Raw genomic sequence first — 81,304 nt, forward strand, 5'->3', positions numbered from 1 at the left:
GACGTCGCCAGGGCATCCGGGGTCTCGACGATGACCGTCTACCGGCACTTCCCGACCAAGGAAGACCTGGTGCTCTACGACCAGTACGACCCCCTCATCGCGGCCCGGGTCGCAGCCCGGCCGGCCGACGAGCCCGTGGTGCGCCGGATCGGGCGGACCCTGGTCGAAACCACCAGGACCCTGATCGAAACGAGCCGCACCGCCGCCAGACCTGCCGACGACGCGCAGGGGGCGCGCTCGTCGCCCGAGGAGGACCTGCTGCTCGCCCGAGTGCGGTTGATGATCGACACGCCGGCCCTGCGCGCCCGCCACCTGGACAGTCAGTTCGCCACCCAGAAGGCCATCGTCGACGCCCTGCTCGGCGACGCGCCGGACCCCGAATCGGAGTTCCGCACCTGGGTTGCGGCCAGCACCTGCCTGGCCGCGATGCTCGTCGCCGTGATGCGCTGGGCCCAGGAGGACGGGCGCCCGGACCTGCCCGGCCTGATCGCCGCCGCTCTCGGCGCCGCCTTCGACGACGACTTCGACTGACCATCCGCGCGGAGGCCACCACACCCCGTAACCCGCTGCTCAAGATTTCCAGCGCTGGGCGGGCAGCGGGTTGAGCCATGCCTGGACGCCGCGGACCGCGAGCCCGCGGCCGCCGGTGCATACCCGGCGATCCGCTGTTCGAGCACGTCCCCGCTGTCATCCGTATCGTGATCGAGGCGCCTGGCCACGTGCGCCAGCGAACCTTCGCCTGGTTGATGGCCTCCAGGCGCGGCATGTCGGCGCCCGCCCGGTCGGCCCTGTCGTATGCGCCTGGCTGAAGGGCAAGAAGATCAATTAGCGGGCTCTGGGTCTCGTCGTCAACGCTGTGGGACTCCACGTACCTGTCGGCCGCGGTCGACCGGCTACGCGCCCAAGGCGTCCCGGTCAAGGATGAGGACGCCGCCTGGCTGCCCCCGCTCGGCCATGCCCACCTCAACGTCCTGGGCCGCTACTGCATCTCTTCCTCCGCGCCGGCCGATCATCGCCCACATCAGGCCTGTTCCCTCCGCCCTCCCTTGCACCACCCCAGCCAGATGATCGACATGACCTCCCGGATCCACCGCCGAAGGACCGTCACAGGACTGATCAACGAGTACCACAGAGCAGCCTGATCACCCGGAAAACGCCCAGCCCAGCAGCAGTATCCGCGTTCTGGCACCGCACAAAGTACCGGTGCTGCGGTGACGGCGAGCGCGGAATCACATGACGCTGTCATAAAGGGCCACCGTCAGTGTCCCGGGGCGTTGCAGGTATTCGGGCATGGGCGCCACTAGCCGGACCGTGATCGTCAGCGTTTCTTCGCTGAGGGGCCGCCGGGCCATGGCCATTGACCCTACCTCGGGCCCGGTTGGCGGGGCCGCGCAGGAACTGATGCCCTTGACCAAGTGCCCGTTCACCCTCACCTGCAGGGGGAGCCGCCCGGCGAGGCCGTCTCCGCAATAGGCGAGGACGGCCAGGGTGCGGCCTCTGTTCGGCACGGTGAGCGTCACCTCGCGGCTGCCGGGCCAGATGGCGCTGCCCTTGGTGACCAGGCTCAGATCCTTCCCGATCTTCGCGCGCGGCTCGGCCGCTGACGAAGCGGCCTTCATCGTGGCTGGCGGCGTCCATTCGTACACGCCGAACCGCCACTTTCCCGCTGGAGCGTTGGGAATCGCTGTGATGGTGAACGTGGCTCGCCGCGTCCCGGCCTGGAATGGCGCCATGTCGGCCGCGGCGCCCTGAGCGCACGAGTTCGGGAAAGGCGTCAGCGACAGTGTGTACGTCTTGGCTGCCCCCGGCACCCGTGCGGTGATCAGGGGCTGCGGCCCTGCCTTATCAGACGGGCAGTCGGGCAGCACGGCCACCGGCTTCCCACTCACTTCCACCGGGAAAGTCTTCGATTTCTCCTTCGACGGGTCAAACGTGGCTATGGCGAGCCTGCGGTAGGTGGTGCCGTCAGGCTCCTGGTACTGGATCGGGAGCTTCTCGGTCACCTGCGCGCTGGTCAGCTGATCGACTTCCTGCAGCCCGCGCAGGCCCACGATGGTTCCCGCGGTGACAGCCGTCACAGCGACCATGACGGCTGACAACTGGCGCCATCGGGCGCCGCGCGTCCTGGCCCGCAATGAGTGCCACGGGATCGGGCGATCGAGTGCGGGGCGGCTGCGCTCGTCCAGCAGGTGGCGCAATTCTCTCTGGTCGATGGGCATGGTGCTACCTCCTCCTCTCGTAGACGAATGACTCGTCCACCCGCAGCTTGGCCAGCGCCCTGCTCGCCTGGCTTTTGACCGTCCCGACCCTGCAACCGAGCATCGATGCGGTCTGGGCCTCGGTCAGGTCCTCGAAGAACCGCAGCACGATGACAGCCCGCTGGCGGGCGGGCAGGCGCCCGAGTGCCTGCCAAACCAGCTCGCGCTCGTCGGCCTGCCCCATGGGATCGGCCGCCTGTGTCTGATCGGGCGGCGACTCGCTGGTCAGCTCAGCCCATCTCCGGCGCCGCCGCCACCAGGAGACGTGGACGTTCACAATGATCGTGCGGACGTACGCCTCGCGTTCGCCGCCCAGGCGCGGCCAGGCCTGCCACGCTTTCAGCAGCGCCGTCTGCACCAAGTCCTCGGCCGCTCCCCAATCGCGGGTGAGCAGGTAGGCGGTGCGGAGCAGCCGGTGCCACGACGCCTCGACGAACGCGTCGTACTCCGATCGATCCGCCATGAACGGTCCTTCCTCAGGTGACAGTCACCCGTCCTTACGCCGCCCAGGGTGCGGAAGGTTGCACCGTAGGACGAATACTCCAGAATCAGCTCGACGCGCTCGCCGGGTTGGTCTCCTGCAGCTGGCGGCGCAGCTGGGCGATCGCCTTCGAGGTGTGCTCGGGATCGGCCAGGCGGAGCGCGTCGGCCGGGGTGGTGCGGATGAAGGCGTCCGGCGGCGCGTTCGGGGTGACCGCGGCGGTGACGGCGCGCAGGCAGAGCTGCGGCAACGTCAGCTTCATGCGGAGCTCGGCGAAGCGCATGCGCAAGGGTTACGGGCTCGGCACGGGCGGGGCAGGATCCTGGACGACTCGCAGACGCCCCAGTCACGGTGCCACGTTCAGTCGGCCACCCATCGGCCCTCCAGGCGGAGATGACCTCCACATGCCGCAATCCGCCCGACTCTGCAGTGTGACGAAACCACGTCGCGCACTTCTGGCACCGAGTTGACCTCCCGTGCGGCGTGCTGGGCCTCGGCTCGGCTGCGCCACAGCACCACGTCCAGCCACTCGCCGTCGTCGCCCTTGGTCAGATACGCGGCCAGACACCCTGGGAACTGTCGCCGCAACGCCGCTACCATCTCTGGTCGTTCAGTTACCAACCTGTCCTGGGTCCCCTGGCGCACCCGGAAGCGAGCCAACTCGATCGTCATTGTGGGCGAAACTGTGGCCCATCCGCTGTCATCGACTCAAGGCTTCTTTCCACGCTCGGCTGGACATCAGGTGCGCTGCAGGGAGGACAGGCCCCACAGTTCTGCGATGCGCCCGTCGTGCACCCTGAAGATTTCCAGCATGGTCGGTGACTGCTGGCCGGAAATGCCGTGCACGCTGGTGCGGACAGCGGCGGTGTCGCCTTCGACGACCATGTCCTCGACGACAACCTGGGCTTCGGGGAACGCCTCATGAAGCCGTTGCCATGCCAGGGTGACGCTCTCCGGTCCAATTGAACCGCTCCGACTTTCTTGGAGACCCTGAAGCCAGCATGATCGTGCTGGCGGAAGGGAGAAACACACACGATGCCAGCCCCGCGGGAAGTACTGGCGCAGTAGGCCGTTCGTGTTCTCGTTCGTGGCGCGCTGCCAAGGGCTGTGAGGATCGGCGAAGAAGACCGGGACGCCCGTCTCGATCGTGAACTGAGCGTGTGCTGACAGCTCCTTGCCTCGGTCCCAGGTCAATGACCGGCGCAAGTGCTCGGGCAGGGCACCGATGGTGGCGGCGAGGGCGTTCTTCATCGTCTCGGCGCCATACCCGGCCAGCGGCGGCCCGTTCTTGGTCCGTGGGATGATGCCGTATCCCTCTTGGCGAGGTAGGTGGACCAGCATCGTGAAGCGGGTCGTGCGCTCAACCAGCGTGCCGATCGCCGACCGCTCCAACCCGATGACCAGGTCACCCTCCCAATGTCCTGGCACAGCGCGGTCATCAACCTCGGCCGGCCGCTCGCTGATCATCACCTCGGGTGTGACGTGCGCCCACGCCTTGCGCTTGGAGCGGGCTCGGGGAGCCCGCAGCGCACGGCCTGTGCGCAGGCAGGCGACAAGCTCGCGCTTGAGCGCGCCCCGGGACTCGACGTAGAGGGCCTGGTAGATCGCCTCGTGGCTGATCCTCATGGACTCATCATCAGGGAAATCGGCCTTCAGCCGGTTGGCTATCTGTTCCGGGCTCCAGGCGGTCACCCATCGGCGATCTCCTCGGTGCGGCTTGTTCCGCCCTTTCCACGGCCCAGCCTCCGGCCCGAGTACCGTCCCGTCTGGCCCGTGGATCTGACCGGATAGCCGTTCCTGCACGTAGTGGCGCAGCCGGTCGTTGGTGGCCAGCTTCGCCACTTTTGGACGCTGGGCCACCAGGTCGGCCTTCCACTGCGCGACAGACGCGCGGTAGTCCAGCCGGCCGCCGCGGGTCGCGGCGTTGCGCCGTAGCTCCCGGGAGATCGTCGACGGGTGGCGGCCGAGCCGCCGGGCTATCTCCCGAACCCCGACATCCTGCGCCTTCCAGATCGCGATCTCCTCCCGCTCCTGGAAGCACAGGTAGCGGCCGGAGAGCGGGGCAAGATCCATCGGTGGCATGCCACCACCATGCCGGAACCACCGACCACCCACAGCCTGCGACACCCCGACCGCAGCAGCCGCCTCCTCAGCAAGAAGCCCTTTCGCGATCTCTCGCCAGAACGCCCGCTCGATCTCCCGCCGATGCGCTGGAGCGCCCGGCGACTTCATCGGTGACCGTCCCGTCAACGCCTGCATCCATCCAGCTGGCCGACCCATGAACGCCTCCCAAATCGAGGTGTTGCGACGACCGGTTGAATCCGCCCAATATCTGTCGATCCGCTACACCGACCGACTCGCCGACGCCGGCGCAGTCAGCTCGGTCGGCTCGCGCGGGGACAGCTACGATAACGCGCTGGCCGAGAGCACCATCGGGCTGTACAAGACCGAACTGATCCACCGCCGCGGCCCCTGGAAGGGCCTGGACGACGTCGAACTCGCCACCATGGAATGGGTCGACTGGTACAACAACCGCCGCCTTCACAGCGCCTGCCAAGACCTTCCACCCGCCGAATACGAAACCCTCTACCGCACAAAGATCAACTCGGCTACTCTCACCCCAGCCACGTAACCCGGTCTCCAACAAACCCGGCACGGTTCACATCACCGACGCCGTCCTGAACGGCCTGCCGCCTCACATCGCCCAAGTCATCGCAGGTCATCGCGATATCAACGTCACCATGGGATACAAGGCCGTCTACCCCGACGAGGCCATCCAGGCGCACCTGGCCTTCCTGGCCCGGCGCCGGTCTCTGCGCCCGAGCGAGGAATACCGCGTTCCCACCGACGAGGAATGGACCGAGTTCCTCGGCCACTTCGAACGCCGCAAGGTCTCCACCGGCACCTGTGGTCGTGCCTTCGGCACACCCTGCATCCACGAACACGCCTGCATCCGCTGCCCGATGCTCTGGCCCGATCCCGCACAACGCGACCGCTTGGCCGAGATCCGCGACAACCTCCTGGCGCGGATCGCCGAAGCTGAACGGGAAGGGTGGCTCGGCGAGGTCGAAGGACTCCACGTCAGCCTCGCTGGTGTCGAAGACAAGCTTGCCCAAGTTGATCGACGCTCCCACGCGACTACCGTCGATCTTGGCCTTCCCGGAATCGGTAACGTCGCCGGCAGCGGGCTCCGCTAAGGGTGACGGCGCGTCATAAACGGCGCGGCTACACCGGTCACAACTTCACGTTGACACCCTCCACAAAGGAAAAGTGCTATGAGTCTTGATCGCGCTGGCAGGTCGCCGCTGCACTACGCGGCGGCGTCCAACGACGTCAGTGCAGCCGAGGCGCTCTTGGACGCCGGAGCAGATCCGAGTGCGTCAGATCAAAAGGGACTGACGCCATTGCACTTCGCAGCCCAGGAAGGCTCGGTCGCGGTCGCCCAGCTGCTCCTGCAACGGCACGCGTCGGTTGACCAGGCTGACCACTACGGCAATACACCGCTGAATACTGCAGTGTTCAATTCACGGGGAGATGGTCGGCTGATCGAATTGCTGCGCCGGTGGGGAGCCGACCCGCTCAAGGCGAACAATAGCGGTCAGACCCCGCTCGGCCTCGCCCGATTGATCGCCAACTACGACGTCGCACGTTTCTTCGCCGACCTACCGTGACATCGGCCGCGTTGTCGTCGGCAGAAGCCTGATTCTCAGTGATCTTGAAGTTCAGAGAATATGCCTTCCGCCCGGACTGGTGTGAGGCCGCCGATCCGGAGTCGAAGGGCATCGTGGAGAACCTGGTCGGCTATGCCAAGCGAGACCTCATCGTGCCGCAGGCTCCCTTCGATGATCTGACTGTGGCCAACGTCGCGGCCCGCCAGTGGTGCGCCGAGGTCAACACGGTCGTGCACTCGGAAATCTGCGCGGTCCCGGCCGAGCGGCTGGCCGCCGAACGCGACCTGCTCAGCGCGCTGCCGTCGCTGCGCCCGGCGATCGGCAAGCCGCCGATCACGCGCAAGGTCGACAAGCTGTCGTGCGTGCGCTTCGGTTCGGCGCGCTACTCGGTGCCGACCCGCCTGATCGGCGCACGCGTTGCCGTGGTCGAGGCCGCAGGGCGGCTGCTGATCTGCGATCTGGCCACCGGCGAGGTCGTCGCCGACCACGCTCCCGTCCCGCCCGGCGAGGCGTCGGTGGCCGATGAGCATTACGGCGGCCCCAGGCCCGCACCACGCCGCGCCGCCCGGCCCAGGACCGAGACAGAGAAGACGTTCCTGGCGCTCGGCCCGGTCGCCGAGACGTTCCTGACCGGCTCGGCCGCCTCAGGCAACACCCGGCTGGCGGCCGATCTGGTCGAGTTGGCCGCCATGCACGCGGCCCATGGCGAGCAGGCGCTGCTGGCGGCGTTGGAACGGGCGGTCGCCTTCCGCCGCTGGCGGGCCGAGGACGTCCGCTCCATCCTGGCCGCCGGAGCCGGAACGGCGCAGGTCCGCCCGCCCGGCGACGCACTGGTGCTAGAGCTGCCGCAGGTGCCAATTCGACCGCTGTCGGACTACACCCTCGACAAGCTGGACACGTTCGGCCGGATCGGGGACGCCTCATGACCGCGCCGGCCGTTCCCGCTCTGGCCGCCGACCTCGATGGCGGGCTACGCCGCCTGAAACTGTCGACGATCCGCCGGCTCGCACCGGAGCTGCTGGTCACCGCCCGCACCCAGCGATGGAACCCCGAGGAGTTCCTGCGCACCCTCATCGACGCGGAGTTGGCCGCTCGTGATGCCTCCAACGCCCGCGCCCGGATGAAGGCCGCCGCGTTCCCGGTCATCAAGACCATCGAGGAGTTCGACGTCACAACCTCTTCGATCCCGCGCGCGACGTTCGACTACCTGGCCTCGCTGGAGTGGATTCGCGCGACGGAGAATTACTGCGCGGTCGGCCCGGCTGGCACCGGCAAGAGCCACAGCCTCATCGCGCTCGGCGTTGCCGCCGTCCAGGCCGGTCACAAGGTCCACTACTTCACCGCCGCCGAACTGGTCGAGACGCTCTATCGAGGTCTGGCCGACAACTCCGTCGGCCGCGTGATCGAGAACCTGCTGCGCGCTGACCTGGTCATCATCGACGAAGTCGGCTTCGCCCCGCTGGATGACACCGGCGCTCAGCTGCTGTTCCGCTTCGTCGCCGCCGCCTACGAACGCCGCGCGCTCGGCATCGGCTCCCATTGGCCCTTCGACCAATGGGGACGATTCCTGCCCGAGCACACCACCGCCGTCAGCCTGCTCGACCGGCTCCTGCATCACAGCATCGTCGTGGTCACCGAAGGAGAGTCCTTCCGCATGCGACAAGCCCGCACTCGAAGCAGCGGACGCCTCACCAAGAAGTAGTCAACTACGAAGACCTGGGGACTTTTACCTGGCCACCCGCGGCGACACGCACTTGGCCGTTGACACGAGTATCGAGCGACTGCAACATTTCTTGGATCTGCATCTGAACCATCATGCCCCCGGTTCCAGCGGGGCCATACCGGTCTGAACATGATGCCTCTGAGCAAGCCGGGCACGGGGATACGCTGGTTTCGCTGACCGTGTGCGTCCTGCCGTTCGCGCTGGAGGCCCGTCATGAGTTATCCCACCGCCCCTGATCCCCGCGTGTGGGAAACTACTCGGGCATCAACCCCGCCTGATGGCGCTCTTCGAGCCGACCCTTGGCCGTACCGGGTCTGCGATCGAAAGCAGCGAGCCACAGATCCGGCGCACCTTGCAACAGTTCGACCTGGACACCTCGCACCTGACCGCGGTCAGGGAAGCAGCCAATTGGATCCATGCCAAGCGTCCGGAGCTACGGCGCCCCAAGGAAACCATCGCCGCCGAGAATGGCGGAACGGGGCGCACCTGACCAGGCAGCGAATGGGATGGTCGGCTTCGACGGGAATTTTCATAGCAATGCCTCAAACCCCGACCTCTACGCCGCCGTCAGCGACCTATCCAACCACCCGGGCGACCCCCAGATCCCAGACTCCGCCCTGCCGCCTTGGAACAGCGTGCGCTGGACCCGAAGTTCGCCACCAAACTCATGTATGCCGTGGCCACGGAGACCTTCCTCAGACATCATGAACAGGGCGATCCACCAGGAAGGCAAGAAGGCGCTTAACCGCTCCTCCAGCGATTCTGACGCCTACGCCGCAGTCAGGTACCTGTTCACCCATCCCTGCGGCAGCCATATCAGTTGAGTCCGTCCTCGTCACCTTCGGAAACTTGGCCCGTAGACGCTGCTCATCCTTTAGGACGGCCGATAGCCGCACTGAGCGCGCCCGCGGCATACTTTCGAAGTGCACCTGCCCTCAATTGAATATCAGCGAATCATGATAGGGGGCACGTTTATCGTACTTTGCAGCTCATGCCCAGGCTGCGATCAGAGGCTGCGCCCGTCATCGACCAGTATCAGGCTCCCGGTTATCACCGGTGGCACCCTCTCGATGCAGCCAAGTCGCACCATGCCAGCTGCGCAGGTCGGGCCGCTGACCTGAGTTTCTTCTGCCCATGTCCGGCTCATCTCGAATAACCCAGCTGAGATCCCACATCGCTCGTGGAATCTCGTGATTTACGTTTGTCCCCCAATTGCGTAAGCCAGTTCTCCACATACTAATCCATCCTCGTCGATAATGACACAGAGCCCAGACAAGGTACCTAAGCCTAGCCAGATTATCGAACTCTCTATACAAGTCACACCCACAATAAGTAAGACCATCTTTTGGCACGAGCGACCAGATTTTGTCCATAATGGCTGAGTTAAGCTGCAGAAAGCGGTCCACCCATTCCCAGCCAATCTCTGCCGACGCATTGCGGTTACGCGCCATTTCGACCAGTTCGGCTGGACATCCGGCCAGGCTGCCGCCCGAGCTCAGAAGTTTGTTGATAATGCTTATTAAATCGGAGGCCATAAGATCCGGGTCTCGATGAATCTCGCAATCAATGTATTCCATTATGTCGACCTGCATGGCACGTGACGGGCTGCGATCATCGAGCACAAAATGGTTATTAGCAAAGGTGAAAACCGAACTGAGCTTGACGTCCATGTCGAGCCACGGCGGTGCGAGAGTTGTCAAGTCGGCTAATGCCGACAGTGGTCGGTAGACTACGCGACTCCATGCGTGAGCACCACTTGGCCCCAATGCTCTAAGCAGCGCATCCATTGCAACTTCTTCACGGTCAAGTGGGTGCGGATGAGTCTGCGGACGAACCATATATATAGCATCATCAATCAAGCGAAGGGTGAGGAAGAAATGTCGTACCGCTATCGCCGTTACGCCTGGTTCAACTCCTCGGAAGATAGGTGATGTCGATAGCGTGGCCAACATCGTAGACGCGAGGGCGTCGCAGATCAATTCCTCATCATTATGGGGGCTTGGGAACAATGAATCGTCTGCTCGCAGCAGCTCATGCGAAAGCTCGTGAAGAAGGATAAATGTGGCACTTAGCTTTATTGCAACATTCGTCAGCTCGCATCGAGGCTCAAGCACATGATTGCTATAGGAAAAATATCCATTATATCGAAGGTCGCGAAAATAGACCCTAAATATCCTCTCCATGACGTCAGATGGAATAAGTCTTTCACGACTGTAGACCCTGCCTGGCAGTAGTCGGCTCCATTTCCAATAGAACCCCAAATAGCGCCCAACGCGAGATAGGGCACCCATCAAGCCATAGTCCATTGAAATTACGACAGTATCGTCAACTGCAGTTCGAAGCGTTGACCATCGATCTGCTCTGGATATAGCCAGGTAGCAGCGATCAAGGACGGCCAGCAGGTCCGGCCGGTTATGCTCTATCAGAAAAACTGATGCTATGGATAAGGCTAAGCTCCATGCTCCATCCGTCGATGCATCACTCGAGGAGTGCGTGCCCGATGTCTGCCTCTCAATATCTTCGTCCGTAAGCTGCTCGGCTTCGGATACCAGCCTATTTCGGGCTCTCAATGTTTCACGGGCGGAATTCGGATTCCACGCGTAACGCGCCTCAGGATGCCGAGGCAGGGATTCGATCTCGGCGGAGATAAGAAAACGAAAATCATCAGTCATGACTTCAGAGTCTCTCTACACAAGGCGTCTATACCATACTTGACCATTAGCACGGAAATAGTTGCCAGTGGTGCCTGCATGGAAGATATCGCCAGAATAGCATCCATTATGAGGGCTGCATCCCGTACCATATCCTCAGTCCGAGTACTGTTCGATAGATTTAAGTCGCCATTGCATAGTTTGCTGCGGAACTTCGCGAACCAGCCTTGAAGCAAGGCGCGCCCTATAGCCCGCTTGCGATCTCTATCAATAGGGAGCCCTCCGACTGTTGATTCCTCTGCCAAAATTACCAGTAGATCGTCCGTAGATAGTGAGATCAAGTGCAGAAGATCTTCATCGGGCATTTCGTGCTCCCCGGATCGTTGCAGCCTTTAGCTGACCGCAGCCGCATTGGCCCCGCGTTTGTCCTAGCCCATCATCAGGCCATCTCCCTGGGAAGTAAAGGCACGACTACAGTGGGTTGCGTGATCACAGATGGTAGAGCTGGTGCCAGGTATGTGGATACCACCTTGCGACGTAGGGTTCTCCCTGCGGACATGGCTGTAGGGCTCCGGCGAGCCAAGACGCCCTGAGAGCGGCAACGGAGAGTCGTTCCATACGTTTTCATGGGCTTGAGGAGCGGATCCCCGGAGAGGCCGCCCCAGGCTTGATTGTGGACCAGTTGTGGACCGGTGTGCCTATCCAATCGGCACAGCATCGACAAAGGCGCTGGTCACAGCCCTTGAACCCTAGAAAGGGACAACCCTCTCCGGAGCCGGGAGCACCGGGGGGTCGGTTGGTCTGCTTCTGTGATTCGGGCTTCTTGCCGGGCCGTGCTGACATATCCGGACGCATAGGCGCAGACGCTCGATTCCCCGTCAGACCCATCCCCTGGTCATCACCGCGCTCGTGCCTGTCCCGGCTGGGTAGAGGGGGCACAGACCCGGCGGTAGGGCAGCTCGGGGACGAAGCGGTGCCACTCTCCCGGCGACAGCTCATGTCCCGCGAGCGCGCACACCGCCGTCGCCGTCAGTGCCGGATCCATTTTCTCCGCCCGCACCTCACCCCGCACCCCGACCGTGTACAGCAGCCCGTCCGAGGGCGCGAACGACAGGTCCACCGCCTCCTCTCCAGCGGCGAACGCCCCCATGGAACGTCCCGTCGCCACATCCCACAGGCGGACGCCGGCCGGTGTGGAGGCCGCCAGCGTGCGGCCGTCGTGGGAGAAGGCGGGCGCCGACGCGGACTTCGCCGCCAGCCGCACCCCCGACGGCTGCCACGTGCGGGTGTCCCACACGGTGATTCCCGCCGGGCCCGCCATCGCCAGTGATCTGCCGCCGGGGCCGAAGACCGGGACGCCCGCGTCGAGCCGCCGTACCACGCGCCCGGACGGGATCTCCATCACCGCTCCGGTCCCGGTGACCAAGGTCCGGCCGTCCGGGCCGAACGCCACCGGCTGGTTCGCGTGCGCCTCCCGCAGCAGCGTCACCTTCTTCGTACGCCATTGCCACAGCTCCATCGGCGCCTCGCTGCCCTCGTCCAGATCGCCCACCTGGGTGGGAGAGACGGCCAGCGAGGAGCCGTCCGGGCCGAACTCCAGCGTCGACACTCCCTCCATCTGCTGCTTGATCGCGAACACCGCCTTGACCGTGAGATCGGTCGCGTCCAGCACCGCCACCGACGCTTTCTTCGGGTCTGCCCCCGCCACGCTCAGGAATCCGCCCACCGCGATCAGCGAGCCGTCAGGGCTGACCGCCACCTCGCAACAGGGGGGATCGTCCGCGCCTTCCCCTTCGGCGGCGACCCGCAACGATCGCGGCGACCCGCCGGTTTCCGCGTTCCGCACCTCCAACCGGGTCCCTATGACCGCCGCCGCCGTGGTCCCGCCCAGCGCCCCGCTCACCGGTTCGGCGGCCCGCGCACCGCCCGGCTCGGCCGTCCGCAACGTCAGCACCGTCCCGTTCTGGCCCAGCAGCCGTAGCGTCCTGCCGTCGGCGCCGAACGCCGAGGGCGCCTCCACCCCCGACGTCGCGAACGGCACCCGCGACAGCTCGCTGCCGTCCGCGGTCCGGTACACCGCGATCTCGTCGTCGTCATCGGTCACCAGCAGCGCCCCGTCCGGCGACAGCGCCACATGGCGCGTGCCCGCACCGTCGGCGAACGTCCAGTCCAGCGCGCTGCCCGTGGCGAGATCCCAGAAGCTCACCGCGCCGTCGCGCACCGTGGCGAAGACCTTGCCATCCGCGCTGAACACCGTATCCGTGGCGTCCCTCCTGTCCTCCAGGAACTCCAGCGTGCGCCCCTTGCCCGACACCAGATCCCACACCCGAACCCGCGAGGTTTCAACGGAGTTCAGGCCCGTCACCGCGTATCTACCGTCCGGGCCGAGCTCGTCCACCAGGGCGCCCCCCGGCGCGCGGAGTGCCCGGCGGGTGCGCACATCCACCCACACCGTGTCCGGCACCTCCAGCCCCGAGGGCAGCCGGAGGAACCTGCCGTCGGAGCTGAACCGCATGGACTCCTGCACCAGGAACGTGTACCCGCCGCCGAACCCGGTGCCCACCGGGCGCCCCGACCGTACGTCCCACAGCCGTACCGACCGTTCGTCTCGCACCGCCAGCAGCGAACCGTCGTGGTTCAGGGCCGCCTGCCGTACACCCGCGCCCACGCCCGTCACCCGACCGGCCCGCTTGTGCCCGGCCACGTCCCACACCGTCGCCACGCCCTCGCGCACCCCGACCAGCATCGTGCCCGTGGTGTTCAGCGCGTACACCGTTCCGGGGGCCGCGTCCGGAGGGGAGAACACGTCCCGGGCCGGATGCGTCAGCGCCTCGCGCAATCCCGCCCGCGTCTCCGGTTCCTGTGGGCCGATCCGCCACGCCGCCACGTTCAGCAGCATCGCCGTGCGCGGATCGGCCAGCCGCATCCCCTGCGCGCGGATCACCAGCGACCGGGCCACCGCCCGTTCCAGGTGCGCCGCCACCGCCGCCCTCTCGGTCACCGCCTCCCGCCGCCGCGCCTCGGCGTACACGCCCGCGCCCGACGCGACCAGTGTCAGCGCCGCCAGCGCGGCCGTCACCTGGCGGCGCCGCCGTGACCGGCGCGCCGCCGCCGTCAGCCCCTCGGTCAAAAACCGGTCCTCGAGCGGGCTCAGGGTCAGATAGCGCCGCCCGCCGGTCGCCCACGTACGCGCGACCTCCAAGGCGCTGCCCTGGTACAGGTCGCTCGGACGGCGTTCGTGGAGGTCCCACAATCGCGCCGCCTCGCTCAGCCGCCGGTGGATCGCCAGCCCCGGCCGCTCAGCCTCCAGCCACTCTCGTAATCGCGGCCATGCCCGGGGCAGCGCCGCGTTCGCCAGCCGCACTCCGGCGTCCTGCCTGATGACCAGGCCGGCATCCAGCAAGGCCGTAAGGACCGTCTCGTGGCCGGGCCGGCCCCCGCACACCTCCGCCGGATCGGCGGTCCGCAGCACGTCCTCGCCGCCGTCGCCCGTCTGGATCAACCGCAGCAACACGTCCGGCACCGCCGCCCGCTCGGCAGAGGGCAGGGCGTCGTACATCCTCTCCGCCACGGCCCCCAACGGCGGCGAGGCCACCATCACCGCCGGCCGCGCCCGCGCCGCGGCGCTGAACCCGCGATCCAGCAGCGCTCCGCCGGGCCCGCGCCCGCCCCGGCCGCTCAGCAGATCCAGCAGCAGATCCCGAGCCGGAGGGCGGTCCCGCGCCGGTTTGGCCAGGGCGCGACTCACCGCGGAGCGCAGCACCGGTGGCAGCATCTCGCAGTCCGGCTCCAGCGTCAGCACCCGATGCATGATCGCGCCCATCGTCGTCGCCTCGAACGGGCTGCGTCCTGTGGCCGCGAACAGCACCACCGCCGCCCACGCGAACACATCCGAGGCGGGCCCCGCCCGTTCGCCGCTCAGCACCTCCGGGGACATGTACGGCGGAGTGCCTCGCACCTGGTTGGACGCCGAATGCGACATCTCCTGGGTACGGGCGATCCCGAAATCGATCACCCGCGGGCCCTCGGGGCTCAGCAGCACGTTGTCCGGCTTCAGATCCCGGTGCACCACGCCCGCCTCGTGGATCGCCACCAGCGCGGTCATGATGCCGATCGCCAAGGCGTGCAGCCGGTCGCCGGAGAACACCCCGCCGTCCTCCACCGCCCGGCGCAGGCTCGGTCCCTCGACGTACTCGCTCACCAGGTACGGCTGGTCGCCCGAGCCGTCCGCCGCGATCAGCCGCGCGGTGCAGAACGAGGCCACCCGCTGCGCCGCAGCCACCTCCCGGGCGAAATCCCTGCCTCGGGATCCGCGCCGGAGCACCTTGACCGCTACTCGGCCTCCCGCGTCGTCGTAGGCCTCGTACACGACGCCCTGGCCGCCCTCGCCCAGCCGCCGCGCCACCCAGTATCCACCCAGCCGATCAGGATCACCCGCCGCCATCGCACTCTCCACCCCGTCGAGGGGGCGCGTGATTGCCGCGCCTTCAGGAGGGTTCGACGCCATTTGCACTCCTTTGGTTCGGGACGGCTCCGAGGCGTGAGGAGAGCGCCGGTTACCCAGGATGAAAGGACTCAGTGGGGCGACTGGGTGGATCGTCATCGACGTGGACGCCCCGCTGATCACCGACCACTCCGATGAGCAGGGCGCTTCGGCCACCTTCATCCCGCACTGACGATTTCGGCACTGGACAGCGCCTCCCAGATCGGATCGTTTGCAGCCATGAATGCCTCGTTGTCCGTATTTGCTCAGCCGGAAAAGACGCCAATGTGACGCCGCTCACACTCTGATCACACGCATGAACCAATCCTCCGGCAACTTAGTCAAACGCCCAAAGAAGTTTTTCATCACCTGAACACCGCGTACATGAAGGAGAAACCGCAGGAGAGGCAGACCACCTTACCGAGCCTTCCGCACGCGGGAACCAACCCTTGCCATGGCTGATTCTCACCTGAGCGAAAGGTGACCCTTATTGGAATCGACATCTTCACCCGCGTTGCTCTGTTTCTTCGGGTTGGCATACCTGGCGTACGGCATCTGGCTGCTGATCAGCGCACGACGGCTCCGTGCCCGGGGGGTTCGGGTATCCGGCGTAATCACTGCTCTGGTGCAGAGTCGTGACCCTGATAGCCCTACCCGCAAGCCGATCTTCCGTTTCACGACCCTCGAAGGCCACGAGGTCGAGGTCACCTCGAAGTTCGGTGAGGCCAACCCTCCTCGACCAGGAGATCGCGTCACAATCCTCTACGACCCGCAGAAGCTGCGACATGCCCGCATCGACACCGGCGGCCAGCGCGGTTCGACCATGGGGTGGCTCGTGACGGGCTCCGGCCTGCTTTTCGTGATCCTCAGCGTGCTCATCACGCTCAATATCGTCTAACTCCGATGGGGCCGCGCTCCGAACTCCTGCGAGCGCTGGTTTCTCCATCCAGAACCATCAGAGCGTCCGCGGTACCGAGTTGATATCGCAAAGGAGCCAGATGTCCGCAGTAGAACTGCAACACGACCGCAGGCCCGACCCCGATGATGGCCGCCCGGCCAGGCGCGTCATCGCCACCGTGCTCTTTCCATGGATGACCGCCAAGTTCCTGTTCAAACCCCGGGTCGGCCCATTGCGCAAAGACCGGATGCTGGACCGGCTCGCGTTCTGGCGATCGGCGGTCGGCCTCGGCGTGATCCTGATAGCGACCTCCCGCTATCAGGACGTTTGGGCCAACATCATCCGAAAGGCGATGGAGACCGGGCGGCTTGCCGTGATTCTGCTGCCGCTACCGATCCTCGTGATATTCATCGTGACCCGCGCCGGCCACCGCATCCAACTCCTGCCCGGCGTGCTGCGTATGATGGGACGCGCGGTTCTCGCACTGGCCTTCTTCTACCTGCCGATCGTGTTGGTCCTCGCCGCAGCCGGTGAGCTCAACATCGGCTCCCTCGCCAACGGTGACGTCGAATTTCAGCATGACATCGACCTCAACGCCTCGGGGTCGGCAGCACTCTGGCTGCTCGCCGCGATAGGCTTGGTGATTGTCCTCATTCCCTGGTTCTTGTGCTTCTGGTATTGCACGATCTACTGGGCGGCGCGCACCGGATTCTGGATGGGCGATGTCCATCCGCTGCTCGCACCGATCGGCACAACGAGTCTCATGCTGCTGATCAGCGGCCAGGAGATCATCGCCCGCGACACCAATGGCGTGCCCGACTGGCTGTGGCTCATGCTGAACCTCTGCGGCGCGGCCACGGCGCTGGTGCTGGCTGTATTCGAATACCGGCACCTCCGGTCGACCGGTTACCGGTTCCGCAACGGACCGGAACCTGCGGCCACGGATCCGGACAGCCGGACGGCCGACGTGGAGGTGGCGATCGGGGCCGCAGGACCGGAGACGGGTAGGCGCAATGCCTGCTGACGGGCTCGGTGGTCCGCCACCCGTCTTCGTGCAGATACGCCCATCGCTGTCGCGAAACCGGGCCCGTGATCTCGCGCCATGTCCGGCCTTGACACCCGCCATCACAACCGGGGAGCCGCGCGTGCCCGGCTCGGACCGGTCATCGGCGCACGCGACAGCGCAGGTGGAGCACCCGCTTGCCCTGGATCACCACATCGGGATCTTCCAGCAGGTGCTGCGCGTCGACCGAGCCGAAGTAGCGCTTGCCGGACCCGAACACCACGGGCACGACGTCCATGGCCACCTCATCCACGAGCCCCGCGGCCAGCATCTGGCCGCCGACGTCGCCGGCGGCGACCTCGACCATGCGGTCGCCCGCGAGCTCCTGTGCCTTGGCATGGCGGTCTCGACGCCGTCGGCGAAGTGGAACGGCGCCTCGGGGTCCCAGCCTTCGGGCATCGGCCGGTGCGTCACGACGACCACGTGGGCGATCTCACCCGGCGGCTTGCCGCCCCAGCCGTTCGTCATGTCGAAGACGTGGCGACCGACGATCGTCACGCCGATCTCGTCCCAGTACGACCGGGTGTAGTCGTAGGACGCCTGCGACACCTTGATCTGCCCGCTCTCGTCCAGCGGGACGTCACCGTTGGACAACCACTCGAACAGCGGGCTGACCTGGTCGTTCCGGTCCGCGATGAAGCCGTCGACCGACACCGAGCTGTACATGACCACCTTGCCCATGGCTCTCTCCTGTTCATCGGGAAGTGCCCATACTGGCGTGCCGAGGGATGCCGGCTCTTGTAAGAAATCAACCGGCAGGCAGTGGCCCGACGTCGAGCGCGTGGCCGGGATGCTCGCGCAGGAACCGCCGCCTGGCGTCGACGTACCGGGTGGGGGTGAGGCCCGTGAACGTCCGGAACTCGTGCCCGAAGTGGGCCTGGTCGAAGTAGCCCGCGCGCCCGGCGAGCTCGGCCCAGTCGACCGGCCCGGTGGGGTCGATCGCGAGCACGATGCCGGCGAAACGGTAGGTGCGCGCCAGCCGCTTCGGTGTGACGCCGATGAGGGCCTTGAACCGTTGTGCCAGATAGGTGGTGCTGACACCGGCGGCCACGCTCAGACCACCGATCGTCACCGTGCCCCCGGCCGCGGCGATGACGCCGCTCGTGTGCCGGACCAGCCCAAGGCCGGTGGTCTCGGTGAGCCGCCGCAGCAGCTCGTCCTCGAGCAGCGCCAGCATCTCGTGCGGCCCGGGCGCCAGGGCCAGCCGCTCGCGCAGCCCGGCGACGGCGCGGCGGCCCCAGACCTGCTCCACCGTCACCGGCAGATCGCGCAGCTCGGCCGCGGGCATCCCCAGGAACGGCGCTAGCCCCCATGGCTTGAAGTGCACGCCCACCGACCTGGTACCCGGCGGGTAGCCGAACTCGAAGGCGCGGGTGGGGGTGGTGATCACGCACCCGTCGGCGTATCCGGCCGTCTCGACGCCGGTGGCGGCGCGGATGCGGAACGGCGGCCCGAGGTTGAGGACGAGCAACGCCGACGGCATCGGCGGCAACATCAGCCGGGAGTACGGCGGGGTGCCCTCCAGGTAGTAGAGGTCGTCGATCAGCTCGTTCAGCGGCGGTCGCGGCACCAGGGACACGTACTGCACACGTCACAGCATCGCCGACGCACGGATGGGCCGCCAGGTCGTGGCTGCCCGCACTGCCTGCCGCCGGCAAGCTCCCATCGGCCAGGTGCTCGCTGCCTCTTATGCTCGGAGCCTCAGGATCGGTGAGAACGCCTGTGGCGACCCCTATCACGGTTCTCCGCGACACCGTCTTCCTGGTCACCGTCGCGGCAACAGCTCATGCAGCCAGTTGGATGATCATGCGCCGATGAACGCGAAGGCATGGTTCCTGCTCGTGATCCATTTGCTGAAGTTACATGCTGGGCTGATCGCGCTGCCGTTCGTGCTGGTGTGCCCGTGATGGACGTAGTGCGTGTTCGGGAAACGCGTACAGGTGGCCGGGCCGCGAACCGCATAAGCGGCTGGAAACGTCCCGTGTTCTGGGCCGCCCGGCTCATGCCAGGGGCATGGGACCGACGGTCACCCCGAGGTGAATGCGCTCCGGCCACGCCGAATCGAAGCGCACCAAGGTGATCTTCTCGGCCAGCGTCAGGGTTGCCGCAAACCAGTCCTGAGCCCAGGCGTCGAGGCCCACACCGTGCTCGACGACCCAGCCCACCTCTGCCTCATCGGGGTTCACGGTGTCGAGGACCATCGGGTCAAAGGAATAAAGGACATGGCCGTGCTCGGCCCACTTGACGTAGGCATCCCCGTTTACGGTCCAGTAGACGCTCAAGGCGGCTCCGTCCGAGGAGAGCCACCGCAACAACGCGGACGTAATGCCGCGATGGCTCGTCGGCTCCACCACCACGACCCAGTCGCCCTGCTGATCGAGCAGGATGGCGCCGTCGCGCGGGTCGTCGGGATCGAGGTCGTACCCTTCCTCGTATATGTCCTCGAAATCGGCCTCACGTGTCCGGAGCGGATCTCCGCCGAAACGGCGGACGCATTCTGGTAAGGGCAGGCCACGGACCCACGTGATGCGGGTTGGTTCTTCGAAGAGCAGGGGTGCCGTCGCCTTATAGACATCGAATATGTCGCTCATCATGACTCCACAAGGAGAGCGCGGCACGCTCGTCCATACGCGATCGGGCTGCGCCCGGATCCGAAGCAGCCAGATGATCCTAAGCGTCCACGGTACAGCCGTCCAGGCGGAAGAGCTCCTCCGGAGTCGGGCTGGTCCCCCCGGTTGTACCAGTGACCTACAAATATTTGTCGCCAATGGCAATCCGTCTGGCTCGCCTCTGCAAGGGTCAATGCGAATGGATATTCATCGCAGCCGTCTGGGCCCAGTATTGATTTCTTCCGGTTTTGTCGGGAATAGAGCCCTTGACTTTCGCACTGGCCCTGGTCACCTTTAGGCGGCCATCGTCGGTACACCCCGGCGCCCACCACTGAACGCACCGGGTATCTTCTTCGGCGCCCCGTTTCCGGCCTTGGGGATGGTGGTCTCCGGCTTGTAGAGTGCCGCCGCTACGTAGGTGCGAGACCGTCTTGGAGACGAGCGGGACATTCTCGTCAAGGATGAAGACCTCAAGGCCGCCATGGTCGAAGCCGCCTGGGGCGTCTCCCGCACCCGATCCGGAATCGGATTCCGGCTGCGCCACCTGGTACACCGGCGCGAAGACGGCGGCGACTTCTACGACCGGCGCGATGCGAGTGCCCGGCGCGCGGGTCGGCAGCCTGGCGACGTGTCGCACGGGCTGGGCGTGAGCCGTCAGGAGGTGGGCCGGATGCAGGAGTGCTGCGCCTCGAACCAGTCGGTGGCGATGTCGGTTCCCGTGAAGCGTCCGATCAGGGTCAAGGCCGAGCTTACGCTCTCCTCTCGGTCGACGCGATCGTCGAAGACGTCGTCCGCGCTGATCTGGAAGCGCAGCCCGTCCATCAGGTGATCGAGCGCGTGCGGGTCCTCGCCGAAACGTGACTCCGGCCAGGTGGGACTGAAGGAGGTCACCAGACGCCCTCCGCGGGCATAGTGGAAATAGGTTCTGTTGCTGATGTCCATGCTGAGGCCGAATGCCTCGCGGCCGCCCGCGGTGATGGACAGCAGGCGCTCGCGGTCGGCGGATGCGGGCACGATGCCGATCCAGTCCCCGACTTCGGCGACCAAGCGGGATCCATCGTCGATGTTCCGGTCGAGGATGTCACTCAAATGGCACGGGGTGCGGGTGGAGAGGTCCAGTTGGTAGATCGGGGCGAGGGTGTCGAGGTCCGCGCCCTTGATCCAGACGGCGCTGAATCCCAGTGCCCACAGGTCCATGTCGCCGTCGAGCCCCTCCGTGAAGAGGGTCGAGGCCAGAAGGTCGTGCAGGTAGGTCGGTGACTGCATGGCCGCCTCTCGAGCAGGAGGGGGTTACGGGTACCTCGGCTGGTTGTCACGAAGAAGGCGTTGGCGGTGCGCCGTCTCTTATTCTCACGAAGAAGGCGTTACCGGGCCGGTTCTGCAGGCCCCCTTCGAGGGTTGCGTTGGGAAGGACACGATAGCGGGCGTAGAAAGCGCCCAAGTCGCGGCCTGCGGCCTGGTTGTGGTCCGAGCTGACCATGCGGAGCGAGGCGTTGAGAGAAGGAACCCAGGCGTTGTTCTGCATCTTGCCGTCGACGCCGATCGCCTGCCAGGTGGACGCGAACGGGTATTCGTCGCATTGTTTGTTCGGATCGTCACGTCCGGGAAGTTGTCTAGATTGTTGGAGTTCTTCGAGTTGTACAGCGCTCCGTCCGGAGCCGGGACCCGGTCTCTGTTGCCCCGCTTGGTCAAGGGAACCTTCCGGCAATGAGCCGGGTCGGGCGAGTTCAGGCAACCGTCGTAGTTGCCGGGGAAGTTCTTGGTTATGGGCGCTCCCTCCTTGGTCCCCTTTGGATCCGTGTTCCGCGGATTCTGGAAGGCCAATCGGATGTGCTGGGCCACCTCTCCTCGGTGAGGGTCTCCGGTGTACATGGTGTAGACCCGATCAACGCCGAGGAAGCGGCACCCTCCGGTGTTCCCTCTCCACGTGGTTCTGTCGTTCACGCGGACGCGGTAGCTGATGCGCTCGCTGTCGCACCGCGCGACGAAAGGCAGGTCGCCCTTGATGGTCGGGACCACCAACCAGACGGACGCTGACCACGAGTACCAAGGCGACGCCCGCGAGAGACATCAGGCACGCCCAATCAGGCATGATCCGTGCCACGCAGATCACCAGAGGGGATCGTCCAAAACGACGGCTGGTCTCGGCGCGTGTGGCCAGTTGAGGTCCATGCGCACGCCGCTGCTCAGTTCGACGACGGCCATTAGCGCGGTGAGGCCGAACGGGAGGCCCATGTCCTCGCATGCCTTCTCGACGAACACAACATTCTCATCCACGTTCGGCCGTTCGCCGCGCGGGAACTCGCGCCAGGTCCAGCGTATTTCACCGTCGGTGGCATACGTGTATTTGTGCTTGTGAAGTATGGAGGCGATGCTCCATACCGGTCCATCTCTCTCGCTCAGTTCGCACAGGACGGCAGGATCATCAATACCGCCGTCCTGAGACTGGAAGAGAAAATACCCTCCCCCTTGCCTGTCCACCGACACCACGGTGTGCGGAAGGTAAAGGTCGGCACCCGACGCGACGTCGACCTCTTCCTCGACACCGGCCTCGGCGGAACTCGACAGTCTCTCGCCGATTTCCTCGATGGACGGAGGAACAGCCGAGGTCCGAACCACAGTCCAGTGGAAACCGTCCCGCATCCATGGGTGCTCGTTCAAAAGCCGCTCATAATGGCTGATCGCCTGAAGGGGCATGGTTATGGCCCATCTGCTTCGTCCGAAGGGAAAGGGAGGCCGCCCGGGAGGGGGTCGCCGGCGATCCAGCGTATACCAGCCCGGGCGGCTTTCGGGGGCTACTAACTAGTTGGCGACTGATGGAGTCCCGCAAAGCTGCGCCCGCGCGGGAACCGGGTCGCCGGACGGCGGAGAGGCGAACCTGTTACGGAACTTATCGCTGTACAGCACTCTGTCGGCATGGTAATAGCGCTTGAGATACAGGCCGGCCTTCTCGTTGTCGTTGGCCCGGATCGGGCAGAAGGACCATTTGCCATAGAAGTGTGAAGTCCCGTCGGGGGCGAGGGTGCGCTGGCGAGTCGATGCGAATGGATACTCGTCGCACTGCTTCGGATAGTCGCCTGACGACGGGTACCCGGGCCACATCCTGCTGCACTTCACATACGTGGCGTCCTGGTTCGAGCCTGCCTGCTTCTCCTTCTCCCTGTGCAGATAACCGGTATCACGAGAGGGCGGGATGTCACAACCAGCGATGTCCTTCGCGGGGTTGTCCGGCCAGGTCTGCGCGTCGGGGTCCAGGCAGGCGTTCCAGTAGTGCTGGTACGCCTGGGTAATGTCCCACGTCTTGGTGCCGGCCTTGTTCGTGACCAGCGGCTCCCAGTGGACGGCGGACTTGGTCTTGTAGAAGACACAGCCGCCGGCCTTGTAGTCGGACTCCACTGCGCTGTCGCAGCGAATGATGTTGCCCACGAGCCACTTGTCGGTGCCGGTGACGTACTTGGTGTAGCGCGAGATGCCAAGGGCCTTGACGGGCCAGTCCGGGAAGTTGGCGTACGGCTTGATGCTGGTGAAACTCACCAGCTCGTCATTTGCCACGTATTCCTTGACGCCGTTGGCTCCGTCCAGCCATTCGGTGACGCGCTTCGTGGACGCCTTACCATGCGGACACCTGAAGCGGAAGGTCGCCCGGCCATCGGCGATCCAGCTGCTGATGAGCGCCGTTCGGTGATTCAGCACCGTCTGGCCGCCCCGGGAAGTGACGTGCTCGCATCTGGTCTTGTTACCGATGTCCATGCCCAGGGTCAGCTTCTTGCCGGGTGGCATGGTCCCGTACGTGCTGTGGTTATAGACGAAGGCTTCGACCACGATATCGCGAGCCGTGTCACCCTTGGGCTGATCACGGCCTTCGACACCGTTGAACGTGTATCCGATGAGCATGACATCGGCCTTGTAGTATTCCGCCGGCTCCGGGATGCAGGGAGTCGTGTTCCCCAGACATTTCCCGGACGAATAGTAAGCATCGAGTTTGCCCATCTGGCACCAGCTGAAGCGGTTCATCACCCAGCCTTGGGGTCGCCCGGCCAGATTGGCCCTCTCCGCGCACTTCGCCGGCGTCATGCGGTCGAACATTCCGGAAGCCTTCGGGGGGACGTTCGGCATGTCCGGCAGTGCCGCCGACCTCGTCTGCCCCCGCTTGGCGCTCAACGGAGGTTCGCCGCTACAGGCCCCTAGATCCTCCCACGCGGCATGGACCCCGGGTTCCTGCCCACGGGTGGTGTCCTGCGTGGCCTCCCACATGTGGCCGTCCCATGTGACCTGTTCGCCGACGTAGTAAGGAGCGAACATGCTCCACCCGTAGGCGGTGCACGGAGGATCAGTGGGCGGCTGCCCGGAGCACGCGCCGAGGTCTTCCCAGAGCTCGCCCGCCGTCGGCTCGACGCCCTCGTCGACCCAGTCGGCGATCACCCGCCAGGTGTGGCCGAGATAGGTGACCTCGTCACCGTACAAGTACCACAGAGCGGGGTTCCAGGCTTCAGCGGTGCACGCGGGCACCGGGTCCGGATCGGGCTCGCCACCGCAGGGGCCGAGATCCAGCCAGAAGCCCAGCTCGCTCCCCGGCTCGCCGAGCCAGCCGGAGGCCTGAGCCTCCCAGGTGTGTCCTTCGTAGGTCACCCTGTCACCGTAGTCGTACAACGTATCCTCGTACGGAGGCGCCGTGCAGGCAGGTACGTCCGCCGCGGTGGTGAACGTCCATGAATAAGGGGCCGTCATCACGTTACCCGCGGCATCTTTGGCGCCGCTGACCTCGGCCGTGTAGGACTCCTGAGGGTCCAGCGGCTGGCCAGGCGTGAAAGCCCAGCCCGCGGGCGTGTGACCATCCGACACCGTCCCAGGCACCGGAGTTCCCGCCGCGTCCTTCACGGTGAGCTGGACGTCGGTCACTCCCTCGTTGAAGAGCACGGACACGGCAGAGGAGGAGCCGTCGGTGGCGTCCTTCTCCGGATCGGTTCTGACGACCGCCGGAGGCGTGGTGTCCGGAGACGGATTGTCCACGACGGGGTCACCTTCGATGGCTCCCTCCATCGTGATGTCATGGACATCCGAAGAGGCATCCTTCTCCTCGACAGCCTGCTCGTCGGACACGTCCTCCGCTACCGGCTGAGTTTCGCTGGCCCGGCCCAGGTCCGGATCGGCCACTATCGCCTCGGCGGCAGCCCGGTCCGTGATTCCCGGCTCGTCCGGCGTGAACCAGCCCACGGCGCCGACCTCCGGGTCGGGTGCATCGTATTCGACGAACAGCACCGGCCCCCGGCCGTCGATCCCGGCCCATTCACTGCTCAGGTACTCACGGAAGTTCGAAGGGCCGCTGCTGTCGCCGTACGCGGCGATCTGCAGACCGTAGTTGGGGGCGCCGCCGGCCCATTCGCGCACGATGTCCTCGATGCTGTAGTACAGCTCCTGGGACAGGTTCGGGCAGTACACGTAGGTGCCGCCTGCTTTCCGGATGCGGCCGACTCCGCCACCTTTAACGGCCTGGCCGTCGGTGGTGACGGAAGGCTGCTGGTCCCAGCGCAGATTGACGGAACTCGTGGAGCTCAGCGTCCAGTTGCTGGTGACCCGCCGAACCGCCATCTGCGGCGTTTCTGGCCCGCCGCAGTGCGTGGTGATGTAGTTCCATGGCCGTACGTCGGCATTGATGATGGGCCTGCCGTACCACGGCGCGTTACTGAGGTCGTACTTCAAGTAGGAGCGGTAGATGTAGTACGCGCTCTCCCCGTCGAAATTGTTACGGCCGGCCAGGAAAGCGTCCATGTACTGCTGGGCGCTGCCGGTCTTGAAACGCGGGTCGTTGCTGACGAAGGTGTCCGTCGGGAATCCCGCGCCGTACCAAGGGGTAGGATTGGCCAGCAATGTCACCGGATAGGTGGTCCCTGGATCAGCCAGAAACTTGCCGTCGGGCCGATAGACGAGGTCGGCGCCCTCCAGCTTGGTTTCCACGCTGCTGATGTTGCCGCTCGTGACCGAGGTCGTCGCTGTCGCGTCCAGCAGCAGAGCCGGTGTGATGTCGGCGACCTTTTCGCCGTCGAGCAGCACCTCGGCGGTGTTATTCGACTTGGCGTGGTATTTAAGCCCCGCATTACCATCGATGGAAAGCCGGAGGACGAGCTCCGAGGACGGTCGCTGCTTGATGACTATCTTCTGCCGAATGCCGGTACTCGTCACCTCCATCACGAGGTCGATGCCTTCACCGTAGGCGTTGGCGTAGGTCGCCTTGTTGCCGGATAGGGCCGGTGCGGGCAGTTCGGCGTCGACCGCGACCTGCGCTTGGCCCTTCGCCGTTCTGACCCGCAACAGGCCGGACTCACCGCCGCCGGCCAGTCGCACCTCGTCCTTGAGAGCCCTCGGTTTGATGACGTTTCCGTGCCGGACCAAAGTCGTGTCGATCGCCTGCCAGTTCCCATTGGCTCCCTTGAAGCGGATGGGGGCTGGATGGACATACGTGCCAACCGTCTTTCCGTCTGGATTGGCGACGGTGGTCATGTTCTCGGTGTGCATGCTCGGGATCTCGACCTGCTTTGCCTGTTTCCTCGCCTGCGTTTTGGCGGCGTCAAGGTAACCGGGGGGTGGAGCGGCAGGACCGGATGGCGGCGAATTCGGGGCCAGTGTCGGGGTGGTGGCAGAAGCGACGCCGGGTAACGCGACCAAAAGTGAGGCTGTCAGGCTGAGTCCCGCGGCGAGCGCAGCACGGCGACGCCCTCGGCGAAGCTTTTTTGCCGGAGGTAAAGGTGTGTTCACGTGGCCCATTCCGGTAGCGGGCGGACGAAACACAACGATCATCACATAAGAAGATAAAGCAAGATCGATTATGTAACGGGAAGGATGTGCTCCGTAATGGCGAGAAGGCGCTGAAGCGTGACGTATGGCGGGGCCCCGCGAGTTTCGCCGGTAGTGGCGCTGTGGCCGACGCGTCAGGATTTCATCGGTTGGGATGCGGTCAGGATCTCTGGCCGGCCGACATGGTCCTGATCGACCCGGCGCGGCCGGCCCGGTTCGCCAGCATCGAAAGCGCCCACGTGACCATGCTGGTGCCCCGGCGGGAGTTGCGGCTGCGACCCCGCGACGCCGTCCGCCTGACTGGCAGCAGGTCTGTGCCCGATCAAGGCCGACGAGCACCCGGCGTGGGACCCTTTCATGTACTGCCTGGACCTGCTAATACCGCTGATCAGCCTGGGCCACGACACAACCTGGGACCCTGCCGGCTGGTCCAAGACCGTCGCCTTGGTGCTGATCGTGGCCGGCCTGGGTGCTGGTAACCACCGTGGCAGTCGCGGCTGCCCGGGCTCTGACCCGGCCCTTTCCCGGAAGGCGCTGCCAGGCAGGTGCCGGGGCCGCTCCGGCCGGGCACGCTTGAATGGTGCGGTTATGGTGCGCTCGCCGGTCGGCGGGCCGGACTCGGAGAATCCTGCTGGTGGTCGCAGTGGGCCTGCTGGGGCTGGGGTTGCCGCGTTTCTCGCCGATGTGTTGGGGCTGCCCCATGATGTGCTGGCGTTGCTGGATCAGCGTGCCAGCGTGATCAGCATGGTCGTCGGGCTGATCGGCCTGATCGTGCAGGTTCGCCCGCCCGGCCGCGTCCCGGAGCCACCCCTGCGGATGGTGAAATTGCCCGGCCGGCCCGTCGGCATTTCGTCGGCCGCGACCACGCCCTGCGACAGGTCACGGCTGCCATGCGAGGCGAGGCGGGGAGTGATCAGTCTAGCAATCTGCGGCCTGGGCGGCAGCGGCAAGAGCGAGCTCGCACTGCAGTACGTTCACACGCACCGTGACGACTACGAGCTGATCTGGTGGATCGCTGCGGAGAACGCCGGCAACGTCAGGAGCGGTCTGGCCGAGCTGGGGCGGGCCTTGGCCGCAGCCGTGACCTCCCGCGGCCAAGACAGGCCGACTTCGATGGCACCGTTGGCGGAGCAGGACGCGCTCGCGTACGCGTTGGCCTGGCTGGCCGGGCACCGAAGGTGGTTGCTGATATTCGACAACGTCGAGGACCCGCACGAACTGGACCCCCATCTGGGGCGACTGGAACGGGGGCATGTGTTGATCACCTCCCGGCGAGCGACCGGCTGGGACGCGATCAGCGGCTAGATTCAGCTGCACGAACTGTCCCCGCAGGAGGCGGTGGCGCTACTCGCCGACCTGATCGGCTCCCCGGTCTCAGAGACGGCACACCTGGAGAGCCTGGCCGACGAGCTGGGTTTCCCGCCGTTGGCCCTGGTGCAGGCCGGCGGCTACATCGCCGAGACTCCCGGCATGACGCTGGCCGCCTACCGGCGTCTGCTGGCCGCGGCGCCCGGCCGGATGCACGCCGCCTCGCCGCCCGGGCAGAGAGAGGCCGATCGACAGGTGATCGCCCGCGTGTGGCAGGTCACGCGGCACAACCTGGCCGCCCGCAACCCGCTCACCGTCGAACTACTGCGCCTGCTGGCCTGCTACGCCCCCGCCGACCTGCCCATGAACGCACTCGGCACCTCGGTGGACGTGGCCGAGTCCGTCATCGGCCAAGGTCACCCAGTTGCTCGGCCTCACCCCGGCCGACGCCCGGATGGAGCAGGTCACCGTGGGCTCGGGTCTGGTGGAGCAGAATCCGGTTCACATGAGCACCTCGTACGCGCCGATCAGCGCCAGGCTGGGCCAGCCGGCGATCACCCGTGCGATGACCGTCGGCTCCGCGACCGCCACATTCGCTCCGATGCTCGCCAGACTGGCGATCAACAGCACCCACGGCAGTACGCCACCTCGAGTGCCTTGTCGGCTGGCGCTCAGCAACACCGTCGGGGCCGCCACGATCGTGCCGTCCACCGCCAACGGGATAACAGTAGCCGCCGGCTCATCCTCACCATGCGCAATAGCCGGCTCACGAGATCGATCCCTCGAGTCCTGCTTCCTCCTCCACAGCCGGTGACACGCCAGCGCCACCCTGCTGTGCTTGTGCCTCGGTCCCGTCAGATTCTTCGACCGAAGCATCGATCAGGGTCATCGTCCGCCCGCCGACGATGCCGACTTCGCCTGGTGCCGTGGGAGTGGCCTCACAGCCTCGATCTTCGCCTGTCTGCTCCGGTCTCACCGGCCGCGCGGCGGGGCGTCCGGCGGCCTGGAGCATCGAACCGGCGGGTTAGGCACCATGCGCTTGACGTGCGGCCTGCGCGGTGACGCGCTCAATGGCCTGGACGGCGACATCGGGCTGGTCGAGGTAGATGTAGTGGCCGCTGTTCGTGGCCGTGCTCAGCTTGCTGCCGCTGGACAGCGCGAGCCACTTGCGCTGGCCTGCGGTCCACGCCTTCTCCAGGCGCTGCCCGTAGTCGGGGACGGCCGCGAGGTACGGCTTGCCGTGCTGGATCACCTCCACCGGGATGTTCCCGGCGGAACGGACCTTCCCGTCGGTGATGACGAGCTTCTCCGGGTTCTCACCCTTGAATATCGCGAGGTTCTGCGTGCGCACGTCGGCCGCCGGCCCCTTGGCGGACTCGGGGATCGACTTCGAGATGTCGGCCAGCATCGTGGGCGGGGTGGCGTCCATCAGGACCAGCCCCTTGACCCTGTCCTGGTGGTCGGGGGCGTACCTGGCGGCGATCAGCCCGCCCAGCGAGTGCCCGGCCAGGACGACCGGACCGTCTGCGGCGATCCGATCGAGCACGCCGGTCAGAACCTTCCCGGTGCTGGAGAAGTTCTGCGGGCCGTCCGGCTGGTCGCTGGCGCCCGCCCCGAGCCGGTCGTAGGAGCACACCCGGTTCTGCTTGCTCAGCCTCTGCTGGAGGGCGGCCAGCTTGTCCAGCCCATCGCCTCCCCCGTGCATCAGGATGACGACCGGCCTGCCTTTCTCCGGGTCGCCCGAACAGGACACGTTCACCGACCGGCCCGCGACGGCGATCTTCGTGGTTCCGGAGATCGGGGCGGCATCGGCTGTCCGCGTGGCGGGGGCGAGGGGGTCCCAGTTCTCCATCGCGTCGCCATCGCAGCCGGCGACTCCTGCGCCGAGCACGGTGCAGCACAGCGCGGCCACGATGGACGTCTTGATCTTGCGGGGCATGAGGTCCTCCAATGAGGGGTCGACGCAGGGGTGAGGCGCACGGCGGTGTTGCGGGAAACGCAGACGGAGTGCCGTGGCTGGGCCGTAACGCTACGGATCGGGGCGGTCCGAGATCATCCCCGCACGGTGGACATTCGCCGGTAGCTCGTGCGGGGGACAAGTGTGGTCTGCGGGAAGGACCGCGAAGGGCGGCGGCCACCGCGCTCTGACGTCCGGCCAACGTCCGGGGCGGGCGCCGCGGCGGCGTCGTACGACGAGTCGCATGCGCGCCTGTCCCCCGTGCGAGCTACTCGCGAATGTCCACCGTGCGGGGACGATTCCCGACCGTCGAATCTCTAACGTCTCCCTGCGTACGGCGGCGCTTCGCCGCGGAGTCCCCACGTAAGAGAGTCGTCATGCGGTTGTTGAAACAGCTCGTCCCCGTCGCGGTGGTCGCCTTCGCCGGCGGCACGATCGTGGGCGCGGTGCAGGGCAGCCCGTTCCTCACCCTGCTCCTGGGCGTCGCGACGGCCGTGCTGGCCGTACTCGTGTACGCCCGGACGGTGCGCTGGTCCGAGCGCCGCGCGCCGGTCGAGGTGGCCGCGAAGGGCGCCGTCGCCGCCACCGTCCGCGGGATGCTGATCGGTGTCGGGATGTTCGCGGCCGTCATCGTGAACATCGCCTTCCTCGGCGGCTACCGGATCGACGGCATGGGCTCGGTGCCGGGCGCCGTGGCGCTGGTCGGGTTCATGGCCGCCGCCGCGGTGACGGAGGAGTTGTTGTTTCGCGGCATCCTGTTCAGGATCGTCGAGGAGCGCACCGGCACCTGGATGGCGCTGGTGCTGACGGGGGTGTTGTTCGGCCTGGCGCACCTGTTCAACGCGCATGCCAGCCTGTGGGGCTCGATCGCCATCGCGATCGAGGCGGGCGGCATGCTCGCCGCCGCCTACGCCGCCACCCGCACCCTGTGGGTGCCGATCGGCCTGCACTTCGGCTGGAACTTCGCAGCGGCCGGCATCTTCGGCACCGAGGTCTCGGGCAACGGCGCGACGCAGGGACTGCTGAACGGTGTGACGTCGGGCCCGGCCCTGCTCACGGGCGGCGACTTCGGGCCGGAGGCGAGCCCGTACGCGGTGGTGTTCGGCCTGCTGCTGACGGTCGTGTTCATGTGGCTGGCCCGCCGGCGCGGCAACGTGGTCCCGCTGCGGCACCGCGCGACCGCTACCCTCGCCCAATGATCGATTTACGGCGGGTCACGGAGCTGTGGCGGCGGTGCGACGTCGTGGTCCGCGATTTGCCGTTCGGGCTGCTGCTGGCCGTCATATCGCTCCTGCCGGCGCTCTACGGCAAGGGGACGCAGGTCGGCGACCTGCCGGCCCGCCCCTTCGACGCGGCGGCGTTCGTGGTGATCGCCCTGGAGTGCCTTCCGCTCGCCGTGCGCCGGCGGTGGCCGGCCGTGTGCCTCGTCCTGGTGTCGCTCGGTTTCGTCCTCGACCAGCTGCGCGCCTACCACGTGTTCGCGAGCAACGCGATGCCCATCGCGCTGATCAGCGCGGGCGCCCACCTGGAGCGCCACCGGCGCGTCACCGTGATCGCCCTCTCCGCGGCGTACGTGCCGCTCGCGTTCGCGCTCGGCCGGCTCGGCGCGACCGAGCGGGTGGAGGGCTACGTGGTCTTCTACCTGGCCCTGGCCCTCGCATGGGGCATCGGCGCCTGGCTGCGCTCCACCCGCGCCGCCGAGGCCGAACGCCGCCGCCACGTCGCCGAGGCCACCCGCGCCGCCGAACGCACCCGCATCGCCCGCGAACTCCACGACGTCGTCACCCACCACGTGACGGCCATGGTCGTGCAGGCCGAGGCGGCACGCTACCTGACCGCCGCCCCCGATCGCCTCGACGCGACGCTGAGCGCCGTCACCGACACCGGCCGGAGGGCCATCACCGACCTGCGGCACATGCTCGACCTGCTCAAAGCCGATCACGACACCGACGTCAGCGTGCCCTCCGCCGGCGAGCTCCACACGCTCGTGGAGCAGACCCGCCGGGCCGGGCAGCCGGTGGAGTTCACCGAAGAGGGCCGCCCGGCGGAATCGGCGGGCAGCGCCGAGTTCGTGACCTACCGGGTCGTCCAGGAGGCCCTGACGAACGCCCTCAAACACGCCCATGGCGGCCCCACCGCGGTCCACGTGCGTTACGGCGAGAAGGAGATCGGCGTGGAGGTCAGCACCGACGGCTCCGGCTCCCGGGCCGCCGCCAATCCCGGCGGGAGCGGACGGGGCCTGGCCGGGCTCCGCGAGCGCGTCGAAGCCCTCGGCGGCGAGTTCAGCGCCGACCGGCAAGCGGGCGGCGGCTTCGTCGTACGGGCCCGCATCCCCGCCGGGAGCCCGTAGTGGCCGGACTGTGATCATCGGCCCGTCCGACTGGAACCAGCCGGACGGGTAGACACGAGACTTTCTCCCAGCCAGTCCGGTCGAGGCTTCCGCACCACCGCGGGCAGGCGTGTATCCGCCTTTTCCCTTGCCGCATACTCCGGCACACCGCACCGGAAGCGATCCATCACGACCCTGGACCGCTGCGAATTCATTCTCGGGAAATGTCCGGTTGTTGTCCGGCTGCTGCCCTGGTTGCCGCAGGAGCGAAAGTGTTACCTTTCTCGCAATAGCTGTTCTTCAGCACAGTAAAGAACCGCGATGCGCACGGCCGGGCTGTGGATCAGAAGAACCGGAATTTCCCTGGGCGCGAATCTGGACGTCAGCACACATCACCGGTCCCCCAGCTTGCCGGGCCATGTGGTCACCGCAAAGATCCAGCCGGAAATCACAAGTCACGAAAGAGGGAAAATGAAGAAAATGGCATGGGTTGCCGCGACTGCCCTGACGGCCGGCCTTCTGGCCAGTGCGGCACCCTCCGCAGCGACGGCCTCGCCGACGGACAACGGGGTTCACAATACGAGCACGATCGCCGTCGGCGCCGTCCAGGCCTGGAGGACGAACTCCTGTGTTTACCGGCAGGGTTGTTACGATGCCCTGATTCCAGCCGGGCAATATTCGGGCTGGCGGTACACGGCTGCCGTCTACTTCGGAGACAACTATTGCCTGAGAGTCCGCGCCTGGCTACCGGGAGGTGGACTGGGGCCCGTAGAGATCACCCGTGAGGGGCCCGCGTGGTTCGTGTTCAACAGTGTTCATCCTGGTTTCGACGTGCGGGCAAGGCCGATCAGCGATGCCGGCTGCCAGCGCGCGGCAGAGACCTCCAGAGATACAGGGGAGTTCGTTCAGGCCGCGCAGTGACGCTGAGGGCTGAAGGCACTTGTCATGTCGGACGGCGCCTCTCCGCCGGCTGGAATCCGCTTATTCCTCGACCGCCTTCGGGGAATAAGCGGCACCTCCACAAGGCACGGCTGTTGCAAAGGCGATCCCGGCTGGCGGGGTCGCCGTCAACAGGTTGAAGGTCGGGCTCTTCTGGCGGAGCCGGGCCGGTTATCAGAGCGGTGTGAGTGGCGAACGCGTCCAGGACGGCGGGGCGGCACCACATCCGACGAAGGCGCCGTGCCCGCGCAGGCTCGGCCCGGCAGGCCAGGGGCTCGATCCGCCACAAAGTGCCTGATCACGCAGGTGGTGCGGATGTTATCGTCCATCGCATGACCGAACTGATCGCCCCCACCGAACAGCTGCATTCCTCGTGGCTCACAGCACGTGACGAGTGGCCGCCCGGTGCTCACCAGGACGGGGCCGGCTTGCGTCTGGTTGATGACGAAGACCTCACCAGTCCGGAAGCGTTCGCCTCATGGGTCGAGCAACTGCGCCAGCAGTCAGACCGGTCACTTCCTGTCGAGGAAGGACACGTCCACGCCAGCCACTGGTGGATCGTCGACGGCCAGACTTACCTCGGCGCCATCGATCTTCGACACTATCTGAACGCCGTTCTGCTGGAAGTCGGCGGGCACATCGGCTACAGCATCCGGCCTTCTGCCAGAAGGCAAGGACTGGCCACGTGGGCGCTGGGAGAGGTTCTGCTCAGGGCGCCGGCGCTCGGGCTGGACCGGGTCCTTCTCACCTGCGACGAGGGCAACGTCGGTTCGGCGCGCACCATCGAGAGCAACGGCGGGGTCCTGGAGGATGTGCGCAGCACCGGAATCGGGGTCAAGCGCCGCTACTGGATTGCTCTCGATGGCGCTGGTCACAGCCGTTCACCGATGGCGGCGACGAGGACGGACGCCTCGTAGCGTTCGGAGGCAAGCCGGTGGGTCGTCCGCGGGCCGAGCCGGGCCCGCGGCGGTGGGCGCGTTGGCCGCGGCGTTCGGGCGGGCCGGCGGATGCACGTTCTTCGAAGCGCTCATCGCCGACGACCTCGGCTCGGCCTGCCCGCACGCCAAAGTGCGGGTGTGGCAGAGCGCGTGCGGGCGGTCTCGGGTCTGCCACCGCGGAGGGCCAGTATCCGTCGTAGCGGTGCCGGTCGCTGGAGAGCAGGGGCGCCGACGAGCGAGAGGCTCGGATCACGTCGCGGCGTAGCCGGCGAGTGAGGGCTCCAGCAGGCCGAAGGCGCTGTCCGCCTCCGCGGTGACGGTGGCGGAGATCCGGGCGTTGTCCTGGCCGGCGAGGGTGAGCTCCTGGATGCGCTGGAACAGGGTGCGGTGCACAGCGCCGAGCAGGGCGGCGGCGGCGCGGGGGGTGATGTCGTCGCGGGCCGCGCCGGTGGCCTCGGTCAGGGCGTCGGCCAGGGCCGCCTCGCGCAGGTCGTGCAGGTCGCGCAGGCGGGCGGAGAGGGTGGGGCTGTCGGCGATCATGCGCGCGAAGTCGGGGCCGGAGAACCCGGCGACCGGTTGGGCAGCCGTGGCCGCGTCGAAGAAGGCGCGGCGCAGTGCCGCCAGGGCCGACTCACCGGCTTGGCGATCGGCCACGGTGCGGGCGAGGGAGGCGATGAAGGCGTCCTGGTGGTCGAGGGCCAGGTCCTCCTTGCGCGGGAAGTAGTTCGTCACCGTCTTCTTGGCGACCCGTGCGGCGGCGGCGATCTCGGCGATGGTGGTCTGCTCGAAGCCCTGGGCGATGAACAGGCGGGTGGCGTGGTCGGAGATGAGCTGCCGGGTCTCCTGCTTCTTCGATTCCCGCAGGCCGGCAGGGGGTGCGGACGAGGTGGCGCCAGTAGTCATGGAGCAATCTTATACCCGTACTATTTTTATGTTGACACCTCAGGCAGCCCCGGGCTAAGTTTACGTCCGTCGCAAGTTTTGCACGGATCGAAGAACGGAAGTGCCCATGCCCGAACCCCGCCTCACCTCCCTCCGCGTCCCGGCCGTCAACATGGGCCCGGCCCTGGCCGAGCGGGACCGTCGCGACCCGCGCCCGCCCGTCCAGGCGTTCACCACCCACCTGGGCTACACCGAACAGGCCGCCGCCGACGGCTTCGCCTCCCTGAGCCGCCACGACGCCGCGGTCGACATCGTCCTGCTCGCCCGCGGCAACCAGGTCCTGCCGGCCGACCAGCGCGACCAGCACGCCTCCGGCCTGATCCTCGCCTTCACCACCACCGGCATCGAGGACGAGGAGAAGCGCCTGCGGGCCGCGGGCGTGGACATCACCATGCCGCTGCGCGAGGAGCCCTGGGGTGAGCGCCTCTTCCAGATCACCGACCCCAACGGCGTGATCGTCCAGTTCGTCGAGTGGGCCGCACCGGCCGGCACGAATGACGGGGTCGGCACTGGTGAGCTCGCCCATTGAACTGTCGCGAGTCGTCGCAGCCCGACGGTGACCGGACGTGCTCTCTCAGCCTGCGTGAAGGATCCGGAAGCGATCGGGTTCCGCCGGATCTCGATCAACGACTTGGATCGGCGGCCAAGCCCATTGCCAGACGCTGATGCCCGGCATGCGGGAGAACCGGATCTGCCCGCGGGTGCCTTCGACCGCGACGCGCGGCCAGGATTCGGCGATGCGCGCCCGGTCCGCGCCGTACGACCGCAGCACATCGGCGAGAACGACGACCGTGTCGTAGCCCTCGAAGGCGACGAAGGAGGGCGCTTCGACCAGCCGCTCGCGCAGGGCCGTCTCGACTCGTACGCCGAGTGGGCTGAGGCGCTCGGGCAGGTAGCGCAAGAACGGGATCGCGGTGCTGTCGTCGCCCAGCGACGTCACCCATTCGGCGGACTCCGGCTGCCCGGCCGGAGCACCGATCATGATCTCGGCAAGGCGCCGGTCGTGCCGGACGCACTTGACGATCGACACTGCCGGCTCCGGGTGGCCGACCAGGAGAAGGAGGGCCGTCGCGCGATTGTCGACGAGTTCGTCGCACACGGCCGTGGGGGCGAGCGCGCGCATGTCGAGTTCGATGACGGTGCCGCCGCGTGGAGCGAGGTGGTCCCGCAGAACGCGGGCCCCGGACGCCCAGTAGACACTCGGCTCGGCCGCTACGGCGATTCGGCTGTGACCCGCCCTGAGGAGGAAGTCCGCGTAGATCCGCCAGCCGTGGGACTGCGCCGGGGCGAGGCGCGCGACCCATTCCGTCGGCTCTTCCGTGAGCGCGTCGAGAACCGCCGACGAGCACAGGAACGGCAGTCCGAGGGCGTCGGCCCGGGCCGCGGCGGCGCGGGCGACGACGCTGTGATACTCCCCCGCCAAGGCGGCCACGCCCAGGCGAGCCAGTTCGTCGACGGCCGCCGCGGCCTTCTGGGGATCGGCCGCGGTGTCTCGGACCACCAGATCGAGTGGCCTTCCGACGATCCCGCCGGCGTCATTGACCTCGCGAACGGCCAGCTCGAGTCCCGCGAGCAAGTGTCGGCCCACCTCGACCCAGCCAGGCCGAGTCAGCGGAACGAGGGCGCCGATCCGGACGGATGATCCATCCGTCCGCTCCGCTCCAGACGACGATGGAGGCAATGGGGGGGTATTCATGCGCTGGCGTCTCCTGTGTGTGATTCGTAGCAGTATGCCCGGATCACAGAATGGCGACGGCCCTGGTGAGACCTCCTGGCACGGACCGGCTTGATGACGGCGTCGCCAGATCGACCAGTGCGAATGCGGCTCATCCCTTGAGAAGCACATACTGCGTATGCATACTTAGTATTCATGTCGGTCAGACACGGGCTGCTCGCCCTGCTCAGCAGGGGGCCCCGGCACGGCTACCAGCTGCGGGTCGAGTTCGAGGCGTCGACCGGGGCGACCTGGCCGCTCAACATCGGCCAGGTCTACACGACGCTGTCCCGCTTGGAGCGCGACGGCCTGGTCAGGCCGGGTGAGTCGGACGAGCAGGGCCGGGTCGTCTACACGGTCACCGCGGCCGGGCTGGAGGAGCTGGGGCGATGGTTCGGCACCCCGGTCGTCCAGTCCGACCGGCCGCGGGACGAGCTGGTCATCAAGCTGGCCATGGCCGTCGCGGCCAAGCAGGTGGACGTCGCCGAGGTCATCCGCATGCAGCGTACGGCGACCATGACCGCCCTCCAGCAGCTGACCAGGGCCAAGCGAGCCGCCACGGAAGGCACGGCCCAGCGACTCGTGCTCGATTCCATGATCTTCCGGACCGAGGCCGAGCAACGGTGGCTGGACCACTGCGAAGCCGTTCTCAAGGAGGAAAGATGACGGTCGTACGGCTGGCTGAGGTGGCCAGGGTGCATGGCAAGGGCGCGACGGCCGTACACGCTCTGAAGGGTGTGAGCCTCGAGGTCGGCTCGGGAGAGCTGGTCGCGGTCATGGGCCCGTCCGGGTCCGGCAAGTCGACCCTGCTCAACCTCGCGGGTGGGCTCGACCGGCCCACCTCGGGGACCGTGCACATCGACGGGCAGGACCTGGCCGCCGTACGCGATCTGGCGGCGTTGCGGCGCCGCAGCGCCGGCTACGTCTTCCAGGACCTCAACCTGATCACGTCGCTGACGGCGGTGGAGAATGTGATGCTGCCGCGCGAGCTCGACGGTGTGCGGTCACGCCTGGCCCGGGAGGAGGCCATGGCCGTGCTGGCCGAGATCGACGCGGAAGACCTGGCCGATCGCTTCCCCGAGGAGTTGTCCGGTGGCCAGCGGCAGCGGGTCGCGATCGCCCGCGCCCTGGTCGGTGAGCGGCGGCTGTTGCTGGCCGACGAACCGACCGGTGCGCTCGACACGCGGACCGGCGACGAGATCCTGCAGACATTACGGGCTCGCTGTGACGCGGGTGCGGCGGTCCTGCTGGTCACCCACGAGCCGCGCTACGCCGCCTGGGCCGATCGTGTGGTGTTCCTCCTCGATGGGATGATCACGGATTCGGCGAACGGATCGCTGGTGAGCGCGCGATGAGCACCGTTGTCGCCGCGCTGCGCCTCGCCCGGCGGAACGCCTGGCGTTCCCGCGGACGTAGCGCGCTCATCATGGTGATGATCGGCCTGCCCGTCCTGGTGATCACGGCGATGCTCACCTACTTCGCGACCATGACCGTCTCTCCGCGGGAGGGGCTGGTGGCCGAGCTCGGTGCGGCCGACGCCCGCCTCCAGCAGGCACCCGCCGGTACGGTGCTCCACCAGGAGCCCGGTGGGGGCAACTGGAGCACGAACGGCGACGGGGCGCCCGGGCCACGACGCAGTGCCGCCGAGGTGGCGGCACTGCTCGGACCGGGCACCCGGGTGATCCCCTTCAACTCCGGCCGGCTCCAGCTCGGCACCGAGCGGGTCGACGCGCTGGAGACCGACCTGCGCGATCCCCTCACCAAGGGAATGCTGGCGCTGCGTGAAGGCAGGTTCCCGGCGGCCGGCGAGGTCGCGGTGACACCCGCGTTCGGCCTGGGGCCGGGCGATCTCCTGCGGCCCTCCGGCGGGGCGCCGCTGACGGTGGTGGGCGTGGTCGAGCACCCGCACCGGCCGACGCTCCGGCAGGTCGCGGGCCCGGATCTCCCGCTGACGCCGCCGGCTGAGTTCTGGTCACCGTTCGACGAGGGCAGCGGCTGGCTCGCCGACACCGCGAAACCCGTGTCCTGGACCGAGGTGCCCGCACTGACCAGGGCCGGCCTGTACGTCACCTCCCCAGGCACGATCGCGGACACGGAGCTCGCCCTGGCCCGTTCCTCCTCCATGGACGTCCAGCACACCGTCGGGCTCGGCGCCATGGTGATCATGCTGGTGCTGGAGACCGTGCTGCTGGCCGGGCCTGCCTTCGCGGTGGGGCTCCGCAGACGGCGCCGGGAACTGGCCGAGATCGCGGCGCAGGGCGGCTCGGCCGGGCACCTTCGGACGATCGTGCTGGCCGACGGCCTGGTCCTCGGCGGCGCGGCCACCTTCATGGCGACGGTCCTGGGCGTCGGAGCCGGAGCGCTGGGCGCCCCGCTCGTGGCGCAGCTGGGTGGACAGGCCGGCCCGCCGGAAGTGCCGTGGCCGCCGGTTCTGGGCATCGCGGCCCTGGGTCTGCTCACCGGGATCGTGGCGGCGCTCGTGCCTGCCGTGCAAGCCGCTCGGCAGGACACCGTGACCGTGCTGGCCGGTCGCGCGCCCACGATGGCCGACCGGCCGGGATGGCCCCTGGCAGGGGCCGTACTGGTGCTGGCCGGGCTGGGGGCGACCGCGGTCGCGCGGCGCCAGCCGGGCACGGTCTGGGTGTGGTCCTCCGCGCTGCTGATCATGATCGGGCTGGTGGTGCTGACGCCGTGGCTGGTCCGCTTCACGGGACGGGTGGCCACGCGGTTGCGGCTCCCCCTGCGGGTCTCCGTCCGCGACGCGGTCCGCCACCGATCCCGTACGGCCAGCGCGGTGGCGGCCGTCATGGCGGTCACGGCCACGGTCGTGGCGATGGGCATCGGCACCTACAGCGAATTCATGGACCGGCGCAACGCCTACACCTCAGCGCGCCCGGCCGGCATGCTGGCGATCTGGGGCGGCCCCATGAGCGATGCGACCTGGAACCGGCTCCGCGCCGAAGCGGTCCGCCGCCTGCCGGGCGTGCCGTTGGCCGCCGGCTATCACGCCAAGGACGCCCAGGGCCGCCGCTACGCCTTGCGGTACACGGTGCGATGGAACGGGACACGGACGCGCCGCACGGCCGCCATCGGCGACCAGGCCCTGCTCACGCTCCTGCAAGGACGCCACGACCCGCAGGCCGCCGCGGCGCTGGCCGGCGGCAAGGCGGTGGTGTTCGACGCGACCGCGGTGCGGAACGGCAGGCTTGCCCTGCGGGCGGGCTCCACGTCCGGCCCCCCGCGCAAGCTCGAAGTGCCGGCGGTGGTGGCCACACCCGCCGACGAGCACCAGGGCGGCGCCCTGCTGCCGCGCTCCCTGATCGAGCAGGCCGGCTTCTCGGCGGCCGAGCGCCAGCTCTACGCCATGCACCGGCTGCCGGCCGGCTCGACGCTGGAGAGCGATCTGGGCAAGGTGACCTCCCGCGTGACGGTCGCCTCTGAGGAGGGCTACCGCCACCTGCCGGACCACGGCCTGTGGGGCTGGCTCGTGGGCGCTCTCGTCCTCGTCGTCGGCGGCACGCTGGCCGCCACTCGCCTGGCGGCCGCCGACATGCGGCCCGAGCGGGCGACGATGCTGGCCATCGGCGCACCGTCAGGGACGCTGCGGATGGTCGTGGCCGGTCAGGCCCTCTACATCTCCGGGCTCGGTGCGCTGGTGGGGCTGGTCGCGGGAACGGTGACGGGCGTGGCGCTGAGCCGGCCGATGACGACGCACGGCGCCGGGGACCCCGCCACGATCGCCGTACCCTGGCCGTTCCTGATCGCCGTGGTGGTGGGGCTGCCCGTGCTGGCGACCCTGGCGGCGCTGATCACCCGGACCGGACTGCCCCTCGCCCGCCGGCTCCCGTGACACGGAGCCTGGACGGGCAGACCGGCTCGACGGGCAGACCGGCTCGACGGGCAGACCGGCTCGACGGGCAGACCGGCTCGCCCGGGCGGCCGGTGCGTTCCCCTCACCAGGTGATCGGGAGTTCGTGTACTCCGTAGATGACGGCGTCGGTCTTGAACGGCAGGTCCTCGGCCGGTGTGACGAGCCGCAGGGTGGGGATGCGGCGGAACAGCGTGTCGAAGACGATCTGCAGCTCCAGCCGGGCCAGGTGCTGGCCGAGGCACTGGTGCGGGCCGAAGCCAAAGGCGAGGTGGTGGCGGGCCCCGCGTTCGAGGTCCAGGTCGGCCGGGTCCTTGAAGACCGCCGGGTCCCAGTCGGCCGACAGGCCGGAGACGATGACGCCCTCGCCGGCCCTGATGTCCGCCCCGCCGATCCGTACGTCCTGGGTGGCCACCCGGGAGGTGACCCCGTCGGCGATGGTGAAGTAGCGCAGCAGCTCCTCCACGGCCATGGGCGTCCTCCCCGGGTCGGCCGTGATCGAGGCCAGCTGCTCCGGATGGGTGAGCAGCCCGATCACGCCGAGCGAGATCATGTTCGCCGTGGTCTCGTGCCCGGCGGTCAGCAGCAGGAAGGCCAGGCTCACCAGGCCCGCATGGTCGACAGCGCCCTCGCGGCGTTGCCGCGCGATCTGCCGGCCGAACAGGTCGTCGCCGGGTTCGGACTCCTTGCGGGTGACCAGGTCGTCGATGTAGGTGCGCAGTTCGCCGAAGGCGCGCCCGCGCTCCTCCGCCGAGGAGGTCCGGCGCACCAGCACGGTGGTGCGGCTCTGGAAGAAGTCGTGGTCGGTGTAGGGGACACCGAGCAGTTCGCAGATCACCAGGGACGGCACCGGCAGGGACAGCGCCTGCACCAGGTCGACCGGTCGCCGGTCGGTGCCGAGCAGGCCGTCGATGCAGTGGTCGACGATGCCCTGGATGCGCGGGCGCAGCGCGGCCAGCCGCTTGACGGTGAACTCGCCGATCACCGGGCGGCGGGCCGCGGCGTGTTCGGCGCCGTCCATGCCGATCATCAGTTGTGGCTGGCCGCGCAGCTGCCGCAGGGTCGCCGCATCGAGGTTGAAGAGCGGGAAGCCGTCCTTGCGCCGGTCGGAGGAGAAGCGGGGGTCGGCGAGGACCGCCCGGGCCTCCTCGTACCCGGACACCCACCACGCCTCGGTGCCGCTGGTCAGCCGGACCCTGTTGATCGGGGCCCGCTCGCGCAGCCGTGCGTAGGCGGCGGGCGGAGCGAACGGGCAGCCCCGCTCGACCGGCAGTTCCAGGCCGGTGAGCTCGCCGGCGACGTTTTCCGTCATGAATGACCTCCCAGTGGTAGATCTGGCTGAGTTCGTGCTGCGGGTCGCTCTGGATCGGCTCGTCACCATGTCGATCGCGGTGTCGATCGCGGTGTCGATCGCGATGCCGGGCGGCGGCTGAGGGGGGTCACCTCAGCGTGAGTGGGGTCTCGGATTCAACGCGGGTCAGCTTCTGGGGGTTGCGGACGTAGTAGAGACCGGTGATGCGGGCGTGCTCGACACGGACCGCTATGACGCCGTCGATCGCGCCGTCCACGCGAAGGACGAGTGCCGGGTTGCCGTTGACCACCGTGTGGTCAGTGGTGAGCGTGACCTGGGCCTTGCCGAGGCCGCCGACGATGAAGCGGCCCACCTTGCCCGCGCCGGTGATCGGCCGCGGTGCGGCCCGCTTGACGCCGCCGCCGTCGCTGATCAGGACGACCTGCGGGGCGAGCACGTCGAGCAGGCCTTGCAGGTCCCTGGTTTCCAGCGCGGCCTGGAACGACGCCAGCACCGCCCGGGCCTGGTGCGGAGCGACCTCCCCGCGCGGGCGGCGGGCATCGACGTGCTGCCGGGCGCGGTGCGCGATCTGGCGCACGGCCGCGGGGCTCTTGCCGACGGCGGCCGCGATCTCGTCGTGACTGATCCCGAACGCCTCGCGCAGCACGAATACGGCACGCTCGGTCGGCGACAGCGTCTCGAGGACGATCATGAGCGCCATCGACACGCTCTCGGCGAGCTCCACGTCCTCGGCCACGTCCGGCGCGGTGAGCAGCGGCTCGGGCAGCCAGGAGCCGACGTAGTCCTCCCTGCGGCGGCTCATGGTGCGCAGCCGGTCGAGCGAGCGCCGGGTCGTGATCCTGACCAGGTAGGCCCGGTGGTCACGCACCTGCCCCAGGTCGGCCTTCATCCATCGCAGCCAGGTCTCCTGCAGGACGTCCTCGGCGTCGGCCGCCGAGCCGAGCATCTCGTAGGCGACGGTGAACAGCAGGTTGCGGTGGGCGACGAACACCTCGGTGGCGGAGTCCGTCCCGCCGCCGGCGAGCGGTTCCGCGGAGCTCGTCGTCGGTTCGCTGCCCTCGTTCATAGCCGGCTCCCGCCTGTCGCTCTCGACTGTCCTCTATGCACGAGACTCCGGCCGGCGCCGATGTGTGACACCCGTGATCGGTGGCGCACGCCACATGACCGGGCTGTCACAGAATCCGGGCGGCCGGCGCCTCATGGTCATCAGGACGCGGCGCGCACCATTCGCACGCCGCGTGACCGCCACCGCAGAAAGAACGGACGCACATATGAGCAAGGTCTGGTACGTCACCGGCTCCTCCCGCGGCCTCGGCCGCAGCTTCGTCGAGGCCGCCCTGTCCCGCGGCGACAAGGTGGCCGCCACCGCCCGGGACACCGCAAGCCTCGACGACCTGGTCGCCACGTACGGCGAGGCGGTGCTCCCGCTCGCGCTGGACGTGACCGACAAGGCCGCCGTCCTCGAGAGCGTGGGACGGGCCAGGGAGCACTTCGGCCGGCTCGACGTCATCGTGAACAACGCCGGCTACGCCCAGATCGGCGCGATCGAGGAACTGACCGAACAGCACCTGCGCGACCAGCTGGAGACCAACCTGTTCGGCGCGGTGTGGGTGATCCAGGCCGCGCTGCCCTACCTGCGCGAGCAGGGCGCCGGGCACATCATCCAGCTGTCCTCGGCCGCCGGGCTCATCGCCATGCCGCTCGGCGGCGCCTACCAAGCCTCGAAGTGGGCCCTGGAAGCCCTGAACGAAACCCTCGCCCAGGAGGTCGCCGACTTCGGCATCAAGGTGACCGTGGTCGAGCCCGGCGGATTCGCCACCAGGTCCGGCAAGAACCCCGATCCCCTCGACAACGGCCACCTGGCCGAGCCCAGCCCGGTCTACGACGGGCTCCGCCGGCGTCTGGCGGGGTTCACGGGCAAGCAGCCCGCCGGCGACCCGGCCGCCGCGGCCCAGGCCCTCCTCAAGATCGTCGACTCCGCCGAGCCACCCCTGCGGGTGCTCTTCGGCCAGGGCTTCTACCCGATGCTCCAGCAGGTCTACGCCGACCGGCTCAAGACCTGGGCCGACTGGCAGGACCTTTCCGCGGAGGCTCACGGCCACCTCGATCAGGCGACCGCAGGCCCCCGGTCCGAGCCTGCCGAGAGCTGAGCCGCGTCGTTCTGCCCCGCTCGACGCGCACCAACGGTCGGCGCCGGCCGTACCCTTCCGGGACACCGGTCGGTGCAGCATGATCAGTGGTTCGAGGGAAGATCGACCACTCCGAGCACGGACAGCAACGCCAGGACCCCCAGTCCGGCCAGGACGGGCCAGGCGACCGGGTTGCCGAGGTTGAGGGTCCAGCGGCCGCCCACGCGCTGGTGAACGAGGATCGCTGGATCCATCCGGTTGGCGTAGAGCATCCCGGCGAGGTGCCAGTATCGGTCGTCGTCGCGCTGGACGAACCCGGAGTCCGGCTCCTCTCCCGGCTCCGGTGGCAGCCGGTGGCCGGCCTCGCCGACCCGAACCCCGAAGACCACGCAAGCGGCCGCCGCCGCGGCGAGGGGCAGCCAGGCGACGGCGGTCACGATCGCGGTGGGCGTCACGATCTCCCACAGTTGCACGGCGAGCAGGAGCAGGGTCAGGTTGGCGCAGGCCACCCCCGCAAGGAGGAGCTTCGCCAGGCCGCGCAGGTAGACGCGGTAGCGGCGGGCCGAGCCGAGCGGGCGCGCGGCGTCCAGTTCGGGTCTGGCGCGCAGCAGCGCGGCGACCAGGAGCGGTGTGAGCAGGGTGAGGGCGGCCTGGGAAAGCACGGGCGCGAAGGCGGCGGCGGGGGTGGTGGCCACCCTGACCGCAGGGTCCACGCCCACCCCGCGCAGCGTGGGCAGGGTTCCCGGCAGCGCATCGAACCGCCACAACCCGGTGGCCGCGGTGAGGAACAGCAGCAGGGCGGCCGGGACCAGCACCGGCCACGGTACGCGTACCGGATCGGTGCGCAGCGTCGTGTCGGCGGTGGTCGCCTGCCGGGTCCCGGCGTACCAGTTCCCGCGTCGTTTGGCGGCTGACACGGCACGGTGGGCAGCGTAGAAGAGCGCCACCTGGGCCGCACCCAGGGCTACGGTGCCGACCTGCAGCACATGGGGCGTGCCGAGCAGGACCGCCGCGGAAGGGGAGAGCACGGCGGCGAGCGCGCCGAGGATCAGGACTGCCCGGGTGTAGCGGCGGCGCTGAGCGCTGACGGCGGGGTCGGACACGCGGTCGCCGGGCACCCGCACGCCGAACGGCAGTGTCGGACGCCCCAGCGCCGGGACCGCCCACGCCGCGGCCGTGAGCAGCGCGACCAGGGACAGACAGGCCAGGGCAATCATGATCATGCCGGCGTTCCCTTCTTGGTTCCGAACGAGCCCAGCACCTCACCGCACCGCTGCAACGCCTCGTCCGCGCCGAGGCCGTGCACCGCGGCCTCGGCGAGCAACGTACGAAGCCGCACCTGCCACTCGTCGGCGAAGCCGGCCTCCGCGGGCCCGGAGCCGGCGTCGCGGCGCACCACCGCTCCGCTCTTGCGGTTGATCCGGATGACTCCCTGCTGGCGCAGCAGGTCGTAGGCCTTGTTCACGGTGTGGAAGTTGATCGCCAGGTCGGCGGCCAGCTGCCGGGTGGAGGGCAGCGCCGACCCCTCCACCAGCTCGCCATCGGCGATGGCCTCTACCACCCGATCGCGGATCTGCTGGTAGATCGGCACCTCGCTGTCGAGGTCAATCGTCAGAAGCACACGGAGATTCTATCTGATATAGATGAACTATAACAGATAGATAAGACGCACTCCCGATGGCGGGCCCCGATCCCGCCGGTGCGCCCCCTGCGTGCGAAAAGGAAGGCAGCAATGGCCTCCGTGACCATCCACCGCGAAACCCAGATCGTCCGGTTCGCCCTCTGGGAGCGCCCGTTCGCCCGGCGCGCCTGCCGGCGGGCGCGACAGGTTCCGGCATTCCTCTCCGGAAGGGACTTCCGCCGTGCGCTCGATCTCTGACCCTCAACTCGTCAGCACGCGAGACGGCCTCAGCGGCATCCGCCGGCGTGAGCTGGCGGTCTTCCTGCTCCTGGCCTTCGCGATCCCGTGGCTGCTCTGGCTGCTGCGGACGCGCACCGGCATCGACGTGATCGCGGCGGGCGGGATGCTCGCGGCCGGCCTGGCCACGTTCGTGGCCGTTCGCTGGGTCAGCCGGCCGGGCGACATCCCCCGCGACACCGCCCTGGCTCCGCTGCGCCCGGTACGCCGGCTCGTCCGCTACTGCGTGATCGCACTCGTGGCCCCGCTCACCTTGGCCCTCCTCGCTGTCGCGATCGGCGCCGCGGCCCAGGTGTACCCACTCGACCTCGAGAACTTCTCCGGGCTGCGCAGCGCGTACGCGCCGGGCACGGTCGGCGAGCCCGGCCTGCCCGCCGGCCTGATCCTGTCCGCTCTCGCGGCCAACCTCGGGCTGTTCGTGGTGCTGCTGCCACTGGCGTTCTGCGAGGAGTGGGCCTGGCGCGGCTTCCTGCTCCCCCGGCTCCGCCCGCTCGGCCTGTGGCCCGCGCTCCTGTCCAGCGGCCTGATCTGGGGGCTGTGGCACCTGCCGGGATACATCGGTACGAGCGCGATGCCCGGACTGATCCCCTTCCTGGTGACCACGATGTTCTTCGGCGTGCTGCTCGGCTGGCTGCGCCTGGCCTCCGGGCTGATCTGGCCGGGCGTGATCGCCCACGCCGCCAACAACACGTTGATCATCGGCTTCGTGAACGTGGTCTTCGCCGCCGACGACCCCCGGGCGTCGAGCAACCCCTGGACCGTCGGCCTCAGCGGGTGGCCCGGCTGGCTGATCATGCTCGCCACCGTGGCCTGCCTCGCGGCGACGGGCGCGATCCGGCGCGCCGCCGGCCGCGACGCGGCCCACGGCAATCTCCACGTCGCCGGCGCGAACGACAGCTCGCCTGGTCCGGGGCGGAGACGGCAGCCGCGTCGCACACGGCGGATCCTCACCGCATTCCTCGCGCTCGTTCTCGTGGCCACGCTGTCCGGGGCGTCGGTCGAGCACTCCCTCGCACCGACGGATACGCGGCGCTTCCCCGCGCCCGGCCGCCTCGTCGACGTCGGCACGCACCAGTTGCACCTGCGCTGCCTGGGCAGCGGGCAGCCGACAGTCGTCTTCGAATCGGGATGGGGCGACTCCTCCACGACGTGGGACGGCCTCCAGCGGCAACTGGCCGCCTCGGGCCGGCGCTCCTGCGCCTACGACCGCGCGGGCTACGCCTGGAGCCGGCCCGGCCCCGGCGTCCGGGACGCCTCCGCCGAGGCCGCGGACCTCGCGGCGCTGCTGCGGAACGCAGGCGAGCGCGGGCCGTACGTGTTCGTGGGGCATTCATGGGGAGGGCACGTCCTGCGATTGCTCCACGCCGCCCGGCCCCAGCACGTCGCCGGGCTGGTGCTGCTCGACATCGTGGACGAGCAGAGCACCACGAATCCCGCAGCCCTCGCCACCGCCCAGGCCAACGTGTGGTCCTTCGCCGCCGGGGTCGGGCTTCTGCGCACGGGAGCCTGGATGGTCGACCCCCGCGAACCGCGCCTCACCCGGGACAACGTTCCCGTCGTCTTCGGCGCGGCCACCTGGGCCGCCGCCGCTGCCGAGATGCGCTGGTTCGACGCCGGCACCCGTGCCGTCCGGGGACTTCCACGCGTACCGGGATCCTGGGGCCCCCTTCCCACGACGGTCATCAGCGCCGGCGGCAACCAGGAGACCATCGAGCACCACTCCCGGATCGCGAACCTCTCAACGCGAGGACGGCACATCGTCGCACCCACAACAGATCACTACCTGCACCTCGCGGATCCGGCGCTCGTCCTGCGGGAGATCCGCCAGGTCCTGAAGACGGTGACGCGACGTTGACCGCGGACTGACCGCCGGACGCCGGTCCAAGACTCCCATCGAAGCGCCGAAGCCGGAGAACCGCACCGGCAGCCCGGCCGGTGGCGCCGACGGACGCGCCCGCGGCGCCGGGTGCGTCCAGGTCGATCGCGTACATCGCGCGCTTGAGAACAGTGGTCAGTCGGCACCTCCCGCTCGACGCGTCCAGGTGCCTCGCGACCTGGCCAGTACCCGTCGGCCATGCCCTTCCGCGGCCGCGGCGGAATGGCCCTTTTGTCCTGGTGGTGCGCCGCATTGCGCTACGGTGTGGCTCGGAGTGCCGGGAAGTCTGGTCGGCGACGTCTACAGCCGTGCGACTTGACGGGGGCTCCGCGATGGGCAATGACGGTTGCAGTTCGTCCGACGGTGGTCCGTATTGCGGGGAAGGCCGATGATGCGGCGTTATCCGGCCGTGCCGGGCCGTGGCCGGCATCCGGCCGTGGTGATCTCGGCCGGGTTCGGCTCCGCCGTACTGATCGGGACGCTGCTGCTCGGCACCCCGCTGGCCACCACCGAAAGCGACAGCTCCCACTGGCTCACCGCGCTGTTCACCGCCACCTCCGCCGTCTGCGTGACCGGCCTGGTCGTGGTCGACACCGAGACGCACTGGTCGGTGTTCGGCGAGGTGGTGATCGTCCTGCTCATCAAGGCGGGCGGGCTGGGCATCATGACGCTCGCCACACTGATCATGATCATCGTCTCGGGCCGGATCGGCCTGCGGGCCAGGTTGTCCGCCCAGTTGGAGACCAAGTCGGTCATCGCCGCCGATCTGCGGCACGTGCTGCGCAAGGTGGTGATCTTCAGCCTGATCTGCGAGGCGGCCGTCGCCACAATCCTCACCGTACGGTTCGTCACCGGCTACGGTGAGCCGCTGGGCAGGGCCGTCTACCTCGGCGTCTTCCACGGGGTGTCGGCGTTCAACAACGCCGGCTTCGCCCTGTGGCCGGACAACCTGATGCGCTTCGTCACCGACCCGTGGATCTGCCTCACCATCGCCCTGGCCGTCATCGTCGGCGGTCTCGGTTACCCCGTCGTCTTCGAACTGCTGCGTACCTGGCGGCACCCGCGCCGGTGGTCCGTGCTGACCCGCGTCACCGTCGGCCTGAGCGTCTTGCTCCTCGGCGGCGGCACGCTCGCGTTCCTGATGACCGAGTGGCAGAACCCGGCCACGATGGGACCGCTCGACGACTCCGGCAAGCTGCTGTCCGCCTTCTTCGCCGCGGTCATGCCACGCTCCGGCGGCTTCAACACCCTCGACGTGGGACAGATGTACCCGTCCTCCTGGCTGGTCACCGACGTGCTGATGTTCATCGGCGGCGGCAGCGCCGGGACCGCGGGCGGCATCAAGGTCACCACCTTCGGCTTCCTGCTGTTCATGATCTGGTCCGAACTGCGCGGCGAGCACCAGGTCAACATCGGCCATCGACGGCTGCCCGCGGCCACCCAGCGTCAGGCGCTGTCCATCAGCCTGCTCGGCGTCATCCTGGTCGCCGTCTCCACGTGGCTGCTGCTCATCATCACCTCACACGACCTCGACCGGGTGCTGTTCGAGGTGATCTCGGCCTTCGCCACCAACGGCCTGTCCACCGGCATCACCGCCGACACCTCGCTGGCCGGACATGCGCTGCTGAGCCTGCTGATGTTCATCGGCCGCATCGGGCCCCTCACGCTCGGCTCGGCGCTCGCCCTGAAGCAGCGCACCCGCCGCTACGAACTGCCGGAGGAAAGGGTGATCATCGGCTGACCGGCCGATCACGCGCACTTCCCGGTGTGGAGTGAACGCAGCTCAGGTCCCCGGTCACGCCGGCCGAGCCGTCTTGCAGGCAGAGATCCGTTATGTGGCTATTTATGCGTTCTGATACGTTCTTGAGGGGTGTGCCGGGAAGTCTGGTCGGCGGTGACCGACCCGACCCCTGTGACGAGCGGAGTTCCATGCCCAGCCCCACCCTCCGAAATACCTCACGCCTGCTCGACCGGAACACGTGGCCAGAGGCCCGCCGCATCGCCGACATCCTGCGCAAGGAGACCATCGGCGGGGCATTGCTGCTCGCCGCCACGCTGGCCGCGCTGATCTGGGCCAACTCGCCATGGGCGCAGACGTATCAGGAGCTGCGCGCGATCGAGGTCGGGCCCGCCGCGCTGCATCTGAACCTCGGCCTTGCCACCTGGGCCGCGGACGGGCTCCTGGCGATCTTCTTCTTCGTGGCAGGGCTGGAGCTCAAGCGGGAGTTCGTCGCCGGAGACCTGCGCGACGTGCGGCGAGCGGTGGTGCCCGTGGCGGCGGCGGTCGGCGGGGTCGTGGTGCCGGCCCTGGTGTACCTGGCGGTCACCGGCGGGGCCGGCGCCCAGGGATGGGCGATTCCCACCGCCACCGATATCGCCTTCGCGCTGGCGGTGCTCGCGGTGATCGGCCGGTTCCTGCCCGACGCGCTGCGTACCTTTCTGCTGACCCTGGCGGTGGTGGACGACCTGATCGCCATCGTCATCATCGCCGTCTTCTACACCTCCCAGCTGGCGGTGCTCCCGCTGGTGAGCGCCTTGGTGCCGCTCGCGGTCTTCGCCGTGCTGGTCCAGCGGGGGGTGCGGGCGTGGTGGGCGTTGCTGCCGTTGGCGTTCGCCACCTGGGCGCTGGTGCACGCCTCGGGTGTGCACGCCACCGTGGCCGGGGTGCTGCTGGCCCTGGCCGTGCCCGTCCTCACCAGGACGCGTGCCGAGGGAGCGGGACTGGCTGAGCATTTCGAGCACCGGTTCCGGCCGATCTCCGCAGGCGTGGCCGTGCCCGTCTTCGCCTTCTTCTCCGCCGGGGTCGCCCTCGGCGGGCTGGGCGGCCTGTTCGACACGCTCGGCGAGCCGGTCGCGCTGGGCATCGTGGCCGGGCTGCTGGTCGGCAAGCCGCTCGGCATCCTGGCCGCGACCTGGCTGGTGTCCCGCTTCACCCGCGCCACCTTGGACGAGGGGCTGGCCTGGATCGACATGGTGGGGCTGGCGATCCTGAGCGGCATCGGGTTCACCGTGTCGCTGCTGATCGGGGAGCTGGCGTTCGGCGCGGCCGGTGGCGAGCAGGTCAAGGTCGCCGTCCTTGCCGGCTCGCTGGCCGCGGCACTCCTGGCCACGGTGATCCTGCGGCTGCGCGCCCGCGTCTACCGGCGTATCCACGAGGTCGAGACCGCCGACGCCGATCACGACGGCATCCCCGACCTCTACCGGAGTGCCTAGCGTCTCAGGAGTCGTGGCCGGAGACGGCAGGCGGGGCGGTTGCCAGCGCCAGGTGGCGTTGCCGCCGGCGATCGATCCTGCTCGCGGCCACCGCGGCGGGACTCGTCCTGGCCGGGCTCAGCGCCGCCGCGTTCGTCCTGGCCGGGCTCAGCGCCGCCGCGTTCGTCCTGGCCCGACGCCTTTGTGAGACGAGCCGCGCGTGGAGTCGCTACTCCCGGCTGTCCGGCATCCTCGCCTTCGCCGCCGGTATCGCCTACCGCCTGGACACGCTGGGTCTCTGGCGGCCGGCGCCCGCGGGGCTCCTCGAAGATCTCTCCCTGCTGGCCGGATTCTGCTGGCTGGTCGCGGTGGGCGGACCGGCCGGCGATGAGGTGGGGCGCGGCGCGGGGACAGCCGGGCCGGCACTCCGGCGGCGTCCACCTTCAAGCGTCTTGGCCATACCGGTTCCGTGTTCCCCGAGCCCCGCGGAACGGGTAAGGTCGCCACAGGTGAGCCGGGAAGTCTGGTCGGCATGATCCGATCCTGTCGTCAAGCCGAGAGTTCACCCGTATGCCCGGCTCCCAGCCCGCCGACCCGGCTGCTGATGACTTCTCCATCAGAATCCGCACCCGTGGCGACATCCTGCTGATCCAGTTGACAGGCCCCCTTGCCGGCGCATCCGTCGACATCGTCCGGATGTACGTCATCAGCACACTGGCCACGCACCTCCCACCGAAGGTCGTCACGGACATCGACGGGGTGAGCCGGATAGACGAGGCCGGGCTCGACATCCTGCGCTCCGCCACCTCCCAGGCCCGCGACGCAGGCGGACGCATGGTCATCACGGGCGGCCACCGCCTGCTCGACACCACCGGCAACGGCCTGGACCTGGCATCGACGATCAGAGACGCCTTCCACGACCTGAACGGGTTCGGCGAGCCTCCGAGCAGCTGACCGCCGTGCCGAGGGAGGGCTCGGGTCTCTCAGCCGGACGTCGCCCGCAACCCCGCCACGGCCACCTCGAGAACCCGCTCCCGCTGCTCCTCGTCGACGTACTCGACCGTGCTGATGCCCGAGATCATCCGCAGCACGTCGTCGATCGAGATCTCCTGGCGGGCGGCGCCGGCCCGCTGCGCTCGTTCGAGCAAGGGCCCGCCGGCCGCGTGCATCGCCCTGCGTCGGGTCTGGAAGCCGTCGGTGCTGCGGTTGAGCGCGTCGGCGAAGGCCTGCTTGGTGCCGATGTACTCGACGAACCGGTGCAGCCACGCGACCAGCGCCTCCCACGGCTCCAGCTCGACGACGTCGCCGGCCGCCCGGCACAGCGCCTCGACCTCCTCCCGGTGGACCTCCTCGACCAGATCCTCCCGGGTGGGGAAATTGCGGTACAGCGTGGCGATGCTCACTCCGGCGCGGCGTGCGACGTCCTCGAGGGAGGTCTGCGTGCCCCTCTCGGCGAACGTGTCGCGGGCCGCCGCGATCAGGGCGTCGAAGTTGCGGCGCGCGTCCGCGCGCTTCGGCCGCCGCGAGACCAGCTCAGGCTCCATGCCACCGTCCACCTTCTCGTTTTGACAACCGTAGGACCCCTACGGTTAAAGTGTAGGGGTACTTTCAGTTTATCCGAGGAGTGAAAGATGGTGCCGTCCACCCCGATCATCGCCCTGGTCACGGGCGCCAACAAGGGACTGGGCCTGGCCACGGCCCGGCAGCTCGCCGACCGCGGCTGCACCGTGCTGCTCGGCAGCCGCGACGCCGAGCGCGGCGCCAAGGCGGCCGGAGAGCTCGCCGAGGCCGGGCTCGCGGTGCGCCCCGTGCGGATCGACATCACGGACGACGCCTCCGTGGCCGAGGCCGCCGCGTTCGTCGACCGCGAGTACGGCCGCCTCGACGTGCTGGTGAACAACGCCGGCGTGCTCGTACGCAGGCCCCCGGCCGAGGTGTCGGCCGACGACCTGCGCCCGGAGTTCGAGACCAACGTCTTCGGCATGGTGCGGGTCGTGCACGAGATGCTGCCGCTGCTGCGCCGCTCCCGGTCGCCGCGCATCGTCAATGTCTCCAGCGACTCCGCCACCTTCGCCAACGCCACCGAGCAGGGCTCCATGTTCGCCCGCTCGCACGAGTCGTTCGCGTACTCGGCGACGAAGACCGCGGTCAACATGCTGACGGTCAAGTACGCCAACGCCTTCCTCGACGACCCGGAGCTGGCCCACGTGAAGATCAACGCCGTGACACCCGGGTACCTCGCGACCGATCTGAACGGCTTCCAGGGCGTGCGCAGCCCCGACCAGGGCGCCCGCGCCGTGGTGCACTGGGCCATGGTCGGCGACGACGGCGAGACGGGCGGCTTCTTCGACGAGAACGGCCGCGTCCCCTGGTGACGCCCCCGACAGCCCAGGGGGAAGCGGGCCGGCTAGGCCGCCCGGCTCAGGTTCTCGCCGAAGAACCCGGCGATCCTCTCGACGGCGAGATCCACGTACTGCTTCGGCTGGTCGGCGACCTCACCCTCGAATGCGACACGTGGAGCAGCCCCGACGGCTCGGGGCAGCGCCTCATGGTCCTCACCGCCGAGCCCGGTTCCCCGTCGCACGACGCGCTGCGCATCCTCACCTCGTGGGCGCCCGGGCAACCGAGCGGGAGCCTCTCCTCCGCGCCCCGCTGACGGCTCCGGGGGCACGTCGATCCGGCCGTCCATGACGGTGACGCGTGAAGGGTCACGGCAGGCGGATGTGGCGACCCTGCCAGCGGGAGCGCAGCCACCGGTCGTGGCTGGCGACCACGATCCCGCCGGGCCCATCGGTGCCCAGGGCCTCTTCCAGCTCGTCGGAGAGGCCCGGTGAGAGGTGGTTGGTGGGTTCGTCGAGCAGGAGCACCTCGGGTGGGTCAGCCACCAGCAGCGCCAGAGCGAGCCGGCGGCGCTGGCCGACCGACAGCTCCCCCACTCGCAGGTCCACGTCACGGGGGCCGATCAGGCCGAGCGAGAGCAGCGGCACGGACTCGGCCCGCTCCGGACCGAGCGCCCGCTCGTACGTCTCCCGCACCGTGCGGTCCGGCCGCTCGAACACGGTGTCCTGGGCCAGCAGCCCGACGGTCAGCCCGCCCCGTCGCCGCACCTCTCCCTCCGCGTCCAGCCGCCCGGCCAGCACCGCCAGGAGCGTGGACTTGCCCGCGCCGTTCGGCCCGGTGACCAGCAGCCGCTCCCCCGGCGCCACGTCGAGCCGGTCGATCGAGAGCCGTCCCGGAACCCGCACACCCCGTAGTGAGAGCAGGGTCTCGTCGTGGGGATCGCGGAGGCCGGCGGTGGAGGCCGAGGTAACGGGGGTGGCGGTGGCCAGGGTGCGGGGGTGGAAGCGGAGCGGGGGCGGTGGGGCGGGGACCTGCTCGCGTTCCAGCTCGGCGAGCCGGCGGGCGGCATTGCGCACCCGCCGCGAGATCTGGTGCTGCACGCGTCCCGCGCGGTGCCCGTACCCCATCTTCTCGTTGTCGCGCCGCAACCCGTCCGGCGCCACCCGCCGCGCCGTCACCGCGACGGCGCGGCGCAGCTCGCCGAGCTCCTCCTGCTCTTCCGCGTGGCGACGCTCCCAGCGCTCACGCTCGGCGCGCTTCTCGGCCAGGTACGCGCCGTATCCGCCTCCGTACCGGACGGGTCCGCCCACCGCCGGGTCGAGATCGACCAGGTCCGTGCAGACCGCGTCCAGGAACGCCCGGTCGTGGCTGGCCACGACCACCACCCCCGTCATGCCGCGAAGCCGCTCCTCCACGAAAACTGCGGCGGCATCGTCCAGGTGATTGGTGGGCTCGTCCAGCAGCAGCGCGGCGGGCTGTCTGATCAGGAGCGCCGCCAGGGCGAGCCGCCCGCGCTGCCCGCCTGACAACGACGCGAGCACGCGCCCGTGCGGCACGCCGCCCAGGCCGAGCCGGTCAAGGATGATCTCCGCGCGCCGGTCGGCGTCCCAGGACTCGCGCTGTTGCGCCTGGTCGAGCCGGGCCCCGTACGCTTTGAGCAGAGCGGCGTCGTCCGGCGCCTCGGTGAGCGCCCGGGTGAGCCGGTCGAGCTCGGCCAGGTCCGTACGGGCCTCCCGCAGGGCGTCGTCGAGCACGCCGGCGACGGTGCTGTCACCGGCGTACGGCACCTCCTGGTGCAAGAAGCCCAGGTCGGCGGGCCGAACGACGGTGCCGGAGTCCGGCTCGTCCGCTCCGGCCAGCAGCCGCAGCAGGGTGGACTTGCCGGCACCGTTCTCGCCGATCAGCCCGATCCGGTGGCCGGGTGCGGCGGTGAGCGAGACGCCGTCGAGCACGCGCCGCGCGCCCAGCGTCCGTACGAGGTCGCGGGCGAGCAGCACGTCACTCACCGGCGGGCCCTCCGGTCTCCAGCAGTCGCCCTTCGGACAGCTCCAGCCAGCGCTCCACCTTGATCTCCGCGAGGAACCGCTCGTCGTGGCTGACCACCACGAACGCCCCCTCGTACGCTCCGAGCGCGCTCTCCAGCTGCCCCACGCTGACCAGGTCGAGGTTGTTGGTGGGCTCGTCGAGCAGCAGGAGCTGGGGCGCCGGCTCGGCGCACAGCACGCAGGCCAGGGTGGCGCGCAGCCGTTCGCCGCCGGACAGCACGCCAACCGGCAGGTGGGCACGGGCGCCGCGGAACAGGAACCGGGCCAGCAGGTTCATCCGGTCCGCGGGCGGCCTGCCGGGAGCGAACGCGGCCAGGTTCTCGGCCACGGTGCGCTCGACGTCGAGCAGGTCGAGCCGCTGTGAGAGGTAGGCGACCCGGCCGTCGGCCCGCCTGGTGGTGCCGCCGTCGGGCTCCAGGTCGCCGCTGATCAGGCGGAGCAGGGTGGACTTGCCCGCGCCATTGGGGCCGGTCAGCGCGATGCGCTCGGGCCCGCGGACGGTCAGGTCGATGCCCGGCGTGGCGAACAGGCCGCGGGCCTGCAGGCGTTCGCCGTGGAAGACCGTGCGGCCGGCGGGCACGTTGGTCCCCGGCAGTTCCAGCGCGATCCTCTGGTCGTCGCGCAGCGCCCGCCCGGCCTCGTCGAGCTTGGCCTTGGCATCGCTGACGCGGGCGGCGTGCACCTGACCCGCCCGCCCGGCCGACTCCTGCGCGCCGCGCTTCATGTTCCCGGCGAAGATCCGCGGCAGGCCGGCGTTCTTGAGGTTGCGGGCGGCGTTGCCGGCCCGGCGCTCGGCGCGCTCGCGGGCCTGCTGCATCTCCCGCTTCTCGCGCTTGAGCTCCTGTTCGGCGCTGCGCACGTCGCGTTCGGCGGCCTCCTGCTCGGCGCGCACGGCTTCCTCGTACGCGGTGAAGCCGCCGCCGTAGAAGCGGAGCTCGCCGCGGTCGAGCTCGGCGATGCGGTCCATGCGGTCGAGCAGGGCCCGGTCGTGGCTGACCAGGAGCAGGCAGCCGTTCCAGTCGCCGAGCACGTCGTAGAGCCGGCGGCGGGCCCCGAGGTCGAGGTTGTTCGTCGGCTCGTCGAGCAGCAGCACGTCGGGCCGCTTGAGGAGCTGCGCGGCCAGGCCGAGCGAGACGACCTGGCCGCCGCTCAGCGTGCCCAGCGTGCGGCCGAACGCGAGGTCGCCGAGCCCGAGCCGGTCGAGCTGGGCACGGGTGCGCTCCTCGACGTCCCAGTCGTTGCCGATGGTGGTGAAGTGCTCCTCGCTCGCGTCGCCGGACTCGATGGCGTCCAGCGCGGCGATCACGGGGGCGATGCCGAGGACCTCGGCCACGGTCAGGCCGCCGGTGAGGGGCAGGCTCTGCGGCAGGTAGCCGAGCAGGCCCTGGACGGTGACGCTCCCGGCGGCGGGGCGATGCTCGCCGGCGATCAGCTTGAGCAGCGTGCTCTTGCCGGCCCCGTTCGGGGCGACGAGCCCGGTACGGCCGCCGCCCACGCTGAAGGACAGGTCGTGGAAGACGGGGGTGTCGTCGGGCCAGGAAAAGGACAGGTGGGAACAGACGATGAACGCGTCGGACATGCTGGAAGACCTCGTAGGAGAACACGGGCGCGCCGAAGCCGCCCGGTGAAAGGGCCAGGGATTCGGGGAACGACGACCGGGGCCACGTCGGCGGCGGTCAAGTGCGCCTGCCGGGGCCGGTCAACCTCCGGTATCACCCGGAGATGTCGTCGTCACCTGCCACGTCTGGTCTCCTAGCTTCTGGTCTCAAGCGTCTTTCACCATAGCAGCCGCCGGGAACAGCTCGGGCCGGCCCGCCCCGCGCTCATCGCCGGTCCAGCTCCTCCACCCATTGGGGATGGTTCTTCCTGGCCCACTCCGGCGGCACCGACCCCGTACGCATCCCGCGCCGCGCGAGCGGATCCCGGTAGGCCAGCCGGATGTGCCCGATCACGACGACGGCGATCGCCAGCGCCGTCACGTCGTGCACGAAGATCGCGCTCGTGCGGGAGATGGCCGGCAGGGCCCCGGTGAACCACATCAGCAGGCCGGTGAACGTCATGATCGGCACGGCCCCGGCGATCCAGCCGGCGTAGATCTTCTGCCCGGCGTTGAACTTGCCGGCCGGCCGTGGCCCCGGTGTGTTCCCGCGCACCGCGCGCAGCCACTGCCGGTCGTACGGCGCCAGCCGGTTGAGCCTGCGCAGGTCGGCGCGGAAGGCCCGCGAGGCGAGGCCGAGGAGGAACGGCACGGGCAGCAGGAGCCCGGACCACTCGTGGACGACGACCACCAGGTGACGGCGGCCGACCAGCTGGGCCAGCGGCGGGAAATACAGGCAGGCCGCCGCCGCCACGCACACCAGCATGAGCCCGGCGGTGACCCGGTGGACCAGGCGCTGGACGCGGTCGAAGCGCGGCAGCAGGCGCTCAGGCCGCCTGGTCGAGCCAGCCGTCGACGTCATAGCCGTACTCCTCCCAGTAACCGGGGATGACCTTGTCGGTGACGGTGATGCCGGAGAGCCATTTGGCGGACTTGTAGAAGTACATCGGCGCGACGTAGAGCCGTACGGGGCCGCCGTGGGCGTGGGTGAGCGGCTTGTCCAGCATGTCCAGGGCCACCAGCACGTCGGAGCGCCGGGCCTGCTCGATCGTGAGGCTCTCGCTGTAGACGCCGTCGAAGCAGGTGAAGCGGACCGCCTTGCCCTCGGGGCGCACACCTGCCAGGTCGAGGAGGTGCGAGAGCAGCACCCCAGCGAAGGGGACGTCCGGCACCCGCCAGCCGTCGGTGCACCGCGCCTCGCCGACGACCCGCGTCCGGGGCAGCGCGCGCAGGGCGTCCAGCGTGTACGTCCCAGGGCGGTCGACGAGGCCGCCGATCTCCAGCCGGTAGTCGGCCGCGGTCTTCCGGGGCACCGAGGCCGCCACGCTGTAGTAGCGGAAGCCGCCCGGGTTGGGCAGCAGCCCGGTGAGCCCGGTGGGGTCGTTCTGGGAGGCGGCCCCGAGGAATCCTTCCCAGCCGCTCTGCAGAAGAGGCGCGGCGGCGAGGGCGGCCGCACCCGCGCCGAGCATCGAGAGCATCACCCGGCGCGCGATCGGCGGGCCGCTCTCCGCCGGTCCAGCCGCGCCCGCCTCGGTGGCGGGCGGAGAGACGCCGGGCGTCATCGCCTCCGTCGGTCGTCCGCGCCGGCCACGTCCTGGCGAACGAACAGGTTCAGGTGCCGTTCCGTCCACAGTTCCTCCTCTATCTGGTGGTCTCGCCATTGCTCTGGAGGGTCGGACAGCCAGTCGTGGCCGAAGATCGCGTACGGATCGTCCGCGCCCTCGCGCTCCAGCTCGTACTGGCCCAGGTAGTCCAGCAACGGCCGCCACACCTGTCCGTTCGCCGTGACCAGGTACGAGGCCGCCAACCCCGGTTCGTGCAGCCAGCCGCGCATCATCCACGCCTGGAACACATCCGTGATGGGAGACGGCTTGCCGTCGAAGCCCGGGTGGATCAGATGCCGCGTGATCGTGATGTGCGTCCCGGACGGCACGGCCATGCGCCGGCTCACGTCGTGCCAGATCTCCCCCACGACGGGGTCGGCCGCCAGCTCTTCCTGCTCCGGCGTCCGCAGGGTCAGCCGGCTCATGAAAGCCCGCAGGCGGTTGCTCCCGCGACACCGGAGCAGGGAGAACGCCCCCGGCTGACGGCCCAGCCAGAACCGGACGGACGCGGCGGTGAACTCGCCGTGGCTCTCGCGCGCCAGGGTGACGAGTTCGTCGTGGTCGGCCGGGGTCACCCCGGCCGCCCGCACCTCCTCCTCGCCCACCGTCGAGACGTACCGGCACACGACCCCGCCGCGCCGGCGCAGATGACCGATGGTCCGCATGACCGCCACGCACGCGTACGGGTCGCGGGCGTCGCGCAGGAGCTCGCCCATGACGTAATGGCGAATCCGCCGGTGCATCCGCTCGTAGCCGACGGGATTCCGCCACCGCAGGTGATGGTCGAGGGCTTCGCGCAGCACACCGTTGACGTCGAGGCCGTGGGCGGCGGGCTCGACGTATGGTTGCGCTCGGAGCCAGTCGAACAGTTCCCCCGCCCGGCAGCCCGGCAGCACAGCGCTGAGGAGATCCTCGGTGGTGTGGCGGGCGAGCGCGCACACGTACAGCGCCGATCGGTGCGCCTCCGTCGGGGCGCTGCCGGCCAGGCGCGCCAGCACGTCGTCGACCACATACCGTACGGCGTCACGGCGTGACGGCTGTCCCGTGACCGACATGCTCCTGCCGACCTCCGCGGCGAGCGACAGGGCGAAGGGGTTTCCCGCGGCGAAGTCCACGATGGACTTCCGGAGGCCGGGGTCGACGCCGCGGGCTTCGACCAGCGCGGTGGACTCCTGGACGGTGAGGGCTTCGAGGTGCCGGAGCGCGATCGTCCCGGACCAGGCCGGATCGGTGAGCCAGGCGGCGCTCGGCCCGGTCCGGCCCGCCACCACGATGATCGTGTCGCCGGGCAGCTCGCGGAAGTATTCGTCGCGCAGCCACGGTTCGAGCTCTGCCAGCTCCTCGAAGGAGTCGATGAGGAGGACCGGGCCGGGGCCGCCGGGGAGCTCCTCCGCGAGTCGCTGGAGGCGGTCGCGCGCTTCCGCGGGCGCCGAGCCGTGGAGGTGCCATACCTGCCGGCCCGCGGCGGCCGCGTCGGCGGCGAGTTCGCGCAGCAGCGCCGACTTGCCGATGCCGGCGGGTCCGCGGACGAAGAGCAGGCCCGGACGTTCGCCACGGCCGTTCTCCAGCAGGTCCTGGAAGGCGGCGCGTTCGGTGTCCCTGCCGACGAACCGCGGATCGGCAGGCCGGCCCACCGGCGCGGCGGGCTCCTGCGGGGAGTGTGCGGCGGGGCGCTCGGCCCAGGCGGCGGGGGCGAATTCGTCGTCGTGGTCCGCGTCGGCCCGGAGGATCTTGTCGTGCAGAGCCCGGAGTCGCGGTCCCGGGCCGAAGCCCAGCTCCTTGCCCAGCAGGTCGTAGACCGTCCGGTAGATCTCCAGCGCCTCCGCCCGCCTGCCGCTGCGGTACAGGGCGAGGAGATAGATCTCGTACAACGGCTCTTCGAGCCGGTTCTGCTCGATGAGGAGCGGGACCTCGGCCACCACCTCGGTGTGCTCCCCCAGCTCCAGGCGGAGCTGCAGCAACTCCTGGGTGGCGGTCAGCTTCAGCCGCTCCAGCCGGAACCGCTCACGTGCGGCGGCCTCGCCCGGGACCCCGGCCAGTGCCGTGCCCGTCCACAGGCCGAGCGCCCGCCCTAGGCGGTTCGCGGCCGCCGGGATCCGCCCGCTCGCGCGCTCCTTCCGGGCGATCTCCAGCAGGTCGGCGAACTCGGTGGCGTCCAGCGCGAACAGCGACGGGTCCAGCATGTAGCCCCCGGGCTGTGAGCTGATCGCCGTGCCCAGTCCGTGCTCGGACAGCAGCCGCCGGATGCGGGAGATGTAGGTCCGGATGACGGCTTCGCCGGTGGCCGGTGCCCGCTCGCCCCACAGGCCGTCGACCAGCTCACCGATCCGTACGAAGCTGCCGCTGTTGGCCAGGAGCGCCATCAGGACGGCCTGTTGCTGCGGTGTGCCGAGATCCAGTCGCGTCTCACCGCAGCACAGACCGGGCGGTCCGAGAACGGTGAACCTGCAGGGAGCCGAGACGACGTTCGGCTGTCCAACCACGATCGGGGCGCTTTCCTTACGGGAGTGCACGGCGGCCGGCCCCCTCGTACGGGCCTGCGATACCCAGAAGGTAGGTTCACCCGGACCGCCTTCGCGAGCGTCATGTGACGCTGTGCGTGTACGCCATCGCTCAGCCGGACAGCGCGTCAACAGTCCCGACGCAGCGTCAGTAGGCTCGGTCAGAGATGCCGGGGGGCATCGTGACGGTCGCGGCGCTGAGCGAGAGGGTGGGGATTCTCGATGGCCGGGGTGAGCTTCGGGTTGTTGGGTCCGATCAGGGTCCGGAGCGGTGGGGAAGACCTGGAGGCCGGGTCTCCGCAACAGCGGGGAGTGCTGGCCCTGCTGCTCCTGAGCGAGGGGCGTCAGGTCACGCTCGACGAGATCGTGAGCGCGTTGTGGGGCAGCCAGGCGCCGCGCAGCGCCGTCGTGAGCACCCGCACCTACGTCTCCAGGCTGCGCCGGATGCTGACCGCCGGCGGTGCCGCCGGAGCGGGCACCGAGGCGGAGATCAGGTCGGCGGGCGGCGGCTACCAGCTGGTCGTGGACCCCGGCGCGGTCGACGTGGCGGTGTTCCGGCAGGCCACCGCCGCCGCGCGGGACGCCCGTGCGCGGGGGGAGGTCGCGGAGGCCGCCCGGCTGCTGCGCGGTGCGCTGGCGCTGTGGCGCGGGCCGGCGTTCGAGGGGCTCGGCGGATCCTTCTTCGAGGGCCGCCGAGCCTGGCTGGAGCAGCTGCGCGCGTCGGCCATGGAGGAGCTCTGGGCACTCGACATCGCGCAGGGCGACTGTGGCGAGGCGATCGCCGGCCTGATGCCTGCGACGGCGGCGGAGCCCTATCGCGAGCGGTTGTGGGAGTTGCTGATGTGGGCCCTCCACCGCGACGGCCGGCGGGGGGAGGCTCTGTCGGCCTATCACCGGATAGCCCGGTTGCTGGACGACAATCTGGGCCTGCAGCCCGGCCCTGGCCTGCGGAGGATGTACGCCCGGATCAGGACGGCGGCCGACGCCTCGCTCGTCTGAGCCGCTCACGGGCCGCCGTGAGCAGGATCGGCCCTTACCGGGAAGCGGCCCTTTCCTCGAGGGCCTTGAGCATCCGCGCGAGATCGGCCCGGGAGCTCACCCCCAGCTTGGGGAAGATCCGGTGCAGGTGGGTGCCGACTGTGCGGTGAGAAAGGTACAGCCGTTGCCCGATCTCCCGGTTCGTCAGCCCCTCGGCGGCCAGCTGCGCGATGTTCAGCTCGTGCGGGGTGAGCTTTTCCCGCGCGTCGGGGTCCCGGTTCGGGCTCGACTCCCCGGCGCTGCGCAGCTCCCCTCGTGCGCGCTCGCCCCATGCGGCCATGCCGAGCGCGTCGAACGTCTCCCTGGCCGTACGCAGGTGCGACCGGGATTCAGCGGCCCGGCGCTGCCGCCGCAACCATTCGCCGAACGCCAGGTGGAGGCGTCCGCGTTCGGCGGGCCACCCGGTCAGGTCCGCCCGCAGCGCGGCCGTGAACAGCTTCTCCGCCTCCTCGCTCGGGGCCAGCACGGCGCGCGCGTAGCGCAGCCCGATGTGCAGCGCCGGTGACGGCGTCGATGCGGCCAGCGGCTCCAGGCCGCGCAGGATGTCGCGCATGGCGTCGGTACGCCCGGCACGTACGGCGGCCTCGGTGAGCTCCGCGAGGCAGTATGCGCGCAGGGCCAGCTGGTAGGCGGGGTCCGCGGGATCGAGAATCCTGCTCAACGCGGCGAACGCGTCGTCGAAGCGCGCCTCGCTCAGGGCCACGAGCCCGCGCGTGAGCTGGACGGTGGCCAGGACGGGCCGGGCGCCGGCCGGGAGTGCGACCCGTTCGGCCTCGTCGGCGAGCCTTCTGGCCCGCCCGTGGTCGCCCCTCAGCGCGGCGATCTCGGCCTGGACGGCCGTGGCCAGGCCGTACATGAACGGCTGCCCGGTTTCCTGGGCGAGCTTGGCGGCCTCCGCCGCGATCGGTACGGCCGTGGCCAGGTCACCGAGCCGGGCCCGGCTCCACGCCTGGACGGCCAGCGCCCGGGGAAGCAGCCCGAGCCGGCCCTGAGCACGCAGGCCGGGCGCGGCCGCCGCGGCGAAACGGGCAGCCAGGTCGAACGCCCCCACCTGCAGGGCCGCGCTGCCCAGGTAGCGATCGATCTCGGGGACGGCACCGGCCGTGCCGGCCAGTTTGCGCAGCTGGTCGAGCGTGCTGCCGCCGCGCTCGAACGGCGCGACGTACGCGGCGACCGCGACCATCCGCGGGTCGTCGGCGGGGATGGGCAGCCGGTCCGCCACGTCCAGCAACGAGCGGCGCGCGGCCGGACCCGGTTCGGACCAGAAGCAGCGCATGGCGGCCCCCCACAGGATCCGCGCGGCCGGCTCCACCTCGCCGTCGGCGGCCACCGACCCGGCCAGCTCGGCCAGCTCTGACACGCGGGAGACGTCCTCGCGCACCCCGTCCTCGAAGCCGCTGAGCAGCCAGGCGGCGGCGGCACGCCGGCGCGGCGAGAGCTCGAGGGCTTGCGCGTCGCGCACCAGACGCTCGGCCGTGGCGCGGCTGCCGGACTCGACCGCGAGCTCGGCCGCTCTCAGCAACCTGAGCGCCTTCCGGTCCTGCCCCTCACTCAGACGGGCCGCCTGCTCCAGTGTCGCGATGGCGGCGGCGACCCCACCCCGGTGCCGGGCCCGGTCCGCCGCGCGGTCCAGCTCGGCCGCCACGCCCTCGTCGGCTCCGGCCGTCGCAGCGGCCCGGTGCCAGGCCCGCCGGTCCGGCTGTTCGTGCAGCGTCTCGGCCAGGGCCAGGTGGGCCTGCCGGCGTTCGGCGATCGTCGAGGCCGCCACGATGGCCGACCGCATCAGGGGATGGCGGAACGTCACCGTGCCGATGGCGAGCTCGATCAACCGGACCTCGGCGGCCGGTGCGAGGATCTCCGGCTCGGCAGCCGACCCCAGGATCAGGCCCGTGGCCGCGAGCGTGTCGGCGACCGAATCGCTCTGGTTGAGCGCCGCGACCAGGAGGGCGGTGCGGGCCGGAGCCGGCAGGGCGGCCACCCGGGCGGTGAACGCGCGCTCAAGACGCTCGCTCAGGGGCAGCACCGGGCCCAGCCCGCCCAGGCCATCGCCCAGAGACCTCAGTGGGTCCGGGCCGCCGTGGTGTTCCAGGGCCGCCGGCAGCTCGGTCAGCGCCAGCGGGTTCCCGGCGGCCTCCTCCAGCAGCCGCGCCCGTACCGCCGGGGTGAGGTCGGGGGCGATCGAGTCGAGGAGCTCGGCGGCGACCTCGTCGGAGAGCCGGGCAACGGGCATCGGGATCAGCCCGGCGTCCTGCAGGTGCGAGCGCTCGCCGTCCCGGAGCGTCGCGATCATGACGATGGGCTCGGACTCGATCCGGCGCGCCACGAAGGCGAGAACGTCGGCGCTGGCGGGATCGAGCCAGTGCACGTCCTCGGCGACGACCAGCAGCGGCCGGGCGGCGGCCGCCTCGGCCAGCAGGGTCAGCGTGGCCAGGCCGACCAGGTGGGCGCTGGGCTCGGCCGCCTCGGCGAGGCCCAACGCGCCGCGCAGGGCGTCACGCTGCGGGGCCGGCAGCGCGTCCACGCCTGCCTGGACCGGGTACAGCAGTTGGTGCAACCCGGCGTAAGCGAGATTCTGCTCGGCCTCCACGCCGGTCATCGTCAGCACGCGCAGGCCGGCGGCCGACGCCGCGGCGACCGCCGCTGCGACGAGCGCGGACTTCCCGATGCCGGCCTCCCCCCGAAGGAGAACGCCGGCGGCGCCGCCGGGGGCGTCGATGAGCTCGGCCAGGGCCTTCAGCTCGGCTCCCCGTCCGAAAAGTGGCATGATGCGGCACTCCTACCCTCGGAATCCTCGGCTGTCTCTCCCCCAGCCGTGCGCGAGTCCTTTCGCGACCCTACCGAAAGTGCCCGGATACGCCGCTTTGCCGGCGCGGCCCGGACGCCCGCCGCCGGGGCAAGCGGACGTATACGTACGAGATGGACGCCCGTCCCGGGCGCCAACCGTTCGTCAACGAAACCCCCTCCCGCTGCTTCTACGCTCCCCGGCATGTCGACCAACGCTGAGGCCGGGGCCGTCACCGAGACCCGCCTCATTCACGCATTCCACCGGCGCGCCACGACGTTGTTGGCCGAGGCCGCCCTCCGGCCCTCCGTCCCCCTCGCGGCCCTGGCAGAGCTGCGCGAGTTCCTCGTCCAGAACCTGCGCCACCATCACGAGACCGAGGACCACCAGCTGTGGCCGATGATCGCCGCGGCGGCGCCGGAGGCGGCGGCGCAGCTGGCCGTCCTGAGCGAGGAGCACGACGAGCTCGACGCCGCACTCGACGCCCTCGAGGCCGCGCCGAGCCACGAGGACGGTGACCGCCCGGGGTTGCAGCGGGCGGCCGAAGCGGTCCGGGCCCTGGTTCACCGGCATCTGGAGCATGAAGAGCCGATCCTGTTCCCGGCGTTGCGCGAGCACCTCTCGCCGGAGGAGTGGACCGCGTTCTCCCGGGAAGTCGTCGCCACCTCGCCGACCGTGGCGGGGCACCTGATCGTGGGATTCCTCGACCAGGTCGGCACGCCGGAGGAGGTCGCGTTCGTCCTGTCCGGCCTGCCGGAGCCCGCGCAGGCGTTCGTGCCCGTGCTGCGCGAGCAGGCGCACGCCGCCCTCGCCGTCCTGTCCGGCGCCACGGAAGGCTGAGCGCACATGACACTCGGACTCGCCGTGCCCTTCGTCGATCCTGCCGCGCTGGTCGCGTGGGCGCGGCGCGCGGACGCCGGTCCGTACGCCAGGATCGGCGTGCCGGACCGGATCGTGTACGACAACCCCGAGACCATGGTGATGCTGGCCGCCATGGCGGCGGTGACGGAGCGGATCCGGGTGCAGTCGCAAGTGGTGCTCGCACCGCTGCGCGATCCGGTGCTGCTGGCCAAGCAGAGCGCGACGCTCGACAGGTTGTCCGGTGGCCGGTTCGCCCTGGGTCTCGGGGTCGGCGCGCGGGAGGACGACTTCCAGGCCGTGGGCGCCGATCACGCCTCTCGCGGGCGGCGGATGGACGAGCAGCTGGCGGCCATGCGCCGGGTCTGGGCCGGCGAACCGGTCGCCCCGGGTCTCGGGCCGGTCGGTCCGGCCCCGGTGCGGGCGGGCGGTCCCGAGCTGCTCTTCGGCGGGTTCGCGCCGCCGGCGCTGGCCCGGATCGCCCGGTGGGGCACCGGCTACATGTGCCCGGCTCCACCGGGGTACGCGGGGGCGTTGTTCGAGCTGGTCAGACGGCAGTGGAAGGACGCGGGCCGGCCGGGCGAACCGCTGCTGGTCGCCCAGATCAACGTCGCGCTGGGGCCGGAGCCCACCGTGGCGGAGGCGCGGGCGGCACTGCTGCGCTACTACGGGTTCGCACCGGAGCTCGCCGCGCAGTCCCTGCAGGCGATGGCGACGACGGCCACGGAGATCCGGGAGACCGTCGCCGCCTATCGGGACCTCGGAGCGCACGAGGTGATGCTCAGCTGCTGGTCCGACGACATCGAGCAGATCGACCGGCTGGCGGACCTGCTGGCGTGACCCTTTCCGGTCCGGCCGCGCGGCGGACGCGACCTGTCGCCGCGCCCGCCGTCCGGCTTGTTCGCGCTCAGACCACCTGGGCGAAGCAGGCAAGGGCGACCGCCACCACGAGCACGGCCACCGCCAACACCCTCATGAGATTCGATACGAGCACCGGATGCTCCTTTCGCCGGGAATTCGTCACCTGTCTAACTGGTGATGATACTCTCAGCAAGCCCGTCACCGGTCAAGGCGGTGACTGGTGAGCTCTTTGGACTTGACGGTCCATTTTCGGATGCGGAAGCTGACGAGAGCTGCCTGCGAACGGAGTGACACCCTCATGCCTCTCGACCACTACTACCTGCTCGGACGTTCCGGACTGCGCGTCAGCCGGCTGGCTCTGGGCACGATGAATTTCGGCACCGGCGGCTTCCACGCCGCGTACGGCAAGACCGAGGAGGAGGCCCGCCCGATCTTCCGCCGCTATCTCGAAGCCGGCGGCAACCTGATCGACACCGCGGACTTCTACACCGCCGGCGAGAGCGAGACCATCCTCGGCAACCTCATCGCGGAGGCCGACGTGCGCGACAGGGTGGTGCTCACCACCAAGTTCACCAACAGCGTCGCCCCCGGAGATCCGAACGCGGGCGGCAACGGCCGCAAGCACATGATCAGAGCGGTCGAGGCGTCACTGCGCCGCCTGCGCACCGACTACATCGACCTGTTCCTGCTGCACAGCTGGGACCGGATCACCCCCGTCGAGGAGGTCATGCGGACCTTCGACGACCTCACCAGGGCCGGGAAGATCCGCTACGCGGGCCTGTCCGACGTGCCCAGCTGGTACGCCGCGCGGGCCCAGACCTACGCCGAGGCCCACTCCCTCGTACCGGTGGTCAGCCTGCAACTGCCCTACTCCCTCATCGACCGGACGATCGAGCTGGAGCACGTCGCCATGGGGCAGAGCCTGGGACTCGGCATCACCGCATGGAGCCCGCTCGGCGGTGGCTTCCTCACCGGCAAGTACCGCAGTGCCGACCAGGGCTTGGCCGGAGAGGGCCGGCTCAGCGGCGCGGGCTCCACCGGGCTCTCGTGGACGGAGCGGGACTGGCGGCTGCTGGCGGCGGTCGAGAGCGTCGCCGGCAAGCTCGGCATGACCATGGCCCAGGTCGCGCTCAACTGGGTCGCCACCCAGCCCGGCGTCGCCTCGGCGATCGTCGGGGCGAGCAACGCGGACCAGCTCGACGCCAACCTGGCGGCCCTCGACGTCGAACTGCCGGCCGAGCTGCGCGCCGAGCTCGACGAGGCCAGCTCCGTGCCGCCCGCGTCGGTCTACCGGATGTTCACGCCGGACTATCAGAACTGGCTGGTCAGCCCGGGCGTCAAGGTCGGGGACAAGCCTGCCGGATACGCCCCCGCCGTACGGAACTGGGCGCCCGAACGCAGCGCTTGACGGTCCACGGCGTATACGCGTCGTCAACGTCCCGCAAGCAGGCGACGCCTAAGGTCATACGCCATGTCGAGTCACCCGAAATCTCGCGAACCGCCGGACACAAAAGGAAGACACATGAACACCGCCGTCACGACCCCGCTGTCGCCGGGCACGCACACTGTCGACATCGGGCGCGTCGCCCAGCGCTACCACGTCGCCGGGACCGGGCCCGTCTGCCTGGCCCACCCGGGCGGCCCGGGGCTGTCGTGGGACTACCTGCGGATGCCGGCGGCCGAGGAGCACCTGACCATGGTGTACGTCGAGCCGATCGGGACGGGCGCCTCCGGCCGGCTGCCGGCGCATCCGCACGGCTACACGCGCGAACGCTACGCGCAGGCCCTGGACGGGCTGATCCGGCACCTCGGCGTGGACCGCGTCCACCTGCTCGGCCACTCGCACGGCGGCTTCGTCGCGCAGCACTACGCCCTGACGCGCCCCGACCGGCTCGCCGGCGTCATCCTGTACGACAGCGCCCCGGTGACCGGCCCCGAGCATTTCGCCGAGTCGGCGCGCAACATGGAGGCGTTCGCGCGGCGCAACGCGGGCAGGACCGGGCTGCGGGACGTGATCGACGCGTGGGAGTCGCTGGGCGGGCTGGCCGACGACGAGGGGGTCACCCGCGCGGCCCGCGGGCTGCTGCCCGCCTACCTCGCCGACTACTGGGACCACCAGGAGGAGTACGCGCCGCTGTTCTCGGTGACCGGCACCTACATCTCCGGCCTGGACGACCGGCTCGTCCCGGATGCCATCGACGACCGGGCGATGCTCGGCGAGTTCGGCGTACCGGCGCTGGTCATCGCCGGCCGCCACGACGTCATCTGCGGTCCGCGCTGGGCCGGGGAGCTGGCCGCCGGGATCCCCCGCGCCGAGCTGGTCCTGCTGGAGCACAGCGGCCATCTCGGTCATGTCGAGGAGCCGGATGCCTTCGCGCGCGCCGTGACGGCCTTCGTGGCGGCCACGGCCGGGTGACGGGGTCAGCGCGCCTGCGGGGTGCCGACGCCGCGCAGCAGCGTGTCGACCACGACGTCGGCGGCCTGCGCGGCGCTCAGCTCGGACAGGTCCTCGGCGGCGCGTTCCAGCAGCGGCGGCAGGACGGTGGCCACCCAGCCGGGCGGCAGGCCGGAGCGCAGCAGACCCTCGTCGGTCGCGCGCCGCAGGAAGGCGTCGACCTCGTCGATCAGCCGGCGGCGGCGCTCCCGGATCGTCACGTCGCGGAGCATCCGGCTCGTCTCCACGGGCCATTTGCGGTTGACGGCGATGATGCCTTCGACGTAACGATGCAGCGCGACCGCGACGGGGGCCTCGCGCAGCCTGGCGGCCTCGATGGCCTCCTCGACCGCGTCGTAGCGCGCCCCGTAGACGGCGGCCATGAGGTCTTCACGGGAGGCGAAGCGGCGGTAGACCGTGCGGCGGTCCACTCCCGCCGCGGCGGCGATGGCGGCGATGGTCGCCGAGGGGTCGTCGGCGAGCATGCGGGCGCCCGTGCTCAGGACGCGTTCCAGGTTGCGCGTCGCGTCTGCTCTCACCTGGTCAAAGATACTCCGTCCCGTAGCACATGAAGCAACTTAATGTCACATAAATGGGAAAGTTACACTTTCAAGCGCTACTCTTGTGAGGCAGTTATTGGGTTCAGCGCTTCGTGGCCAAGGACTCTGGCCTGATCGGCCATACCCGAAGGAGTGAGGGAAGCGTGGAGTCGCTCGTCTCGACGATGGTGGGCCGGGATGACGTCCAAGGGGAACTGTCGGCGTTCATGGCGGCCACCGGGGGGCAGGCCCTCATCCTCAGAGGCGAGACCGGGGTCGGCAAGAGCGCCCTGCTCGACCACGTGGCCGGCCTCGCCGCCTCGGAGAACCACCGGGTGATCCGGGCCGCCGGCGTCGAGGCGGAGGCGGAGCTGCCCTTCGCCGGCCTGCACCAGCTGCTGTACTCGCTGCTGCCCCGCTCGGCCGAGCTCGACGAGGGCCACCGTGCCGTCCTCGACGTCGTCTTCGGGCTGCGCGAGGGCAAGGCGCCGTCGGTCATGTCCCTCGGCATCGTGGTCCTCGACCTGCTGTCCCTGGCGGCGTCGGAGCGGCCGCTCCTGCTGGTGCTCGACGACGGTCAGTGGATGGACGCCTCCAGCGCCGAGGTGTGCGGGTTCGTGGGGCGCCGGCTCACCGGCAGCTCCGTCAAGATGCTCATCGCCGTACGGTCCGACCTGGGCTCGCGGTTCGACACGGCCGCGCTTCCCGAGCTCCCCGTGGCGGCCCTGTCGGACAGGGCCGCCGGGCAGCTGCTGGACCTGCGCCACCCGGAGCTCGACCCGCAGACCCGGCGCATCGTCATGGAGCACGCCATGGGCAACCCCTTGGCGCTGCTGGAGCTGCCCGCCTACGTGAACGGCGGACACACCGGCCGCACGGCCGAGGAGCTCCTCGGATTCGGCAACATCCCGCTGTCGCGCCGGCTGCAGCACGTCTACGGCATCCGCATCGAACGCCTGCCCGGTCCCGTACGCGCGGAGCTGCTGCGCGGCGCTCTGGACGGCGTCGGGGCGGGACCGGGCGGCAACCACGCCCCCGGCCCCCGCTACCGCATGCGCGGGGCCGACGAAGCGGTCGCCGCGGGCCTGCTCGACTCCGACCCCGCCACCGGCGACCTCGTCTTCCGGCACCCGCTGATCCGCACCACCGTCGTGCGGCTGGCGACCCCCAACCAGCGGCGCGCGGCACACGCCGAGCTGGCGGAGGTGCACCGCCACGACGTCGAGCGGCGCGCCCGCCACCTGGCCGCCTCGATCGTGGATCCCGACGAGGAGGTGGCGGCCGCGCTGGAAGCCGCGGCCGACTCGGCGACCCGGCGCGGCGGCGCGGTCGCCGCCGTGGCCTGGCTGATCCGCGCGGCGGAGCTGAGCGAGACCCCCGCCGACCGATCCAGGCGGCTCGGCGACGCCGCCTTCATCGCCGGGCATGCCGCGCTCCTGGACCAGGTGCAGCAACTCCTCCGCTCCGACCTGCCGCCGGGCGCGAGCGAGTCCCCCGCCACGGTCGTCACCTCCGCCTACGTGGCCCTGTACGAAGACGGCGACGTACGCTCCGCGCATCGCCACGTCGCGGCGGCGATCGAGAGCCTGCGGAAGGACAGCGCGCACGAGCCTGCCGAAGCGCTCACCCGGCTGGTGAACGTGCTGCTGGCCATCAGCCAGTACGCCGGCGACGCCGCGCTGTGGGACCGCACCGAGCAGCTCATGGACTCTCTCGGGGACCGGGTCGACACCCGCTCGGCGATCTACCGCGACGCGTGGAGCGACGTCGTCCGTCACGGCGCCGGCGTGCACGAGCGGGTCGAGCGCGCCTTCGCCGGCGTCTCGGAGCTGGAGCCGTGGGACGTCTCGCGCCTGGCCGTCGCCGCCTACCACGTCGACACGCTGGGCCAGTACCGCCCCTACCTGCAGCGGGCCGTCGACCGTGAGGTGGAGACCGGCGCGGTGGCCACCGGCATGACCATGCTGCACCTGATCATGCTCGACCAGCTGGCCGCCGGCGAGTGGGACGACGCCGAACGTACGGGACAGCGCGCGCTGGAGCTGACCACGTCCCACGGGAACACGCTGTTCGCCCACCACACCCGCGCCTACCTGGGGCTCCTGGCCGCCCTGCGCGGCCAGGTCGATCGGGCCCGGGAGGCGCAGGCCGTCCTGGACGCCTGGGCCCGCCCGCGCGGCGTGGGCTTCCTGACCCAGATCGCCGACGCCATCGGCACGGCGGCGGCCCTGAGCGAGGGCGACCACGAAGCCGCCTACCTGTACGCCATCGGCATCACGCCGCCCGGATCGTTCGAACGCTACGCCCACCAGGCCGCACGTACGCTGCTCGACCTGGTCGAGGCCGCCGTGCACACCGGCCGCCTGGAGCAGGCCCGCCGGCACGCCCGGGCCGCCCTCGACGCCGGCCTGCCCGCCGTCTCCCCCCGGCTGGCCCTCATCACCTACGGCGCCCTGGCGATGACGGCCGCCGACGAGAAGGAGGCCGAGGACATGTACGCCCGCGCCGAGGCCCACCCGGCCGCGGCCGGTTTCCCGTTCGAGCTGGCGCGCATCCGCCTGGCCCACGGAGTCCGGCTCCGGCACACCCAGGGGCCCAAGGCCGCACGGCCCGTCCTGGTCCGCGCCGCCGAGTCCTTCGAGCGGCTCGGCGCCACGGGCTGGGCCGAACGCGCCCAGGCGGAGCTACGCGCCTCAGGGGCGCCCGCCCGCGCCTCGCTGTCGTACCTGACCGCGCTGACCTGGCAGGAACGCCGCATCGCGGAGCTGGCCGCGAGCGGGCTGACGAACAAGGAGATCGGCGAACGCATGCACCTGTCCCCGCGCACCGTCAGCTCCCATCTCTACCGCGTCTTCCCGAAACTGGGCATCACCTCGCGCGCCGCGCTGCGCGACGCTCTGGGCAAGGCAGGCGACGGCGACATCTGACCCCCTCACCACGTCGACGGGTCGGCGCGCACCCCTCGCTCGGCGAGCCAGACGAGCACGTGGTCGGCGACCGCCCGCCAGCCGCTGTCGACGACCAGCGAATGGGCCCGGTCCGGGAACTGCTTGAAGCTGCTGGTGGCCGTCGAGTCGCCGTACAACTTGTACACGGCCCGGGTGACGTGGTCGGGCACCAGCCGGTCCTCCTGCCCCGAGATCAGCAGCAGCGGGCCGCGGCCGGTGTTGCCGTGGTCCACGACCGCGCGCGGGTGCCGTACTGCGCCGCCGTGTCCCAGCTCGGCCAGCAGCCGGCGTGACCCGGGAACGACGTGGCGCTCGAACAGCTCGGCGGACTCCTGTTCGGTGACCGCGTTGGCGAACAGCCGCCGGAACCTCCCGGCGTCCATCGACACCGGCCACGGCTCCCCGGGCGCCAGTCCGGTCGCGTGATCGACCGGGGCGGGGGCGATGGCGACCGCGGCACGGCCGGCGTTCGTGCCGAGGAGGTGCTGCGCGATGAGCCCGCCCACCGAGTGGCCGACGATCACCGGCGGGGTGTCGAAGGAACGGACGATGCGCGCGTAGTGCTCCGTGAGCGCGTCGAGCCCCAGCTCGTGCAGCGCCTCGGGGTGCCGGCGGGCCTCGCCCACCGTGTCGGGCTCCCCCGGCCAGCCAGGCGCGCAGGCGGCGAACCCGAAACTGGAGAAGCGCTCGTTCCAGGAATCCCACGACGACGCGTGGAGCCACGCGCCATGGATGAAGACGACGGGAGTGGGATTCACGGATCCTCCGGAAGGCTCAGGACCAGGTCCGATCAAGGATTGTCCACATGTGCCGGGGCAGGAACAGTCGAATGACTGAATGTTCCTGTGCGCCTCGCGTCGCTGGTCGGGCGCGGTCTGCCGGGACGCCGTGCTCCGGGAGAGGGTTACGCGCGACCGGCACGGCCGCCGTCCGCCGTGTCTCACCGTCATCTGACTGATGTGTCGGATTCCACTGCCCGAAACAGTAAGAAATGCCGCATTTCTTGTGACATGACACGGAGGACTCCTCATGATCAACAGGCGCACCTTCGGCAAGGCCGTCGGTCTGGCCACCGGCGCGACCGTCGCCTCGCTGGCGGGCCTGCAGGCCTTCCCGGCCGCCTCCGCCACCACGCGCGGGGCGACCCCGACGTCGCCGGCGGCCACGCCCGGCGCGCACACGTCCTTCGCTCCGCTGAAGCAGGTCAAGGCCGGGCTGCTGGACATCGGCTACGCCGAGGCGGGCCCGGCCCGCGGGCCCGTCGTCATCTGCCTGCACGGCTGGCCCTATGACATCCACAGCTTCGTCGACGTCGCCCCGCTGCTGGCGGCGCAGGGCTACCGGGTGATCGTGCCCTACCTGCGCGGCCATGGCACCACGCGGTTCCTGTCCTCGAAGACGTTCCGCAACGCCCAGCAGTCGGCGATCGCGCTCGACATCATCGCCCTGATGGACGCCCTCAAGATCGACAAGGCCGTTCTCGCCGGCTTCGACTGGGGGTCGAGGACCGCCGACATCATCGCGGCCCTGTGGCCGCAGCGGTGCAAGGCCCTGGTGTCGGTGAGCGGCTACCTCATCACCAACCTCGAGGCCAACCTCGAACCGCTGCCGCCGAAGGCCGAATACGCCTGGTGGTACCAGTACTACTTCGCCACCGAGCGGGGCCGGAAGGCCATGGAGGACAGGGACAAGCGGCACGACCTGGCCCGGCTCGTCTGGGACACCGTCTCCCCGACGTGGGACTTCGACGACGCCACGTTCGACCGCACGGCCGCGGCCTTCGACAACCCCGACTACGCCGCCATCGTGATCCACAACTACCGGTGGCGGCTGAGCCTGGCCGAAGGGGAGCGCCGTTACGACGGCCTGGAGAAGCGGCTCGCCGCCCGGCCGGTCATCAAGGTGCCGACCATCACCCTGGACGCCGAGCGCGACCCCTTCACGGCGCCGCCGGGCGACGGCTCGTCGTACCGCTCCATGTTCACCGGCCCCTACGATCACCGCACCCTGGCGGGCATCGGCCACAACCTGCCGCAAGAGGCGCCCACGGCCTTCGCCCAGGCCGTCGTCGACGTGGACCACCTCTGACGAACGCGACGACCAGTCCCGAACACACCGACAGCCTGCCGGATACGATCCGGCAGGCTGTCTCTGCGTTGGCGGCCGATTACCGTCAGACGGTCCGCTCCCGGGGCCGGCGGGCACGCCAGGCCAGCAGCCCGGCCTGGATGATGAAGAACACGCCGCCGCCGGTGGCATAGACCGACAGCACATCGAGCGAGGCGGTGTCCCCGAGGGCCTGGATGTTGTAGAAGATGCCCACGAGGAACGACAGACCGCCCGCGATCAGCATCGGCCACTGCGGGGCCAGGTCGGGCCCGCGTCGCCGCAGCCCGACCAGCACCTGCGCCGCACCGGAGACGACGGCCCAGGCACCGAACACGTGCAGCACCGCCGGCACCCCGCCCGCTCCGGCGAGGCCGACGCCGACGGCGGCCAACGCGCTGAGCAGCCCGTTGAACAGCGTCAGGCGATCCGCCGGTCCGTCCGGGGCCGCGCGCAGCTCGATCAGCGACGACACCGCGTCGATCAGCGGATAGACGACCAGCAAGGTGATCGCGAGGGCGTCAACGGGGTCGTGCGCGGAGGCGAACGCCGCGGCCCACGCCACGGCCAGGACTCCACGGCCCAGGTACAGCCTCAGCAGGGATGACGGAGCCTTCGTGCTCATGACGGATGGCCTTTCGACGAGCGGATGATGGTCAGTGCCGGACCGGGGCGCAGTAGTAGCTGCCGGCGTCGGCCGGGTCGCCGTGGCCGCTGTAGCGGGAGACGGACGGGTACAGGCACAACTTGCGCGTCACCGTCTCGCCGGAGGAGTCCGTGATGGCGGCGCTCAGCGTCTGCGGGGCCTTGCCCTGTTCGACCCAGGCCGTCAGGGCGCCGAGGGCGTCGGTGGGCTTGGGGCCGGTGCTCGTGTCGCCGGCGCAGTGGGCGACGCCCGGCGCCAGGAACAGCCGGTAGAAGTCGTCGACCTGGTGCGCACCGCCCATGGCCCGCTCCACCCGCCGGCGGTAGTCCACGGTGCCCTGGGCGGGAATCAGCTGGTCGGCCTGGCCGTGCCAGGTGAGCAGCTTGCCGCCGGACCTGCGGAACTCCGACAGGTCGGGGTCGTCGGTGCCGATGATCTTGTCGTACTCGGCCTGGGACTGCTCGAACAGCTTGGCGAACTCGGCGTAGGTGATCGTCGAGAGGTCGTAGGTGGGCTGCCGCTTCAGCCACGTCGCGACCCAGGCGGCCGGGACCGGGAACGGCGCGCCCACGCGGGTGCCGTCCGTGTCGAGCTTGGTGCCGGCGAGGTCGAAGCCGGCCCCGATCGGGACGCCGGCCCACAGCTTCCTGCCGGACGGCGTGCGGGGGCCGTCCCAGATCTTGCGTACGACGGCCGCGTCGGCAGCGGTGATCGTCTCCTGCTCGCCCTCGCACTCGACCGTCCTGCCGATGAGCCGGCGCGGGTCGAAGTCGCACCTGGCGGGGTCGCCGATGAGCCCGTCACGGGCGCCGTCGAGCGGGTCGCACGCCTTGACGGCAGCCTGGTTGAACAGGTTGAACTCGCAGGGAGAGGGGAACGTGTCCTCCTCGTTCATCACCACCTGCGGCCACACGGTCGCGACCTCGAACTCGTCCCAGTTGATCGCCGGAGCGGTGGCCAGGATGCCGTCGTAGTCGCCGGGGTGGCGCTGGGCCTCCATGTAGCCCTGGCGGCCGCCGGTCGAGCAGCCGTTCCAGTACGAGTAGGAGGCGGGCTTGCCGTACACCTTGGCGATGACCTGCTTGGCGACGACCGTCATCTCGTGCTGCGAGCGGTCGGCGAAGTTCTTCAGCAGCGCCGTGTTCACCTCGCCCGCGCTGTTCAGGGCCCAGGTGGTGTCCAGGTAGGTGCTGACGCCGGCGTCGGTGGTCGCGGCGGCGTAGCCGGTCTTGACGGCGCCGGCCAGGCCCGCGCCGTAGTCGCCGGCGGCGAAGGCGCTGCCGCCGAGCGCCTGGAGGCGGCCGGTCCAGCCCGTCTCGGGCAGCCAGACCCGCACCTTGGCGTGGTCGCCGACGCCCGGGTGGGTGAGCGTGACCGTGACCTCGCAGCGGGCCGGCACGCCGGGAATCTCGGCACCGGGCAGCGGCGTCACCGGCGGGACGGTCACGGTGCCCGCCTCCCGGCGCTGCGCCGTCACGGATTCCACCGTGGTCCCCGCCGGGGCGTTCACGGAGAGGGACGAGCAGGTGAAGGGGGCGGCGACGGCCGCGGCGGCGGCGCTGGTCGGCAGGGCTATCGCCGCCGCCAGCGGCACGCCGGCCGCAAGAATGATCAAAAGGCGTTTCATGACGTTTCCTCTCGCTGACGTTCTGGGTCGTCAGCTGTTGGGGTGCGTCTCACTGTCGTCCGCGGCCGGCATCCGGCACATCAGTCAGTTGACGGTCAGCATCGGCGAGGCGCTCCGGCGGCACGTCGCACAAGCCCCGGCGCAGTCAGCGGGCCGTATACGGGGACATGCGCGCGGCGCGCAGCTCACGGCCGGGCGGTGCCGCCGACCGACGGTCCGGCCGCCCCCTCGTGACTGACCGTCAAGTGACCGATGTGGCCGCGGTCCTTCCCGGACGACAGTGGTGGCGCCAGATTCACCACCTTCGTCGGAAGCCTTGTGAAAGGGGAATTTCGTGGTCAGCAGCAAGGGTGCACGCAGCCGGGGGCTCATGTCGGGCGTCCTGTCGACGGTCGCCATCGGTCTCCTCGCCACCGCCGCCACGCCCGCCCTCGCGGCGGACAAGCCGGCCAAGCCGACCATCGTGCTGGAGCACGGCGCCTTCGCCGACGCCTCCAGCTGGAACGCGGTGATCGAGGAGCTGCGCGCGGACGGCTATCCCGTCGTCGCCGCGGCCAACCCGCTGCGCGGGCCGGCCAACGACGCGGCCGCGCTCCGCAGCGTCCTCGACCACGTCGCCGGACCGAAGATCCTCGTCGGGCACTCCTACGGCGGCTCGGTCATCAGCGTCGCCGGCGCGAACGACCCCCAGGTCAAGGCCCTCGTGTACGTCGCCGCCTTCCTGCCCGCCCCCGGCGAGACCGCCCTGGAGCTGACGAACAAGTACCCCGGCTCCACCCTCCCCGCCGCCCTCGACCCGACCCCCTTCACCCTCCCCGACGGCACCGCCGGAACCGACCTGTACATCAAGCCCGGCAAGTTCCGCCACCAGTTCGCCGCCGACGTACCGGCCGGCGCCGCGGCCCTCATGGCCGCCACCCAGCGGCCCATCGCCCAGTCCGCCCTGGAGGAGAAGACCGAGGCCGCCGCCTGGAAGGACAAGCCCACCTGGGCCGTCATCACGACCCAGGACCTCAACATCCCGGCGGCGGTCCAGCGCTACATGGCCAAGCGCGCCCACGCACACTCCGTCGAGGTACGCGCCTCCCACTCCGTCGCCGTCTCCCAGCCCAAGACCGTGGCCGGCGTCATCGAGAAGGCCGCACGCGCCACCCGATAGCCCCACGACCCGAAAGGAAGATCACGACCATGGACATGAAGCTCGAAGTCGTCGTCCTGCCCGTATCCGACACCGACCGCGCCAGGGACTTCTACACCCGGCAGCTGGGCTTCCGCCTCGACGCGGACTTCCCCATCAACGACGGTTACCGGATCATTCAGGTCACTCCCCCAGGTTCGGCCTGCTCGATCATCTTCGGCGACGGCCTCACCGACGCCGCACCCGGCACGGTCCAGGGACTGCACCTGATCGTGTCCGACATCGAGCAGGCCCGGAAGGAACTGGCCGGCCGCGGCGTCGACGTCACCGGCCCGTTCCACGACGCCACCGGCGCCTTCCACCAGGCCGGCGAGACCGGCCGCGTCATGGGCCTGCACCCGCAGCGTGCCAGCTACGGCTCCTTCGCCTCGTTCGCCGACCCCGACGGCAACCGCTGGTTCCTGCAGGAGATCAGCGAACGGCTGCCCGGCCGCTGACCGGCGCCATCCCCGAGACACGGCCACACCATGGAGGACCAGTGACCACCGAAGACACCCGTACCTATGACGTGGTCGTGATCGGGGCCGGTCCGGTCGGCGAGAACGTCGCCGACCGGACCACCGCCGCCGGCCTGAGCACCGTCATCGTGGAGAGCGAACTCGTCGGCGGCGAATGCTCCTACTGGGCGTGCGAACCGAGCAAGGCCCTGCTGCGGCCCGCACTCCTGCGGGCCGACGCCGGCCGGGTGCCGGGCCTGGCCCCGGCCGCCGCCGGACCGCTGGACGTCGCCGCCGTGCTGGCGCATCGCGACCGCATGGCCGCCCACTGGAACGACGACGGCCAGGTCGAATGGCTCAAGACGGCCGGCATCGACCTCCAACGCGGCCACGGCCGCCTCGACGGGCCACGACGCGTGGCCGTGACCACCCCCGACGGCGGCACCGTCCACCTGCGGGCCAGGCATGCCGTGGCCGTGTGCACCGGCAGCGGCGCCGCCCTCCCCGACCTGCCCGGGCTCGGCGACCTGCGCCCCTGGACCAGCCGCGAGGCCACCAGCGCCGCGCAGCCGCCCGGACGACTCGTCATCGCCGGCGCGGGCGTCGTGGCCACCGAGATGGCCACCGCCTGGCAGGCCCTCGGCACCGAGGTCACCCTCCTCGCCCGCGGCACCCGGCTGCTGCCGCAGATGGAGCCCTTCGCCGGCGAGCTCGTCGCCGACCGCCTCCGCGAAGCGGGCACCGACCTGCGGTTCGGCGTGACCGTCCGCACCGCTGACCGTACGGGCGGCGAGGTCCGCATCACCCTCTCCGACGGCGACCGGCTCACCGCGGACGAGATCCTCTTCGCCACCGGCCGCGCGCCCCGCACCGGCGACATCGGCCTCGAGACCGTCGGCCTGGCCCCCGGGGACTGGCTCGCCACCGACGACACCCTCACCGTCACCGCCGTCCCCGGCGACTGGCTCTACGCCGCGGGTGACGTCAACCGGCGGGCCCTGCTCACCCACCAGGGCAAGTACCAGGCCCGCATCGCCGGCGCCGTCATCGCCGCCCGCGCCATCGGAACCCCGCTCGACACCGGACGCTGGAGCCCCCACGCGGGCACCGCCGACACCGCGGCCGTGCCCCAGGTCGTCTTCACCGACCCCGAGATCGCCGGCGTGGGCCTCACCACCATCGAAGCCCGGCGCACCGGCCGCCGCGTCGACGTCGTCGACTACGACCTCGGCCACGTCGCCGGCGCCGTCCAGCACAGCCCGGACTACCGCGGCAGGGCCCGCGCCCTCATCGATCCCGACCGCCGCACCGTCGTCGGCGCCACCTTCGCCGGGCCAGGCGTCGCCGAGCTCCTCCACTCCGCCACCGTGGCGATCATCGGCGAGATCCCCGTCGAACGCCTCTGGCACGCCGTGCCACCCTTCCCCACCATCAGCGAGGTGTGGCTGCGACTGCTGGAGACGTACCGGGACCAGCAAGGGACCCTGTAGCACATGACGAGATTTGTGTCACCATCAGACGAACCTTAACCCTTTAAATGCTACATTGATGAGACAGTTAGTGGGAAGATCGATAACGAAGGAAACACCCATGGCCAAGACATGGCTCATCACCGGAGCATCGCGCGGCCTCGGACGTCGCCTCGCCGAAGCCGTCCTCGAAGCCGGCGACCAGGCCATCGCCACCGCACGCAGCCCCGAGCAGCTCGACGACCTGGTGGCCCGGCACGGCGACCGGGTACGCGCGGTCGCGCTCGACGTCACCGACGCCGCCGCGGCCTCCCGGGCGGTCAAGGAGGCCACCGACACCTTCGGCAGCCTCGACGTGGTCGTCAACAACGCCGGCTACGGCAACAGCGCGCCGATCGAGGAGATGGCCGAGGACGACTTCCGCGCCCAGATCGAAACCAACCTGTTCGGCGTCGTGAACGTCACCCGGGCCGCGCTGCCCGTCCTGCGCACCCAGCGATCAGGAGTCTTCGTACAGTTCTCCTCCATCGGAGGACGCGTCGGCGGCACCCCCGGAATGGGCGCCTACCAGACCGCGAAGTTCGCCGTCGAAGGCTTCTCCGAAGTCCTCGCCAACGAAGTCGCACCCTTCGGCATCAAGGTCATCATCGTCGAGCCGGGGGCGTTCCGTACCGACTGGCAGGGCTCCTCCATGGAGATCCACCCTGTCGGGCCCGACTACGAGCAGACCGTGGGCGCCATCCACCGCTACCGGCGCGACACCGACGGCACCCAGCCCGGCGACCCGGCCCGTGCCGCCCGGATCATCATCGACGTCGTCCGCGACGCCGACCCACCCCGGCGGCTCCTCCTCGGCAGCGACGCCGTCGCCTCCGCCCAGAAGGCCGCCGAGCTCCGCGCCGCGGAAACCGAGAAGTGGGCCGACGTGAGCCGCTCGGCCGACTACCCCACCGACGAACGCCGGCCCCCACAGTAGGAGAAGCGATCTTCGAAGCGGCTCATCGGCCGCTGCGGGCGTCCACCGGCCGGCGGGTGCGGGCCCGCCGGATCAGCCAGGCGGCGCCCAGGGCGGCGGCCAGTCCTGCCAGGCCCAGGACGAGCGGGCGCAGGGCCAGCGTCCACGGCCACCCGGGACCGGACAGCCCGAGCCCGCCGGCCGGGTACTCCAGGACCTTGGCGGCCCACTTCGCCGTCGGAACGTCCATGGCGTGGGCCACCTCCCG

At 69.7% G+C, this 81,304-nt stretch carries 72 protein-coding genes and 3 pseudogenes; 39 read left to right on the top strand and 36 right to left on the bottom strand.

The features are described from left to right. Positions 1–531, top strand: a 531-nt coding sequence (locus AB0J69_RS42275; RefSeq protein WP_364130038.1) for a helix-turn-helix domain-containing protein, incomplete at its 5' end; no start/stop codon positions are given. 341 nt (positions 532–872) lie between these two features. Next, positions 873–1,142, top strand: coding sequence for a hypothetical protein (locus tag AB0J69_RS42280; protein WP_364130223.1), 270 nt, complete (start codon positions 873–875; stop codon positions 1,140–1,142). 87 nt (positions 1,143–1,229) lie between these two features. Here the strand turns inward: AB0J69_RS42280 and AB0J69_RS42285 are convergent, their stop codons facing one another. From AB0J69_RS42285 to AB0J69_RS42310, 6 genes and pseudogenes are all read right to left on the bottom strand, one after another. Continuing rightward, positions 1,230–2,219, bottom strand: a complete 990-nt coding sequence (locus AB0J69_RS42285; RefSeq protein ID WP_364130041.1) for a hypothetical protein — start codon at positions 2,217–2,219, stop codon at positions 1,230–1,232. 4 nt (positions 2,220–2,223) lie between these two features. Beyond that, positions 2,224–2,721 carry a SigE family RNA polymerase sigma factor gene (locus AB0J69_RS42290; protein ID WP_364130043.1) on the bottom strand — a complete coding sequence of 166 codons (498 nt, stop codon included), beginning with the start codon at positions 2,719–2,721 and terminating at the stop codon, positions 2,224–2,226. An 85-nt stretch (positions 2,722–2,806) separates the two neighbouring features. Next, positions 2,807–3,022, bottom strand: coding sequence for a hypothetical protein (locus AB0J69_RS42295; protein ID WP_364130045.1), 216 nt, complete (start codon positions 3,020–3,022; stop codon positions 2,807–2,809). 77 nt (positions 3,023–3,099) lie between these two features. Beyond that, positions 3,100–3,411 carry an antibiotic biosynthesis monooxygenase gene (locus AB0J69_RS42300; RefSeq protein WP_364130047.1) on the bottom strand — a complete coding sequence of 104 codons (312 nt, stop codon included), beginning with the start codon at positions 3,409–3,411 and terminating at the stop codon, positions 3,100–3,102. Between the two features lie 66 nt (positions 3,412–3,477). After that, positions 3,478–3,771: a nuclear transport factor 2 family protein gene (locus tag AB0J69_RS42305; protein ID WP_364130225.1), complete on the bottom strand. Its 294-nt coding sequence runs from the start codon at positions 3,769–3,771 to the stop codon at positions 3,478–3,480. A 9-nt stretch (positions 3,772–3,780) separates the two neighbouring features. Next, positions 3,781–4,998 (bottom strand): annotated as a pseudogene (locus AB0J69_RS42310) (IS30 family transposase); the annotation flags it as partial. A gap of 64 nt (positions 4,999–5,062) precedes the next feature. Between AB0J69_RS42310 and AB0J69_RS42315 the strand changes: the two are divergent. From AB0J69_RS42315 to AB0J69_RS42340, 6 genes and pseudogenes are all read left to right on the top strand, one after another. Then, a pseudogene (locus tag AB0J69_RS42315) lies at positions 5,063–5,371 on the top strand (integrase core domain-containing protein); the annotation flags it as partial. A gap of 109 nt (positions 5,372–5,480) precedes the next feature. Continuing rightward, positions 5,481–5,936, top strand: coding sequence for a hypothetical protein (locus AB0J69_RS42320; RefSeq protein WP_364130050.1), 456 nt, complete (start codon positions 5,481–5,483; stop codon positions 5,934–5,936). Positions 5,937–6,014: 78 nt separating this feature from the next. Beyond that, positions 6,015–6,410, top strand: a complete 396-nt coding sequence (locus AB0J69_RS42325; protein WP_364130053.1) for an ankyrin repeat domain-containing protein — start codon at positions 6,015–6,017, stop codon at positions 6,408–6,410. A gap of 44 nt (positions 6,411–6,454) precedes the next feature. Beyond that, positions 6,455–7,336: pseudogene (locus tag AB0J69_RS42330) on the top strand (IS21 family transposase); the annotation flags it as partial. Then, positions 7,333–8,112, top strand: a complete 780-nt coding sequence (gene istB / locus AB0J69_RS42335) for an IS21-like element helper ATPase IstB (RefSeq protein ID WP_364130055.1) — start codon at positions 7,333–7,335, stop codon at positions 8,110–8,112. The pseudogene AB0J69_RS42330 and the gene istB, both read left to right, overlap by 4 nt. Before the next feature lie 298 nt (positions 8,113–8,410). After that, complete coding sequence (locus AB0J69_RS42340; RefSeq protein ID WP_364130058.1) at positions 8,411–8,623, top strand: hypothetical protein; 213 nt, start codon at positions 8,411–8,413, stop codon at positions 8,621–8,623. Between the two features lie 532 nt (positions 8,624–9,155). On the opposite strand, the gene AB0J69_RS42345 is transcribed toward AB0J69_RS42340, so the two are convergent. After that, on the bottom strand, positions 9,156–10,805 hold the full coding sequence (locus AB0J69_RS42345) for a hypothetical protein (protein ID WP_364130061.1): 1,650 nt from the start codon (positions 10,803–10,805) through the stop codon (positions 9,156–9,158). Positions 10,806–11,682: 877 nt separating this feature from the next. Further along, positions 11,683–15,291 carry a serine/threonine-protein kinase gene (locus AB0J69_RS42350; RefSeq protein ID WP_364130064.1) on the bottom strand — a complete coding sequence of 1,203 codons (3,609 nt, stop codon included), beginning with the start codon at positions 15,289–15,291 and terminating at the stop codon, positions 11,683–11,685. Between the two features lie 466 nt (positions 15,292–15,757). Between AB0J69_RS42350 and AB0J69_RS42355 the strand changes: the two genes are divergently transcribed. After that, the gene (locus AB0J69_RS42355) at positions 15,758–16,165 is read left to right on the top strand and encodes a DUF3592 domain-containing protein (protein ID WP_364130066.1); all 408 of its coding nucleotides are present in this window, start codon (positions 15,758–15,760) and stop codon (positions 16,163–16,165) included. A gap of 100 nt (positions 16,166–16,265) precedes the next feature. Further along, complete coding sequence (locus tag AB0J69_RS42360) at positions 16,266–17,189, top strand: hypothetical protein (RefSeq protein ID WP_364130069.1); 924 nt, start codon at positions 16,266–16,268, stop codon at positions 17,187–17,189. Between the two features lie 139 nt (positions 17,190–17,328). On the opposite strand, the gene AB0J69_RS42365 is transcribed toward AB0J69_RS42360, so the two are convergent. Then, positions 17,329–17,535, bottom strand: coding sequence for a dihydrofolate reductase family protein (locus AB0J69_RS42365; protein WP_364130072.1), 207 nt, complete (start codon positions 17,533–17,535; stop codon positions 17,329–17,331). Between the two features lie 30 nt (positions 17,536–17,565). On the opposite strand from AB0J69_RS42365, the gene AB0J69_RS42370 reads away from it, so the two are divergent. Next, positions 17,566–17,757 (top strand): hypothetical protein, encoded by a 192-nt coding sequence (locus tag AB0J69_RS42370; RefSeq protein ID WP_364130074.1) that lies wholly within the window; start codon positions 17,566–17,568, stop codon positions 17,755–17,757. A gap of 219 nt (positions 17,758–17,976) precedes the next feature. Here AB0J69_RS42370 and AB0J69_RS42375 read toward each other — a convergent pair whose 3' ends face one another. The 7 genes from AB0J69_RS42375 to AB0J69_RS42405 all read right to left on the bottom strand — a co-directional run bounded on the left by AB0J69_RS42375 (position 17,977) and on the right by AB0J69_RS42405 (position 26,350). Continuing rightward, on the bottom strand, positions 17,977–18,816 hold the full coding sequence (locus tag AB0J69_RS42375; RefSeq protein ID WP_364130077.1) for a helix-turn-helix domain-containing protein: 840 nt from the start codon (positions 18,814–18,816) through the stop codon (positions 17,977–17,979). A gap of 412 nt (positions 18,817–19,228) precedes the next feature. Beyond that, the gene (locus tag AB0J69_RS42380) at positions 19,229–19,822 is read right to left on the bottom strand and encodes a DUF6461 domain-containing protein (protein WP_364130080.1); all 594 of its coding nucleotides are present in this window, start codon (positions 19,820–19,822) and stop codon (positions 19,229–19,231) included. A gap of 205 nt (positions 19,823–20,027) precedes the next feature. Beyond that, positions 20,028–20,474 (bottom strand): hypothetical protein, encoded by a 447-nt coding sequence (locus tag AB0J69_RS42385; protein WP_364130082.1) that lies wholly within the window; start codon positions 20,472–20,474, stop codon positions 20,028–20,030. 17 nt (positions 20,475–20,491) lie between these two features. Then, positions 20,492–21,103 carry a DUF6461 domain-containing protein gene (locus AB0J69_RS42390; RefSeq protein ID WP_364130085.1) on the bottom strand — a complete coding sequence of 204 codons (612 nt, stop codon included), beginning with the start codon at positions 21,101–21,103 and terminating at the stop codon, positions 20,492–20,494. Between the two features lie 46 nt (positions 21,104–21,149). Continuing rightward, the gene (locus AB0J69_RS42395) at positions 21,150–21,572 is read right to left on the bottom strand and encodes a hypothetical protein (protein ID WP_364130088.1); all 423 of its coding nucleotides are present in this window, start codon (positions 21,570–21,572) and stop codon (positions 21,150–21,152) included. A 374-nt stretch (positions 21,573–21,946) separates the two neighbouring features. After that, positions 21,947–22,534, bottom strand: a complete 588-nt coding sequence (locus AB0J69_RS42400; RefSeq protein WP_364130091.1) for a hypothetical protein — start codon at positions 22,532–22,534, stop codon at positions 21,947–21,949. Between the two features lie 105 nt (positions 22,535–22,639). Then, the gene (locus tag AB0J69_RS42405) at positions 22,640–26,350 is read right to left on the bottom strand and encodes an Ig-like domain-containing protein (protein ID WP_364130094.1); all 3,711 of its coding nucleotides are present in this window, start codon (positions 26,348–26,350) and stop codon (positions 22,640–22,642) included. Positions 26,351–27,217: 867 nt separating this feature from the next. Between AB0J69_RS42405 and AB0J69_RS42410 the strand changes: the two genes are divergently transcribed. Beyond that, positions 27,218–27,934 carry a hypothetical protein gene (locus AB0J69_RS42410; protein WP_364130097.1) on the top strand — a complete coding sequence of 239 codons (717 nt, stop codon included), beginning with the start codon at positions 27,218–27,220 and terminating at the stop codon, positions 27,932–27,934. Between the two features lie 504 nt (positions 27,935–28,438). On the opposite strand, the gene AB0J69_RS42415 is transcribed toward AB0J69_RS42410, so the two are convergent. Next, positions 28,439–28,648 (bottom strand): hypothetical protein, encoded by a 210-nt coding sequence (locus tag AB0J69_RS42415; RefSeq protein ID WP_364130100.1) that lies wholly within the window; start codon positions 28,646–28,648, stop codon positions 28,439–28,441. A gap of 313 nt (positions 28,649–28,961) precedes the next feature. Continuing rightward, positions 28,962–29,876 carry an alpha/beta fold hydrolase gene (locus AB0J69_RS42420; protein WP_364130103.1) on the bottom strand — a complete coding sequence of 305 codons (915 nt, stop codon included), beginning with the start codon at positions 29,874–29,876 and terminating at the stop codon, positions 28,962–28,964. A 395-nt stretch (positions 29,877–30,271) separates the two neighbouring features. On the opposite strand from AB0J69_RS42420, the gene AB0J69_RS42425 reads away from it, so the two are divergent. The 4 genes from AB0J69_RS42425 to AB0J69_RS42440 all read left to right on the top strand — a co-directional run bounded on the left by AB0J69_RS42425 (position 30,272) and on the right by AB0J69_RS42440 (position 34,079). Further along, on the top strand, positions 30,272–31,093 hold the full coding sequence (locus AB0J69_RS42425) for a type II CAAX endopeptidase family protein (protein WP_364130106.1): 822 nt from the start codon (positions 30,272–30,274) through the stop codon (positions 31,091–31,093). Next, complete coding sequence (locus tag AB0J69_RS42430) at positions 31,090–32,244, top strand: histidine kinase (protein WP_364130109.1); 1,155 nt, start codon at positions 31,090–31,092, stop codon at positions 32,242–32,244. The genes AB0J69_RS42425 and AB0J69_RS42430 overlap by 4 nt, the downstream gene beginning before the upstream one ends. Positions 32,245–32,544: 300 nt before the next feature. Continuing rightward, on the top strand, positions 32,545–33,144 hold the full coding sequence (locus tag AB0J69_RS42435) for a hypothetical protein (protein ID WP_364130111.1): 600 nt from the start codon (positions 32,545–32,547) through the stop codon (positions 33,142–33,144). Positions 33,145–33,494: 350 nt separating this feature from the next. Continuing rightward, positions 33,495–34,079: a GNAT family N-acetyltransferase gene (locus AB0J69_RS42440; RefSeq protein WP_364130114.1), complete on the top strand. Its 585-nt coding sequence runs from the start codon at positions 33,495–33,497 to the stop codon at positions 34,077–34,079. Between the two features lie 270 nt (positions 34,080–34,349). Here AB0J69_RS42440 and AB0J69_RS42445 read toward each other — a convergent pair whose 3' ends face one another. Beyond that, positions 34,350–35,003 carry a TetR family transcriptional regulator gene (locus AB0J69_RS42445; protein WP_364130117.1) on the bottom strand — a complete coding sequence of 218 codons (654 nt, stop codon included), beginning with the start codon at positions 35,001–35,003 and terminating at the stop codon, positions 34,350–34,352. A gap of 106 nt (positions 35,004–35,109) precedes the next feature. Between AB0J69_RS42445 and AB0J69_RS42450 the strand changes: the two genes are divergently transcribed. After that, the gene (locus AB0J69_RS42450; protein ID WP_364130119.1) at positions 35,110–35,571 is read left to right on the top strand and encodes a VOC family protein; all 462 of its coding nucleotides are present in this window, start codon (positions 35,110–35,112) and stop codon (positions 35,569–35,571) included. 45 nt (positions 35,572–35,616) lie between these two features. On the opposite strand, the gene AB0J69_RS42455 is transcribed toward AB0J69_RS42450, so the two are convergent. Beyond that, the gene (locus tag AB0J69_RS42455) at positions 35,617–36,738 is read right to left on the bottom strand and encodes an ABC transporter substrate-binding protein (RefSeq protein ID WP_364130121.1); all 1,122 of its coding nucleotides are present in this window, start codon (positions 36,736–36,738) and stop codon (positions 35,617–35,619) included. A gap of 174 nt (positions 36,739–36,912) precedes the next feature. Here AB0J69_RS42455 and AB0J69_RS42460 point away from each other — a divergent pair, with 174 nt between their 5' ends. From AB0J69_RS42460 to AB0J69_RS42470, 3 genes are read left to right on the top strand one after another with little or no spacing between them, the layout of a single operon-like run. Next, positions 36,913–37,422: a PadR family transcriptional regulator gene (locus AB0J69_RS42460; RefSeq protein WP_364130124.1), complete on the top strand. Its 510-nt coding sequence runs from the start codon at positions 36,913–36,915 to the stop codon at positions 37,420–37,422. Beyond that, a complete protein-coding gene (locus AB0J69_RS42465) occupies positions 37,419–38,111 on the top strand; it encodes an ABC transporter ATP-binding protein (protein ID WP_364130127.1) in 693 nt (230 codons plus the stop codon). The genes AB0J69_RS42460 and AB0J69_RS42465 overlap by 4 nt, the downstream gene beginning before the upstream one ends. Further along, on the top strand, positions 38,108–40,606 hold the full coding sequence (locus tag AB0J69_RS42470) for an FtsX-like permease family protein (protein WP_364130129.1): 2,499 nt from the start codon (positions 38,108–38,110) through the stop codon (positions 40,604–40,606). The genes AB0J69_RS42465 and AB0J69_RS42470 overlap by 4 nt, the downstream gene beginning before the upstream one ends. A 103-nt stretch (positions 40,607–40,709) precedes the next feature. Here AB0J69_RS42470 and AB0J69_RS42475 read toward each other — a convergent pair whose 3' ends face one another. Both AB0J69_RS42475 and AB0J69_RS42480 read right to left on the bottom strand, forming a co-directional pair. Then, a complete protein-coding gene (locus AB0J69_RS42475) occupies positions 40,710–41,936 on the bottom strand; it encodes a cytochrome P450 (RefSeq protein ID WP_364130131.1) in 1,227 nt (408 codons plus the stop codon). A gap of 127 nt (positions 41,937–42,063) precedes the next feature. Further along, entirely contained in the window at positions 42,064–43,002 is a 939-nt protein-coding gene (locus tag AB0J69_RS42480) for an RNA polymerase sigma-70 factor (protein ID WP_364130133.1), read from the bottom strand. A gap of 205 nt (positions 43,003–43,207) precedes the next feature. On the opposite strand from AB0J69_RS42480, the gene AB0J69_RS42485 reads away from it, so the two are divergent. Further along, complete coding sequence (locus AB0J69_RS42485; RefSeq protein WP_364130135.1) at positions 43,208–44,086, top strand: SDR family NAD(P)-dependent oxidoreductase; 879 nt, start codon at positions 43,208–43,210, stop codon at positions 44,084–44,086. 83 nt (positions 44,087–44,169) lie between these two features. Here the strand turns inward: AB0J69_RS42485 and AB0J69_RS42490 are convergent, their stop codons facing one another. Then, complete coding sequence (locus AB0J69_RS42490; RefSeq protein ID WP_364130137.1) at positions 44,170–45,288, bottom strand: hypothetical protein; 1,119 nt, start codon at positions 45,286–45,288, stop codon at positions 44,170–44,172. Beyond that, positions 45,285–45,686, bottom strand: a complete 402-nt coding sequence (locus AB0J69_RS42495; protein WP_364130140.1) for a GntR family transcriptional regulator — start codon at positions 45,684–45,686, stop codon at positions 45,285–45,287. Before AB0J69_RS42495 ends, AB0J69_RS42490 begins: the two co-directional genes overlap by 4 nt. Positions 45,687–45,797: 111 nt before the next feature. Here AB0J69_RS42495 and AB0J69_RS42500 point away from each other — a divergent pair, with 111 nt between their 5' ends. The 5 genes from AB0J69_RS42500 (at position 45,798) to AB0J69_RS42520 (ending at position 52,005) form a co-directional block, all read left to right on the top strand. Next, a complete protein-coding gene (locus tag AB0J69_RS42500; RefSeq protein WP_364130143.1) occupies positions 45,798–45,944 on the top strand; it encodes a hypothetical protein in 147 nt (48 codons plus the stop codon). After that, positions 45,928–47,838 carry an alpha/beta fold hydrolase gene (locus AB0J69_RS42505; protein ID WP_364130146.1) on the top strand — a complete coding sequence of 637 codons (1,911 nt, stop codon included), beginning with the start codon at positions 45,928–45,930 and terminating at the stop codon, positions 47,836–47,838. Before AB0J69_RS42500 ends, AB0J69_RS42505 begins: the two co-directional genes overlap by 17 nt. Before the next feature lie 409 nt (positions 47,839–48,247). Then, a complete protein-coding gene (locus tag AB0J69_RS42510) occupies positions 48,248–49,600 on the top strand; it encodes a potassium transporter TrkG (RefSeq protein WP_364130148.1) in 1,353 nt (450 codons plus the stop codon). Positions 49,601–49,788: 188 nt separating this feature from the next. Beyond that, entirely contained in the window at positions 49,789–51,072 is a 1,284-nt protein-coding gene (gene nhaA / locus AB0J69_RS42515) for a Na+/H+ antiporter NhaA (RefSeq protein ID WP_364130151.1), read from the top strand. Positions 51,073–51,621: 549 nt separating this feature from the next. Then, on the top strand, positions 51,622–52,005 hold the full coding sequence (locus tag AB0J69_RS42520) for an STAS domain-containing protein (RefSeq protein WP_364130154.1): 384 nt from the start codon (positions 51,622–51,624) through the stop codon (positions 52,003–52,005). 29 nt (positions 52,006–52,034) lie between these two features. On the opposite strand, the gene AB0J69_RS42525 is transcribed toward AB0J69_RS42520, so the two are convergent. Then, positions 52,035–52,595: a helix-turn-helix domain-containing protein gene (locus AB0J69_RS42525; protein WP_364130156.1), complete on the bottom strand. Its 561-nt coding sequence runs from the start codon at positions 52,593–52,595 to the stop codon at positions 52,035–52,037. 87 nt (positions 52,596–52,682) lie between these two features. On the opposite strand from AB0J69_RS42525, the gene AB0J69_RS42530 reads away from it, so the two are divergent. Further along, the gene (locus AB0J69_RS42530; protein WP_364130158.1) at positions 52,683–53,426 is read left to right on the top strand and encodes an SDR family oxidoreductase; all 744 of its coding nucleotides are present in this window, start codon (positions 52,683–52,685) and stop codon (positions 53,424–53,426) included. Next, the gene (locus AB0J69_RS42535; RefSeq protein ID WP_364130161.1) at positions 53,423–53,707 is read left to right on the top strand and encodes a hypothetical protein; all 285 of its coding nucleotides are present in this window, start codon (positions 53,423–53,425) and stop codon (positions 53,705–53,707) included. The genes AB0J69_RS42530 and AB0J69_RS42535 overlap by 4 nt, the downstream gene beginning before the upstream one ends. A gap of 52 nt (positions 53,708–53,759) precedes the next feature. On the opposite strand, the gene AB0J69_RS42540 is transcribed toward AB0J69_RS42535, so the two are convergent. The 5 genes from AB0J69_RS42540 to AB0J69_RS42560 all read right to left on the bottom strand — a co-directional run bounded on the left by AB0J69_RS42540 (position 53,760) and on the right by AB0J69_RS42560 (position 61,120). Then, positions 53,760–55,397, bottom strand: a complete 1,638-nt coding sequence (locus AB0J69_RS42540; RefSeq protein ID WP_364130163.1) for an ABC-F family ATP-binding cassette domain-containing protein — start codon at positions 55,395–55,397, stop codon at positions 53,760–53,762. After that, positions 55,390–57,015, bottom strand: coding sequence for an ABC-F family ATP-binding cassette domain-containing protein (locus AB0J69_RS42545; RefSeq protein ID WP_364130165.1), 1,626 nt, complete (start codon positions 57,013–57,015; stop codon positions 55,390–55,392). Before AB0J69_RS42545 ends, AB0J69_RS42540 begins: the two co-directional genes overlap by 8 nt. A 244-nt stretch (positions 57,016–57,259) precedes the next feature. Then, on the bottom strand, positions 57,260–57,895 hold the full coding sequence (locus tag AB0J69_RS42550) for a cytochrome b/b6 domain-containing protein (protein ID WP_364130168.1): 636 nt from the start codon (positions 57,893–57,895) through the stop codon (positions 57,260–57,262). Continuing rightward, a complete protein-coding gene (locus tag AB0J69_RS42555; RefSeq protein WP_364130170.1) occupies positions 57,861–58,595 on the bottom strand; it encodes a molybdopterin-dependent oxidoreductase in 735 nt (244 codons plus the stop codon). Before AB0J69_RS42555 ends, AB0J69_RS42550 begins: the two co-directional genes overlap by 35 nt. Next, a complete protein-coding gene (locus tag AB0J69_RS42560; protein ID WP_364130172.1) occupies positions 58,592–61,120 on the bottom strand; it encodes a BTAD domain-containing putative transcriptional regulator in 2,529 nt (842 codons plus the stop codon). Before AB0J69_RS42560 ends, AB0J69_RS42555 begins: the two co-directional genes overlap by 4 nt. 240 nt (positions 61,121–61,360) lie before the next feature. Here AB0J69_RS42560 and AB0J69_RS42565 point away from each other — a divergent pair, with 240 nt between their 5' ends. Next, a complete protein-coding gene (locus AB0J69_RS42565; RefSeq protein WP_364130175.1) occupies positions 61,361–62,137 on the top strand; it encodes a BTAD domain-containing putative transcriptional regulator in 777 nt (258 codons plus the stop codon). 34 nt (positions 62,138–62,171) lie between these two features. On the opposite strand, the gene AB0J69_RS42570 is transcribed toward AB0J69_RS42565, so the two are convergent. Beyond that, positions 62,172–64,940, bottom strand: a complete 2,769-nt coding sequence (locus AB0J69_RS42570) for an AAA family ATPase (protein WP_364130178.1) — start codon at positions 64,938–64,940, stop codon at positions 62,172–62,174. Between the two features lie 222 nt (positions 64,941–65,162). On the opposite strand from AB0J69_RS42570, the gene AB0J69_RS42575 reads away from it, so the two are divergent. The 4 genes from AB0J69_RS42575 to AB0J69_RS42590 all read left to right on the top strand — a co-directional run bounded on the left by AB0J69_RS42575 (position 65,163) and on the right by AB0J69_RS42590 (position 69,093). Then, positions 65,163–65,798, top strand: a complete 636-nt coding sequence (locus AB0J69_RS42575; protein WP_364130181.1) for a hemerythrin domain-containing protein — start codon at positions 65,163–65,165, stop codon at positions 65,796–65,798. Between the two features lie 6 nt (positions 65,799–65,804). Beyond that, complete coding sequence (locus AB0J69_RS42580) at positions 65,805–66,656, top strand: LLM class flavin-dependent oxidoreductase (protein WP_364130183.1); 852 nt, start codon at positions 65,805–65,807, stop codon at positions 66,654–66,656. A gap of 319 nt (positions 66,657–66,975) precedes the next feature. Then, positions 66,976–68,085, top strand: a complete 1,110-nt coding sequence (locus tag AB0J69_RS42585) for an aldo/keto reductase (RefSeq protein WP_364130186.1) — start codon at positions 66,976–66,978, stop codon at positions 68,083–68,085. Positions 68,086–68,199: 114 nt separating this feature from the next. After that, on the top strand, positions 68,200–69,093 hold the full coding sequence (locus tag AB0J69_RS42590) for an alpha/beta hydrolase (protein WP_364130189.1): 894 nt from the start codon (positions 68,200–68,202) through the stop codon (positions 69,091–69,093). 5 nt (positions 69,094–69,098) lie between these two features. Here AB0J69_RS42590 and AB0J69_RS42595 read toward each other — a convergent pair whose 3' ends face one another. Next, on the bottom strand, positions 69,099–69,650 hold the full coding sequence (locus tag AB0J69_RS42595; protein WP_364130191.1) for a TetR family transcriptional regulator: 552 nt from the start codon (positions 69,648–69,650) through the stop codon (positions 69,099–69,101). A gap of 164 nt (positions 69,651–69,814) precedes the next feature. Here AB0J69_RS42595 and AB0J69_RS42600 point away from each other — a divergent pair, with 164 nt between their 5' ends. Then, entirely contained in the window at positions 69,815–72,577 is a 2,763-nt protein-coding gene (locus AB0J69_RS42600) for an AAA family ATPase (RefSeq protein WP_364130194.1), read from the top strand. Positions 72,578–72,582: 5 nt separating this feature from the next. Here the strand turns inward: AB0J69_RS42600 and AB0J69_RS42605 are convergent, their stop codons facing one another. Further along, a complete protein-coding gene (locus tag AB0J69_RS42605; protein WP_364130196.1) occupies positions 72,583–73,356 on the bottom strand; it encodes an alpha/beta fold hydrolase in 774 nt (257 codons plus the stop codon). A 271-nt stretch (positions 73,357–73,627) separates the two neighbouring features. On the opposite strand from AB0J69_RS42605, the gene AB0J69_RS42610 reads away from it, so the two are divergent. Continuing rightward, a complete protein-coding gene (locus AB0J69_RS42610; RefSeq protein ID WP_364130199.1) occupies positions 73,628–74,686 on the top strand; it encodes an alpha/beta hydrolase in 1,059 nt (352 codons plus the stop codon). Between the two features lie 85 nt (positions 74,687–74,771). Here AB0J69_RS42610 and AB0J69_RS42615 read toward each other — a convergent pair whose 3' ends face one another. Together AB0J69_RS42615 and AB0J69_RS42620 are read right to left on the bottom strand one after the other, a co-directional pair. Next, entirely contained in the window at positions 74,772–75,329 is a 558-nt protein-coding gene (locus tag AB0J69_RS42615) for a DUF308 domain-containing protein (protein ID WP_364130202.1), read from the bottom strand. 31 nt (positions 75,330–75,360) lie between these two features. After that, positions 75,361–76,977: a DUF6351 family protein gene (locus tag AB0J69_RS42620; RefSeq protein ID WP_364130205.1), complete on the bottom strand. Its 1,617-nt coding sequence runs from the start codon at positions 76,975–76,977 to the stop codon at positions 75,361–75,363. A gap of 334 nt (positions 76,978–77,311) precedes the next feature. Here AB0J69_RS42620 and AB0J69_RS42625 point away from each other — a divergent pair, with 334 nt between their 5' ends. From AB0J69_RS42625 to AB0J69_RS42640, 4 genes are all read left to right on the top strand, one after another. Next, on the top strand, positions 77,312–78,136 hold the full coding sequence (locus tag AB0J69_RS42625) for an alpha/beta hydrolase (RefSeq protein WP_364130208.1): 825 nt from the start codon (positions 77,312–77,314) through the stop codon (positions 78,134–78,136). Positions 78,137–78,165: 29 nt separating this feature from the next. Further along, positions 78,166–78,612 carry a VOC family protein gene (locus AB0J69_RS42630; RefSeq protein ID WP_364130211.1) on the top strand — a complete coding sequence of 149 codons (447 nt, stop codon included), beginning with the start codon at positions 78,166–78,168 and terminating at the stop codon, positions 78,610–78,612. A 41-nt stretch (positions 78,613–78,653) separates the two neighbouring features. Beyond that, positions 78,654–80,102 (top strand): NAD(P)/FAD-dependent oxidoreductase, encoded by a 1,449-nt coding sequence (locus tag AB0J69_RS42635; RefSeq protein ID WP_364130214.1) that lies wholly within the window; start codon positions 78,654–78,656, stop codon positions 80,100–80,102. Positions 80,103–80,202: 100 nt separating this feature from the next. After that, positions 80,203–81,057 (top strand): oxidoreductase, encoded by an 855-nt coding sequence (locus tag AB0J69_RS42640; RefSeq protein WP_364130217.1) that lies wholly within the window; start codon positions 80,203–80,205, stop codon positions 81,055–81,057. 22 nt (positions 81,058–81,079) lie between these two features. Here the strand turns inward: AB0J69_RS42640 and AB0J69_RS42645 are convergent. Continuing rightward, positions 81,080–81,304: hypothetical protein (locus AB0J69_RS42645; RefSeq protein WP_364130220.1), on the bottom strand; the 225-nt coding region annotated here is incomplete at its 5' end.

This window comes from Nonomuraea sp. NPDC049709 (genome assembly GCF_040674815.1).
Taxonomy (GTDB): domain Bacteria; phylum Actinomycetota; class Actinomycetes; order Streptosporangiales; family Streptosporangiaceae; genus Nonomuraea.

Coding starts and splice junctions, on each gene's coding strand:
- AB0J69_RS42285 (WP_364130041.1), bottom strand. CDS start 2,219: ATGCCCATCGACCAGAGAGAATTGCGCCACCTGCTGGACGAGCGCAGC.
- AB0J69_RS42290 (WP_364130043.1), bottom strand. CDS start 2,721: ATGGCGGATCGATCGGAGTACGACGCGTTCGTCGAGGCGTCGTGGCAC.
- AB0J69_RS42295 (WP_364130045.1), bottom strand. CDS start 3,022: ATGCGCTTCGCCGAGCTCCGCATGAAGCTGACGTTGCCGCAGCTCTGC.
- AB0J69_RS42300 (WP_364130047.1), bottom strand. CDS start 3,411: ATGACGATCGAGTTGGCTCGCTTCCGGGTGCGCCAGGGGACCCAGGAC.
- AB0J69_RS42320 (WP_364130050.1), top strand. CDS start 5,481: ATGGGATACAAGGCCGTCTACCCCGACGAGGCCATCCAGGCGCACCTG.
- AB0J69_RS42325 (WP_364130053.1), top strand. CDS start 6,015: ATGAGTCTTGATCGCGCTGGCAGGTCGCCGCTGCACTACGCGGCGGCG.
- istB (WP_364130055.1), top strand. CDS start 7,333: ATGACCGCGCCGGCCGTTCCCGCTCTGGCCGCCGACCTCGATGGCGGG.
- AB0J69_RS42340 (WP_364130058.1), top strand. CDS start 8,411: ATGGCGCTCTTCGAGCCGACCCTTGGCCGTACCGGGTCTGCGATCGAA.
- AB0J69_RS42345 (WP_364130061.1), bottom strand. CDS start 10,805: ATGACTGATGATTTTCGTTTTCTTATCTCCGCCGAGATCGAATCCCTG.
- AB0J69_RS42350 (WP_364130064.1), bottom strand. CDS start 15,291: ATGGCGTCGAACCCTCCTGAAGGCGCGGCAATCACGCGCCCCCTCGAC.
- AB0J69_RS42360 (WP_364130069.1), top strand. CDS start 16,266: ATGTCCGCAGTAGAACTGCAACACGACCGCAGGCCCGACCCCGATGAT.
- AB0J69_RS42365 (WP_364130072.1), bottom strand. CDS start 17,535: ATGGTCGAGGTCGCCGCCGGCGACGTCGGCGGCCAGATGCTGGCCGCG.
- AB0J69_RS42370 (WP_364130074.1), top strand. CDS start 17,566: ATGGCGGTCTCGACGCCGTCGGCGAAGTGGAACGGCGCCTCGGGGTCC.
- AB0J69_RS42380 (WP_364130080.1), bottom strand. CDS start 19,822: ATGATGAGCGACATATTCGATGTCTATAAGGCGACGGCACCCCTGCTC.
- AB0J69_RS42390 (WP_364130085.1), bottom strand. CDS start 21,103: ATGCAGTCACCGACCTACCTGCACGACCTTCTGGCCTCGACCCTCTTC.
- AB0J69_RS42400 (WP_364130091.1), bottom strand. CDS start 22,534: ATGCCCCTTCAGGCGATCAGCCATTATGAGCGGCTTTTGAACGAGCAC.
- AB0J69_RS42405 (WP_364130094.1), bottom strand. CDS start 26,350: ATGCACACCGAGAACATGACCACCGTCGCCAATCCAGACGGAAAGACG.
- AB0J69_RS42410 (WP_364130097.1), top strand. CDS start 27,218: ATGGTGCGCTCGCCGGTCGGCGGGCCGGACTCGGAGAATCCTGCTGGT.
- AB0J69_RS42420 (WP_364130103.1), bottom strand. CDS start 29,876: ATGCCCCGCAAGATCAAGACGTCCATCGTGGCCGCGCTGTGCTGCACC.
- AB0J69_RS42425 (WP_364130106.1), top strand. CDS start 30,272: ATGCGGTTGTTGAAACAGCTCGTCCCCGTCGCGGTGGTCGCCTTCGCC.
- AB0J69_RS42430 (WP_364130109.1), top strand. CDS start 31,090: ATGATCGATTTACGGCGGGTCACGGAGCTGTGGCGGCGGTGCGACGTC.
- AB0J69_RS42435 (WP_364130111.1), top strand. CDS start 32,545: ATGCGCACGGCCGGGCTGTGGATCAGAAGAACCGGAATTTCCCTGGGC.
- AB0J69_RS42440 (WP_364130114.1), top strand. CDS start 33,495: ATGACCGAACTGATCGCCCCCACCGAACAGCTGCATTCCTCGTGGCTC.
- AB0J69_RS42445 (WP_364130117.1), bottom strand. CDS start 35,003: ATGACTACTGGCGCCACCTCGTCCGCACCCCCTGCCGGCCTGCGGGAA.
- AB0J69_RS42450 (WP_364130119.1), top strand. CDS start 35,110: ATGCCCGAACCCCGCCTCACCTCCCTCCGCGTCCCGGCCGTCAACATG.
- AB0J69_RS42455 (WP_364130121.1), bottom strand. CDS start 36,738: ATGAATACCCCCCCATTGCCTCCATCGTCGTCTGGAGCGGAGCGGACG.
- AB0J69_RS42460 (WP_364130124.1), top strand. CDS start 36,913: ATGTCGGTCAGACACGGGCTGCTCGCCCTGCTCAGCAGGGGGCCCCGG.
- AB0J69_RS42465 (WP_364130127.1), top strand. CDS start 37,419: ATGACGGTCGTACGGCTGGCTGAGGTGGCCAGGGTGCATGGCAAGGGC.
- AB0J69_RS42470 (WP_364130129.1), top strand. CDS start 38,108: ATGAGCACCGTTGTCGCCGCGCTGCGCCTCGCCCGGCGGAACGCCTGG.
- AB0J69_RS42475 (WP_364130131.1), bottom strand. CDS start 41,936: ATGACGGAAAACGTCGCCGGCGAGCTCACCGGCCTGGAACTGCCGGTC.
- AB0J69_RS42480 (WP_364130133.1), bottom strand. CDS start 43,002: ATGAACGAGGGCAGCGAACCGACGACGAGCTCCGCGGAACCGCTCGCC.
- AB0J69_RS42485 (WP_364130135.1), top strand. CDS start 43,208: ATGAGCAAGGTCTGGTACGTCACCGGCTCCTCCCGCGGCCTCGGCCGC.
- AB0J69_RS42490 (WP_364130137.1), bottom strand. CDS start 45,288: ATGATCATGATTGCCCTGGCCTGTCTGTCCCTGGTCGCGCTGCTCACG.
- AB0J69_RS42500 (WP_364130143.1), top strand. CDS start 45,798: ATGGCCTCCGTGACCATCCACCGCGAAACCCAGATCGTCCGGTTCGCC.
- AB0J69_RS42510 (WP_364130148.1), top strand. CDS start 48,248: ATGATGCGGCGTTATCCGGCCGTGCCGGGCCGTGGCCGGCATCCGGCC.
- nhaA (WP_364130151.1), top strand. CDS start 49,789: ATGCCCAGCCCCACCCTCCGAAATACCTCACGCCTGCTCGACCGGAAC.
- AB0J69_RS42520 (WP_364130154.1), top strand. CDS start 51,622: ATGCCCGGCTCCCAGCCCGCCGACCCGGCTGCTGATGACTTCTCCATC.
- AB0J69_RS42525 (WP_364130156.1), bottom strand. CDS start 52,595: ATGGAGCCTGAGCTGGTCTCGCGGCGGCCGAAGCGCGCGGACGCGCGC.
- AB0J69_RS42530 (WP_364130158.1), top strand. CDS start 52,683: ATGGTGCCGTCCACCCCGATCATCGCCCTGGTCACGGGCGCCAACAAG.
- AB0J69_RS42545 (WP_364130165.1), bottom strand. CDS start 57,015: ATGTCCGACGCGTTCATCGTCTGTTCCCACCTGTCCTTTTCCTGGCCC.
- AB0J69_RS42550 (WP_364130168.1), bottom strand. CDS start 57,895: ATGACGTCGACGGCTGGCTCGACCAGGCGGCCTGAGCGCCTGCTGCCG.
- AB0J69_RS42555 (WP_364130170.1), bottom strand. CDS start 58,595: ATGACGCCCGGCGTCTCTCCGCCCGCCACCGAGGCGGGCGCGGCTGGA.
- AB0J69_RS42565 (WP_364130175.1), top strand. CDS start 61,361: ATGGCCGGGGTGAGCTTCGGGTTGTTGGGTCCGATCAGGGTCCGGAGC.
- AB0J69_RS42570 (WP_364130178.1), bottom strand. CDS start 64,940: ATGCCACTTTTCGGACGGGGAGCCGAGCTGAAGGCCCTGGCCGAGCTC.
- AB0J69_RS42575 (WP_364130181.1), top strand. CDS start 65,163: ATGTCGACCAACGCTGAGGCCGGGGCCGTCACCGAGACCCGCCTCATT.
- AB0J69_RS42580 (WP_364130183.1), top strand. CDS start 65,805: ATGACACTCGGACTCGCCGTGCCCTTCGTCGATCCTGCCGCGCTGGTC.
- AB0J69_RS42585 (WP_364130186.1), top strand. CDS start 66,976: ATGCCTCTCGACCACTACTACCTGCTCGGACGTTCCGGACTGCGCGTC.
- AB0J69_RS42590 (WP_364130189.1), top strand. CDS start 68,200: ATGAACACCGCCGTCACGACCCCGCTGTCGCCGGGCACGCACACTGTC.
- AB0J69_RS42610 (WP_364130199.1), top strand. CDS start 73,628: ATGATCAACAGGCGCACCTTCGGCAAGGCCGTCGGTCTGGCCACCGGC.
- AB0J69_RS42615 (WP_364130202.1), bottom strand. CDS start 75,329: ATGAGCACGAAGGCTCCGTCATCCCTGCTGAGGCTGTACCTGGGCCGT.
- AB0J69_RS42620 (WP_364130205.1), bottom strand. CDS start 76,977: ATGAAACGCCTTTTGATCATTCTTGCGGCCGGCGTGCCGCTGGCGGCG.
- AB0J69_RS42630 (WP_364130211.1), top strand. CDS start 78,166: ATGGACATGAAGCTCGAAGTCGTCGTCCTGCCCGTATCCGACACCGAC.
- AB0J69_RS42640 (WP_364130217.1), top strand. CDS start 80,203: ATGGCCAAGACATGGCTCATCACCGGAGCATCGCGCGGCCTCGGACGT.